The organism is Amycolatopsis sp. NPDC024027 (assembly GCF_040638975.1).
Classification (GTDB): Bacteria; Actinomycetota; Actinomycetes; order Mycobacteriales; family Pseudonocardiaceae; genus Amycolatopsis.
Map to the genome: position 1 here is coordinate 57,672 of NZ_JBEZYY010000012.1, position 109,192 is coordinate 166,863.

At 72.0% G+C, this 109,192-nt stretch carries 119 protein-coding genes and 3 pseudogenes (2 of these 122 only partly in view); 64 read left to right on the plus strand and 58 right to left on the minus strand.

Translation table 11 applies throughout. The features are described from left to right. Both AB0F52_RS27285 and AB0F52_RS27290 read right to left on the minus strand, forming a co-directional pair. On the minus strand, positions 1-182 hold the 5' portion of the coding sequence (locus AB0F52_RS27285) for a helix-turn-helix domain-containing protein (RefSeq protein WP_360176809.1). The gene continues 370 nt to the left of window position 1, outside the view; the window shows 182 of its 552 coding nt (coding positions 1-182); it begins with the start codon at positions 180-182; its stop codon lies off the left edge, out of view. Further along, positions 179-598: a nuclear transport factor 2 family protein gene (locus AB0F52_RS27290; protein ID WP_360176811.1), complete on the minus strand. Its 420-nt coding sequence runs from the start codon at positions 596-598 to the stop codon at positions 179-181. Before AB0F52_RS27290 ends, AB0F52_RS27285 begins: the two co-directional genes overlap by 4 nt. A 174-nt stretch (positions 599-772) precedes the next feature. Here AB0F52_RS27290 and AB0F52_RS27295 point away from each other — a divergent pair, with 174 nt between their 5' ends. Next, positions 773-1,486 carry a FadR/GntR family transcriptional regulator gene (locus AB0F52_RS27295; RefSeq protein ID WP_360176814.1) on the plus strand — a complete coding sequence of 238 codons (714 nt, stop codon included), beginning with the start codon at positions 773-775 and terminating at the stop codon, positions 1,484-1,486. An 11-nt stretch (positions 1,487-1,497) separates the two neighbouring features. Here the strand turns inward: AB0F52_RS27295 and AB0F52_RS27300 are convergent, their stop codons facing one another. The 9 genes and pseudogenes from AB0F52_RS27300 to AB0F52_RS27340 all read right to left on the minus strand — a co-directional run bounded on the left by AB0F52_RS27300 (position 1,498) and on the right by AB0F52_RS27340 (position 10,042). Next, on the minus strand, positions 1,498-1,914 hold the full coding sequence (locus AB0F52_RS27300; protein WP_360177519.1) for an RICIN domain-containing protein: 417 nt from the start codon (positions 1,912-1,914) through the stop codon (positions 1,498-1,500). Beyond that, positions 1,911-2,333, minus strand: coding sequence for an alpha-L-fucosidase C-terminal domain-containing protein (locus AB0F52_RS27305; RefSeq protein ID WP_360177522.1), 423 nt, complete (start codon positions 2,331-2,333; stop codon positions 1,911-1,913). Before AB0F52_RS27305 ends, AB0F52_RS27300 begins: the two co-directional genes overlap by 4 nt. A 136-nt stretch (positions 2,334-2,469) precedes the next feature. Next, positions 2,470-3,474, minus strand: a pseudogene (locus tag AB0F52_RS27310) (alpha-L-fucosidase); the annotation flags it as partial. A 26-nt stretch (positions 3,475-3,500) separates the two neighbouring features. Beyond that, a complete protein-coding gene (locus AB0F52_RS27315; RefSeq protein WP_360176817.1) occupies positions 3,501-4,358 on the minus strand; it encodes an aldo/keto reductase in 858 nt (285 codons plus the stop codon). Beyond that, the gene (locus tag AB0F52_RS27320; RefSeq protein WP_360176820.1) at positions 4,358-5,377 is read right to left on the minus strand and encodes an ABC transporter permease; all 1,020 of its coding nucleotides are present in this window, start codon (positions 5,375-5,377) and stop codon (positions 4,358-4,360) included. Before AB0F52_RS27320 ends, AB0F52_RS27315 begins: the two co-directional genes overlap by 1 nt. Beyond that, positions 5,370-6,869 (minus strand): sugar ABC transporter ATP-binding protein, encoded by a 1,500-nt coding sequence (locus tag AB0F52_RS27325; protein WP_360176823.1) that lies wholly within the window; start codon positions 6,867-6,869, stop codon positions 5,370-5,372. The genes AB0F52_RS27320 and AB0F52_RS27325 overlap by 8 nt, the downstream gene beginning before the upstream one ends. 25 nt (positions 6,870-6,894) lie before the next feature. Further along, positions 6,895-7,962 carry a sugar ABC transporter substrate-binding protein gene (locus AB0F52_RS27330; protein WP_360176826.1) on the minus strand — a complete coding sequence of 356 codons (1,068 nt, stop codon included), beginning with the start codon at positions 7,960-7,962 and terminating at the stop codon, positions 6,895-6,897. Beyond that, a complete protein-coding gene (locus AB0F52_RS27335) occupies positions 7,959-8,732 on the minus strand; it encodes an SDR family oxidoreductase (RefSeq protein WP_360176829.1) in 774 nt (257 codons plus the stop codon). Before AB0F52_RS27335 ends, AB0F52_RS27330 begins: the two co-directional genes overlap by 4 nt. Then, positions 8,729-10,042, minus strand: coding sequence for an enolase C-terminal domain-like protein (locus AB0F52_RS27340; RefSeq protein WP_360176832.1), 1,314 nt, complete (start codon positions 10,040-10,042; stop codon positions 8,729-8,731). Before AB0F52_RS27340 ends, AB0F52_RS27335 begins: the two co-directional genes overlap by 4 nt. Positions 10,043-10,233: 191 nt before the next feature. On the opposite strand from AB0F52_RS27340, the gene AB0F52_RS27345 reads away from it, so the two are divergent. The 6 genes from AB0F52_RS27345 to larE are packed head-to-tail and all read left to right on the plus strand — an operon-like array spanning position 10,234 to position 15,817. Continuing rightward, positions 10,234-11,085 carry a fumarylacetoacetate hydrolase family protein gene (locus AB0F52_RS27345; RefSeq protein WP_360176835.1) on the plus strand — a complete coding sequence of 284 codons (852 nt, stop codon included), beginning with the start codon at positions 10,234-10,236 and terminating at the stop codon, positions 11,083-11,085. Continuing rightward, on the plus strand, positions 11,082-11,927 hold the full coding sequence (locus AB0F52_RS27350; RefSeq protein ID WP_360176838.1) for an amidohydrolase family protein: 846 nt from the start codon (positions 11,082-11,084) through the stop codon (positions 11,925-11,927). The genes AB0F52_RS27345 and AB0F52_RS27350 overlap by 4 nt, the downstream gene beginning before the upstream one ends. Next, positions 11,924-13,201, plus strand: a complete 1,278-nt coding sequence (gene larA / locus AB0F52_RS27355) for a nickel-dependent lactate racemase (protein ID WP_360176841.1) — start codon at positions 11,924-11,926, stop codon at positions 13,199-13,201. Before AB0F52_RS27350 ends, larA begins: the two co-directional genes overlap by 4 nt. Next, a complete protein-coding gene (gene larB / locus AB0F52_RS27360) occupies positions 13,198-13,884 on the plus strand; it encodes a nickel pincer cofactor biosynthesis protein LarB (RefSeq protein WP_360176844.1) in 687 nt (228 codons plus the stop codon). The genes larA and larB overlap by 4 nt, the downstream gene beginning before the upstream one ends. Continuing rightward, the gene (gene larC, locus AB0F52_RS27365) at positions 13,881-15,014 is read left to right on the plus strand and encodes a nickel pincer cofactor biosynthesis protein LarC (RefSeq protein ID WP_360176847.1); all 1,134 of its coding nucleotides are present in this window, start codon (positions 13,881-13,883) and stop codon (positions 15,012-15,014) included. The genes larB and larC overlap by 4 nt, the downstream gene beginning before the upstream one ends. Then, on the plus strand, positions 15,014-15,817 hold the full coding sequence (gene larE, locus AB0F52_RS27370; RefSeq protein ID WP_360176850.1) for an ATP-dependent sacrificial sulfur transferase LarE: 804 nt from the start codon (positions 15,014-15,016) through the stop codon (positions 15,815-15,817). Before larC ends, larE begins: the two co-directional genes overlap by 1 nt. Before the next feature lie 34 nt (positions 15,818-15,851). Here the strand turns inward: larE and AB0F52_RS27375 are convergent, their stop codons facing one another. Then, complete coding sequence (locus tag AB0F52_RS27375; protein ID WP_360176853.1) at positions 15,852-16,832, minus strand: WYL domain-containing protein; 981 nt, start codon at positions 16,830-16,832, stop codon at positions 15,852-15,854. Positions 16,833-16,943: 111 nt separating this feature from the next. Between AB0F52_RS27375 and AB0F52_RS27380 the strand changes: the two genes are divergently transcribed. Next, positions 16,944-17,408 (plus strand): VOC family protein, encoded by a 465-nt coding sequence (locus AB0F52_RS27380; protein WP_360176856.1) that lies wholly within the window; start codon positions 16,944-16,946, stop codon positions 17,406-17,408. A gap of 36 nt (positions 17,409-17,444) precedes the next feature. Here AB0F52_RS27380 and AB0F52_RS27385 read toward each other — a convergent pair whose 3' ends face one another. Both AB0F52_RS27385 and AB0F52_RS27390 read right to left on the minus strand, forming a co-directional pair. After that, positions 17,445-18,386: a helix-turn-helix domain-containing protein gene (locus AB0F52_RS27385; RefSeq protein WP_360176859.1), complete on the minus strand. Its 942-nt coding sequence runs from the start codon at positions 18,384-18,386 to the stop codon at positions 17,445-17,447. Positions 18,387-18,444: 58 nt separating this feature from the next. After that, on the minus strand, positions 18,445-19,341 hold the full coding sequence (locus tag AB0F52_RS27390; RefSeq protein ID WP_360176862.1) for an aldo/keto reductase: 897 nt from the start codon (positions 19,339-19,341) through the stop codon (positions 18,445-18,447). An 85-nt stretch (positions 19,342-19,426) separates the two neighbouring features. Between AB0F52_RS27390 and AB0F52_RS27395 the strand changes: the two genes are divergently transcribed. Further along, positions 19,427-19,999, plus strand: a complete 573-nt coding sequence (locus AB0F52_RS27395; protein WP_360176865.1) for a TetR/AcrR family transcriptional regulator — start codon at positions 19,427-19,429, stop codon at positions 19,997-19,999. Between the two features lie 133 nt (positions 20,000-20,132). Here the strand turns inward: AB0F52_RS27395 and AB0F52_RS27400 are convergent, their stop codons facing one another. The 6 genes from AB0F52_RS27400 to AB0F52_RS27425 form a co-directional block, all read right to left on the minus strand. Further along, the gene (locus AB0F52_RS27400) at positions 20,133-20,519 is read right to left on the minus strand and encodes a hypothetical protein (RefSeq protein ID WP_360176868.1); all 387 of its coding nucleotides are present in this window, start codon (positions 20,517-20,519) and stop codon (positions 20,133-20,135) included. 99 nt (positions 20,520-20,618) lie between these two features. Continuing rightward, a complete protein-coding gene (locus AB0F52_RS27405) occupies positions 20,619-21,311 on the minus strand; it encodes a hypothetical protein (protein ID WP_360176871.1) in 693 nt (230 codons plus the stop codon). A 170-nt stretch (positions 21,312-21,481) separates the two neighbouring features. Then, positions 21,482-23,188: a trehalase family glycosidase gene (locus AB0F52_RS27410; RefSeq protein ID WP_360176874.1), complete on the minus strand. Its 1,707-nt coding sequence runs from the start codon at positions 23,186-23,188 to the stop codon at positions 21,482-21,484. A gap of 26 nt (positions 23,189-23,214) precedes the next feature. Then, positions 23,215-24,024, minus strand: coding sequence for a carbohydrate ABC transporter permease (locus tag AB0F52_RS27415; RefSeq protein WP_360176877.1), 810 nt, complete (start codon positions 24,022-24,024; stop codon positions 23,215-23,217). Continuing rightward, positions 24,021-24,965 carry a sugar ABC transporter permease gene (locus AB0F52_RS27420; RefSeq protein WP_360176880.1) on the minus strand — a complete coding sequence of 315 codons (945 nt, stop codon included), beginning with the start codon at positions 24,963-24,965 and terminating at the stop codon, positions 24,021-24,023. Before AB0F52_RS27420 ends, AB0F52_RS27415 begins: the two co-directional genes overlap by 4 nt. Before the next feature lie 8 nt (positions 24,966-24,973). Beyond that, entirely contained in the window at positions 24,974-26,221 is a 1,248-nt protein-coding gene (locus tag AB0F52_RS27425) for an ABC transporter substrate-binding protein (RefSeq protein WP_360176883.1), read from the minus strand. A gap of 116 nt (positions 26,222-26,337) precedes the next feature. Between AB0F52_RS27425 and AB0F52_RS27430 the strand changes: the two genes are divergently transcribed. Next, on the plus strand, positions 26,338-27,402 hold the full coding sequence (locus AB0F52_RS27430) for a LacI family DNA-binding transcriptional regulator (protein WP_360177525.1): 1,065 nt from the start codon (positions 26,338-26,340) through the stop codon (positions 27,400-27,402). A gap of 381 nt (positions 27,403-27,783) precedes the next feature. Next, positions 27,784-27,942: a hypothetical protein gene (locus AB0F52_RS27435; protein ID WP_360176886.1), complete on the plus strand. Its 159-nt coding sequence runs from the start codon at positions 27,784-27,786 to the stop codon at positions 27,940-27,942. A 13-nt stretch (positions 27,943-27,955) separates the two neighbouring features. Here AB0F52_RS27435 and AB0F52_RS27440 read toward each other — a convergent pair whose 3' ends face one another. Together AB0F52_RS27440 and AB0F52_RS27445 are read right to left on the minus strand one after the other, a co-directional pair. After that, the gene (locus tag AB0F52_RS27440) at positions 27,956-29,194 is read right to left on the minus strand and encodes a GDSL-type esterase/lipase family protein (protein WP_360176889.1); all 1,239 of its coding nucleotides are present in this window, start codon (positions 29,192-29,194) and stop codon (positions 27,956-27,958) included. A gap of 164 nt (positions 29,195-29,358) precedes the next feature. Next, positions 29,359-30,915 carry an alpha-L-arabinofuranosidase B gene (locus AB0F52_RS27445; RefSeq protein WP_360176892.1) on the minus strand — a complete coding sequence of 519 codons (1,557 nt, stop codon included), beginning with the start codon at positions 30,913-30,915 and terminating at the stop codon, positions 29,359-29,361. 488 nt (positions 30,916-31,403) lie between these two features. Between AB0F52_RS27445 and AB0F52_RS27450 the strand changes: the two genes are divergently transcribed. After that, on the plus strand, positions 31,404-32,003 hold the full coding sequence (locus AB0F52_RS27450; RefSeq protein WP_360176895.1) for a hypothetical protein: 600 nt from the start codon (positions 31,404-31,406) through the stop codon (positions 32,001-32,003). 203 nt (positions 32,004-32,206) lie between these two features. Here AB0F52_RS27450 and AB0F52_RS27455 read toward each other — a convergent pair whose 3' ends face one another. Further along, positions 32,207-32,599 carry a helix-turn-helix domain-containing protein gene (locus AB0F52_RS27455; protein WP_360177528.1) on the minus strand — a complete coding sequence of 131 codons (393 nt, stop codon included), beginning with the start codon at positions 32,597-32,599 and terminating at the stop codon, positions 32,207-32,209. A gap of 144 nt (positions 32,600-32,743) precedes the next feature. Between AB0F52_RS27455 and AB0F52_RS27460 the strand changes: the two genes are divergently transcribed. Continuing rightward, positions 32,744-33,601 (plus strand): SDR family oxidoreductase, encoded by an 858-nt coding sequence (locus AB0F52_RS27460; RefSeq protein ID WP_360176898.1) that lies wholly within the window; start codon positions 32,744-32,746, stop codon positions 33,599-33,601. Between the two features lie 45 nt (positions 33,602-33,646). Here AB0F52_RS27460 and AB0F52_RS27465 read toward each other — a convergent pair whose 3' ends face one another. Further along, the gene (locus AB0F52_RS27465; RefSeq protein WP_230468794.1) at positions 33,647-33,868 is read right to left on the minus strand and encodes a hypothetical protein; all 222 of its coding nucleotides are present in this window, start codon (positions 33,866-33,868) and stop codon (positions 33,647-33,649) included. Positions 33,869-34,040: 172 nt separating this feature from the next. Between AB0F52_RS27465 and AB0F52_RS27470 the strand changes: the two genes are divergently transcribed. From AB0F52_RS27470 to ctaD, 3 genes are all read left to right on the plus strand, one after another. After that, positions 34,041-34,907, plus strand: a complete 867-nt coding sequence (locus tag AB0F52_RS27470; protein WP_360176901.1) for a manganese catalase family protein — start codon at positions 34,041-34,043, stop codon at positions 34,905-34,907. A 144-nt stretch (positions 34,908-35,051) separates the two neighbouring features. Then, on the plus strand, positions 35,052-37,235 hold the full coding sequence (gene glgX / locus AB0F52_RS27475; RefSeq protein ID WP_360176904.1) for a glycogen debranching protein GlgX: 2,184 nt from the start codon (positions 35,052-35,054) through the stop codon (positions 37,233-37,235). A 173-nt stretch (positions 37,236-37,408) separates the two neighbouring features. Further along, positions 37,409-39,181, plus strand: a complete 1,773-nt coding sequence (gene ctaD, locus AB0F52_RS27480) for a cytochrome c oxidase subunit I (RefSeq protein WP_360176907.1) — start codon at positions 37,409-37,411, stop codon at positions 39,179-39,181. Between the two features lie 104 nt (positions 39,182-39,285). On the opposite strand, the gene AB0F52_RS27485 is transcribed toward ctaD, so the two are convergent. Beyond that, positions 39,286-40,128, minus strand: coding sequence for an SDR family oxidoreductase (locus AB0F52_RS27485; protein WP_360176910.1), 843 nt, complete (start codon positions 40,126-40,128; stop codon positions 39,286-39,288). 164 nt (positions 40,129-40,292) lie between these two features. Here AB0F52_RS27485 and AB0F52_RS27490 point away from each other — a divergent pair, with 164 nt between their 5' ends. After that, positions 40,293-40,730: an Hsp20/alpha crystallin family protein gene (locus AB0F52_RS27490; protein WP_360176913.1), complete on the plus strand. Its 438-nt coding sequence runs from the start codon at positions 40,293-40,295 to the stop codon at positions 40,728-40,730. 11 nt (positions 40,731-40,741) lie between these two features. After that, positions 40,742-41,032 (plus strand): hypothetical protein, encoded by a 291-nt coding sequence (locus AB0F52_RS27495; RefSeq protein WP_360176916.1) that lies wholly within the window; start codon positions 40,742-40,744, stop codon positions 41,030-41,032. Between the two features lie 14 nt (positions 41,033-41,046). On the opposite strand, the gene AB0F52_RS27500 is transcribed toward AB0F52_RS27495, so the two are convergent. After that, the gene (locus tag AB0F52_RS27500; protein ID WP_360176919.1) at positions 41,047-42,264 is read right to left on the minus strand and encodes a PP2C family protein-serine/threonine phosphatase; all 1,218 of its coding nucleotides are present in this window, start codon (positions 42,262-42,264) and stop codon (positions 41,047-41,049) included. 185 nt (positions 42,265-42,449) lie between these two features. Between AB0F52_RS27500 and AB0F52_RS27505 the strand changes: the two genes are divergently transcribed. From AB0F52_RS27505 to AB0F52_RS27545, 9 genes are all read left to right on the plus strand, one after another. Beyond that, positions 42,450-42,875, plus strand: a complete 426-nt coding sequence (locus AB0F52_RS27505; protein WP_103339965.1) for a MarR family transcriptional regulator — start codon at positions 42,450-42,452, stop codon at positions 42,873-42,875. A 74-nt stretch (positions 42,876-42,949) separates the two neighbouring features. After that, positions 42,950-43,813, plus strand: coding sequence for an STAS domain-containing protein (locus AB0F52_RS27510; RefSeq protein ID WP_360176922.1), 864 nt, complete (start codon positions 42,950-42,952; stop codon positions 43,811-43,813). After that, the gene (locus tag AB0F52_RS27515; RefSeq protein ID WP_360176925.1) at positions 43,810-44,193 is read left to right on the plus strand and encodes an STAS domain-containing protein; all 384 of its coding nucleotides are present in this window, start codon (positions 43,810-43,812) and stop codon (positions 44,191-44,193) included. The genes AB0F52_RS27510 and AB0F52_RS27515 overlap by 4 nt, the downstream gene beginning before the upstream one ends. Beyond that, complete coding sequence (locus tag AB0F52_RS27520; protein WP_360176928.1) at positions 44,183-44,605, plus strand: anti-sigma regulatory factor; 423 nt, start codon at positions 44,183-44,185, stop codon at positions 44,603-44,605. Before AB0F52_RS27515 ends, AB0F52_RS27520 begins: the two co-directional genes overlap by 11 nt. Then, positions 44,602-45,594 (plus strand): ATP-binding protein, encoded by a 993-nt coding sequence (locus tag AB0F52_RS27525; RefSeq protein ID WP_360176931.1) that lies wholly within the window; start codon positions 44,602-44,604, stop codon positions 45,592-45,594. Before AB0F52_RS27520 ends, AB0F52_RS27525 begins: the two co-directional genes overlap by 4 nt. Continuing rightward, positions 45,594-46,784: a PP2C family protein-serine/threonine phosphatase gene (locus AB0F52_RS27530; protein WP_360176934.1), complete on the plus strand. Its 1,191-nt coding sequence runs from the start codon at positions 45,594-45,596 to the stop codon at positions 46,782-46,784. Before AB0F52_RS27525 ends, AB0F52_RS27530 begins: the two co-directional genes overlap by 1 nt. A gap of 68 nt (positions 46,785-46,852) precedes the next feature. Then, entirely contained in the window at positions 46,853-47,992 is a 1,140-nt protein-coding gene (locus tag AB0F52_RS27535) for a zinc-dependent alcohol dehydrogenase (protein WP_360177532.1), read from the plus strand. 13 nt (positions 47,993-48,005) lie between these two features. Beyond that, positions 48,006-48,581: a hypothetical protein gene (locus AB0F52_RS27540; RefSeq protein WP_360176937.1), complete on the plus strand. Its 576-nt coding sequence runs from the start codon at positions 48,006-48,008 to the stop codon at positions 48,579-48,581. Continuing rightward, positions 48,566-48,754: a hypothetical protein gene (locus tag AB0F52_RS27545; RefSeq protein WP_360176940.1), complete on the plus strand. Its 189-nt coding sequence runs from the start codon at positions 48,566-48,568 to the stop codon at positions 48,752-48,754. The genes AB0F52_RS27540 and AB0F52_RS27545 overlap by 16 nt, the downstream gene beginning before the upstream one ends. 12 nt (positions 48,755-48,766) lie before the next feature. Here the strand turns inward: AB0F52_RS27545 and AB0F52_RS27550 are convergent, their stop codons facing one another. Continuing rightward, positions 48,767-49,543, minus strand: a complete 777-nt coding sequence (locus AB0F52_RS27550; protein ID WP_360176943.1) for a GntR family transcriptional regulator — start codon at positions 49,541-49,543, stop codon at positions 48,767-48,769. A 136-nt stretch (positions 49,544-49,679) separates the two neighbouring features. On the opposite strand from AB0F52_RS27550, the gene AB0F52_RS27555 reads away from it, so the two are divergent. The 5 genes and pseudogenes from AB0F52_RS27555 (at position 49,680) to AB0F52_RS27575 (ending at position 53,614) form a co-directional block, all read left to right on the plus strand. Further along, positions 49,680-50,549: an aldolase gene (locus tag AB0F52_RS27555; protein WP_360176946.1), complete on the plus strand. Its 870-nt coding sequence runs from the start codon at positions 49,680-49,682 to the stop codon at positions 50,547-50,549. Between the two features lie 41 nt (positions 50,550-50,590). Continuing rightward, positions 50,591-52,075 (plus strand): CoA-acylating methylmalonate-semialdehyde dehydrogenase, encoded by a 1,485-nt coding sequence (locus AB0F52_RS27560; protein WP_360176949.1) that lies wholly within the window; start codon positions 50,591-50,593, stop codon positions 52,073-52,075. A 34-nt stretch (positions 52,076-52,109) separates the two neighbouring features. Then, positions 52,110-52,612 (plus strand): annotated as a pseudogene (locus AB0F52_RS27565) (hypothetical protein). Between the two features lie 299 nt (positions 52,613-52,911). After that, a pseudogene (locus tag AB0F52_RS27570) lies at positions 52,912-53,055 on the plus strand (IS5/IS1182 family transposase); the annotation flags it as partial. Between the two features lie 199 nt (positions 53,056-53,254). After that, positions 53,255-53,614 carry a hypothetical protein gene (locus AB0F52_RS27575; RefSeq protein WP_360176952.1) on the plus strand — a complete coding sequence of 120 codons (360 nt, stop codon included), beginning with the start codon at positions 53,255-53,257 and terminating at the stop codon, positions 53,612-53,614. Here the strand turns inward: AB0F52_RS27575 and AB0F52_RS27580 are convergent. Beyond that, positions 53,611-54,186, minus strand: coding sequence for a TetR/AcrR family transcriptional regulator (locus AB0F52_RS27580; RefSeq protein ID WP_360176955.1), 576 nt, complete (start codon positions 54,184-54,186; stop codon positions 53,611-53,613). The two genes, AB0F52_RS27575 and AB0F52_RS27580, sit on opposite strands and share 4 nt — an antisense overlap. A 195-nt stretch (positions 54,187-54,381) precedes the next feature. On the opposite strand from AB0F52_RS27580, the gene AB0F52_RS27585 reads away from it, so the two are divergent. From AB0F52_RS27585 to AB0F52_RS27605, 5 genes are all read left to right on the plus strand, one after another. Continuing rightward, positions 54,382-54,834, plus strand: a complete 453-nt coding sequence (locus AB0F52_RS27585; RefSeq protein ID WP_360176958.1) for a (2Fe-2S)-binding protein — start codon at positions 54,382-54,384, stop codon at positions 54,832-54,834. Continuing rightward, entirely contained in the window at positions 54,821-55,783 is a 963-nt protein-coding gene (locus tag AB0F52_RS27590) for a xanthine dehydrogenase family protein subunit M (protein WP_360176961.1), read from the plus strand. The genes AB0F52_RS27585 and AB0F52_RS27590 overlap by 14 nt, the downstream gene beginning before the upstream one ends. Continuing rightward, positions 55,780-57,954, plus strand: coding sequence for a xanthine dehydrogenase family protein molybdopterin-binding subunit (locus AB0F52_RS27595; protein ID WP_360176964.1), 2,175 nt, complete (start codon positions 55,780-55,782; stop codon positions 57,952-57,954). The genes AB0F52_RS27590 and AB0F52_RS27595 overlap by 4 nt, the downstream gene beginning before the upstream one ends. 198 nt (positions 57,955-58,152) lie before the next feature. Next, on the plus strand, positions 58,153-59,583 hold the full coding sequence (locus tag AB0F52_RS27600; RefSeq protein WP_360176967.1) for a carboxylesterase family protein: 1,431 nt from the start codon (positions 58,153-58,155) through the stop codon (positions 59,581-59,583). 197 nt (positions 59,584-59,780) lie between these two features. After that, positions 59,781-61,058, plus strand: a complete 1,278-nt coding sequence (locus AB0F52_RS27605) for an ATP-binding protein (RefSeq protein WP_360176971.1) — start codon at positions 59,781-59,783, stop codon at positions 61,056-61,058. A 10-nt stretch (positions 61,059-61,068) separates the two neighbouring features. On the opposite strand, the gene AB0F52_RS27610 is transcribed toward AB0F52_RS27605, so the two are convergent. Continuing rightward, positions 61,069-61,425, minus strand: a complete 357-nt coding sequence (locus AB0F52_RS27610) for a hypothetical protein (RefSeq protein ID WP_360176974.1) — start codon at positions 61,423-61,425, stop codon at positions 61,069-61,071. Positions 61,426-61,578: 153 nt separating this feature from the next. Continuing rightward, positions 61,579-62,268: a GNAT family N-acetyltransferase gene (locus tag AB0F52_RS27615; RefSeq protein WP_360176977.1), complete on the minus strand. Its 690-nt coding sequence runs from the start codon at positions 62,266-62,268 to the stop codon at positions 61,579-61,581. A gap of 66 nt (positions 62,269-62,334) precedes the next feature. Between AB0F52_RS27615 and AB0F52_RS27620 the strand changes: the two genes are divergently transcribed. Further along, complete coding sequence (locus AB0F52_RS27620) at positions 62,335-62,964, plus strand: hypothetical protein (RefSeq protein ID WP_360176979.1); 630 nt, start codon at positions 62,335-62,337, stop codon at positions 62,962-62,964. Here the strand turns inward: AB0F52_RS27620 and AB0F52_RS27625 are convergent. The 4 genes from AB0F52_RS27625 to AB0F52_RS27640 form a co-directional block, all read right to left on the minus strand. Further along, on the minus strand, positions 62,883-63,515 hold the full coding sequence (locus AB0F52_RS27625) for a hypothetical protein (RefSeq protein WP_360176982.1): 633 nt from the start codon (positions 63,513-63,515) through the stop codon (positions 62,883-62,885). The genes AB0F52_RS27620 and AB0F52_RS27625 overlap by 82 nt on opposite strands. 81 nt (positions 63,516-63,596) lie before the next feature. Then, positions 63,597-64,004: a VOC family protein gene (locus AB0F52_RS27630; protein WP_360176985.1), complete on the minus strand. Its 408-nt coding sequence runs from the start codon at positions 64,002-64,004 to the stop codon at positions 63,597-63,599. A gap of 74 nt (positions 64,005-64,078) precedes the next feature. Beyond that, positions 64,079-64,633 carry a hypothetical protein gene (locus AB0F52_RS27635; RefSeq protein WP_360176988.1) on the minus strand — a complete coding sequence of 185 codons (555 nt, stop codon included), beginning with the start codon at positions 64,631-64,633 and terminating at the stop codon, positions 64,079-64,081. A 220-nt stretch (positions 64,634-64,853) separates the two neighbouring features. Continuing rightward, a complete protein-coding gene (locus AB0F52_RS27640) occupies positions 64,854-65,843 on the minus strand; it encodes an NAD(P)-dependent alcohol dehydrogenase (protein WP_360176991.1) in 990 nt (329 codons plus the stop codon). Positions 65,844-65,925: 82 nt separating this feature from the next. Between AB0F52_RS27640 and AB0F52_RS27645 the strand changes: the two genes are divergently transcribed. From AB0F52_RS27645 to AB0F52_RS27665, 5 genes are all read left to right on the plus strand, one after another. Next, complete coding sequence (locus tag AB0F52_RS27645) at positions 65,926-66,249, plus strand: helix-turn-helix domain-containing protein (RefSeq protein ID WP_360176994.1); 324 nt, start codon at positions 65,926-65,928, stop codon at positions 66,247-66,249. 70 nt (positions 66,250-66,319) lie between these two features. Then, the gene (locus tag AB0F52_RS27650; protein ID WP_360176997.1) at positions 66,320-66,760 is read left to right on the plus strand and encodes a MarR family transcriptional regulator; all 441 of its coding nucleotides are present in this window, start codon (positions 66,320-66,322) and stop codon (positions 66,758-66,760) included. Continuing rightward, entirely contained in the window at positions 66,757-67,563 is an 807-nt protein-coding gene (locus tag AB0F52_RS27655) for an ATP-binding cassette domain-containing protein (RefSeq protein ID WP_360177000.1), read from the plus strand. Before AB0F52_RS27650 ends, AB0F52_RS27655 begins: the two co-directional genes overlap by 4 nt. Then, positions 67,523-68,344: an ABC transporter permease gene (locus AB0F52_RS27660; RefSeq protein ID WP_360177003.1), complete on the plus strand. Its 822-nt coding sequence runs from the start codon at positions 67,523-67,525 to the stop codon at positions 68,342-68,344. The genes AB0F52_RS27655 and AB0F52_RS27660 overlap by 41 nt, the downstream gene beginning before the upstream one ends. A 36-nt stretch (positions 68,345-68,380) precedes the next feature. Beyond that, positions 68,381-70,495, plus strand: a complete 2,115-nt coding sequence (locus AB0F52_RS27665) for a transglycosylase domain-containing protein (protein WP_360177006.1) — start codon at positions 68,381-68,383, stop codon at positions 70,493-70,495. Position 70,496: 1 nt separating this feature from the next. Here AB0F52_RS27665 and AB0F52_RS27670 read toward each other — a convergent pair whose 3' ends face one another. Continuing rightward, positions 70,497-70,922 (minus strand): nitroreductase/quinone reductase family protein, encoded by a 426-nt coding sequence (locus tag AB0F52_RS27670; protein WP_360177009.1) that lies wholly within the window; start codon positions 70,920-70,922, stop codon positions 70,497-70,499. A 157-nt stretch (positions 70,923-71,079) separates the two neighbouring features. On the opposite strand from AB0F52_RS27670, the gene AB0F52_RS27675 reads away from it, so the two are divergent. Beyond that, the gene (locus tag AB0F52_RS27675; RefSeq protein ID WP_360177012.1) at positions 71,080-71,487 is read left to right on the plus strand and encodes a zinc-ribbon domain-containing protein; all 408 of its coding nucleotides are present in this window, start codon (positions 71,080-71,082) and stop codon (positions 71,485-71,487) included. A gap of 426 nt (positions 71,488-71,913) precedes the next feature. Here the strand turns inward: AB0F52_RS27675 and AB0F52_RS27680 are convergent, their stop codons facing one another. Both AB0F52_RS27680 and AB0F52_RS27685 read right to left on the minus strand, forming a co-directional pair. After that, positions 71,914-72,204 (minus strand): hypothetical protein, encoded by a 291-nt coding sequence (locus tag AB0F52_RS27680; RefSeq protein ID WP_360177015.1) that lies wholly within the window; start codon positions 72,202-72,204, stop codon positions 71,914-71,916. A 169-nt stretch (positions 72,205-72,373) separates the two neighbouring features. Continuing rightward, positions 72,374-72,808, minus strand: a complete 435-nt coding sequence (locus AB0F52_RS27685) for a single-stranded DNA-binding protein (RefSeq protein ID WP_360177018.1) — start codon at positions 72,806-72,808, stop codon at positions 72,374-72,376. Between the two features lie 125 nt (positions 72,809-72,933). Here AB0F52_RS27685 and AB0F52_RS27690 point away from each other — a divergent pair, with 125 nt between their 5' ends. From AB0F52_RS27690 to AB0F52_RS27700, 3 genes are all read left to right on the plus strand, one after another. Then, positions 72,934-73,089 (plus strand): hypothetical protein, encoded by a 156-nt coding sequence (locus AB0F52_RS27690; protein ID WP_360177021.1) that lies wholly within the window; start codon positions 72,934-72,936, stop codon positions 73,087-73,089. Between the two features lie 118 nt (positions 73,090-73,207). Further along, on the plus strand, positions 73,208-73,588 hold the full coding sequence (locus AB0F52_RS27695; protein WP_360177024.1) for a hypothetical protein: 381 nt from the start codon (positions 73,208-73,210) through the stop codon (positions 73,586-73,588). Positions 73,589-73,693: 105 nt separating this feature from the next. Then, positions 73,694-74,698, plus strand: a complete 1,005-nt coding sequence (locus AB0F52_RS27700; protein ID WP_360177027.1) for a pirin family protein — start codon at positions 73,694-73,696, stop codon at positions 74,696-74,698. Here AB0F52_RS27700 and AB0F52_RS27705 read toward each other — a convergent pair. Together AB0F52_RS27705 and AB0F52_RS27710 are read right to left on the minus strand one after the other, a co-directional pair. Then, complete coding sequence (locus tag AB0F52_RS27705; RefSeq protein WP_360177030.1) at positions 74,672-75,517, minus strand: alpha/beta hydrolase; 846 nt, start codon at positions 75,515-75,517, stop codon at positions 74,672-74,674. The two genes, AB0F52_RS27700 and AB0F52_RS27705, sit on opposite strands and share 27 nt — an antisense overlap. Before the next feature lie 39 nt (positions 75,518-75,556). Then, the gene (locus tag AB0F52_RS27710; RefSeq protein WP_360177033.1) at positions 75,557-76,231 is read right to left on the minus strand and encodes a GntR family transcriptional regulator; all 675 of its coding nucleotides are present in this window, start codon (positions 76,229-76,231) and stop codon (positions 75,557-75,559) included. Positions 76,232-76,271: 40 nt separating this feature from the next. Here AB0F52_RS27710 and AB0F52_RS27715 point away from each other — a divergent pair, with 40 nt between their 5' ends. Next, the gene (locus tag AB0F52_RS27715; RefSeq protein WP_360177036.1) at positions 76,272-77,897 is read left to right on the plus strand and encodes a thiamine pyrophosphate-dependent enzyme; all 1,626 of its coding nucleotides are present in this window, start codon (positions 76,272-76,274) and stop codon (positions 77,895-77,897) included. 880 nt (positions 77,898-78,777) lie between these two features. Here the strand turns inward: AB0F52_RS27715 and AB0F52_RS27720 are convergent. The 3 genes from AB0F52_RS27720 to AB0F52_RS27730 all read right to left on the minus strand — a co-directional run bounded on the left by AB0F52_RS27720 (position 78,778) and on the right by AB0F52_RS27730 (position 80,916). Next, on the minus strand, positions 78,778-78,909 hold the full coding sequence (locus tag AB0F52_RS27720) for a hypothetical protein (RefSeq protein ID WP_360177039.1): 132 nt from the start codon (positions 78,907-78,909) through the stop codon (positions 78,778-78,780). Between the two features lie 113 nt (positions 78,910-79,022). Next, positions 79,023-79,706 carry a response regulator transcription factor gene (locus tag AB0F52_RS27725; RefSeq protein ID WP_360177042.1) on the minus strand — a complete coding sequence of 228 codons (684 nt, stop codon included), beginning with the start codon at positions 79,704-79,706 and terminating at the stop codon, positions 79,023-79,025. Positions 79,707-79,764: 58 nt separating this feature from the next. Continuing rightward, entirely contained in the window at positions 79,765-80,916 is a 1,152-nt protein-coding gene (locus tag AB0F52_RS27730; RefSeq protein ID WP_360177045.1) for a sensor histidine kinase, read from the minus strand. A 215-nt stretch (positions 80,917-81,131) separates the two neighbouring features. Between AB0F52_RS27730 and AB0F52_RS27735 the strand changes: the two genes are divergently transcribed. Together AB0F52_RS27735 and AB0F52_RS27740 are read left to right on the plus strand one after the other, a co-directional pair. Next, a complete protein-coding gene (locus AB0F52_RS27735; RefSeq protein WP_360177048.1) occupies positions 81,132-82,034 on the plus strand; it encodes a helix-turn-helix transcriptional regulator in 903 nt (300 codons plus the stop codon). Positions 82,035-82,155: 121 nt separating this feature from the next. Then, on the plus strand, positions 82,156-82,536 hold the full coding sequence (locus tag AB0F52_RS27740; RefSeq protein ID WP_360177051.1) for a hypothetical protein: 381 nt from the start codon (positions 82,156-82,158) through the stop codon (positions 82,534-82,536). 62 nt (positions 82,537-82,598) lie between these two features. Here AB0F52_RS27740 and AB0F52_RS27745 read toward each other — a convergent pair whose 3' ends face one another. Together AB0F52_RS27745 and AB0F52_RS27750 are read right to left on the minus strand one after the other, a co-directional pair. Then, positions 82,599-83,990: a pyridoxal-dependent decarboxylase gene (locus AB0F52_RS27745; RefSeq protein WP_360177054.1), complete on the minus strand. Its 1,392-nt coding sequence runs from the start codon at positions 83,988-83,990 to the stop codon at positions 82,599-82,601. 103 nt (positions 83,991-84,093) lie between these two features. Then, positions 84,094-84,990 (minus strand): phosphatase PAP2 family protein, encoded by an 897-nt coding sequence (locus tag AB0F52_RS27750; protein WP_360177535.1) that lies wholly within the window; start codon positions 84,988-84,990, stop codon positions 84,094-84,096. A gap of 116 nt (positions 84,991-85,106) precedes the next feature. Between AB0F52_RS27750 and AB0F52_RS27755 the strand changes: the two genes are divergently transcribed. The 3 genes from AB0F52_RS27755 to AB0F52_RS27765 are packed head-to-tail and all read left to right on the plus strand — an operon-like array spanning position 85,107 to position 87,684. Beyond that, complete coding sequence (locus AB0F52_RS27755) at positions 85,107-85,796, plus strand: response regulator transcription factor (RefSeq protein WP_360177057.1); 690 nt, start codon at positions 85,107-85,109, stop codon at positions 85,794-85,796. After that, on the plus strand, positions 85,793-87,202 hold the full coding sequence (locus AB0F52_RS27760) for a HAMP domain-containing sensor histidine kinase (protein WP_360177060.1): 1,410 nt from the start codon (positions 85,793-85,795) through the stop codon (positions 87,200-87,202). The genes AB0F52_RS27755 and AB0F52_RS27760 overlap by 4 nt, the downstream gene beginning before the upstream one ends. Continuing rightward, positions 87,199-87,684 (plus strand): hypothetical protein, encoded by a 486-nt coding sequence (locus AB0F52_RS27765; RefSeq protein ID WP_360177063.1) that lies wholly within the window; start codon positions 87,199-87,201, stop codon positions 87,682-87,684. Before AB0F52_RS27760 ends, AB0F52_RS27765 begins: the two co-directional genes overlap by 4 nt. Before the next feature lie 28 nt (positions 87,685-87,712). Here AB0F52_RS27765 and AB0F52_RS27770 read toward each other — a convergent pair whose 3' ends face one another. After that, entirely contained in the window at positions 87,713-88,303 is a 591-nt protein-coding gene (locus AB0F52_RS27770; protein WP_360177066.1) for an NAD(P)H-dependent oxidoreductase, read from the minus strand. Between the two features lie 98 nt (positions 88,304-88,401). Between AB0F52_RS27770 and soxR the strand changes: the two genes are divergently transcribed. Then, entirely contained in the window at positions 88,402-88,881 is a 480-nt protein-coding gene (soxR, locus tag AB0F52_RS27775; RefSeq protein ID WP_360177069.1) for a redox-sensitive transcriptional activator SoxR, read from the plus strand. Here soxR and AB0F52_RS27780 read toward each other — a convergent pair. The 3 genes from AB0F52_RS27780 to AB0F52_RS27790 form a co-directional block, all read right to left on the minus strand. Beyond that, positions 88,869-89,384: a DUF664 domain-containing protein gene (locus AB0F52_RS27780; RefSeq protein ID WP_360177072.1), complete on the minus strand. Its 516-nt coding sequence runs from the start codon at positions 89,382-89,384 to the stop codon at positions 88,869-88,871. The two genes, soxR and AB0F52_RS27780, sit on opposite strands and share 13 nt — an antisense overlap. A gap of 71 nt (positions 89,385-89,455) precedes the next feature. Then, positions 89,456-90,121 carry a hypothetical protein gene (locus AB0F52_RS27785; RefSeq protein ID WP_360177075.1) on the minus strand — a complete coding sequence of 222 codons (666 nt, stop codon included), beginning with the start codon at positions 90,119-90,121 and terminating at the stop codon, positions 89,456-89,458. A 2-nt stretch (positions 90,122-90,123) separates the two neighbouring features. Beyond that, positions 90,124-90,885 carry a hypothetical protein gene (locus AB0F52_RS27790; protein WP_360177078.1) on the minus strand — a complete coding sequence of 254 codons (762 nt, stop codon included), beginning with the start codon at positions 90,883-90,885 and terminating at the stop codon, positions 90,124-90,126. Between the two features lie 263 nt (positions 90,886-91,148). Here AB0F52_RS27790 and AB0F52_RS27795 point away from each other — a divergent pair, with 263 nt between their 5' ends. Further along, entirely contained in the window at positions 91,149-91,892 is a 744-nt protein-coding gene (locus AB0F52_RS27795) for an SDR family oxidoreductase (protein ID WP_360177081.1), read from the plus strand. Positions 91,893-91,901: 9 nt separating this feature from the next. Here the strand turns inward: AB0F52_RS27795 and AB0F52_RS27800 are convergent, their stop codons facing one another. Next, on the minus strand, positions 91,902-92,330 hold the full coding sequence (locus AB0F52_RS27800; protein ID WP_360177084.1) for a DUF6314 family protein: 429 nt from the start codon (positions 92,328-92,330) through the stop codon (positions 91,902-91,904). 68 nt (positions 92,331-92,398) lie between these two features. Between AB0F52_RS27800 and recQ the strand changes: the two genes are divergently transcribed. Beyond that, positions 92,399-94,237: a DNA helicase RecQ gene (gene recQ, locus AB0F52_RS27805; protein WP_360177087.1), complete on the plus strand. Its 1,839-nt coding sequence runs from the start codon at positions 92,399-92,401 to the stop codon at positions 94,235-94,237. Here recQ and AB0F52_RS27810 read toward each other — a convergent pair whose 3' ends face one another. After that, entirely contained in the window at positions 94,238-94,462 is a 225-nt protein-coding gene (locus AB0F52_RS27810) for an antitoxin (RefSeq protein WP_360177090.1), read from the minus strand. 153 nt (positions 94,463-94,615) lie between these two features. Between AB0F52_RS27810 and add the strand changes: the two genes are divergently transcribed. Beyond that, entirely contained in the window at positions 94,616-95,590 is a 975-nt protein-coding gene (gene add / locus AB0F52_RS27815) for an adenosine deaminase (protein WP_360177093.1), read from the plus strand. On the opposite strand, the gene AB0F52_RS27820 is transcribed toward add, so the two are convergent. Then, positions 95,568-96,935 (minus strand): VWA domain-containing protein, encoded by a 1,368-nt coding sequence (locus tag AB0F52_RS27820; RefSeq protein ID WP_360177096.1) that lies wholly within the window; start codon positions 96,933-96,935, stop codon positions 95,568-95,570. The two genes, add and AB0F52_RS27820, sit on opposite strands and share 23 nt — an antisense overlap. Further along, positions 96,932-97,813: a MoxR family ATPase gene (locus tag AB0F52_RS27825; RefSeq protein ID WP_360177099.1), complete on the minus strand. Its 882-nt coding sequence runs from the start codon at positions 97,811-97,813 to the stop codon at positions 96,932-96,934. The genes AB0F52_RS27820 and AB0F52_RS27825 overlap by 4 nt, the downstream gene beginning before the upstream one ends. A 63-nt stretch (positions 97,814-97,876) precedes the next feature. Between AB0F52_RS27825 and mgrA the strand changes: the two genes are divergently transcribed. After that, complete coding sequence (gene mgrA, locus AB0F52_RS27830; protein WP_360177102.1) at positions 97,877-98,905, plus strand: L-glyceraldehyde 3-phosphate reductase; 1,029 nt, start codon at positions 97,877-97,879, stop codon at positions 98,903-98,905. Positions 98,906-98,952: 47 nt separating this feature from the next. Here mgrA and AB0F52_RS27835 read toward each other — a convergent pair whose 3' ends face one another. After that, positions 98,953-99,840 carry an SDR family NAD(P)-dependent oxidoreductase gene (locus AB0F52_RS27835; RefSeq protein ID WP_360177105.1) on the minus strand — a complete coding sequence of 296 codons (888 nt, stop codon included), beginning with the start codon at positions 99,838-99,840 and terminating at the stop codon, positions 98,953-98,955. 143 nt (positions 99,841-99,983) lie between these two features. Here AB0F52_RS27835 and AB0F52_RS27840 point away from each other — a divergent pair, with 143 nt between their 5' ends. The 3 genes from AB0F52_RS27840 to AB0F52_RS27850 are packed head-to-tail and all read left to right on the plus strand — an operon-like array spanning position 99,984 to position 101,807. Continuing rightward, positions 99,984-100,649, plus strand: a complete 666-nt coding sequence (locus tag AB0F52_RS27840; RefSeq protein WP_360177108.1) for a helix-turn-helix domain-containing protein — start codon at positions 99,984-99,986, stop codon at positions 100,647-100,649. A gap of 16 nt (positions 100,650-100,665) precedes the next feature. Further along, on the plus strand, positions 100,666-101,535 hold the full coding sequence (locus tag AB0F52_RS27845; protein WP_360177111.1) for a TIGR03564 family F420-dependent LLM class oxidoreductase: 870 nt from the start codon (positions 100,666-100,668) through the stop codon (positions 101,533-101,535). Further along, positions 101,532-101,807 (plus strand): cyclic-phosphate processing receiver domain-containing protein, encoded by a 276-nt coding sequence (locus tag AB0F52_RS27850; RefSeq protein ID WP_360177114.1) that lies wholly within the window; start codon positions 101,532-101,534, stop codon positions 101,805-101,807. Before AB0F52_RS27845 ends, AB0F52_RS27850 begins: the two co-directional genes overlap by 4 nt. 126 nt (positions 101,808-101,933) lie before the next feature. On the opposite strand, the gene AB0F52_RS27855 is transcribed toward AB0F52_RS27850, so the two are convergent. The 4 genes from AB0F52_RS27855 to AB0F52_RS27870 form a co-directional block, all read right to left on the minus strand. Beyond that, positions 101,934-103,157: a helix-turn-helix domain-containing protein gene (locus AB0F52_RS27855; RefSeq protein WP_360177117.1), complete on the minus strand. Its 1,224-nt coding sequence runs from the start codon at positions 103,155-103,157 to the stop codon at positions 101,934-101,936. 135 nt (positions 103,158-103,292) lie between these two features. Further along, positions 103,293-103,751 (minus strand): (2Fe-2S)-binding protein, encoded by a 459-nt coding sequence (locus AB0F52_RS27860; RefSeq protein WP_013224858.1) that lies wholly within the window; start codon positions 103,749-103,751, stop codon positions 103,293-103,295. 10 nt (positions 103,752-103,761) lie between these two features. After that, entirely contained in the window at positions 103,762-105,999 is a 2,238-nt protein-coding gene (locus AB0F52_RS27865) for a molybdopterin cofactor-binding domain-containing protein (protein WP_360177120.1), read from the minus strand. 164 nt (positions 106,000-106,163) lie between these two features. After that, entirely contained in the window at positions 106,164-106,715 is a 552-nt protein-coding gene (locus tag AB0F52_RS27870; protein WP_360177123.1) for a sigma-70 family RNA polymerase sigma factor, read from the minus strand. Between the two features lie 64 nt (positions 106,716-106,779). Between AB0F52_RS27870 and AB0F52_RS27875 the strand changes: the two genes are divergently transcribed. Further along, positions 106,780-107,577: a hypothetical protein gene (locus AB0F52_RS27875; protein ID WP_360177126.1), complete on the plus strand. Its 798-nt coding sequence runs from the start codon at positions 106,780-106,782 to the stop codon at positions 107,575-107,577. Here AB0F52_RS27875 and AB0F52_RS27880 read toward each other — a convergent pair. Continuing rightward, positions 107,531-108,043: a helix-turn-helix transcriptional regulator gene (locus tag AB0F52_RS27880; RefSeq protein WP_360177129.1), complete on the minus strand. Its 513-nt coding sequence runs from the start codon at positions 108,041-108,043 to the stop codon at positions 107,531-107,533. The two genes, AB0F52_RS27875 and AB0F52_RS27880, sit on opposite strands and share 47 nt — an antisense overlap. A 91-nt stretch (positions 108,044-108,134) precedes the next feature. On the opposite strand from AB0F52_RS27880, the gene AB0F52_RS27885 reads away from it, so the two are divergent. Together AB0F52_RS27885 and AB0F52_RS27890 are read left to right on the plus strand one after the other, a co-directional pair. Next, positions 108,135-108,695 (plus strand): hypothetical protein, encoded by a 561-nt coding sequence (locus tag AB0F52_RS27885; RefSeq protein ID WP_360177132.1) that lies wholly within the window; start codon positions 108,135-108,137, stop codon positions 108,693-108,695. Continuing rightward, positions 108,692-109,192 carry the start of a carotenoid oxygenase family protein gene (locus AB0F52_RS27890; protein WP_360177135.1) on the plus strand. It continues 780 nt past the right edge of the window, so only the first 501 of its 1,281 coding nucleotides appear in the window; the start codon lies at positions 108,692-108,694; its stop codon lies beyond the right edge, outside the window. The genes AB0F52_RS27885 and AB0F52_RS27890 overlap by 4 nt, the downstream gene beginning before the upstream one ends.

Consider the following 109,192-nt stretch of genomic DNA (forward strand, 5'->3'; position numbering starts at 1 on the left):
AACAGCTTCCGCTTCGAGCCGAACATCTGCACGATCCGCGGGTGCGAGATGCCGGCCCGGCCGGCGATGGCCTCCAGCCGGGTGCCCGCCAGCCCGTGCGCGGCGAACTCGGCGTCGGCCGCTTCGATGATCCCCGCCCGGCGCGCCGCGGCGGGGAGGCGGGCCGGGCCCGCGTCGCTCACCGGTCCCCCGTGCCACCGCCGAGCTGACCGAGCACGAACTTGTTGTCGTACAGGCAGCGGTACGCGTGGATCAGCCCGTCCTCGCCCAGCTCCAGCCGGTCGTCGCCGTGGAATTCGACGCGGCTGCCGGTCTTGGCGAACGTGCCGGTGAAGCGCCACGCGACGAGCACGGCGCGGCGGGTCACCTCGGTGTAGAGCCCCATGCGCGTGAACGAGTAGTCCGGGTAGGCGCGCGCCATGTGCGTCACGAACTCGTGGATCGAGCCGGGCCCGTGCGCGGTCCGCCCCAGCGCCGGCTCGTCGTAGACGAGGTCGTCCGCGCACATCGCGGCGACCGCGCCGGCGTCATGGCCGTTCCACGCCTTTTCCCACTGGGCACACAGCGTCTCGGCCTCGTCGTCGGCGAAAGTCGTCATGTTTGCTAACTTACAAGTAAGTAAGAAGCCTGTACAGACATCACATGTCTCAATGCGTACCGATCGTCGAAACTGGCGAATCAGCCAATCTCACGCAACACCGACCACTCCCTCGCAGATATACATCATATGAATGTTAGACTGATTCCCCAGGTGAGCTGTCCGAGGAGGACCATGGCAAGGTCGTTGACCGACGAAGCGATCGACCGGATCCGGGAGTTCGTCCGGTCCGGCCGGTTCCCGGCGGGCGCCAAGCTGCCCCCCGAGCACGAACTGGCCACCGAGCTGGGGATCTCCCGCAGTCCCACGCGGGAGGCCGTGAAGGCGCTCGCGCTGGCCAGGGTGCTCGAAGTCCGCCGCGGCGACGGCACGTACGTCACCAGTCTCGCGCCGAGCCTGCTCCTGGAGGGCCTCGGCAACGCCGTGGCGCTCATGCAGGGCGGCAGCATCCTCGAACTGACCGAGGTGCGCCGGCTCCTCGAGCCCGCGGCGACCGGCCTGGCCGCCACCCGGATCACCGACGCCCAGCTGCGCGCGGTCGGCGAGCTGCTCGACGCGATGCACGACGCGGTCGAGGACGTCGAACGCCTCACCGTGCTCGACGCCGCCTTCCACCGGGCGGTCGTCACCGCGGCGGGCAACGAGACCCTCACCGCGCTGCTGGACGGGATCTCCTCGCGCACCCTGCGCGCGCGGGTCTGGCGCGGCACGGTCGAGCGGGGTGCGACGCACGTGACACTGGCGCAGCACAAGGCCATCTACGACGCGCTCGCCGACCGGGATCCCGCGGTGGCCACCGCCGCCGCGCTGATGCACGTCGACACGTCCGAACGCTGGCTGCGCGCGCACCTGGCCGAGGTCCGGGAGCTCGACGGCCGGGTGCCGTGACCGGAGACCGGTCACGGCGCCCAGGAGTACCTCAGGCAACGGAGAACAGCCACCGGAGGTTGGCGCTGCCGTCGTCGGACCACACCTTCAGCGGAGAAGCCCGAGGGCACGGTCCCGCCGCCGTCGAGGACCAGCCCGCTCGCCCGGTTCGCGATGACGCAGACACCGCCGCCGGTGTCGGTGATCGACCACTGCTGGCTCGCCGCGCCGGTGCAGCCCGACTGCACGGGGTTGCCGCCCGCGGTGGGGGCGCCCGCACCGTCGATCACCAGGCCGCTGGTGCGGTTGGTCAGCTTGACGAACCCGTCGACGGCCAGGCCGCTGGTGACGTTGACGATGCGGAACCACCGGGCGGGGTCGAACGCGATGCGCAGCGAAACGATCGTGTCGTTGAACCCGGAGGTGCGCAGATCCGGCGTGGCCGTCACGTACTTGCCCGGGGCAGCTGAGCCGCGGTGTAGTTGCCGGCCCCCAGCGCCGCGCTCGCGCCACGGTAATCGACGTCGGCGAACACGGTCGCGCCGGACGCGGGGCCCACCGCCGGGATCCGGCCGTCGAACGTCAGCTTCAGCACGTAGGCGGGTGATTCGTACGGCTTCGCCGCCGGCAGCGTGACGTGCAGCGCGCTCGCGTCCTGGGTGTGCTCCAGCGCGCCGGGAGCACCGAGCAGTTCGACGCGCCGCAGGCTGCCCAGGTCGATCCGCTTGCCGGACAGCGTGGTGAGCTCCGCCGTGACCCCGGGCCAGGCCAGCACCGTCGCGTAGAGCACGCGGGCCGCCTTGTCGCGGGTGAACCGGAAGTCCTTGGCCGTACCCACCTTCGGCGAAACGAACGAACCGCCGCCCATCTTGGTCGGGCCCTCGCCGTAGACGTCCCAGACGCGCGTCGAATGGATCGACTCGCCGACGCGGGGTGCCGGAGTAGTAGCCGATGCCCCGGGTGTAGCTCCAGCTGCTGCTGCTGATCGCGTCGTCGGTGAGCCAGTACGGCGTGACGATGTCGGCCGGGCCGCCGCGCTCGTAGTCCGCCACCTCGCCGGTGGTGGTGAACCCGTGGTCTAAGTGCTTGAAGGTCGAGACGACGTCCTTGCCCCACTTCTGCGCCTGGTTGTAGTAGTAGGCCAGGAATTCGAGGCGCTGCTGCTCCGCCACCGCGCACGGGCCGCTGTTGATGCAGTAACCGGGCGAGTTCAGCGAGAAGTCCTGCCAGAGGATGTCCGGCTGCGCGCGGTCGATCACCTCCTTGAGCTTGGCCAGCCAGAGCGCGTCCTCGTCGGCGCGCGGAAGCCGGCCGTACAGCTTGCGCAGGCTCGGGGTGGGCTGGGGCGGGGCGAAGTCGTAGAAACCGTTGTAGTTGAACGCGTGGTGCATCGCGACCAGCAGTTTCAGACCCTGCCCGCGGATCGCCTTGCCGAACAGGTCCAGCAGGTTCAGCCGCGGCCCGCGCGCCACCGAGTTCCACTCGTTGACCTTGCTGTCCCACATCGAGAACCCGTCGTGGTGCTCGGCGACCGGGCCGGCGAACTTCGCCCCGGACGCCTTGACCACCCGCGCCCACTCCTCCGGGTCGAACCGCCCGCCCTGGGAAACCGGCTTCGGCGCGAACTGCACGGGGTTCCCCGCCACGTCGGTGCCGCCGTCGACGAACCGGTCGTAGCCCCACACCGCCGGGTCGCCGTAGGTCGCCTTGTGGTGCTTGTTCTCGCCGCTGTCCGGGATGTACAGGTTCCGGCCGTACCACTCGCTGCCGAACTCCGGGGTGGTGAAGGCGCCCCAGTGCCAGTAGGTGCCGAACTTGGCGTCCTGGAACCATTCCGGCGCGGGAGGGTGCCGGTCGACCGATGGCCAGGTGGGCTGGTACGGCTCGCCCGGGGTGGCGGCGGCCGCCGGGCCGGCCAGCGCGGGCGGCACGGCCGCCGCGGTGAGCCCGGCCGCCGCGAGGGCGCCGAACTGCCGGCGGGAGAAGGGGTTCTGGGCAGGGGGCACCATTGCACTCTCCAGAGGGCGATGGGGAGCTAGCAGGAAACCACTCGGTGCAGCAGATCCGGCGGCACCTCGCGGCGGAAGGCCTCGGCGTTCGCCCGCACCTGGTCGGCGCTCGTGGCACCGACCAGGACCGAGGTGACGGCGGGATGCGCGACGGCGAACGCGAGCGCGCACGCGGCCAGGTCGTACCCCGCCGAAGCGGCGACCTGCCCCATGCTTTGCGCGCGGGCCAGCAGGTCCGCGGGCGCCGGGGCGTAGTCGAACCAGGCGCCCGGCCGGGGGTCGATGAGCAAGCCGGAGTTGAACACCCCGCCGAGCACGACGTCGACCCCGCGCTCGTCGCAGAGGTCGAGCAGCTGCGCACCGCTGCGGTCGAGCAACGTGTACCGGCCGGCGAGCAGGACGACGTCGACGTCGAGCCGTTCGACGAACCGGGCGGGCATCTCCCACTGGTTCATCCCGACGCCGATCGCGGAGACCACGCCTTCGTCGCGCAGCCGGCACAGTTCCGGCCACGCCTCGGAAGCGGCTTGCTCTTCGTGGTCGTCGGGATCGTGCAGGTACACGATGTCGACGCGGTCGAGGCCCAGGCGGTCGAGACTGCCTTCGATCCCCCGGCGGACGGCGTCCGCGGAGAAGTCGAAGAAGCAGCCGCCGTCGGTGAGCGTCCGGCCCACCTTCGTCGACACCGCGAACGAACCCGCGGGCAGCCGCGCCAGCGCCGGGCCGAGCCGGCGTTCGGCCAGCCCGAAGCCGTAGTAGGGCGCGGTGTCGAAGTACCGCACCCCGGCACCGGCCGCCGCGGCGACGACCTCCGCGGCGGCCTCGTCGTCGACGTCGCCGAAGACGTTGCCCAGGCCCGCGGTGCCCAGGCCGAGATCCGCCATCAGGTCTGCCGCTTGCCGCTGGTGATGCGGGACATCACCAGCGCGATGAGGATGATCGCGCCGTTGAGCGCACCGATCCACTGGGCGGGCACGCCGGCCAGGGTCAGCACGTTCTGGATCATGTACAGCAGCAGGATGCCGGTGAAGGCGCCGAAGAGCGTTCCGCGGCCACCGTTCAGGCTCACCCCGCCGATCACTGCGGCCGCGAACACCGTGAAGATGTAGCCGTTGCCCTGCGCCGCGGCCACCGAGGCCAGCCGCCCGGAAAGCAGCAGCCCGCCGAGCGCGGCCAGGACGCTGGCCCCGATCAGCACGATCCACACGATGCGGTCGGTCCGGATGCCCGCGGCCTTCGCCGCGTCCTCGTTCCCGCCGATCGCGTAGAGGCTGCGGCCGAACCGGGTGTAGCCGAGCAGCACGATCCCGCCGGCGAACAACAGGACGCAGATCCAGATCGATGCCGGGATCCCGGCCCACAGCGTGGTGCCGAGGTAGAGCAACGAATCGGGCAGGCCGAAGAAGGTCTGGCCGCCGGAGATCCCGGTCAGCAGGCCGCGCAGCACGATCAGCATGCCGAGGGTGACGACGAACCCGCTCAGCCCGAACCGGACGATCAGCAGGGCGTTGAGCGCCCCCACCACCACGCCGACCAGAAGGACCACGGGCACGGCGGTCCACGACGGCAGCAGCCCGAGCGAATGGCCGCCGCCGATCGTCAGCCACGCCGCGACGCCCGGCGCGAGCCCGAAGGTCGATTCCAGCGAGAGGTCCATCTTGCCGACGACCAGGACCATCGTCTGGGCGAGCACCAGCAGGGCGATCTCCGACATCGTCTGCAGGATGTTGATCACGTTGTCGTACTGGAGGAACACCGGGTTCACCAGCTGGCCGACGACGGCGATCGCGATGATCCCGGGCACCAGCGCGAAGTCGCGCAGCCGGGCCAGTGCGATGCGCCGGGGCGCGGGGCCGGATCCGGTCCGTGGCGGGGCGCCCACCGCGGCGGGGCTTTCAGGCATCGAGGTCGACTCCTTCCATGGCGGCCACGACCTCGCGGTCCTGCCAGCCTGCGGGGATTTCGGTGGTGAGCCGGCCGTGCACCACGACCAGCAGCCGGTCGCACAGGCGCAGGTCGTCCAGTTCGTCCGAAGCGATCAGCACCGCGGTGCCCGCCGCGGCGGCCTCCGCGACCTTGCCCTGGAGAAACTCCTTCGACCGCACGTCGACCCCGGCGGTGGGGGTGATCAGCACGAGCAGGCGGGGGTCGCCGGCCAGCGCCCTGGCCATGACGACCTTCTGCTGGTTGCCGCCGGACAGCGCGGACACCGGCAGTTCCGGGCCGGGGGTCTTCACCGCCAGGCGCGTGATCAGCTGCCCGGCGAGCCGGTCGCGCAGGCCCGACCGGACGAAGATGCCGGGGCCGAGCCGGTCCATGACGCTCATCGTGGAGTTGTCCGCAATGGACATCTCCGGCACGAAACCCTGGTGGTGGCGGTCTTCCGGGACGAAGCCCACCCCCGCGGCCAGCGCGGCCGGGACGTCACCGGGCCGGGGGCGGGAGTCCCCGACGAAGACCGTGCCGGAGGTGGGTTCGCGCAGCCCGGCCAGTGCCTCGGCGAGCTCGGTCTTGCCGCTGCCGCCCGACCCGGCCAGCCCGACGATCTCCCCGGGCGCGACGCCGAACGACACGTCCTCGAAGTGGGGCGCGAGGCTCAGGTCGTCCACGCGCAGCACGGGTGCGGCGTCGTGCCGGGCCGACGACGTCCGCTCCTGGGCGATGACGGCGTTCTCGCCGGTCATCGCGGCCACGAGATCGGCCTTCGGCAGCTCGGCGACCGGTGCGGTGAGGACGTGCCGGGCGTCCCGGTACACCGTCACCGTGTCGCAGATTTCGTACACCTCCTGGAGGTGGTGGCTGATGAACAGGAAGGTGACGCCCTGCCGCTGCAGCTCGGCGATGTGGCCGAACAGCCGCGTGATGGCGGCCCCGTCGAGCTGCGCGGTCGGTTCGTCGAGGATGACGAACCGGGCGCCGAACGACAGGGCCCGCGCGATCTCGACGAACTGCCGCTGCTCCACGCTCAGCTCCCGGGCCGGCCGGTGCACGTCGACGTCCACCGACCAGCGCTCGAGCAGCTCGGTGGCCGAGCGGCGCAACGCGGCCCAGCGGACGAACCCGCCGCGGGTCTCCTGCCGGTTGAGGAACAGGTTCTCCGCCACCGACAGCTCGGGGATGATCGTCGACCGCTGGTACACGCAGGCCACCCGGGACCGCCAGCCGTCCCGGTCGGCCAGGGCCGGCGCCGGTTCCCCGTCCAGCCGCACGGTCCCGGCGTCCGGCTCGGTCAGTCCGGTGAGGACGGACACCAAGGTCGACTTGCCGGCCCCGTTGCGGCCGACGAGTGCGTGCGTCTGTCCGGGTAGGACGGTCAGGTCGGCTTCGTCCAGCGCGACCGTGGCGCCGTAGCGCTTGACCACCTGACGGGCCTCGACGACCGGCACGGTGTTCATGTTCGGGTCCTCTCCGAAAAACGCCTCAGCTCTTGCTGTTGCCCCACAGGGACTGGTCGTCGACCTTGACGCTGCTCACCGGCCCGAACTTGGCGCCGTCCGCGGTGACCAGCGGCGCGGCCAGCTGGTCCTCCATCAGGCCGTCGCGGACCTGGATGATGGTGCTGTCGTGGTCGGTCTTGCCCGCCGCCGGCGTCTTGCCGGCGATCGCGTCCTTGACGTACTGCAGGGCGTACTTGGCGAACAGGTCCGCGGGCTGGGACACGGTCGCGTCCATCTCGCCGGCCCGGATCTTGGCGAGTTCCTCGGGGATGCCGTCGTTGGACACGATGAACACGTGCTTCGGGTCGCTCGCCGGGACCGCCAGGCCGCGCTGCTTGAGCAGCTGCAGCGTGCCGGCCAGGGCGAAGCTGGACTGCATGTAGACGCCCTTGATGTCCGGGTTCGCCGTCAGCCGGGTCTGCAGCTTCTGGGCCGCGGTGTTGGCGTCCCAGTTGGTGGCCTCGCCGAAGACGGTGATGCCCGGGAAGGTCTTCTTCATGCAGTCGTTGAAGGCTTCGGTGCGGTCCCGGCCGTTGATCGACGCCAGGTCGCCCTGGAGCATGACGACCTTGCCCTGGCCGCCGAGCTTGGTGCCGAGGAACTGGCAGGCCTTCTCGCCGTAGGCGCGGTTGTCGGCCCGCACGACCATGTAGACGTTGCCCTGGTCGGGGCGGGTGTCGACGGACACGACCGGGATCTTCTTGGTCGCGAGCTGCTGCAGCGTCGGGATGATCGCCGCGGTGTCCTGCGGCGCCATGACCACGCCCTTGACGCCCTGGCTGATCATCGTCTGCACGTTGGCCGTCAGGTTGGCGACGTCGTTCTGCGAGTTGGTGGTCTTGAGGTCGAGCCCGAACTGGCCGGCGAACTGGGGCACGTACTTGATGTAGGCGTTCCAGAAGTCGGTGTCCGAGCGCGGGTAGTCGACCCCCACGACGGTTTTGCCCCCCGAAGCGGCGGTCGAGCCGCCGCCGCTGCAGCCGGCCAGTGCGGCCGCGGACAGGACACCGGCTGTGACGACAGCGGCGGCGCGCAGGTGCTGGAACTTCATGACCTCTCCTCGTTGACAGGTTTCGGGCGGAGCCGCAGGCCGGACATTCCGCCGTCCACGGCGAGATCGGTGCCGGTGGTGGCGCCGGCGTCCGGGCCGGCCAGGTAGCAGATCGCCGCGGCGACCTCGTCGGCGGTGACGAGCCGCCCGGTGGGCTGGCGCGCGGCGAGCGCGGCCAGCTCGGCGTCGGGATCGTCGGCCGTGGCCAGCAGCCGGTCGATCCACGGGGTGTGCGCGGTGCCGGGATTGACGCAGCACACGCGGATGCCCTCGGCCAGGTGGTCGGCAGCCATCGCGCGGGTGAGCGCGAGGACCGCGCCCTTGGTGGCGCTGTAGAGCGCTCGTTGCGGCAGCCCGGCGGTGGCCGCGATCGAGCAGGTGTTCACGATCGCCGCGGCGGGCGACTCCCTCAGGTGCGGCAGGGCCGCCCGGCTCACCCGGACCATGCCCACGACGTTGACGTCGAACACGCGGTGCCACTCGGCGTCGTCGTTGCCCTCGACGGTCCCTTGCGCGCCGATCCCGGCGTTGTTGACCAAGACGTCCAGGCCGCCGAGGTGGTCCACCGCGGCGGCGACCGCGGCTCGCACCGAGTCGTCGTCCGAGACGTCGGCCCGCACCCCGGTCAGCGGTTCCTCGACCTTCTCGTTCAGGTCGAGGCAAACGACCTGTGCGCCCCGCCGGGCGAGCATCCGCGCGGTGGCGAGCCCGATCCCGGAGGCCCCGCCCGTCACGAGCGCCCGGAAGCCGTCGAACTCCCCGCCGGTCACGCGACCACCACCGCGTCCCGCTGCCAGACCGGTCCGTCGGGAAACCGGTACTGGGCCACGGATTCGGTGTGCAGCCGCGCCCCGAGTCCCGGCTCGACCGGGGCGAGGTAGCGCCCCCGCTCGATCCGCACCGGGTCGACGAAGTGCTCGTGCAGGTGGTCGACGTACTCGATGACGCGGTCGGTCTGGCTGCCGCTCACCGCGACGAAGTCGAACATCGACAGGTGCTGCACCATTTCGCACAGCCCGACCCCGCCGGCGTGCGGGCACACCGGGACGCCGAACTTCGCGGCCAGCAACAGGATCGCGATGTTCTCGGTCACCCCGGCGACGCGGCTCGCGTCGAGCTGGAGGACGTCGATCGCCTCGGCCTGCAGCAACTGCTTGAACATCACCGCGTTGTGGGTGTGCTCGCCGGTGGCCACCTTGATCGGCGCGACCGCCCGGCGGATCGCCGCGTGGCCGAGCACGTCGTCGGGCGAGGTCGGCTCCTCGATCCAGTACGGGTCGAACTCCGCGAGCGGGCGCAGCCATTCGATGGCCTGGCCGACACCCCAGGCCTGATTGGCGTCGATGGCGATCCGGACGTCCGGCCCGACGACGTCCCGGGCCAGCCGCAGCCGGCGGATGTCCTCGTCGAGGTCGGCGCCGACCTTGAGCTTGATCTGGGTGAACCCGTCCTCGACCGCCTCCTTCGCGAGCGCCGCCAGCTTCTCCGGCGAGTACCCGAGCCAGCCGGGAGTGGTGGTGTAGGCGGGAAAACCGGATTCCAGGAGTTCGGCCTGGCGTGCCGCGCGGCCCGGTTCGGCGCGGCGGAGGATGCCGAGGGCTTCGTCGCGGGTCAGCGCGTCCCGCAGGTACCGGAAGTCGACCAGGTCGACCAGCTCCTCCGGCGGCAGTTCGGCCAGCAGCCGCCAGACCGGCTTGCCTTCGCGGCGGCCCCGCAGGTCCCAGGCCGCGTTGACGATCGCGGCGGCGGCCATGTGGATCGCGCCCTTGTCCGGGCCCAGCCACCGGAGCTGGCTGTCCCCGGTCAGCCGGCGGGAAAAGGCGCCGAGGTCGCCGAGCGCGTCGGCCACCGGCATCCCGACGACCAGGGGCACCAGCGCCCGGACGGCGGCGACCTCGACGTCGTTGCCGCGGCCCACGGTGAAGGCGAGCCCGTAGCCCTCGTCGCCGTCGCTCGTGCGGATCGTCACGTAGGCCGCCGAGTAGTCGGGTTCCGGGTTCATCGCGTCCGACCCGTCCAGGCTCAGCGAAGTCGGGAAGCGCACGTCCACGGCGTCGATCGCGCTGATCACTTCGGCCAACGGGGCCACCTCTCATTCGGCGCAGACAACATATGTATGGCTACGCGCTGACTCATGGATTGTCCAGAGTTGGTCCGTAACACGGCAATAACTTGGACTTACAGTGATTATCTATTACGCAACGTAGTTTAACGTATGATGACTCGGCCGACCTTTGAAAGAGACATCATATGTCTGCTACGGTCCCGGCCATGCGCTTCCAACGCCTCGGCGACCGCGGCCACGAGATCCCCGTCGTCCTCGACGAAACCGGTGCGGCGCGGGACCTGCGGTCGCTGACCCCGGACATCGACGGCGCCTTCTTCACCGCCGACGGCGTCGCGCGGGCGCGGGCGGCGCTGCGCGAGGGCACCCTGCCCGTCCTGGACGTCACCGGCTTGCGCGTCGGCGCCCCGGTGGCCCGGCCCGGCCTGCTCGCCTGCATCGGGCTGAACTACTCCGACCACGCGGCGGAAACCGGCGCGCAGCCGCCCGCCGAGCCGGTGGTGTTCCTCAAGGCCACCAACACGATCGTCGGCCCGGACGACACCGTGCTCATCCCGCGGACCAGCACCCGGACCGACTACGAGGTGGAACTCGCCGTGGTGCTCGGCGGGCGGGCGCGGTACCTCGCGACGCCGGAGGACGCCGACGCGGTCATCGCCGGGTACACCGTCTCGGACGACGTCAGCGAGCGCGACTTCCAGCACGAACGCGGCGGCCAGTGGACCAAGGGCAAGTCCTGCGAAACGTTCAACCCGCTCGGGCCGTGGCTGGTCACCCCGGACGAGGCCGGCGACCCGCAGGACCTCCGCCTGCGGCTGGCCGTCAACGGGCAGCCGCGCCAGGACGGCACCACGCGGAACATGCTCTTCGGGGTCCGGCACATCGTCTGGTACCTCAGCCAGTTCATGGTCCTCGAGCCGGGCGACGTCGTGAACACCGGCACGCCGGCCGGGGTCGCGTTCGGCGCCAACGACTTCCCCTACCTGTCCGAAGGGGACGAAGTGACGGTGGAGATCGGCGGCCTCGGCCGCCAGCACCACCGGATCGGCCGGGCGTGACCGGCCGGCGCGTCGACGCGCACCACCACCTGTGGCAGACCTCCGTCCGCCGCCACGCGTGGCTGGACGGCGACGAAACCACCGCGATCCGGCGCGACTTCACCCCGGACGACCTGCGGGCGGCCGCCCTGGGGATCGACGCGACGGTGCTCGTCCAGGTCCTGCCGGACTTCGAGGAGTCGGTCGAGTTCCTCGCGACGGCGGCCGCGGAGCCGCTCATCGCCGGCGTGGTCGGCTGGATCGACCTCACCGGCTCACCGTCGGAGGACCTCGACCGGCTGCGCTCGGCGCCGGGCGGCGAACTCCTGGCCGGCATCCGGCACCTCGTCCAGGCCGAGCCCGATCCCCGCTGGCTGGAACGGGAAGACGTGCTGGCCGGGCTCGCGGCGGTGCGCGACGCCGGGCTGGTGTACGACCTGCTCGTGCTGCCCCACCAGCTCCCGGCGGCCACCGCGGCGGTCCGGGCGCTGCCGGAGCTCACCTTCGTCCTCGACCACCTCGCGAAACCGCCGGTCGCCTCCGGCCGGCTCGAGCCCTGGGCGACCGGGCTGGCCACGCTGGCCCGGGAACCCAACGTCGTCGCGAAGCTGTCCGGCCTCGTCACCGAGGCCGACCGGCGGCACTGGACGCCCGCGGATCTGCGGCCGTACGCGGAAACCGCGCTGACCGCGTTCGGCCCGGACCGGCTGATGCTCGGCTCCGACTGGCCGGTGTGCCTGCTCGCGGGGACGTACGCGGAAGTCATGGACGCCGCCGACAGCCTCCTGGCCGGCCTGACGCCGGCCGAACGCGACGCCGTCCGCGGCGGGACCGCGAGCCGCGTCTACGGGCTGGCGCCGTGACGGCCCGGACCGTCCGGCTCGCGTACGGCGAGACCGGTCTCGAGCTGGCCATCGACCCGGCGGTCACCACCGTGGTGACGCCGGTGCACCACCCGGTCACCGAACCCGCGGACGTGCTGCTGCGCCGGGCGTTGCGGGAACCGGTCGCCGGGCCGCCGCTGCGCGAGCGGGTGCGGCCGGGGCAGACGGTCGCGATCTCGGCGTGCGACGGAACCCGGCCCCAGCCGCGCGAACTGATGATCCCGGCGATCCTCGCCGAACTGGACGGCGTCGTCCGCCTCGAAGACGTCGTCATCCTGGTCGCCACCGGCACCCACCGCGGCAACTCCGGTGCCGAGCTGCGCGCGATGTTCGGCGACGAAGTCGCCGACACCGTCCGGATCGTCAACCACGACGCCCGCGACCGCGGGAGCCTCACCTGGCTGGGGCGCCACGGCGACGATGTCCCGGTGTGGCTGAACAGCGAATGGGTGGCCGCGGACGTGCGGATCACCACCGGGTTCGTCGAACCGCACTTCTTCGCGGGCTTTTCGGGCGGCCCCAAGCTCGTCGCGCCCGGGCTGGCGGCCCTGGAAACCGTGCTGGTGCTGCACGACGCCCGCCGGATCGGGCACCGCGACGCCACCTGGGGGATCACCGAAGGCAATCCCGTGCACGACGACGTCCGCGCGATCGCCGCGGCCACCGGCGTCACCTTCGCCCTCGACGTCATCCTCAACCGCGACAAGGCCGTCATCGGGGCCTTCGGCGGCGACCTGCTCGCCATGCACGCGGCCGCGGTCCGCGCCGCCCGCGACGTCGCCATGCGGCCGGTGCCGGCGCCGTTCGACGTGGTGGTGACGACCAATTCCGGCTATCCCCTCGACCAGAACCTCTACCAGTCGGTCAAAGGGATGTCGGCGGCGCATCGGATCACCAGGCCGGGCGGCACGATCGTCTGCGCCGCGGAGTGCCGGGACGGGTTCCCCGACCACGGGTCCTACCGGGAAGTCCTCGCCTCGGCGAGTTCGCCGGCGGCCCTGCTCGCGGAGATCGCGGCCCGCCCGGTGACCGTGCCCGACCAGTGGCAGGTCCAGATCCAGGCGAAGATCCAGGACGACTGCCGGGTCGTCATGCACACCGGCGCGCTGACCGGGGCCGACCTCGCGACGGCGCACCTGACCGGGACCACCGACATCGCGGCCACCGTGGCCGAGGCCCTCGACCGGGCCGGGCCGGGCGCGCGGGCCTGTGTCCTCCCCGAAGGTCCCCTGACGATCCCGTACGTGGCATGAGCACCGCCGACCTCGGTTTCGCGCGCGTCGACCTCGACCGCGAACACCGGCAGGGGCTCCCGGAAGTCGTTTACGGGCCCGGGAAAACCCCCGCGCAGATCGCGGCCATCGTGCGGACGCTGCTCGCGCACAACACCGGGCCGGTGCTGGTCACCCGGGTCGACGCCGAGCCGGCTCATGCGGTGCTGGCCGAGGTCCCCGGCGGCCGCTACGCCCCCGGCGCGCGGCTGCTGGTCTGGCGCCCGGCCCCGGCGACCGCCTTCACGGTCGCGGTGGCCGCGGCCGGGACGTCCGACGGCCCGGTCGCCGAGGAAGCCGCGGAAGTCGCCGCGGCCATCGGCCTCGCGGTGCGGACGGTCACCGACGTCGGAGTCGCCGGGATCCACCGGCTGCTGGCCGAGGCGGACCGGCTGCGCGAGGCCGACACGGTCATCGTCGTCGCGGGCATGGAGGGCGCGCTGGCTTCGGCCGTCGGCGGGCTGGTCGCCGGTCCGGTGATCGCCGTCCCCACCTCCACCGGGTACGGCGCGGGCCTCGAAGGCGTCACCGCGCTGCTGGCGATGCACGCCTCCTGCGCGGCCGGCATCACCGTCGTCAACATCGACTCCGGGTTCGGCGCGGCCATGGCCGCGTTCCGGCTCGCCCAGGTCCTGCGGAGGCCGGTCCCGGGGAGTTCACCGTGACGATCTGCGTCATCACGCCGTTCACCGGCCTGGCCGGGGACATGCTGCTGGCCGCCCTCGTCGACGCCGGCGCGCCACTGGAGCGCATTCGATCCGCCGTCGCCGCCAGCGGGCTGACGGGCTGGGACCTGCGCGTGGAATCCTTGCTCACCCACGGGTTGACGTCGGCTCGCGCGCTCGTGGACGTCACCGACGAAGCCACCAGCCGTCCCGCGGCCGAGCTGATCGCGATGGCCGGCCGGGTCGAGCCCGCGCCCGTCGCCGAACGGGCGGTCGCCGCGCTCCGCGCGATCGCCGAGGTGGAAGGCAGGCTGCACGGGGAAGCACCCGAGCGCGTCCACCTCCACGAGCTCGGCGGCCACGACACGCTCGTCGACGTCATCGGCGTATGCGCCGCGCTGGCCGCCCTGGAAGTGTCCACTGTGTACTGTGGCGCGCTGCCCCTCGGCACCGGCACCGTCCGCACCGCGCACGGGATTCTCCCCTGCCCCGCCCCCGCGACCGCGGCGCTGCTGCGGGGCACGCGGACGGTCGGGAGCGACCTGGTGGGCGAGACGGTCACCCCCACCGCGGCCGCGCTGCTGAAGGCCACCGGTGCCCGGTTCGAGCCGCCGCCGGAGTTCCGCCTGCTGGCCACCGGCTACGGCGCGGGCACCCGGACCCTGCCGGACCGGCCGAACATCGCCGTCGTGCACCTCGGCGAACCGGTGGACGCCGGGCAGCGCACACTGGTCGTGCTGGAAACGAACCTCGACGACGTCACCGGCGAAGTCCTCGGGCACGTCGTCGCCGAGCTGCTGGCGGCCGGCGCGCTCGACGCGTGGATCAGCCCGGTGACGATGAAGAAGGGCCGGCCGGCCCACGTCCTGCACGTACTCGCCGAGCCGGAGCACGCCGCCCGGCTCGGGGCCCTGGTCCTCGCCGAAACCGGCAGCCTCGGGCTGCGCGAGTACCCGGTCCGCCGGACCGCGCTCGCCCGGGAGACCGAAACGGTCGACGTCCTCGGGATGCCGGTGCGGCGCAAGCGCGGGCCGCACGGCGCGAAACCCGAGCACGACGACGTCGTGGCCGCCGCACGCGAGCTCGGCCTGCCGGCGCGCGTCGTCGCGACGATCGCCGCGGGGCGCTGATGGACTCCACGAGGCTCATCACCTACCTCGCCGGTGTCGGCCGGCTCGCGGTGGCGTTCTCCGGCGGCGCCGATTCGGCGCTGGTGCTCGCGGCCGCCGTCCGGGCCCTCGGCCCGGCGGACGTGCTCGCGGTGACGGCGGACTCGGCCAGCCTGGCCGCGGTGGAGCTGGCCGCCGCGAAGAAGATCGCGGCCGAGCTCGGGGTCCGCCACCTCACCCCGGAAACCGGCGAGCTGGCCGAGCCGGGGTATGCGGCCAACGGGCGTCAGCGCTGCTACTTCTGCAAGACCACGGTGCTCACGACGATCGCGGAAGTGGCCGCCGCCCACGGGTTTCCGGCGCTGGCCACCGGCACGAACGCCGACGACGCCACCGACCCGTTCCGGCCGGGCATCCGCGCCGGGGACGAACTCGGTGTGCACACCCCGCTGCGCACGCTCGGCTTGTCCAAAGAGGACGTCCGGGCCATCGCCCGGCGGTGGGGCCTGGCCTGGGCGGACAAACCGGCCGCGCCCTGCCTGGCGAGCCGGGTCCGCTACGGCATCCCGATCACGACGGCCACGCTGGCCCGGATCGAACAGGCCGAAGCGGTGGTGCGCGCGGTCCTCGACGACCGCGGCCTGCGCTACCGCGACGTGCGGGTCCGCGACCTCGGCGGCACGGCCCGGATCGAGCTCGACGCCACCCTGGCCGCCGCACTCCACGACGATCCGCGGCTGCTCGAAGCCGTACGGGCAGTCGGGTTCACCGACGCCGCCGTCTCGTCCTTCCGCTCCGGCACCCTCAACCACGAACCAGGCTGACCTCCCGGACACGGAACCCGCGATACCGCACTGCTCAGCGGCCGTTCGCCGCGCGGGTCGCTCGGCCGGCCAGATCGGCGAAGGCATCCCGCAGCTCCTCCGGCCCGACCACTTCGATCTCGCAGTCGAAGCGCAGCAGGCCGGCCGCGAGCGCCGCCCAGGACCAGGATCCGGTCAGCAGCCGGGTCTTGCCGGGGGTGACCTCCTCGACGATCCCGTCGCCGGCGAACGGTGCCACGTCGGCCGGGGGACGGTCGAGGACCACTTCGCCCCGGCACGGCCAGACGTCGGCGGTGGCGGAACCCTTGAACCGGGCGGCGAGGAACGTCGCGACGTCACCGCCCGGCACCTCCCGCGGGGTGAACCGCGGCCCGTTCGGCACGCGCGGGCGCAGCCGGTCCACGCGGTAGGTCCGCCAGTCCTCCCGGACGGCGTCCCAGCCGATCAGGTACCACCGCCCGTTCCGGACGACGAGGTGGTGCGGCTGCACCCGGCGCGGCGGCCGGGGCCCCGGGTCCGCCGACGGGGCCTCGTAGTCGAACCGCACTTCCTCGGTGGCCCGGATCGCCGAGCTCAGCGCGAGCAGGACGTCCGTGGCGACCTGGACCGCGGGACCGCCGGCCGCGGCGATCTCGAGCACGTCGACGCGCTGCCGCAGCCGCGACGGCATCACCTGGCGCACGGTGGCCAGGGCGCGCAGCGCGGCTTCCTCGATGCCCGCGCCGGTCCCGGCGGCGATCCGCAGCGCCACGGCGAGCGCGACCGCCTGCTCCTCGTCGAACAACAGGGGCGGCATCCGGCCCCCGGCTTCGAGCCGGTAGCCACCCTCCGGTCCCTTGACCGCCTGCACGGGGTAGCCGAGCTCCCGGAGCCGGTCGACGTCCCGGCGCACGGTCCGGTCGCTGACGCCCAGCCGGTCGGCGAGCAGCGCGCCCGGCCAGTCCCGGCGCGCCTGCAGCAGGGACAGCAGCGAGAGCAGGCGACCCGAGGTCGCCGTCGAGGAAGCGACCGGCATGACTTCCATGGTGCCACGAGAAGCGGACGTTCCCTGGCCGCTACTGCTGCGATGGTGGCTTTACCGCCGGACCCCTTCCGGCGCGGAACTCCTCGAGAAAGACCGGAACACATGTCCCTCACCGCTGTCGCCCACCTCAACTTCACCGGCCAGGCCCGCGAGGCGCTCGGCTTCTACCAGTCGGTCTTCGGCGGCCAGGCCACCGTCGTCACCTACGGCGACTTCGGGCTGCCCGCCGGGCTCCCCGACACGGACAAGGTGGTGTTCGGCCAGGTCACCGCGGACAACGGCTTCAGTGTGATGGCCTACGACGTCCCCGGCACCGACGGCCCGGCCACCCCGGCCGCGCCCAGCACCCGCCGCGAGAACGGCACGACGATCACCCAGGAGCCGTTCTTCCTGTCCGTCCGCGGCGCCACCGTCGACGAGGTCTCGCCGGTGTGGAAGGGCCTCGCCGAGGGCGCGACCGTCATCGAAGAGTTCGGGCCTGCCCAGTGGGCCCCGGCGTTCGGCATGCTGACCGACCGCTTCGGCGTCACCTGGATCATCGACGTCGCGGCCGAATACCGGGGCTGACCGGGCCGGGCGGGGTGCGGCCGCGCACCCCGCCCGTCACCGCGGCCGGAACGTCTTGCGGTACGCGCTCGGGCTGACCCGCACGGTCTGGGCGAACTGGACGCGGAAGTTGCTCGGCGACGGGAACCCGACCTGGCCGGCGATCCGGTCGATCGTGTGGTCGGTGAGCTCCAGCAGCTCCTGGGCGTGCCGGATGCGGACCCCGGTCAGCCACTGGATCGGGCTCTGCCCGGTCTCGGCGTGGAAGTGCCGGGTCAGCGTGCGGGTGCTCATGCCCGCCGCGTCGGCGATGTCGGCCAGGGTGAGCGGGCGGTGGGCGTTCTCCTCGATCCACGCGAGCGCCTTCTCCAGCGTCGCGGTCTGGTACGTCGGGCGGTTGCGGAGGATGTACTGGCCCTGGCCGCCGGTGCGCTGCAGCGGCGCGACGGCGAGCCGCGCGGCGTCGGCGGCGACCGCGGCGCCGTAGTCGCGCTCCACGATGTGCAGGCACATGTCCAGCCCCGCCGACGCGCCCGCGGAGGTCAGGATCTGCCCGTTGTCGACGTACAGCGCGTCCGGCTCGACCCGCACGGCCGGGTACCGGCGGGCCAGCTCGTCGGTGGCGAGCCAGTGCGTGGTCGCCCGCCGCCCGTCGAGCAGGCCGGCCTCGGCGAGGGTGAACGCGCCGACGCAGATCGAGGCGACCCGCGTTCCGCGCGCCACCGAGGCCCGCAGGAACTCGGCCACGCCGTCCGGGGTCGGCCGGTCCGGGTCGTTCCGCCCGGGGACGACGACGAGATCGGCGTGGGCGACCTCGTCGAGCCCCACCTCGACGGAGAGCCGCACCGGACCGGCGTCGACCACCGGCTCCGGTCCGGCGACGACGATCCGGTAACCGCCGCGGCCGTCCGGCAGCCGGACCCGTCCGAGCGCCTCGATCGGGGTGGCCAGATCGAAGGCGATCACATCGTCGAGGGCCAGCACCGCCACCGTGTACATGCCGCAAAACTACGCGGGCGGCCCGGTGGCCGGATACCGGCGTCTCGTGTTGATGTGGTCACCCCAGGCTGACGTCCATCGAGCGGGCCGGGATCGCGTCCAGCGCGGCCAGCGTCTCGCCGTCGAGCTCGATGTCCGCGGTGGCGAGGTTGGCTTCGAGGTGCGCCGCGCTCGCGGTGCCGGGGATGAGGTGGACGTTCGGGGCGCGGTGCAGCAGCCAGGCCAGGCCGATCTGCGCCGGGGTGTGGCCGAGGGCCTGCGCGGCGGCCCGGACCGCGGGCTCGTCGGTCACCTTCGGCATCCCGGGGAAATCGCCGCCCAGCGGGAAGAACGGCACCCAGGCGATGCCCTCCGCGAGGCACAGCTCGAGCATGTCGTCGTCGGCACGGCCGACGAGGCTGTAGGCGTTCTGCACGCAGGCGATCCCCACCGGGAGCGCCCGTCGCAGGACGTCGAGGGTGACGGCGCTGAGCCCGATCGCGCCGATCTTCCCCTCTTCGCGCAGGGCGGTCAGCACCGCGAGCTGGTCGTCGAGGCCGACGAGCTGCTCCCCCTCGGCGAGCACGCCGGGCCGCCGGTCCGCGCGGCGCAGGTTGACCAGCGGGAGCCGGTCGACCCCGAGTGCCCGCAGGTTGTCCTCGACGCTCGCGCGCAGCTCTTCGGGCCGTTGCGCCATGCGGAGCGGGATCGGGCCGCCGGGGTCGGGGTCGGCGCCGACCTTGGTGGCGACCAGGAGGTCCTCGCCGGAGGAGAGGACGTCGCGGATGACTCCGTTGACGAAGCCGTTGCCGTAGAACTGGGCGGTGTCGACGTGGTCGACGCCGAGCTCGACCGCGCGGTGCAGGAGGGCGACGGCCGCGGCGCGGTCGTCGTGCAGGCGCTCGAGCTGCATCGCGCCGTAGCCGACGCGGGAGACGGTGCGGCCGGCGAGCGCGGCTCGTGCGGTGGAAGGCATGGAAATCCCCGTCCTCGTGCGATGATGGCGAAGCGGAGGAGCCTCCGCTCAAGCCGACCGTAGCACAACCGGAGGTGCCTCCGCTTTGTCTTCGCCCGAACCCGCCCTCCCCCTGCGCTCGGACGCGCGCCGCAACCGGGACAAGCTCGTCGCGGCGGCGCGCGCCGCGTTCGCCACCGCCGACGGCACCGTCGCGCTCGAAGCCGTCGCCCGCGAGGCCGGCGTCGGGATCGGCACGCTCTACCGGCACTTCGCGACCCGCGAGGCGCTCGTCGAAGCCGTCTACGCGGCGGAACTCGACGACGTCACCGGCAATGCGGCGGCCCTGCTCGCCGAACTCGCGCCGGAGCAGGCCCTCCGCGCGTGGATGGACCGCTACGCGGCGTTCGTGGCGACCAAACGCGGAATGGGAGACGTCCTCCGCGCGAGCGTGGCGTCGGGCCGCATCGCGACACCGGCGACGCGGCAGCGCATCACCGCCGCGATCGGGGCGATCCTCGACGCCGGCGCGAAGGCGGGCACGCTGCGCGCCGCCGACCCGGAGGACGTGACCCTGCTCCTGCTGGGGGTGTTCCTGTCCACGGTGGACGAGCGCGACCCCGGGCGGACCGGCCGGATGCTCGATTTGATCCTCGACGCACTGCGCGTGAGCCGTTAGCCTCACGCGTCTGAGGTTCGTTGACAGTCTCCTGGCGGCGGCTGGCCCGACGACATGAATGACTCATTCATGTCGTCGGACGCCATGAATGAGTCATTCACCGCATCGCCGCGACGCGGGACACCAGCCGCCGTCAGCCGCGCGGCTTGGCGGTCGCGAGTGAGATCACCGCCAGCACGGTGTTGACGGCGGAGATCGCGACCGTGAACTTCGCCGCTTTGCCCTGGAGTTCACCGCGCGCACCGGCGTACACGGCGGCCGCGGTGTCCGTCGCGTGGATCAGGACCGCCTGCTGCAGAATCCGCCGGGCCGACGGATCATCCGCCTTCAGCAGCAGCAGGTCGGTCCCGAGGACCAGGGTGCGGATCCCGAACATGCGCGCGGGGTAGCCGAACCGCCGATCCTCCCCCGGCGTGCTGCCGAGGCTCGCCGCCATCCGGGCGGGGGCGAGCAGGCCGGCCGCTCCGTTGAAGATCCGCACGCAAGCCAGGGCTTTTCGTGCCATTTCGCCCGGTTCCATCGATCCACCTTCTTGTCGGGTGCGCGGCACCTTCGAGCCGTTTCGCAGAACCTGAAGGTACCGCGCCCCTCCTCAGTGGAGCGAGACCGCCCTGAACTCTCAGGACGCGGAAACGGAATAGCTGTTGGAGGTGAAGTTCAACCCGCCCGAAGAAGACGTGATTTCGAAGCCGAACTGGACTTCGCCGAGGGTCACGTCGCCGAACCAGCCACGGGCCTTGATCCAGTTCAGCACCGCGAGGACGTCGACGGTGCCGGCGTCGGTGTTGGACGTGCGCAGGAACGAGAACACCGCGTTCGACCCGTTCGATCCCTTGTAGACGTCCCAGGTGTGCCCGCCGACGCTCACCGTCGTCTGCTTGCTGCCCAGCGGGCCGACCGCGCCCTGCTTGTTGACCCACAACATGATTTCGTAGGCGTTGTTGTTCGCCCAGATGTCATAAGCCGTCTCGTAGGCGCCACTGCCCGGGCGGCTCACGTTGAAACTGCTGGAAACCTGCCGCAGCGAACTGAGCGTCCGGCCGACGTTCTTCGCCGAGTGCGGGTACGACTTGATCCCGCCGGTGTTCGGGTGGTCCGCCCACACCCCCCAGTTGCTGAAGGAGTTCGCCCAGATCGACTGGGCACCGGCACCGCTGCCCCAGACGTCGTTGCGGATGGTGTACCCGCCGTTGGACCAGGTCGCCCATTTGTCCGAAGACGACCAGGTGGCCGCTTCGGCCACTCCGGCGGTGGTCGCCACCACGGCGGCCGCGGTCAGCGAGACGAGCAGGGAACGCACGACGTTGTGCATGGGAATCGTCCTTTACCGGTAATCGAACGGGAAGCCGCAATGACTATTACAGGCCACTTGTCCACCGGTCAAGATTCTGTGCGTGATTTGCCGACTTACCACCCACCCGAACAATGGCATCGATGATTTCAATGGGATACACTGTCGATTTGGTCGAACAAACCCGCGTATTACCTCGCCTGCGCGAGCCGGTGTTCGGCGTCGCCGGCGAGCACGAGGTAGGCGGCGGCCGTCCACGTGTAGGCGCGGTCGCGCAGCCCGTCACCGGTCAGCGCGTCGAAGTTCTCGGCGAAGCCGGACTTTTCGCACACCGCGCGGAACCGGGCACTGACGCGGTCGGCGAGCTCGGTCGCGCCGGCGCGGCGGAGGCCGTCTTCGATCAGCACGGTGACGGGCGCCCACACCGGCCCTCGCCAGTAGCCGTCCGGTTCGTAGAACGCGGACTCCGGCTGCTCGGTCGCGAGGCCGACGCCGGTGAGGTGCGCCTCCAGCCCGGCCACGACCTTGTCCCGCACGTCCGGCGGCAGGTGTTCGCCGAGCACGATCGGCATCAGTTCCAGCAGGCTCGCCCCGGACTGCACCGCCCCGGTCGCGGCCGAGCGGCTGACGAACTTCGTGCCGTCCCACAGCTCGCCGAGCAGCGCCGCCAGCATGGTGTCCGCTTCGGCGTCCCACCGGGCGGCCGCGCCGGGATCGCCCTGCCCGGCGGCGAGCACGGCCAGTTCCTTCAGCTGCAGCACCAGGAACGCGGCGAGATCGGGCGTCTGCACGAGCCGCCGTTCGGCGAACGGCGTCGCGTTGTCCCAGCCGCTGTCGTTGCCGTGCTCGTAGTGGGCGAGCGGTCCGCCGGGAACGCGGCGGTGCTCGAGCCAGAAGGTCGTCCACGCCGCCAGCTGCCGGTAGGCGAGCCCGGTTTCGGGCAGGCCACCGGGAAGGCGGCCGCGCAGGCGGCCCAGCGCCCAGCCGTGGATGGGCGGTTTGACGAAGTTGCGCAGCACCTCGGCGTGGGTGATCGAGTCCGGCAGCGCGCCCCGGTCGTCCTGGTGGTCGAAAACGACCTGGACCTGGTCCCAGGCCAGCTCCGGCCGGCCGCCGGCCAGCGCGAGCGCGTTGAAGCAGTGGTCCCAGCTCCACACCTTGTCCATCCAGTGCTTCGACATCAGCACGGCCGGGCGGCCGACGAACCCGGCCGGGGCCACGATGGCCGACCAGAGCACGTAGCAGGCGAGCTCGGCCGCCGGCGTGCGCTCGCCGCGCCACGGCGCGACCGCGTCGGCGAAGGTGGTGAACCCGGTCCGGGCGGCCGCGACCACGTCGTCGAACGCCGGTGCCGGCGAGTACGGCTCGCGGGCACCGGGGAGTTCCTCGATCACCACCTCCCAGGCGTCGCCGCTCACCACGACGGCCCGCTCGGCCGTGCCGAGCGCTTCGGCGCCGACGTGCCGCACGTGTCCGGAAAGGACGGTGACGCGGTAGCGGTGCCCGGTTTCGTAGGAGGTGAACACGGCCGAGCCGTCGACCGGATCGGCGAAGAAGTAGGTGCCGGTGAACGGGGTCAGCGTGAGCTCCGCCGCGCGGATCCGCATGGCCAGGCCGCGCCCGGCGATCCGGAGCGCGTCCGGCGCCGCGAACGCCGCCGTGATCCGCTCCTCGCCGCTCCCCCAGGTGAGCGCGGACGGCGTCGCGACGGCCGGGACCGCCGCCCGCTCGCCGCCGCGTTCGGGGACCAGCGCCAACACGGCGTGCATGCCGTGGCGGTGGGACACCAGGTGCAGGTCGTCGGCGTAGGTGGCCTGGGCCACCACCGGGGAGACGTCGAACCACGATCCCGGGTAGCTGAAGGGAATTTCCCGCAGCGAAAATTCGCCCGTGGGCACAGGGGTCGTCCTTTCGGGAGAGGGGCTCAGTCCTTGACGGCGCCCGCGGTGACGCCGGCGGCGACGAACCGTTGCGCCAGCACGAGGAGCACGGCGGCCGGCACGGAGGCGACCACCGCCGTCGCCATGATGGAGTTCCACTCCTGGTTGTTGTTGCCGATGTAGCGGTAGATACCGAGGGTCAGCGGCCGCAGCGAGCCGCCGCCGTCGAGCGTCGCCGCGAAGACGAAGTCCGACCAGGCCCACAGGAACGAGAACAGCCCGGCGGTCACCACCCCGTTGCGGCTCGCGGGCAGCACCACCGACCAGAACGCGCGCACCGGGCCCGCGCCGTCGATCGTGGCCGCCTGGACGAGCTCGTCCGGCACCGAAGCCATGAACGAGGTGAGGATCAGCACGGCGAACGGCACCGCGATCGTCGAGTCGGCGAGGACCAGCCCCCAGGCGGTGTTGGTGATGCCGAGTGAGACGTAAATGCCGTAGAAGCCCAGCGCCATGATGATCCCAGGGATCATCTGGGCGACCAGCAGCACGAAACCCAGCGCCCGGTGTCCACGCGGGCGGAGCTTGGCCAGCGCGTACGCCGAAGGCGCGGCCAGGGCGAGGGTCAGCGCCACGGTGCCGAGCGCGACGAGCAGGCTGGTGGCGAAGTACGGGAGCTGCTCGCGCAGGACCCGCTCGTAGCCTTCGAACGTCGGCGCGGCGGGGAACCAGTCGGGCGGCGACTTGCGCATCCGCCCGGCCGGGGTCAGCGACACGTTGACCATCCAGTAGACCGGGAACAGCATCACGGCGGTGAGGACCAGCCCCACCGCGGTGCGCCAATGCCGGATCACGGTGCCTCCTGCCTGCGCTGCGCGCGGATGTAGAGCAGCCCCGCGACCAGGGCCAGCAGGATGAGCACGTTGCCCACGGCCGCGCTGGGCCCGAACCGCGGCAGCATGCTGCCGAACCCGAGCTGGTAGGACCAGGTGGCGAGGGTGGTCGACGACCCGCCGGGCCCGCCCTTGGTCATGATCCAGATGACGTCGAACACCTTGAGCGTGTAGACCAGCCCCAGCAGCAGGGTGATCGCCGAAACCGGCCGAAGGAGCGGGAAGGTGACGTGCCGGAACCGCTGCCACGCCCCGGCGCCGTCGAGCGACGCCGCCTCGTACACCTCGGCCGGGATGTTCTGCAGGCCGCTGTGCAGCACGACGAGGTTGAACGGCACGCCGATCCAGATGTTGGCGATGATCACCGAGACCAGCGACCACGACGGCGACGTCAGCCAGTCGATCCGGCCGGCGCCGAACCAGCCCAGCACGGAGTTGACCACCCCGGACTCGCTGTTGAGCAGCCACGCCCAGGTCGAGCCCGAGACGATCAGCGGCAGCAGCCAGGGCACGAGGAACAGCGCGCGCAGCGTCGGGCCCAAGCGGAAGTGGCGGGCGAAGAACACCGCCATCGCCAGGCCGATGCCGTACTGGAAGAGCAGCGACGCGGCCGTGAAGACGAGCGTGTCGAGCAACGCCGTGCGGAAGGTCGGATCGGTGAACACCGCCGCGTAGTTGTCGAACCAGACCAGCGGCGCCCCGCCGTGCACGAAGGTGCGGACGGTGTAGTTGCGCAGGCTGAGATCGACGTTCGTCACGAGCGGATAGCCGTAGCACAGCACGAGGTAGGCGACGAGCGGTGCGAGGAACGCCCACGCGAGCAGCTGCGGCCGCCGGCGCCCCGTCCGTCCGGGCGCGGGCGCGGCCGGACGGACGGTGACCGGTTCACGGATGTCCTGCACGAGCAGGCCTACTTCGCCGACGCGGCGGTCGCCTGCGCGGCCGCGAGCGCGGCGTCCGGGGCCTTCGCGCCGGTGAGCGCGGCCTGCACGGCACCCCAGAGCGGTTCGGAGATCCGCGGGTACCGGGTGCCGAGGTTGTCGCCGGTGCGGCCCTTCGCGACCTTGACCGCGTCGACCCAGACCTTCAGCTCCGGCTGGGCGGCGACCTGCTTCTCCTGCACGGACGGCACGGCGGAGACGTAGGTCAAGGCGGTGTCGGAGTCTCCGACGTTGGCCGGGCTGGTCAGGCAGGACGCGATCTTGCCCGCGGTCTTCTCGGCGTCCGGGCTGCTCTGGGCGGGCACGGTGACGAACTCGCCGCCGGTCGGCGCCGGGGCCGCTCCCCCGGCCCGCGCCGGGATCGGGAGGACGCCGTAGTCGAGGCCGGCCTTCTTCGCGTTCTGCAGCTGCCAGGTGCCGTTCTCGGCGAAGGCGTAGTCGCCGGTCGCGAACTCCTGCCAGCTGGTGGTCTGCGTGTTGCCGACCACCGAATTCGGGGCGTATCCCTTGTCCAGCCACGACTTCCACTGCGCGAGCGCCGAGACGGCGCCGGCCGAGGCGAGGTCGGTCAGGTTCGCGCCCGAGCCCCAGAACCACGGCAGGAACTGGAAGCTGCCCTCTTCGGTGCCGATGGCGGAGAACGTGATGCCCTTCTTGCCCGCTGTGTGCACCTTGGCCAGCGCGGCGTCGAGCGAGGCCCAGTCGCGCACCGACGCCGGGTCGACGCCGGCCGCGGTCAGCACGGCTTTGTTGTAGTAGAGGGCGAGCGTGTTCGCCCCGATCGGGACGCCGTACACCTGGCCCTTGACGTCGGCGGCGGCGAGCAGGTTCGGGGCGACCTGCGCGGCGTCGAGCCCGGTGTCCGCATTGGACTTGAGCACGCCGCCTTCGGCCAGGGTGGAGACGACCGGGTTGTCGACCACGAGGACGTTCGGCGCGGTGTTCTGCTGGGCGGCGAGCAGCACCTTGTTGGTGAGGTCGGTCGTGTCGAACGCCTGCCGCGCGATCTTGACCCCGGCGTCGGCACCGCACTTGTCGACGACCTTCGCCCAGGCGGAGCTCGCGTCGAACTGGGGGTAGGGGTCCCAGACGGTGAAGGCGCCGCCGGCGCCCGTCCCGCCCGTGCCCCCGCTGGGGGCCGTCCCGGAGGAGCAGGCGGCCAGCGTCGTCGCGGCGACGGCCACCGACAGCAACCGGATGATCGGGTGACGCTTCATGGAGGGGTCCTTCCTGTCGGCACCAGCGACGACCTGGAGGCGGTCGGTCCATCATCGAACCGGTTCGATGATGGAGGCCGCGTCACCGTAAACCCCGCGAGCACTCCTGCGCAATACTGCGTGTACTACGATCGAACCGGTTCTGGAAAACGGTCAGGAGTGGCATGAACATCGGGGAGATTGCGCGCCGCGCCGGGGTTTCGCGCAGCACCGTGTCGTACGCGCTGAGCGGCAAGCGCCCGGTGTCGGCGGCCACCGTGCAGCGCATCAACGACGTCATCGCCGAACTCGGCTACCGGCCCAACGCCAGCGCCCGGGCCCTGGCCGAAGGCCGCACGCGCACCCTGGGTCTGGTGGTGCCGCCCGCCAGCCGCCGGCTGACCGACGTCCAGCTGGGGTTCGTCGGCAGCGTCGTCGATGCGGCGGCCGCCCACGACCTCGACGTCCTGCTCTCCCCCAGCGGCGGCGACCACGACCGGTCGTTCGAGCGCATCGTGACCGGCCGGCGGGTCGACGGCGTGATCCTGATGGAGATCCTCCTCGAAGACCCGCGGGTCGAGCGGCTGAGCCAGGCGAGCCTGCCGTTCGTGACGATCGGCCACGTCGAGCACCCGGGGGCGTCCTGGTGGGTCGACGTCGACTACGGCGCCCTGATCACCCGCTGCGTGCACCACCTGGCGGATCTCGGCCACGAAGAGGTGGTGCTCATCAACCGTTCGGCCGAGCTCGTCGCGGCGGGCTACGGCCCCGCCCTGCGCTCGGCGACGGGGTTCCTCGACGCCACCGCGGCGCGAGGCCTGACGGCGCGAACGGTGTGCTGCGCGGACGAAGCGGCCGCGGGCCTGGCCTGCTTCGAGCAGATCCGGACGCAGTGGCCTTCGGTGACGGCGGCGGTGACGATCAACGAAGCCGCCTTGCCTGGCGTCCAGCGCGCGCTGCACCGGGCCGGCCTCGAGGTCCCTCGCGACTTTTCGCTGACGGGGGTGATCGCGGAGCGCCTGGCGGAGGACTTCCACCCCCCGCTGACGGCGGCGGACGTGCCCGCGGTGGAACTGGGCCGGCTGGCGGTGGACCTGCTGCTGGCGCAGATCGCGGACGCGGACGCGGAGCCGCGGCACGCGCTGCTGGAGCCGCCGATCTCGCTGCGGTCGAGCACGGGCGCCCGGCGCCGCCACGGCTGAGCCGGACGCCGGACTCGCCCACCCGGCCGACTTGGACACCACGCTCGCCCGCCCACCCGGCACTACCCGGGCACCCGCTCGCCCGGCCGCCCATCCGACCGATCCGCTCGCTTATCCTGCCGACCCGCCCCACCCACTCGCCAGGCCGCCCACCCGGCCGACCCGCCCCACCCGCTCGCCCGGTCGGCGCCCCGCCGCGGCACGGCCGAGTCGCCGTTCCGCGGGAGTACACTCCGATCGAACCGGTTCGATGGTCCCCGACCTGCACGAAGGCCTCGCGGGTTCACTGGCCGGCCGAGCGGCCCGCTCCGGGTTTCGAGCCGCCGTGCGGCGGGAAGCCCGGAATCCGGAGGGGGACACCCGAGTTGCGGAGAGACCTCGATGTCACCCATCGACCACTTGATCGTCACCGTCATCGGCCGCCGCCGGGCCCAGGCCCAGGAGCCCGGCCCCGCACCGGCACCGGTCGGCGGCGGCCCCGGCCGGCCGCCCACGCAGCCCCCGCCCGGCCGGCGCCCCGCAGCCTCCGGCAAGACGTAGCAGCGGCCGCGGGTCAGCGGGCGAACACCTTCAGATCGATCGAATCGCCGAGGAGCCGGTCGCCTGCCGCGTTCGGGTGGTAGCAGTCGGTGCGCCGGTCCGCGAGGATGACCGTCGGGTCCGCCGGGTCGCGCAGCACGGCGTCGAAGTCGAGCACCGCGTCGAACGTCCCGGACGTGCGGATCCACGCGTTGACCGCGAGCCGGGCCTGTTCTTTCGGGCTGCCGGCGGCGTTGCACATCGGCAGGATCGTCGCGCCGACGATCCGGCGGCCCGTCGCGTGCACCCGCCCGGCGATGGTGCGCATGGCGCCGATGACCTGCGCGGCCGGGGCCGGTGGGGCGTTGTCGCCGCCGCCGAGGTCGTTCGTCCCCTCCAGGAGCAGGACGTACCGCACGCCGGGCAGCGAGAGCACGTCCCGGTCGAGCCGGGCCGGCGCGGGCGGGCCGCAGCACTGGCCGGTGGGGTCGTACGGGTTCGGCTGGACGCTGACGGTGTTGCCGCTGATCCCCGCGTTCGCCACCGACAGCCGCCGTGACGGCGGGAGCGTCCCGAGGCGCTCGGCGAGCACGTCGGTCCAGCGCGGACCGCCGCCGAAAGCGTTGTAGCCGTCGGTGATCGAGTCGCCGAGGGCGACGATCGTGCCGCGGGCGGGCGACACGGCGCTGATCGCGTCCGCCCACCACAGGACGCCGGGAGCGAACGGCCCGTAGGCACTCCCCGACTCGTCCGCCCCGGCGTCGCCGGGTCCGGCCGAGGTGAACGACCCCGGCGTGAACGTCTCCGGCGGCGGGAAGGTGTGGTCGTTGATCGGCGCACCCGGCGCGTACACGCTCACCGCGACGTGGTCGCCGCGCCGGACCGACAGTGGCAGCGGGTCGGTCCACGCGCTGGCACCCGGCGGAATCGTCACCGCGTGCCGGAAGCCGAAGGTGGCCCGGTGGTTCGATCCCGGCACCAGCGCGGGCGAATTCGTCGACGGCTGCCGGCCGACCCACACCGACCGCACGGTCATCGCGGTGCTGCCGAACGGGTTGCTCAGCCGCACCCGCAGCGCCACCCCGGTGGCGGTCACGGTGAGCACGTTGCGGATGGTGGCGTCGGGAGCCGTGCCGTGCACGCCTTCGAGCGAGGATTCCGTCAGGGTCACCGAACCCGGTGGCGCCCACCCCGGGGGCGCGGCCTCCGCCGGCGCGGGGCTCAGCAGTGACGCGGAAACGACCAGGACCACAGCGGTTCGGCGGATACGCATCCGAGGCGTCCTTTCGACGAGGGCCGCGGAGAAAGGAAAACACTTCCGCTGGAGCATTCCGCACCGAGCGTAACGCAGAATTCACCGTCCGGGCAAGACAGCCGGGAAAGCGCTATCACGCGCCCTGCCCGTCGGCCGGGCAGGGCGCGTGAAAACGGTTCTGATCAGGACGCCCACGGTGCGCTGACGAGCCAGCTCACGTCGTCGCTGTAGGCGTTGGCGTTGTCGAAGGTGTTCGAACCGCCGTTGGCGGCGATGTAGACGAGGTTGTCGTAGTGGCGGACGTACCGGTCGGCGAAGTTGAGCGATCTGAGCGAGGCACCTTGGCCGTTGCGGCCGGCCTCCGGGCAGAAGGTCGCGTCCTGGGCGAACAGCGAGCTCCCGTCGTTGGCCTGCAGGGACAACCGGTAGTTCTGGTGCCGCAGGTACTGGCCGGCCACGTTCTTCGACTCGAACGACACGCACGAGCCGCTGCCGAGTCCGGTCCGGACGGTCCAGGACGCGTTGCCCTTCTCCGTGGCCGAACTGCCGCTGCCGATCACCGCGGTGTCCACAGTGGATCCCGTGTGGTGGATGTAGCGGTCGGTGCAGCAGGCGGTGGTGGCGCGCAGCGAGACGGACGTGCCCGGCGTCAGCCCGGTGTTCGCGGAACCCGTGGCGTAGCCGGCCGCGGTGATGTTGGCCTGCACCGCGTTTTCGGTGGCTTCCGACGGATAACCGGAGGTCATCACGCCTTCGTAGAAGGTGCCGCGGGCGCCGACGCTGTTGTCGCCGCCGATACCCAGGATGATGGCGCCCTCCTTCTTCATCGGGTTGTAGCCCGAGACGTTCGGCCGCACGCCGTCGTAGAAGGTGGACACGCCGCCGGACTGGGCGTTGCCGCCGCGGATGGCCCACCGGTTCGGGCCACCCTTGACGATCGCCGTCAGGAAGCGATGGCCGATGCTCGGGTCGTTGGCGTTGTAGTGCTGGTTGACCCCGGAGAACAGGCCGTTCTCCAGGTCCGCCATGATCCACGGCCCGTTGCCGGCGCCGTAGCCCCAGACCTTGATGTTGCCGAAGTAGATGGCTTCCATCGTGCCGTTGCCGTTGTCGCGGCTGTTGCGCTCGGCGTTGCCGTAGTCGAAGCAGCAGCCGCCGTTGTAGTGCGTCCCGTCGAAGATCGCGTACATACCCTCCGGCTGGTCACCGGTCGCGATCCCGTTGGTGTTGTTGTTGCGGTAACCGGTGCCCGGCGCCACGTAGACGCCGTACGCCTTCTGGCCGCCGACGGTGATCGGTGCCGCGGTGGCGTTGGCGAGGTTGTCGTACCCGCCCGCGGCCGGCCCCTGGAACCCGCCCGGCGGCGCCTGCGTGAGGCGGTTGTTCCGGCCGGACTGGTCGTAGATGACCGTGATCAGGCACGTCGTGCCCGCGCAGAACGAATCCTGCGTCGCGGCGTTGGCCACGCCGCCCGCGGCCAAGGGGGCGATGTCGCGCGTGGCGCTGTCCGACGCGCGCCTGACCTGGTACAGCGGACCGGTGTAGGCGCCGTACAGGGCCCGGGTCGTGGAATGCGCGGCCACGCAGGGCGTGCCGCCGGCGGCGTAGATGTCGCACGGCCCTTGGGTGGCCGCCTGGGACGTACCGCCACCGACGAGGAGGCCGGTGACGAGCGTGCCGGCGACGATCAGGGCCGATGCGATGCGGTGCTTACGGACGTGTCTCGGCTGTCGTGACATGAATGATCTCCCGCTGGAGTACGGAAATCGTCGAATCGACAGATGCGCGGGCCGGCGTCATTGCCAACCTCCTCCTTGATCACCGACACGCAGGAACGGCACAAGCGGAGCGATTGTGAGCGCTAACATAACCCTCGGGCCGACGGAGTGCAATGGCCGGTTTTCCCGCCGCGGACCGGCCCGGGGGCACCGGATCCGTTGGCGCCCTTGCCCTCCGCGCCGGTCGTCGCCGCCAGGGGCACCTCTGACGAGGAGCGTGATGAGTGGCCGGGGTGTTCTCGGAAGCCCAGTGGGCGTGGGGCGAAGATCTGCCGCCGGGCCGCTCTCGGATGCCCAGTGGGCGTTGACCGAGGACCTGCCGCCGAGCCGCCCCGTCAGCGGAGTCGGCCATTCCCGATGCGCGGGTTCGCGCCGGCCGAGAACCCGGCGGCGGTGCGGTAAGAGTTCGGTAATCGCCGGGCGGGCCGGATCGCCGATACCGTCAGCCGATGCTTCACTCTCGATGGTCGCGCGCCGCGGGGTACGCCGCGCCCGGGCTCCTCCTGGCCGGAGCCGGCCTGGCGCACCCGCTCGCGCTGAGCCCGGCGAGTGCCCCGTGGTGGACCACCCTGCACGTCGTCCTGCTGCCGGTGTTCCCCCTGCTCGCGGTGGCCCAGTGGCTGCTGCTCTCCGCCGCACCGGCGGCGTTCCGCCGCCCGGGCCGGCTCGCCGCGTTCGGGTTCGCCGCCTTCTACGGCGGGCTCGACGCCGTGGCCGGCATCGCCGCCGGAACCGTGGTCCACGCCGAGCACGCGGTCACCCCGGTCACCGGCGCGGTGTTCGGCATCGGCGACGGCCTCGGGCACACCGGCGCGCTGTGCTTTCTCGCGGCCAATGTCCTGATCGTCGCGGCCGTCGCGCGGGAAGCCGCGTGGCGGGCGGCCCCGGGGGCCGCGGTGCTGCTGGCCGCGAGCGTGTCCTTCTTCGACAGCCACATCTTCTGGCCGCGGGGCGTGCTGACGATGCTCGGCGTCGCGGCGGGGATGTTCCTGCTCGCCGCGGTCCGGGAACCGTTGCCCGCACGGACATCCGGCCTGCCGGCCGGCTAGTGTCGCGCGTCGCGAGTTGTTTGACGTTCGGGAACCGCTCGCTCCCCCGCAACCGGCCCGGTCAGTGCGGACTTCCGGCCGCGGCGATGCAGTGAATGACTCATTCCTGGCGTCCGACGACATGAATGAGTCATTCATGTCGTCGGACCAGCCGCCGCCAGGAGACAGCCAACGAACCTCAGACGCGCGACACTAAGCCGGTCTCACGCGCCCGCCGCCTTTGCCGCGTCGTAGCGGGCCTGAGCCGCCATCACCTCGGGTACGCTCGCCTCGAGGACCTCGATCAGCCCCATCAGCCTCCGCGCGACCTCCTGCCCGGCGGGCGTGAGGCTGTACTCGACGTGCGGCGGGATCGTCGGACGCGCCTCCCGGTGCACGAAGCCGTCGCGCTCGAGGGCCTGCAGCGTCTGGGCGAGCATCTTCTCGCTGACCCCCTGCACCCGGCGGCGCAGGGCGTTGAACCGGAACACACCGTCGTGGAGCGCGACGAGGGCGAGCGCACCCCACCGGCCCGTGACGTGGTCCAGCACCGCCCGGGACGCACACGCGGCACTGAACACGTCGGCCACCAGCGCCTCGTGCTCGGCGTCGGTCACCTCGTCACCTCGTCGTCCATCCACGCCTCGATACTACCCAGAAGTTTGCACAATGGATGTGACAGCACTAACAATGAGTTGGTACTTTCTAAAAGTTAGTACATGCTCCAAGAGACCAGGTACTTGAACCTTCAAGGAGTCCTCATGATCGTCGTCACCGGCGCCACCGGCCACCTCGGCCACCTCGTCGTCGAAGGCCTGCTCGAGAAGCTGCCCGCCGACCAGGTCGTCGCCGCGGTCCGCACCCCGGAGAAGGCCGCCGACCTGGCCGAACGCGGCGTCGACGTCCGGCACGCGGACTACACCGAGCCCGAAAGCCTGGTCACCGCGTTCAAGGGCGCCGACAAGGTGCTGCTGGTCTCCAGCAGCGAGGTCGGCCAGCGCGTCGCGCAGCACCAGGCGGTCATCGAAGCGGCCAAGCAGGCCGGTGTCCGCCACCTCGTCTACACCAGCGCATCCCGGGCGACGACGTCGAAGCTCGCGGTGAACCCGGAGCACAAGGCGACCGAGGAACTCATCGAGGCCTCCGGCCTGACCGCCACGATCCTGCGCAACAACTGGTACAACGAGAACTACGCCGACACGATCAAGCAGGCGGCCCAGACCGGCAGCTTCGTGGGCAGCGCCGGTGACGGCCGCGTCGCCAGCGCCACCCGGGCCGACTACGCCGCCGCCGCGGTCGCGGTGCTGACCGGCGAGGGCCACGAGGGCAAGATCTACGAGCTCGCCGGCGACGTCACCTGGACGAACGCGGACCTCGCCGCCGAGATCGGCAAGGCCGCCGGCCGCGAGGTCACCTACGCCGACCTGCCGGCCGACGAGCACGCCAAGGTCCTCACCCAGGCCGGCCTGCCGGAGCCGCTCGTCGGCTTCATCGTGGCGATCGACGGCGACATCAAGGACGGGTTGCTCGCCGAGACCACGACCGACCTGCGCACCCTGACCGGCCGCCCCAGCACGCCGATCGGCGTGACCGTGGCCGAGGTCGTCGGCACGCTCTGAACCACGCCGCGGTGGGGAGCCGCCCGGCGAGGCTCCCCACCGGCGTCACCCGGGCCGGCCGGGTTTCCGCTGCGAAACGCTGTTCTCCCGCAACGGCGGCTGCCACACCCGGGGTGCCGGGGACTCGCCGTCGTCGCCCGGCTGGTCGAGCGGGTCGGTCCCGTTCTGCCAGCGAGCCCAGTGAGCCGCGCACATCCTCCGCCAGAGGGCCGGCTCGTCGCACTGGTACCGCCGGCAGGCCGGCACCCGCTCCTGGTGATCGCTCACGTATCGCTCCACTCGCCATCGAACGTTCCGCGTTCAACTACCACAGCGACGGTGGCGTTGTCGATCCTCACCGGGCTTCGGTGATCCCTGTGGTTAACCCTCCGCTAACCGGGAAAGCCCCCTGGACCGCCGGCCCCCGCCGGTGCGACCCCGGACGACGGAGGGAATTCTCGTGTTCCGTCACACGAAGTTGCTGCAGTTCGAAGCCAAGCCCGAAAAGCCCGACGCTGTCTACGCCCGCAAGCTCCAGGAGCTCATCGGCGGCGCGTTCGGTGAGATGACCGTGACGATGCAGTACCTGTTCCAGGGCTGGAACTGCCGCATCGAAGGCAAGTACAAAGACCTGATCATGGACACCGCGACCGAAGAAATCGGCCACGTCGAAATGCTCGCCACCATGGTCGCACGACTGCTCGAAGGCGCTCCCGCCACCGTCACCGCCGAAGCCGTCAAGGACCCGGTGATGGCCGCGACGATCGGCGGGATGGACGTCCAGCAGGCCATCGTCGCCGGTGGTGGGGCGTTGCCCGCCGACAGCAACGGCTACCCGTGGAACGGCCGGTACATCATCGCCTCCGGCAACCTGCTCGCCGACTTCCGCGCCAACGCCGCCGCCGAAGCCCAGGGCCGGCTGCAAACCGCGCGGCTGTACAACATGACCGACGACCCCGGCGTCAAGGCGATGCTCCAGTTCAACCTCGCCCGCGACACCGTCCACCAGAAGCAGTGGCTCGCCGCCATCGAGGAACTCAAGGCCGACGGGCTCGAAGGCGACATCGTCCCCGACGCCCTCCTCGACGAAGAGGACCAGACCCACAACCACACGATCTGGCACCTGTCCGACGGCCCCGACGGCGCCAAGGGCGCCAGCTGGACCACCGACGCCGGCATCGACTACCTCATGGACCCCGAACCCCTCGGCGGGCCGGGCACCGCACCGAAGCCCGACCCGGCGCTCTTCGGCACCTACGCGCCCTTGCAGGACGCCAAGGGCACGGCGAAGGGCAAGGCCAAGGCAGTCAAGAACAAGCTGACCTGACACCCGGCGAATCGGCGCGGACCGTTGAACACACAGCGGTCCTGCGCCGGGTGGTGCGTCCGGGTGAGGAGGGCGACGTCACGGTGTCCGGCGCTCTCCGGCTGGGTATTCCTGCCGGAGATCACTCGCACCTGTGGAGGCCCAGTGCAGCCTTGGCCCGGTTCCCCCTACCCGCTCGGGGCCGATTACGACGGCGTCGGCACCAATTTCGCGCTCTTCTCCGAGGTCGCCGACCGCGTCGACCTGTGCCTGTTCGCCCCGGACGGAACCGAGACCCGGATCCGGCTGCCGGAGGTCGACGGCTTCGTCCACCACGGCTACCTGACCGGCGTCGGCCCCGGCCAGGAATACGGCTTCCGGGTCCACGGGCCGCACGACCCCGCCGCCGGGCTGCGGTGCAATCCCACCAAGCTGCTGCTCGACCCGTACGCCAAGGCCGTCACCGGCCGGGTGGACTGGGACGAGTCCGTGTTCGGCTACCGCTTCGGCCGGCCCGAGGAGCGCAACGACGACGACTCGGCGGCGCACACCGTCCGCGCGGTCGTCGTCAACCCGTACTTCGACTGGGCCAACGACCGGCCGCCGAAGGTCCCGTACAACGAGAGCGTCGTCTACGAGGCCCACGTCCGCGGGCTGACGAAGCTCCACCCGGACATCCCGGAGGAGCTGCGGGGGACGTACTCCGGGCTGGCGCACCCGGTGATGATCGAGTACCTCAAGACCCTCGGCGTCACGGCCGTCGAGCTGATGCCGGTCCACCAGTTCCTGCACGACCACGCCCTCACCGAGCGCGGCCTCGCCAACTACTGGGGCTACAACACCATCGCCTACCTGGCGCCGCACAACGGGTACGCCGCTTCGATCATGCCCGAGACCCCGGGCAGTGAAGTGCACGAGTTCAAAGCGATGGTGCGGACGCTGCACGAGGCGGGCATCGAGGTCATCCTCGACGTCGTCTACAACCACACGGCCGAGGGCAACCACCTCGGGCCGACCCTGTCCATGCGCGGCATCGACAACCAGGCCTACTACCGGCTGGTCGAGAACGACCCGCAGTACTACATGGACTACACCGGCACCGGGAACTCGCTCAACGTGCGCCAGCCGCACACCCTGCAGCTGATCATGGACTCGCTGCGGTACTGGGTGACGGAGATGCACGTCGACGGCTTCCGGTTCGACCTCGCCGCCACCCTCGCCCGCGAGTTCTACGACGTCGACCGGCTGGCCACGTTCTTCGACCTGGTGCAGCAGGACCCCGTGGTGAGCCAGGTGAAGCTGATCGCCGAGCCCTGGGACGTCGGTCCGGGTGGCTACCAGGTCGGCAACTTCCCGCCGCTGTGGACCGAGTGGAACGGCGCCTACCGCGACACCGTCCGCGACTTCTGGCGCGGCGAGCCCTCGACGCTGGGCGAGTTCGCCTCCCGGATCACCGGCTCGTCGGACCTCTACCAGAACGACGGCCGCCGCCCGTTCGCGTCGATCAACTTCGTCACCGCGCACGACGGCTTCACCCTGAACGACCTGGTGTCCTACAACGAAAAGCACAACGAGGCCAACGGCGAGGACGGCCGCGACGGCGCCGACGACAACCGGTCGTGGAACTGCGGCGCGGAAGGCCCGACCGAGGACGAGAAGGTCCTCGACCTGCGCGCCCGCCAGCGCCGGAACCTGATCGCCACCCTGCTGCTGTCGCAGGGCGTGCCGATGCTCCTGCACGGCGACGAGTTCGGGCGCACCCAGCAGGGCAACAACAACGCCTACTGCCAGGACAACGAGCTGTCCTGGGTGGACTGGTCACTGCTGGAGCGCCACCGGGAGCTGTTCGAGTTCACCTCGGCGGTGGTGGATCTGCGCCACCAGCACCCGGTGTTCCGCCGCCGCCGCTTCTTCGCCGGCCGCCCGATCCGCCGCGGCGACGAGCTGCGCGACATCGCCTGGTTCACCCCGGCGGGCGACGAGATGACCGACCACGACTGGGAGGCGGGCTTCGGCCGCAGCATCATGGTCTTCCTCAACGGAACGGCGATCCCCGACCTCGACGCCCGCGGAGAGCGCGTGGTGGACGACTCCTTCCTGCTCTGCTTCAACGCCCACGACGACGACATCACGATGACGGTGCCGGACGGCGAATACGGCGAGGAGTGGGCGATCGTGCTGGACTCGGCCACGGGCGAGGTGTTCCACCGGGCCGTGGGCGGCATCCTGGTCGGCGGCGTGGCGGGCGACCAGCTCGCGACCCCGCGCACGATCCCCGGGCACGGCGAGCTGGTCGTCGCCGGCCGATCGCTGACCGTGCTGCTGCGCACGAAGGACCAGGAGGCGTAACCCCGGCACGCGGGGTAGCCGGATCGCGGCGGTCGGCGATCCGGCTACCCCGCGTGCACCGAAGGGGACGGCCGGCCCCCGAAAACAGGTACCGACCCCGTGTGTATCCCCGCCCGGACCGGGGTACGCGCGCGTGAACAGCCCGTTCCCCGGCCGCAGCAGGTGGGAGTCCGATGACCGACACGGTGACGCGCCCGGCTCCGATCCCCCACCGGCCGGTGTGGCGGGGCGCCAAGGGCGCGACCCTCCTCAACACGATCCGCACCACCGACCACAAGACGATCGGCGTGCTCTACCTGACGACGTCGTTCGCGTTCTTCCTGGTCGGCGGCCTGACCGCCCTGCTCATGCGGGGCGAGCTGGCCCGGCCCGGCCTGCAGTTCCTGTCGCCGGAGCAGTACAACCAGCTCTTCACCATGCACGGCACGATCATGCTGCTGCTCTACGCCACGCCGAACCTGTTCGGGTTCGCCAACTTCGTCCTGCCGCTGCAGATCGGCTCCCCGGACGTGGCGTTCCCGCGGCTCAACGCGTTCTCCTACTGGCTGTACCTGTTCGGCGGCACGATCGTGCTCTCCGCCTACGCCACGCCCGGCGGCCCGCCCGACTTCGGCTGGACCGCCTACACGCCGCTGTCCAGCGCCATCCACTCCCCCGGCGTCGGCGGGGACCTGTGGATCACCGGGCTGATCGTCACCGGTCTCGGCACCATCCTCGGCGCGGTCAACATGATCACGACCGTGGTGTGCCTGCGCTGTCCCGGGATGCTCATGTGGCGGATGCCGATCTTCACCTGGAACATCCTGTTCACCTCGATCCTCATCCTGCTCGCGTTCCCCATCCTCACCGCGGCGCTGTTCGCGCTCCTGGCCGACCGGCACCTCGGCGCGCACGTGTTCGACCCGGAGAACGGCGGCGCGATCCTGTGGCAGCACCTCTTCTGGTTCTTCGGCCACCCCGAGGTGTACGTGGTCGCATTGCCGTACTTCGGGATCGTCACCGAGATCATCCCGGTGTTCAGCCGGAAACCGCTGTTCGGCTACAAGCTCATGGTGTTCGCGACCATCGGCATCACCGGGCTGTCGGCGGTCGTGTGGGCGCACCACATGTTCGCCACCGGCGCCGTGCTGCTGCCGTTCTTCTCGATCATGACGTTCCTCATCGCGGTGCCCACCGGGATCAAGTTCTTCAACTGGATCGGCACGATGTGGAAGGGCGCGATCACGTTCGAGTCGCCGATGCTGTGGTCGGTCGGCTTCATGGTGACCTTCCTGCTCGGCGGGCTGACCGGGGTCATCCTCGCGTCCCCGCCGCTGGACTTCCACATCCACGACAGCTACTTCGTCGTCGCCCACTTCCACTACGTGCTCTTCGGCACGATCGTCTTCGCGACCTTCGCCGGCATCTACTTCTGGTTTCCCAAGATCACCGGCCGGATGCTCGACGAACGCCTGGCGAAGTGGCACTTCTGGACGACGTTCATCGGCTTCCACACGACGTTCCTCATCCAGCACTGGCTCGGCGACGCGGGCATGCCGCGCCGCTACGCCGACTACCTCTCCAGCGACGGCTTCACCTGGATGCACATGGTGTCCACGATCGGCGCGTTCGTGCTGGGCCTTTCGGTGCTGCCGTTCATCTGGAACGTCTTCAAGAGCTACCGCTACGGGGAACCGATCGCGGTCGACGACCCGTGGGGCTACGGCAACTCGCTCGAGTGGGCGACCACCAGCCCGCCACCCCGGCACAACTTCCTCGCGCTGCCCCGCATCCGGTCCGAGCGCCCGGCGTTCGAGCTGCACTACCCGCACATGGTCGAGCGGATGCGCGCCGAAGGTCACGTGACCCGGGGCCACCCCGGTGACAAGGCGTCGCCGGCGGAGGTCGTGGCCGCCGCCACCCAGCCCGCCGAGCAGGGCGAAAGCGAGGACCCCCGCGGCCGCTGACCCGGGCCCGCCGCTCCGGCGCGCGTCGCCGGGCGGCGCTGAGCACCGGAAAGCCGCCGGGGCCGGGGGGCTCCGGCGGCTTTCCGGCCTGTGCGGTCCGGGACTCAGAGGATCGGCACGCCACCCGTCACCGCGACGCGGGCCCCGGACACGTAACTGCCGTCGTCGGAGGCCAGCAGCACGTACACCGGCGCCAGCTCGGCCGGCTGGCCGGCGCGGCCCAGCGGCACCTGCTCGCCGAAGGACTTCACCTGCTCCTCCGGCATGGTGGCCGGGATCAGCGGCGTCCAGATCGGCCCCGGCGCGACGCTGTTGGCCCGGATGCCCTTCGGCCCGAGCAGCTGCGCCAGGGCCGCGGTCATGTTGGCGATGCCCGCCTTCGTCACGTCGTAGGGCAGCAGCTGCGGGGTCGGGTTGTCGGAGTTCACCGAGGAGCTGCCGATGATCGACGCCCCCGGTTTCATGTGCGGCACCGCCGCCTTGGTGAGGTGGAAGAACGCGCTGAGGTTGATGGCGAGGGTGCGGTCCCACTCCTCGTCCGGGATCTCTTCCAGGGTTTCGTGGCTCATCTGGAAGGCGGCGTTGTTCACCAGGACGTCGAGCCGGCCGAACTCCTCCACCGCGCGGGCGACCAGGGCCCGGCAGTGCGCCGGGTCGGCGACGTCACCGGGCACGACGACGGCCTTGCGCCCGGCCTCTTCGACCCAGCGCCGCGTCTCTTCGGCGTCTTCGTGCTCGTCGAGGTAGGAGATCAGCACGTCGGCCCCTTCGCGCGCGTACGCGATCGCGACCGCGCGGCCGATGCCGCTGTCCGCCCCGGTGATGAGCGCCGCCTTGCCGGTCAGCTTGCCGGAGCCGCGGTAGGTGTGTTCGCCGTGGTCGGGCCGCGGTGTCATCGCGGCGGTGGTCCCGGGCGGGGTCTGCTGCTGAGCGGGCTGCTGCGACACGGTGGCTCCTCGGGTACGGGAATGGATCTCCCTCCCGTGTTCCCGGCGCCACGCGGATCATTCTGTCATCTTGATGATGACTTGCTACTTGTCATCGTTTGGATGACATGCTAGAACGGTAGTGCGTGTTGACACCCACCGTCGAAGCCAGAAGGAGGACACCGATGTTGATGCGCACCGACCCGTTCCGTGAGCTGGACCGCCTCACCCAGCAGGTCCTCGGCACCGCCGGAACCTGGTCGAAGCCGGCCGCGATGCCGATGGACGCCTACCGCGCCGGCGACGAGTTCGTGGTCTGCTTCGACCTGCCGGGCGTCGCCCCGGACGCCATCGACCTCGACATCGAGCGCAACGTGCTGACGGTCAAGGCCGAGCGCCGCCCACTCCCCGGCGGGGACGACGTCGAGATGCACGTCTCCGAACGGCCGCTGGGCGTCTTCTCCCGCCAGTTGTTCCTCGGCGACGGCCTCGACACCGACCGCATCGCCGCCGACTACGAGGCAGGCGTGCTGACGCTGCGCATCCCGGTCGCCGAGAAGGCCAAGCCGCGCCGCATCGAAATCGGCGGCGACCGGTCCGACCGCAAGGAAATCCGGGCCTGACGGGCGGCCCGATGAACGACCAGGCGCGCGCCGCGGCGGAGCGGATCTTCGCCGCGGCCGCGGAACTCGGCACCACCCGCCAGGAGGCGATCCTCGTGACCCGGGCGGTCCACGCGGTCAAGAAGGGCCGCCCGACCGAGGTCGCCCTCACCGACACCCCGCAGCACCGGCGGCGCAAGCTGGCCCACGTCGCCGGCTGCGCGCTGTGGGACCCGGCCCTCGACGCGGACGAAGTGCTCGCCGCCGTCACCACCGCGGGACGGACGGTCCCCCGCGAGCGGCAGCCCTCGGCGGCCGCCTGAATCCCGAGCCGTCGCTACCCGTCCGCTTCGGTCCGCCGCACGGTCACCGCCGGCCCGATCCCGGTGCCGGACAACGGCGTCGAGCCGAACCAGTCGAGGCACACCACCATCGCGTCGTCCTCGGCCTGGCTGCCGTGGCGGCGGGTGGACAGCTCCCGCAGCACCGCGCCCGGCACGTGGGCCGCCGGCAGTTCCGCCGTCGCCGTCACCGCTTCGGCGAGCTCGCGATCCCCGTAGCGCTCGCCGTGCGGGCCGAGCGCGTTGTAGACGCCGTCGCTGACGAAGACGAACCGATCACCGTCGGCCGCCTGGAAGCCCTCCACCGTGTAGATCGTGCCGTCGAACGTGCCGAGCGGGAGCTGTTCGTCGAAGAGGATCCGCTCCGCCTTCCCGTCCCGCAGCCGCCAGAGCCGCGGCGAGCCGGCGTCGACCACGGCGACCGCACCGGTGCCGAGGTCGAACTCCAGCAGCAGCGCGGCCACGTGCTCGGCGCCGCGGTAGTGCGCGTAGAGCGCCTGGTCGGCGAGTTCGGCCTGCGCGTCGAGCGGGATCCCGGCGCGCCGGGCGTTGCGCAGCGCGTTCACCGCGAGATTCGTCAGCAGCGCCGCTTCGCTGCCCTCCCCCATGCCGTTGATCAGCGTGACCGCGAGCTTCCGGGCGGACGCCGACCAGTCGAAGCAGTCCCCGTAGATGGCGTAGGCGGGCTCCAGCTGGCCGCCGAGCGCGAATTCGGCGCGGGTGCAGGCCCGCCCGGGCAGTAGCTGCCACTGCATTTCCGCGGCCAGCGTCAGCCGCGAAGACCGCCGCGCCTGGATGTAGAGGTCGGTGTCCCGATCGGCGACGAACAGCTCGTGGGCCACCGCTTCGGCGAACCGCTGGAGCTCGGCCCACACCGGCGGTTCGGGTTCGCCGGGGAGGGTGACGGCCAGCACGCCGAGCCGGTCGCCGCGGACGCTGACCGGCAGGAAGCCGGTGACCTGGTCGCCGTCGTGGGTGAACGTCGCCGCCTGGGCGAGGAACGCCGCCCCCGGGGGCGTGCCGTCGACCGGAATCGGCTCCGCCGTGTAGGGCTGCTCGCCCACCTGGCAGAGTTCCGTCAGTGCGTAGTCGGCCATCAGCAGCTCGACCGCCAGCGTGCCGAAGTGCTCGCCGAGGCCCGAGCGCAGGGCACGGGGCAGGTCGTGCGGCGGTACGTCACGAAGGAGACGTTCCACCGCCAGGGATCTGTCCAACGCCTGCCTCCTGCTCACGGGCCCGCCCGCGCCGGCGCCGGGTCGGTTCTGTCGAGTCTGCGCCGCTCCGGCGCGCCGGTCCACGGCGAGTCGCGTGAGCTGTGCTGCCGGTTCAGCATAGGGATGCCAGAGTGGACGCCGTGGATCGATCCCGCGAGCAGCCCGGCCTGGACGGGACGGCTGCCGTGTCGGAGCTCGCCCGCCTCCTGGAGGCGGTGGTCGAGGGCGAGCGGGACGTGTCGCCGCGTCCGCTGTCGGTGTCGCAGCTGCGCGCGGTCGTCGCGCTGGATCGCCACGACGGGGTCAACCTGCGGCAGCTGGCCGAGCAGCTGGGCTCTACGCCGCCACTGGTCAGCAGGCTCTGCGACCGGCTGGAGGCGGTCGGGTTCCTCGAACGCCTGCCCAGCGCGCGCAGCCGGCGGGAGCTGACGCTGCGGCTGTCCGACCGCGGGCGCGCCTACCTGCAGGACCTGCGGGCGCGACGGCGGGACCGGGTCGAGGCGCTGGTGGCGAAGATGAGCCCCGCGGGCCGGACCGCACTGGCCGCCGGGCTGCAGGAGTACCGGGCCCTCGCGGAGGCGGCCGGGGACCCCCCGGATTTGCATTCCTGATACAACTGTTGTTATATGGCAATAATCAGGCCGGCGTACAGCAGAGCGCGCCCCGAACACCGGAGGAGAAGTCGGTGCTGGGCACGGACGACAGCCAGGTCCGCACGGTCTTGGCGCGCATGCTGGAAGAAGACCGGGCCACGCTGGCCCGCGACTGGGCCGGGCAGGAGCCGCGCGAAGGCGACCGGACCGGGCAGGAGCTGCGGCGCGAGGCCGTCGAACTGCTGGAGGCCCTCCGGGCCGCGCTGGGCGGCACGCTCCCGGTGTCCCGGATCGTCGACCAGGATCCCGCGGTGCGGGACGCGCTGACGTCGCTGTCGGAGCGCCGGGCCCGCGCGGGCGCCCAGCCGTCGGCCACCGCCATGGCGATCCTCGCGCTCAAGCGCACGATGCTGAGCGCGATCGAGCGGCACACCGACGATTCCGCGCTGCGCTACCGGGCCGCGCTGCTGGTCAACGAACTGCTCGACAGCGCGGGCGTGCTGACGTTCGAGGTCTACTCCGCCGGTCGCGAGCGGATCATCCGCGAGCAGCACAGCCAGATGCTCGAGCTGTCCACGCCGGTCGTGCGGCTGTGGCGCCACGTCCTCGCGGTGCCGCTGATCGGCACGCTCGACAGCGCCCGGACCCAGGTCGTGATGAACAACCTCCTGGAGTCGATCCAGGCCAACGAGGCGCGGGTGGCGATCATCGACATCACCGGCGTCCCGACCGTCGACACCGCGGTCGCGCAGCACCTGCTGCAGACCGTCAGCGCGGTCCGGCTGATGGGCGCGGAATGCGTGATCAGCGGCATCCGGCCGTCGATCGCCCAGACGATCACCCAGCTGGGCATCGACCTCTCGCACATCGTCACCCGCGGCTCGCTGGCCGACGCGCTGGCGACCGCGATGCAGCTGCTCGGCGACAACGGCCGCCCGGGGGCGGTGACCGGGTGAACACCGGCGTGCCGATCCTGCGGCTCGGCGACATCCTGCTCGGCGGGCTGCTGAGCGACCTGGACGACAAGACCGCGCTCGCGTTCACCGACGAGCTGACCACGCGGATCGCGAACGAGAGCATCCGCGGCGTCATCGTCGACATCTCCCGGCTGGAGATCATCGACTCGTTCATCGCCCGGGTGCTCATGCAGCTGGCCGGCACCGGGCGGCTGCTCGGCACGCGGATGATCGTGGCGGGGATGCGCCCGGCCGTCGCGCTGACGCTGACCGAGCTCGGGCTCCAGCTGACCGGCGTGCAGACCGCCCTCAACGCGGAACAGGCGATGGAGCTGCTGGGCTGGCGCCGCCCCGCCGGAGAAGCGCCCCATGCTTCCTGACGAACGGACCATCCCGTCCGGCGAGCACCCGGTCCGGGTGGAGGAGGACCTCCTCGCGGCCCGGCACGCGGTGCGGGCGGCCGCGGTCGCCGCCGGGTTCACCATCGTCGACCAGACGAAGATCGTGACCGCGGCCAGCGAGCTGGTCCGCAACGCCTACATCCACGGCGGGGGCGGCACCATGACCGTCGAAGCCGTGCGGGACCCGGGCGGGCGGCTCGGGCTCCGGCTCCGGGTGCGCGACGAGGGGCCCGGGATCGCCGACGTCGAGCAGGCGATGACCGACGGCTTCAGCACCGGCGCGGGGCTCGGGCACGGCCTCGGCGGCACCCGGCGGCTGGTCGACGAGTTCGACCTCGACACCGCGCCCGGCCGTGGCACCACCGTCACCGTCGTGCGCTGGAAGCCATGACCGCGACCATCGCCGGCCTGACGCGCCAGATCCGCGTCGACCACCCGAGCGCCGGGTACGCCGCCGCCCGCGTCGCCCGCGAAACCGCGCGCGAAGCCGGGTTCGCGGGTGTGCTCGCCGACCGCGCCGCGGTGGTGGCGGCCGAGCTCGCCGGCAACATCGACAAGCACACCGGCGGCGGCTCGGTGTTCTTACAGCTCACGCTCACCGGGCGTGGCGTCGACGTGCTGGCCGCCGACGACGGCCCCGGCATGACCGACCTCGACCACTGGCTGCTCGACGGCAACACGACCACCGCCACGATGGGCACCGGCCTCGGCGCGGTGAAGCGGATGGCGGCCGAGTTCCGGATCACGTCCTCGCCCACGGCCGGGACCCTCGCCGCCGCGCGCCTGCTCGACCCCGCCGTGCCACCGCCCCGCCGCGCGATCGGGCACTTCCGCCTGCCGCGCGACGGCGAGGAGTACTGCGGTGACGCCGTCGCGCTGGCCGACGTCACCGGCAGCCGGACCGCCGTCGTCGCCGACGGGCTCGGCCACGGTCCCGACGCCGCCGAAGCCGCGGACGCCGCGCTGCGCGTGTTCACCGAAAACCCGGACCGCCCGCTGTCCCACCAGCTGACGAACATGCACCGCGCGCTGCGCACGACCCGCGGCGCGGCGGTCGCGCTCGTGCGGATCGCGCCGCGGCGGCTCGAGTTCTGCGGCGTCGGCAACGTCAGCGGCGCGAGCCTCGGCGCCGGGCCGTCCCGGCTGCTGCTCAGCACCCCCGGCATCGTCGGGTTCACCCTGCCCTCGGCGCCGGTGCGGCACCTGACGCTGGCCGACGAGGACGTCGTCGTCCTGCACACCGACGGCGTCGGCACCGGCTGGCGCGTCCCCGGCCGGGCCCCGGACCTGCTGCTGCTCGCCGCGGACCTCGCCCACCGGCACCGGAACGCCCGCGACGACGCGGCGATGCTCGCCCTCAGCGCGGACCGGTCCGCCTGATGCGCCCCGACCTGGCCCGGATCCGGCGGCGCCTCCGCACGGCCTGCACCGAGGCCGGCGTGCCCGCCGACGACCGCGGGCGGCTGGTCCTCGCCGTCACGCTGCTCGCCGAGCCCGCCCTCACCGCGGGTGAAACGGTGGACGTGGCGACGGCGGCGTCGGACCGGCGGCTCGCCGTCACCGTGCAGCTCGACCACGCCGTCAGCCAGGGCAGCCGCAACGCCCTGCCGCTGCTGCCCGAGCGCGGCGACGGCCGGACGCTGACCTGGCACCTCACCGGCGGCGGACCGGCGGCCCCGGCCGACCCCGACGACGACCGGGCGACGCGCGAAGAGATGCTGGCGCTGGTGGCCCGGGCCGACACCCTCGCGCACGAACAGCGGAACCTCAAGCACGAGATCGCGGAGACCAACAGCGGCGTGCTGGCGATGTACGTCGAGCTCGAACAGCGCGACGAGCAGCTCCGCCGGGCGCACGCGGCCATCTTCCGCGAGCTGGAGGACGCGCTGCGCCCGCGGCCGCCGGTGGTGCCGGGCCTGGAGCTGGCCGTCCACTATTCGCCGACCGACCAGGACTCCCCGACCGGCGGCGACCTGTACGACTGGTTCGTGCTTCCCGACGGCCACGTCCACGTGACCCTGGTCGACGCGGTCGGCCACGGTGTCACCTCGACCCGGCACGCCCTGACGGTCACGCACGCCATCCGCACGCTCGCCCTGGAGGGCCACCCGTTCCGCGACCTGATCGCGCACGCGTCCCACACCCTGGCGGCGATCGAACCGGGCCTGATGGCCACGGTCCTGCTGGCCCGGATGGACCCGGCGACGGGCCGCACCCGGTTCGCGAACGGCGGCCACCCGGAGCCGGTGCTGGTCACGGCGGCCGAGCCGGCGCGGCTGCTGCCGGCGCCGGTGCCGGGCCGCGGGGTCGGCTTCCCCGACCCGGGCAGCCGCGAGCTGGTCGACGTGGTCCTGGCCGAGGGCGACACGGTGCTGCTCTACACGGACGGCCTGGTGGAGAGCCGCAAGGACGTCGACGAAGGCCAGGCCCGGCTGTTGAAGCTGGCGGAGGCCCACCGGAGCCGGCCGGTGGCGGGCCTGCCGCGCGAGCTGGTGACCCGGATGCACGACGTGGTGCTGCACGCCGACGACACGGTCGTCCTGGCGCTGCGCCGGACCGCCGCGCCGTAAGCCGCGGTTAGCCCCACCGGACCCGGGTAAGCGCCGACGACCCGTCGGAAGGAGGCGCTGTGCGTGCGATGGTGTACCGCGGGCCGTACAAGGTCCGCGTCGAAGAAAAGGACGTCCCGGCGATCGAGCATCCCGGTGATGCGATCGTCCGGGTGGAGCTGGCCGCGATCTGCGGTTCGGATCTGCACCTGTACCACGGGATGATGCCGGACACGCGGGTCGGCATGACCTTCGGCCACGAGTTCATCGGCGTGGTCGAGGAAGTCGGCTCCGGCGTGCGGAACCTGCAGCGTGGCGACCGCGTCATGGTGCCGTTCAACGTCTTCTGCGGGACGTGCTGGTTCTGCGCGCGGGGGTTGTATTCCAACTGCCACAACGTCAACCCGAACGCCACCGCCGTCGGCGGCATCTACGGCTACTCCCACACCTGCGGCGGGTACGACGGCGGGCAGGCCGAGTTCGTCCGGGTGCCGTTCGCCGACGTGGGGCCCACGGTGATCCCGGACTGGCTGGACGACGAAGACGCCGTCCTGCTCACCGACGCGCTCGCCACCGGCTACTTCGGCGCCCAGCTCGGCGAAATCGCCGAGGGCGACGTCGTGGTGGTGTTCGGGGCCGGGCCGGTGGGCCTGTTCGCGGCGAAGTCGGCGTGGCTGATGGGCGCGGGCCGGGTGATCGTCATCGACCACCTGGAGAACCGGCTGGAGAAGGCGCGCACCTTCGCCCACGCCGAGACCTACAACTTCACCGAGTACGACGACATCGTCGTACACCTCAAGAAGCTCACCGATCACCTCGGCGCCGACGTCGCCATCGACGCGGTGGGCGCGGAGGCCGACGGCAACCTCACCCAGCACGTCACCTCGGCCAAGCTGAAGCTGCAGGGCGGCTCCCCGGTGGCGCTCAACTGGTGCATCGACGGCGTCCGCAAGGGCGGCACGATCTCGGTGATGGGCGCCTACGGCCCGATGTTCAGCGCCGTCAAGTTCGGCGACGCGATGAACAAGGGCCTCACGCTGCGGATGAACCAGTGCCCGGTGAAGCGGCAGTGGCCGCGGCTGTTCGAGCACATCCGCAACGGCTACCTCAAGCCGAGCGACATCGTCACCCACCGGATCCCGCTCGAGCACATCGCCGAGGGCTACCACATCTTCTCCGCCAAGCTGGACGGCTGCATCAAGCCGCTCATCGTCCCGAACGCCGGCTGAGGAAGGAACGACCATGACCTACACGTCGGAGCGGCCGCCGATCGCCGAGTCGAGCGACAGCCTGCGCGCGCGGATCCCGGGCTGGGGCGCTGACCTGGACCCGAAGGACCGGCCGTCGGTGCCGAAGCTGCGGTGGCAGGAGGACAAGACCGGCGCCCACTGGGAGTTTCCCGAGCGGCAGCCGGAGAAATGGCCGCGGGAACGCTCGATCGAGCACGAGTTCCTGACCCCGGTCTTCGGGACGTCCTGTCCCCCGAAGGGACTTTCCGGTGTCCTGCGCCGGTTTTCCTACCGGAAGTACAGCGAAGGGCGGGCCGCGCACTGGCTGCTCCTGCTGGCCGCCGACCGGGTGGACGCCTGGGAGAGCCACCTGCGCTCGTTCGCCACGCTCCGCCCGGACAACCCGGTCACCGAGACCGGCGTGCTGAGCGAGTTCACCCGGCACGGTTTTTCTTCGCGGGCGGGGAAGAACCGCGCGGACGTCAAGCACCACCTGGCGGACCCGATCATCGTCGCCGGTCCCTGGGTGCTGGCGGCGGGCCTGGTGTATTCGGCGGCCCGGAAGGTGCTGCGGTGGCGCCGCCGCTGATCGCCCGGCTCGCGGCGGCGGGGCTCCTCGCGCTCGCCGTCGCGGCCGGTGCCCCGGCGGACCGGCCCGCGGCCACGCCGGGGAAAGCGCACGGCGTCGCCGTCGACGGCAAGCTCACGACGAAGGCGGGAGTCCGGGAAGAACGAGGGGTTGCCGCGGGCAGGCACGGTTGACGGCCGCCTGACTCATTGAAGCCCGTTGGTCAGCGAAAGGTTGAACGTGTACCGGGACGCCCGGTACACGTGCCACCCGTACTCGACCACCCGGCCGGAGTCGTCGTAGGTCGTGCGCTGCATCGTGAGCAACGCCGCACCCGGCTCCTCCCGCAGCAGTTCCGCGTCCTCTTCGGTCGCGAGCCGGGCGCCGATGTTCTGCTCGGCCGCGTGCAGCCGCACCCCCGCCGACCGCAGGAGCTGGTAGAGCCCGCGCTCGCGCAGCTCGTCGTCGTCGGCATCGAGAACGCCGTCGGGCAGGTAGTTGTTCATCAGGGCGAGCGGCTCGCCATCGGTCGAGCGGAGCCGCTTCAGCCGCCGCACGTGCGTCAGCCCGGGCGCTTCGAGCAGCTCGGCCACCTCGGCGCCGGCCTCCTCGACCCGGTTGACCAGCACCGCCGACTCCGGCTTGCCGCCCAGCCCGGCGAGGTCGTCGAACAGGCTGCTCAGCCGCAGCGGCCGGGCGACCTTCGTGCGGACGACCTGCGTGCCGATCCCGCGCCGCCGCACGAGCAGGCCCTGGTTGACCAGCGTCTGGATCGCCTGGCGGATCGTCGGCCGCGACAGGCGCAGCTTCGCGGCGAGGTCGACCTCGTTGCCCAGCCGCGCCCCCGCCGGCAGCCTGCCGTCCTCGATCGCGGCGTGCAGCTGCCGGGACACCTGGAAGTACAACGGCTCGGGGCTGCCCGGATCCAGGACGATCTCACGCCCCGCGTCCCAGGCCGGGAAGATCACGTCCGGCTTGCTCATCCGCGAAGCCTACCGCCTCCGCGCCACCTGTTGGGATGACGTGTTGTCCATATGTCTTGACAAAGTCTTCCTGCGCTGGAATCGTCGGCGACAGGGGCACGAAGGGCGTGTCCGGGCAACAGCGGGGAGCGGACCTGTGACCGACGTGGTGCGGCGCATCGTCGCCCGGCGCGTGCACGACCCGGGAGCGATCGCCGAGGCGGCCGCGAACCGCATCCGCGCGGGGTCGCCCTTCAACGACAAGGGCCGCACCATGATCATCGCGGCGGACCACCCCGCCCGCGGCGCGAACGCGGTGGGCGGCAACCCGTCGGCGATGGCCGACCGCGGCGAGCTGCTGGAGCGGCTGTGCCTGGCGCTGGAACGCCCGGGCGTCACCGGCGTGCTGGCGACCGCGGACGTCATCGACGACCTGCTGCTGCTCGGCGTGCTCGACGGCAAGACGGTGATCGGGTCGATGAACCGCACCGGCCTGGCCGGGGCGAGCTTCGAGATCGACGATCGCTTCGCCTGCTACGACGCCGAAGCGATCGAGCGGATGCGCTTCGACGGCGGCAAGACGCTGACCCGGATCTGCCTGGAGGACCCGGCCACGCCCAGCGTCCTGGAGAACACCGCGAAGGCGGTCAACGACCTGGCCGACCGCAAGCTGATGGCGCTGGTCGAGCCGTTCCTGTCGAGGTGGGCCGACGGGCGCGTGCAGAACGACCTCTCCCCCGACGCCGTCATCAAGTCGATCACGATCGCCGCCGGCCTCGGCCGCTCGTCGGCCTACACGTGGCTCAAGCTCCCGGTCGTGGACGACATGGAACGCGTCCTCGCGTCCTCGACGCTGCCGGCCGTCCTGCTCGGCGGCGAGGTGAAGGACCCGGACGCGGCCTTCGCCGCCTGGCAGCGGGCCCTGACCCAGCCGACCGTGCAGGGCCTGGTCGTCGGCCGGTCGCTGCTCTACCCCCACGACGGCGACGTCGCCAAGGCCGTCGACACCGCGGTGGGCCTGCTGTGAACCCGCCCCACCGCACCGGCGCCACTACCCGGAGGAACCCCGTGCACACCATCGAACACTGGATCAACGGCACCGCGACACCGGCGGGCTCGACCCGCACGGCGCCGGTCTACGACCCGGCCACCGGGCAGCGGCAAGCGTCGGTTCTCCTCGCCGAAGCGTCCGATGTGGACACCGCGGTCACGGCCGCGGGCAAGGCCTTCGAGTCCTGGGGCAGTTCCTCGCTGTCCCAGCGCACCAAGGTCATGTTCGCCTTCCGCGAGCTGCTGGTGCGGCACGAAGACGAGCTCGCCCGCATCATCTCCGCCGAACACGGCAAGGTGATCGAGGACGCCCGCGGCGAGATCGTCCGCGGCCGCGAGGTCGTCGAGTACGCCTGCGGCATCGCCGACGCGCTCAAGGGCAGCTTCTCCGACCAGGTCTCCCGCGACGTCGACGTGCACGACTTCCGCCAGCCCCTGGGCGTGGTCGCCGGGATCACCCCGTTCAACTTCCCGATCATGGTGCCGCTGTGGATGCACCCGATCGCCATCGCCACCGGCAACACCTTCGTCCTCAAGCCGAGCGAACGCGACCCGTCGGCCTCGAACTTCGTCGCGCGGCTGTACGCCGAAGCCGGGTTGCCCGACGGCGTCTTCAACGTCGTGCACGGCGACAAGACCGCGGTCGACGCGATCCTCGACCACCCCGGCATCGCGGCGGTGTCCTTCGTCGGCTCGACACCCATCGCCAAGTACGTCCACGAACGCGGCACCGCGGCGGGCAAGCGCGTCCAAGCCCTCGGCGGCGCCAAGAATCACGCGGTCGTCCTGCCCGACGCCGACCTCGAGTACGCCGCCGACCACCTCACCGCCGCCGCGTTCGGCTCGGCCGGCCAGCGGTGCATGGCGATTTCCGTCGGCGTCGCCGTCGGATCGGCGGGCGACAAGCTGGTGGAGATCCTCGAACGCAAGGCCCACGAGGTGAAGGTCGGCCCCGGCACCGACCCGGCCAGCGACATGGGACCGGTCGTCACCGAGGCCGCCCGCGAGCGCGTGGTGCACTCCGTCGCCCGCGGCGCGGAGCAGGGCGCGAAGGTCGTCGTCGACGGCCGCGACCTGAAAGTCGAAGGCCACGAGGAAGGCTTCTTCGTCGGCCCGTCCCTGCTGGACGCCGTCACCCCCGAAATGGACGCCTACCGCGAGGAGATCTTCGGCCCGGTGCTGGCGATCGTCCGCGCCGGAACGCTCGACGAGGCGATCGCCGTCATCAACGCCAACCCCTACGGCAACGGCACCGCCGTCTTCACCGCCAGCGGCGAAGCGGCGCGCAAGTTCCAGCGCGAGGTGAAGGTCGGCATGATCGGCGTCAACGTGCCGATCCCGGTCCCGATGTCGTACTACTCCTTCGGCGGCTGGAAGGATTCCCTCATCGGCGACAGCCCGATCCACGGCCCCGCGGGCGTCCGCTTCTACACCCGCGCGAAGGTGGTCACCACCCGCTGGCCGCACTCCGAGGCCGCCTTCAACTTCCCCACGTCCAGCTAGGACGCCGTCCGGTAAGTGATCAGTTCAGAATGAACTGGCGTGTCGGCTTTGCTCGTGGGCGCGACCGGAACCGTTGAGCCCGGTGCATCCCAGGCGCCTCCACCATCCGGGGCGGCGTGGCATCGGAGGGAACCAACTGCCCACCGCCCTGTTCGGAGCCTCGGGCGCCACCTGCTGGCGGCGGTCGGCCGAGTGGCACGAGGCCGGTGCCTGGCGGCAACTGTACGAGCGGCTGCTCGCCGAACTACGCGCCGCTGGCCTGCTCGACCTGACTGACCGCCAAATTGGTCGGCTCCACTCACCTGCTCTCCTCAACAGGGGGGACCACACCGGGCTGAGCCCGTACCGCCGCCTGATCCACGCCCGCGGCAATGCTCCACTCCTCGCCCGCCGCGTCGAGCATGGCTCCGGCCTGGGCAAAGTCCGCTGGCCGCCCGAAGGCACCTTCGCCTGACCGAACGAAGAGCCGACCTCCACCAAGCCATCCTCAGTCTGGTGTGCTCGATCATCTGCCTGCGCAAACTCATTCTGAACTGATCACCAAGTGACCTAGCCGGGGCCCGGTTGGATTGCGGCTGAAGTCTGCTCGGCGCACTGTTTCCGCATCTGATGCAGCATTTGTACGTCCCTCGAGAGGGACGCGGTCGAGCCCGCACCCGGCCTGACCGTGTCCGCGGCGACAAGGCCTTCTCTTCGCGGACGATCCGCGAACGTCTGCGCGACCGTGGCATTACCGCAGTAATCCCCGAGCCCACTGACCAGGCCGGGCACCGCAAACGCCGCGGTTCCCGCGGCGAGCGACCACCCGCCTTCGACGCGGTTGACTACCACGGTCGCACGTCGTCGAACGACGGTTCAACCTGCTCAAACAGTGGCGTGGCCGGGCCACTCGCTACGACAAGCTCGCCATCGTCTACCGATCAGCAGTCATCCTCCACACCGTGATCACCTGGACCAAGACATTGCCAGACACGCCCTAGCCGGGGCCCGGTTGGATTGCGGCTGAAGTCTGCTCGGCGCACGTCGGCTCGGTCGTTCGGAAGCCTCAGCAGGCGAAGGTGCGTTCCACGCCCGGCGGAAGCTGCCAACACCGCTCCACGTCTACCCACGGCGGCCACAACCGGAACATTCTTCTCCGTTTTCCGGTACCGTGGCGGCAGCCTGCCGAAGGAGGCCGCTGTGGGATACCGAGTCCCCTTCCCGAAGAACGCCGTCAACCGCTTCAACACCTGCGTCGGCGCGCTCCGGACGTCGCCGCGCTGGGGGCCGATGGTCCGCCGGCACCTCACCGAGATCACCTACACGGGCCGGCGGTCGGGGCGCACCTTCAGCACTCCGGTCGCCTATCGGCGCGCGGGCGAGGTCGTCACCATCGGCGTGCAGATGCCCGATGCCAAGTCGTGGTGGCGCAACTTCACCGGTGACGGCGCCCCGCTCACCCTCGAACTCGGCGACACCGGCCGCACCGGGCACGCGGTCGCGCGCCGCGATGCGAAGGGCCGGGTCACCGTGACCGTCCACCTCGACGGCGAAGCCTAGCCCGGCTGCGCGGCCATCCCGTGCCAGAGCAGATCGGCGAGCTCCGCCGCATCGCCCTTCCAATCCCCGTCCGGGTCGAGCCACAGCAGGCCGCCCAGTCCCCGCATGACCAGCACCGGGGTCAGGCCCGGCCGGACCGTGCCGGCCGCCACGTTGGCTCCGAGCATCGCCGACACCGCGCCGAGCATGTCCTCGTAGGCGTCGCCCGGCAGCTCGCCCCGGAACGCCGTCGCGGTCCGCAGCGCGTCGGCCAGCCCCTTCTTCGTCATCATGTAGTGGGCGACGTGGTCGGTCACCCAGACCCGGAAGGCTTGGTCCGGGGCGTGCTTCTCCAGCAGCACCGGCACGACTTCCACGATGTGCCGGACCTCGCGCCGGTAGACCGCCAGGATCAGCGACTCCGGCGTCGGGAAGTGCCGGTAGACCGTGCCGACGCCGACCTCGGCCTGCTTGGCGATCGCGTTGAACGAGACCTCGCCCGTGTCGGCCAGCGAGGCCGCCGCGGCGGCGAGGATGCGCTCGTGGTTGCGCCGCGTGTCCGCGCGGCGCGGGCTGACCGATCCGGTCGTCATCGTTCCTCCCGGTGGTCGTGCCGTCCCGCTGAATCTAGCCGAGCGCTGGAGCAACTCCAGCCTCTGTGGTTCGTTGCCAAGCGGATTGTAATCCGCTAGCCTCGCGACCGAGTGAAGCGGATGAGTATCCGCTCCCGCCCTTCACCGCCCCACCACACCGTCGGGCAGTTCGCCCGGCTCCGCGGAAAGAGACCAGTGGAAATCTCACTCCAAGTCAACGGCAAAACCGAACACCTGGACGTCGATCCCGGCGTCACGCTCCTGGACGCCCTGCGCGAGCGCCTCGCCGTCACCGGCCCGAAGAAGGGCTGCGACCGCGGGCAGTGCGGCGCCTGCACCGTGCACGTCGACGGCCGGCCCGTGCTGTCGTGCCTCACCCTGGCCGCCACCGTCAAGCAGCCGGTGACCACCGTCGAAGGACTGTCCACTGAGGACGGGCTGCACCCGGTGCAGCAGGCGTTCGTCGACCAGGACGCCCTGCAGTGCGGGTTCTGCACCGCCGGGCAGATCATGTCGGCGGTCGCCGCCGTCGAGCAGGACGTCGACGACGTGCGGGAGTTCATGTCCGGCAACCTCTGCCGGTGCGCGGCCTACCCGAACATCGTCAAGGCCGTCGAGCAGGCGAGGCGGGCCGATGCGTCCCTTTGAGCTGACCGCACCCACCACCGTCGAAGCGGCGGTCGCCACGCCCGGCACGTACCTGGCCGGCGGGACGACCCTGGTCGACCTCATGAAGCTGGACGTCCTGACGCCGGACCACGTCCTGGACATCAACGACGTTCCGCTGCGCGGCATCGACACCACGGACGGGCTGCGCTTCGGCGCGCTCGAGCGGATGGCCGCCGTCGCCGCACACCCCGGCGTCTACCCGGCGATTTCGCGTGCCCTGCTGCTGAGCGCGTCCCAGCAGCTGCGGAACATGGCCAGCATCGGCGGGAACCTGCTGCAGCGCACGCGCTGCTCGTACTTCCGCGACGTCGCCATGCCGTGCAACAAGCGCGTTCCGGGCAGCGGCTGTTCCGCGATCACCGGCGCGAACCGGATGCACGCCATCCTCGGCACCAGCGAGTCGTGCGTGGCGACGCACGCCAGCGACGTCGCCGTCGCCCTGGTCGCCCTCGACGCCCGCCTGCGGCTGGCGGACGCGAGCGGCACCCGCGAGGTCGCGCTCGGCGACTTCTACCAGCTGCCCGGCGACACCCCCGCCGTGGAGAACGACCTGCGCCCCGGCGAACTGATCACCGAGGTCATCGTGCCGCGGCTGGACTGGGCCGCGAACTCGACCTACGTCAAGGTGCGGGACCGCCAGTCCTACGAGTTCGCGCTGTGCTCCGCCGCCGTCGCGCTGGACGTCCGGGACGGGGTCGTCGCCGACGCCCGCGTCGCGGCCGGCGGCGTCGGGACGGTGCCGTGGCGGCTGCCGGCCGTCGAAGCGGCCCTGCGGGGCGGCCCGGCGACCGAGGCCGCCTTCGAAGCGGCCGCGGCCGCGGCCGTCGACGGCGCACAACCGTTGTCCGAGAACGGGTTCAAGGTGACGCTGCTGCAGCGGACCATCATCCGAGCGCTGCTCGAACTGACCGAGGGGAGCTCCCGATGATCACCCGGCTGGACGCGCCGCTGAAGGTCACCGGCGAGGCCAAGTACGGCGCCGACCACGCTTTTCCGGGCATGGTCTACGGCTACGTCCTGCTCAGCACGATCGCGCACGGCGAGATCGAGGCCGTGGACGCCACCGCGGCGAAGAGCGCACCCGGCGTGCTCGAGGTCTACACGCCGTTCGACCCGCTGACGCTGCAGACGCCGAGCATGCCGCCCTTCGGCGAGACGTGGGTTCCCTTGCAGAGCAAGGAAGTCACCTACTACGGCCAGCCGGTCGGCTTCGTCGTCGCGGAGACGTTCGAGCAGGCCCGGGACGCCGCGACCCTCGTCGAAGTCGCCTACCGCGAGCGGCCCGCCCGGACCTCGCTCGCCGAACACCTCGGCTCGGCCGAACCCGCGCCCCCGGCCATGGACGGCGCACCGCCGGAAATCGAGGTGCTCGAAGACGGCGTCGAATCCTTCGATGCCGCCCTGGCCGCGAGCCCGGTGGTCGTCGAGGCGACCTACACGACCGCGACGCAGAACCACGCCGCGATGGAGCCGCACTCCGCGGTCGCGGTGTGGGACGACGGCGAGCTGACCGTCTACAGCGGGAACCAGGCGTCCCACATGCAGGCGGCCGAACTGGCCACGGCGCTCGACCTGGCACCGGAAGCCGTCCGCGCGGTCAACCCGTTCGTCGGCGGCGCGTTCGGCGGCAAGGGCCGGACGTCCACGCCGGCGTTCCTGGCCGCGGCCGCGGCCCGCGCCCTCGGCCGGCCGGTGAAGGCCGCGCTCACCCGCGAACAGGTCTTCACCGCCACCGCCGGCCGGGCCGCGACGGTGCAGAAGCTCGCGCTCGGCGCTGAGCCGGACGGCACCCTGGTGGCCCTGCGCCACGACTCGTGGTGCCACACCGACACCGCCCGGTCGTTCGTCGAACCGACGTCGCACGGCACCTCGCGCGAGTGGTACGCCACGAAGAACCTGTCCATCTCCCAGAAGATCGTGCCGCTGAACGTCCCGCCGACGACGTTCATGCGGGCTCCCGGCGAGGCACCCGGATCGTTCGCGCTGGAGAGCGCGGTCGACGAGCTCGCCGTGAAGCTGGGCATGGACCCGATCGAGCTGCGCGTCCGCAACAACTCGACCGCCCCGCCCGGCCACGACCTGCAGTGGTCGAGCAAGCACCTCGACGAGTGCTTCCGCATCGGCGCGGACCGCTTCGGCTGGGCGCACCGCCCGGCGGGCTCGCGCACCGACGGCGACTGGCTCGTCGGCATGGGCGTGGCCACCGCGGTGTTCCCCGCCCTGCGGTTCCCGGCCACCGTCGGCATCACGCTGCGGGCGGACGACACCGCCGTCGTCGCGACGAGCGGCGCCGACCCCGGCACCGGCCTGCTGACCGTGCTCTCCCTGGTGGGCGCCGAATCGCTGGACATCCCGGCGGACCGGATCACCCCGCGCCTCGGCGACTCGGCCCTCCCGCCGGGCGGCATGTCCGGCGGCTCGACGGCGACGGCGAGCGCCGGCACGGCGATCATGCTCGCCGCCACCAAGGCGATCGACGAACTGACCGCGCTCGCCGCCGACCCCGGCGCGCCGTTCGACGGGCGGCAGGTCACCTACGCCGACGGCCGCGTCTTCGCCGACGGCGAGTCGATGACCTTCGGCGAGCTGCTGCGGACCGTGGGGCGCGAAACGCTCGAGGTGACCGGCACGTCGGCGCCCGGCGAGGAGCTGACCAAGCACTCGTTCGCCTCGTGGGGCGCCCAGTTCGTCGAGGTCCGGGTGCACAAGTGGACGCGCGAGGCCCGGGTGTCGCGGATGCTCGGTGTGTTCGACGCGGGCCGGATCATCAACGACAAGGCGGCCCGCAGCCAGATCATGGGCGGCATGATCTGGGGTGTCTCGGCCGCGCTGCACGAGGGCCTGGAGATCGAGGCGAACGGCCGGCTCGCCAACGGCGACTTCGCGAGCTACCTGCTCCCGGTCAACGCCGACATCCCCGAGGTCGGCGTCCACTTCGTCGAGTACCCGGACACCCTCCACAACGCGGTCGGCGCGCGGGGCCTCGGCGAGATCGGCACGGTCGGCATGGCGGCGGCGGTCGCCAACGCCGTGTACAACGCCACCGGCATCCGGGTCCGGCACATCCCGATCACCATCGAGGACCTCCTCGAAGGCTGACGGCGTGGGCAGGGCGTCCCCGGACGCCCTGCCCGCACCGCACCGGGAATTCACGGTGCCGCCCCTGCTCGGTCGATCCGGGGCGGCGCCGTTATCCATCCGCGACAACCTCGGAGACGGAACGCCCATGACGGCGGCCCGTCCGCGGTCCTAGGCTGACGGGCGCTTCCCCCGACAGTCCACGAAGGGACCCCCCGCATGTCCGACCCCGTCGTCCCCACCACGTCCGGCGCGGTCCGCGGTCAAGTCACCCCTGCCGGCGTGGTGCTCTTCCGCGGCATCCCGTACGCCGCCGCGCCCGACGGCGAGCTGCGCTTCGCCGAACCCGTCCCGGCCCCACCGTGGGAGGGCGTCCGCGAGACGCGGAGACCCGGACCGACGGCGCCGCAACGCCGTCACGACGTGCCCGGCCTCGACCTGACCCCGCTCTCCGGCACCGGCTGGCGCCCGGGGCCGGAGTACCTGACGGTCGACGTCTGGACGCCGCAGCCGGGCGCCGCCTCCCTGCCGGTGCTGGTGTTCGTGCACGGCGGCGCGTTCCTCGGCGGCACCGGGTCCGCCGCGGTCCACGACGGCACGGCGTTCGCCCGCGCCGGCGCGGTGCTGGTGACGGTGCAGTACCGCCTCGGCATCGACGGGTTCCTCCCCCTCGACGGCGGGGCGACCAACCTCGGCCTGCGTGACCAGCTCGCGGCGCTGCACTGGGTGCAGGAGAACATCGCCGCGTTCGGCGGCGACCCCGCCAACGTCACCCTCTTCGGCGCGGCGTCGGGGGCCGTCAGCGTCGCCTGCCTGCTCGGCTCGCCGCTGTCGGCCGGGCTCTTCCACCGCGCGATCGTCCAAAGCGGACACCCGGACATGGTGCGCGACACCGTCCAGGCCCGGCGGCTGGCCAAGGTGGTCGCCGACGAGCTCAAGGCGGAACCGACGGCGGAGGCCTTCCGCAAGGTGTCGACCGAGCAGCTGCTCGACGCCCAGGACGCGGTCCTCCGCCCGGGCGGCGCGCCCGATCTGCGCGACGCACTGGGCTACGACCGCGGCTACGGCCTGAGCCCCTTCCTCCCGATGGTCGGCGACGACGTCCTGCCCCAGCACCCGGCCAAGGCGATCAAGGCGGGCGCGGGCCGGGACGTCGACCTGATCGCCGGCAGCTGCAGCGAAGAGATGCGGCTCTACCTGGTGCCGACGGGTGCCCTCGAAGCGGTCACCGACGACCAGGCGGTGGCCTCCCTGGCGGTCTCGCACCCGGACCCGGCGGGCGTGCTGTACGCGTACGGCCTCGGGTCGGGCCGCACGGCGGGCGAGGTTCTGGTCGAGGCCCTGACGGACCTGGTCTTCCGCGACGGCGTGCGCGACCTCGCCGAGCACCACACCGGCCGGACGTTCAGGTACGAGTTCGAGTGGGGCTCGCCGCTGCTCGAAGGCCGGCTGGGTGCGTGCCACGGGCTGGAGCTGCCGTTCGTGTTCGGAGCGCTGGACACGCTTTCGGGGCCGCGGGGCCTGCTCGGCGAGAACCCACCGCACGAGCTGGCGGCCGAGCTGAACGGCGCCTGGCACCGCTTCGCCACGACGGGTTCGCCGGGCTGGGCGGAGTACACCGGCGAGGACACGATGTTCCACGCGTACTGACGGCGCGACGCGGGCCGGTCGAGCGGGGGTGTCCCGCCGCCGCCAACGCACCCCTCATCTCCCTGTGCGACCGGCTGATCACGAACCGGTCGAGGGCTTTGCTCCAGCGGGCTGGCTCCGAGCCGGGACGGTTGACTATCCCCCTGCTCCGCTGCCACGCTCAGGCGCCCGGACGGCCGGATGAATGGGGACCACCGATGTCCGAGGCGGGCTCAGCCGCACCGCCACGCGCTTTCGTCCGCACGCTGCTGCGCAGCGGCACTCCCGCGGACCCCGCCGAACCCGTGTCCGACAGCAGCGACCTCACCGCCGTGGGGGAAGCGACGCTCGCCCGCGCCTCGCGGTACTGGGTTGCCGTGCCGCTGGCCTACCGGGCCGCCGCGTTCGTCAAGGTGTTCATCGGGTTCACCGCCGCGAACGGCGTGCTCGGGCTCGGGCCGGTGCTCGGCGCCACCGTCTTCGCCGTCGCGGCCAACACCGCCGCCGTCGTCTGGGTGCTGCGTTCGGGCGGCCTGCGGGCCCGCCTCACCGGGCGCGCCCTCGGTCTGGACCTTTCCCTCGGCGTGGCCCTCAACTTCGTGGTCGCCATGACCGCCCCGGCCGCGGTGCAGCCGTTCGCCGTCGACGTGTCCTGGACCTGGCTGGTCGGCTCGGTCGCCATGTGGGCGGGCACGTCCGGGCTGCCCGCGGCGTTGTGGCTGTTCGCGGCGGCCGTCCCGCTCCGGGCCGCGCTGACGCTCGCCGGCGGCCTGCCCTTGGGCAACCAGCTCGCCCTCACCCGGTCGATCGGCTGCATGGTGGCGCTGGCGGTGGCGATCGTGCTCGCCGTGGCGATCCTCATCCTGCTCGGCGTCGGCACGCGGTTCGCGGTGGACATCGGGCTGCGGCGCGGACGCGAGGCCGAGCGCCGCCGGACGCGGCGCATCATGCACGACAGCGTGCTGCAGACCCTCGAAGCACTGGCCATTTCGGCGCCGGGTGACGACGCCCAGGCCGTCACCCGGCTGTCGGAGCTGCGTTCGGTCGCCAAGGCGGAAGCGGCCGAGCTGCGCCGCCGGATCACCGAGCCCGTGCCGAGCGGGGCGACGCGCGGGTTCGCGGTCGAACTCGCCGACGTCGCCACCGAGCTGGCCCGCGACGGCCTGCGCACCCAGCTCGTCGCCGCCGACTTCGCCGACGACCACAAAGTGTCGCAGGACCGGCGCACCGCGTTGTGCGAGGCGGTCCGGGAAGCATTGCGCAACACGGTGAAGCACTCCGGGACGAAGCAGGTCGTGCTCCGCGTGGAGAAACGCGACGGCGGGATCGCGGTGGTGGCCCGCGACCAGGGCCAGGGCTTCGACGTCGGCGTCCGGCCACCGGGCTTCGGCATCAGCCAGTCCATCATCGGCCGGCTGGCCGAGGTCGGCGGGCACGGCACGGTGGACTCGCAACCGGGCCGCGGCACCCGCGTCACGATGTGGGTGCCGGGCTGAGCCCACGCGCTCAGGCCACGCGGCGGGCGGCGCGCTCGGCGGCGAGGCTCGCGCGGCAGGCCGCGGTCAGCCGGGTGGTGGCGGCGCTGCCGCCGTGACCGCAGCGCGGGCAGGACATCGCCACGGCCAGGGCCAGCTCGTCGACGGCGACGGCCAGCTCGGTCCGGCAGCCGCGGCACCAGCGGTGCCGGGTGACCGGGCTGACGTGCGCCGGCGAGGCCACGCACTGGTGGATCCACCGGCCGTGCACGTGACAGGTCAGCCGGTCGTCGGGCGCGAGCAGGCCCGTCTCCTCGGCGTCGTCCTCGGTGGCGAGCAGGACCGGCAGGCTCCGGACCCGGCTCGGGGTGCTGGTCGTGGCGGTCATGGCGCTCCCCTTTCCCTACACCCGGACGTCGAACCGGCGGGCCCCGGTTCGACACCCGGGGCGCCGGATGGCCGGATCCCGGCGGTGCCGCGCTCTTCCGGCCACTCCCCCGGGTCGGTGAAGATCGCCGGCGGCCCGGGTGTCGACCGGTGCCTAGACCGCGACCGCGAGCGGCACGCGCACCGCCACGAAGTCCGGCCGGTGCCGCAGCGCGAACCCCAGGGAGAGGTAGAGGCGGATCGCCGAGGTGTTGCCCGCGGCCGCGTGCATCATCGGGATCTCGCCGCGCTCGCGGATGCCCGCGGCCACCGCGAGCACCAGCCGCGTCGCGAGGCCCTGGCCGCGGTACGCCGGGTCCGTGCAGACCGCGCTGATCTCCGTGTAGCCCGGCGGGTGCAGCCGCTCGCCGGCCATCGCGACGAGCGCGCCGCCGCGCCGGATGCCGAGGTAGGTGCCGAGCTCGACGGTCCGCTTCCGGAACGGTCCCGGCCGCGTCCGCTCGACGAGGTCGAGCATCTCCGGCACGTCCGCGGGGCCGAGCCGCACGGCCTCCGGCTCGGGCGCGGCCGCGACACCCTCGTCGACCAGCTGCACACCGGGGATCTCGTCGAGCACCGTCCAGCCGGACGGCGGCCGCGCGGCGGTCGCGGCGAGCACGACGGTCGCGCCCGGCCCGGCCAGCTCGGCGACGTCCAGCCAATCCTGCTCGCCCGGGTCGTCGGGCAGGGCCAGGAACGGCGCGACGTCCTCCGGGTAGCGCAGAACGCGCCCCTGCCGTTCCGCGAAGCGGGCGTGCGGACCGGTCAGCGACGCCCAGGTCGGGTTGTCGAGCGGAGAAGCCATGGCTCCAGCATGCGGAGGCGGGCCGGGTGACCGCCGCCACTCCCACATCCTGGGTAGGGTGCGCACGTGGGTTCCCAGGTCCCGGTGTGGATTCCGATCGTCGTCGCGCTGCTCGGCCTCGCCGGGGTGATCTTGACCCAGATCCTGTCCGGACGGCGGGAGACCCGGCGCATGGCCGAGGAAGCGGCCCGCGAAGAGCGGCGCTGGCAGCGCGAACGCGAGGCCCGCACCCACGAGACCCGCGCCGACGCCTACGCCCAGCTGATGGGCGTCCTCGAAGCGTTCGACGGCGTGCTGTTCCAAGCCCGCGCGATCGTCGAGGCGGACGGCGAACTCGACGAACACCAGATCACCGAGCTGCGCGAGGTGCGCAGCGAGGCCCAGCACGCGCTCGGGCCCGTCGTGCTGCACGCGCCGGAGGCGGTCCGGCGGCTGGTCAGCGACGCGACGCTGCCCCGGATGCGGCTGGCCATGATGCTGCTGGACCCCGACCGCGACCACACCCGGCTGCGGCCCGCCTGGGAGGCCGGCCAGCGCGGCTACCGCGTCATGCGGGCCCGGATGCGGGCCGACCTCGGGTTCGACGCCGAACCGGTGGACGAGCTGTACGGCGCTCAGCCGACCGTGGTCAGTTCCTCGTCGGAGAGCACTTCGGAGCCGGCCGAGACGACCAGCCGGCCGCCGTCGACCTGGTAGCGATAGTCGCCGTTCACCGCGACGAAGCCGCCGCCCTCGGCCTGGGCCGGCAGCATGATGTGGGTGTCGTCGGAGGCGGCCTGCCCGCGGGCCTGGCCGTCGTAGAAGATCCGGCCGTCGGGGGTCCGGCAGATCGTGACGAGGGATTTCGCGGTCTGCGCCACGAGCAGCGCCGTCCCGGTGCCGCCGGGCAGGTAGCGCGCCGCGTCACCCGGACACGGCTTGTCCGCCGGCGTCGACGTGGTCGTCGTCGGCGGCGTGACGGGCGGGGTGACGCCGTTCGCGGTCGTGACAACGGTCTTGGTGGTCGGCAGCGCGGGCGTCGTGTACTCCGGGTAGGGCCCCGGTGCGGCCGGCGAGGGCCGCGAGTCGCCGGCGAAGAGCAGGACCCCGCCCACGGCGGCGCCGGCCACCACCATCAGGGTCAGCAGCACCCACAGTGCCCGCGCACGAGCCCGGCCCGGCGCCAGGCCCGCGCAGGTGCCGCAGCGCCGGGCGGCGGGGTCGTTGACCGCGCCGCACTGCGCACACGTCCAGGGAAAACCCGCCATCGGGCCTCCTTCGGCCCGGCGCCACGCCACGCCGGTCCCTCCATCGTCACCGACGAGGGCACCGGCTGCAACGGCTCGTGGCTAGCCGTGCACGACGTTGACCATCCACGGGATGCCGAACTTGTCGACGCAGGCGCCGAATTCGTCGCCCCACATCTGCTTTTCGAAGGGCACCGTGACGGTGCCGCCGTCGCTCAGCTTGTCCCAGTAGCCACGCAGGTCGTCGGCGTCGTCGCCGCTGAGGCTCACCGAGATGTTGGTGCCCGGGTTGTGCTCCATGCCGGTCGGGGTGTCCGACGCCATCAGCGTGAAGCCGTTTTCGGCCTCCAGCTGCGCGTGCATGACCTTGTCCGAGTCCGCCCCTTCGGGTGAACCGAATTCTCCGAACGTGTTCAGGGTGAGCGTGCCGCCGAAGACACCCTTGTAGAACTCCATGGCCTGCCGCGCGTCGTCGCGGAAGCTCAGGTATGGGTTGAGACGAGAAGCCACGGCCATCTCCTTCGATCGGACGAGAGCAGCATCCTCGCAGAATGCCCGGGCCGCGCCAATCGGCGGATTTTCAGTCAGAGCACGAACCGCCGCTGCGCGACGGGTTCCATCGGCAGGGCGCCGTGCAACGCGGCCCGGGCACGCAGCTCCAGCGCCCGGTCCAGCGGCCGGGCCCCCGGCGCCGCGGTGTGGAACGTGCCGCGGTCGAACAGGTACACCAGGGCGAGCTTGCCCTCGCGGCGCCCGGCCGTCTCGCCGAATTCGACGGTCGCGAACCGCAGGCAGCCGCCGTAACCCGCCCGCACCAGCCGGTCCGCGACGTCGACCAGGTCGCCGGTCAGCACGCGCAGGTCGCGGTTGCGGCGCCAGCACCGGACCGTCGAACGGCCCTGGAGGTCCTGCGTCACCAGGGGGTGCACCGGCAGCCGCGCCGACGTCGCGGCGATCAGCTCCGCCTCGGTCCGGGCCAGCGCGTCGCCGTCCACCTTGAAGTCGACCGTGCCGCCGCCGGTGGGCGCGAGGCCGAGCGCGGCGCGCATCCGCGGGGCGGCCGCGGCGAGGGTGTAGAGGGACTGCAGGTGCGGGCGGGAGGTCCAGCACCGGACGAGCTTGCTGTCCAGCAGGGTCACGACGAACGTTCCTATCCTCATTTCGGAGGCCGCCGGACCGGGCGCACTGGCAATGTCCACTGTGGACGTCAGGCACGGGGACGCGGGACCGGAGAGGACAGCATGCGCCCGCGCGAGCCGTTCCGGGCCGGAACTCCGCCGCGACACGGCGAGCGGTACCGGCCCGCCGCCGAACGGTCACTCCGAGTAGGTTCCGCCGATCAGCGGTATTCCTCTCGCCTCACGCGGCGGCGATCACCACCTTGCCGAAGTTCTCCCGGCTCTCGAAGCGCAGGAAGGCCGCTCCGGCGTCCTCGAACGAGTGAACGCTGTCGATGACCGGCTCGACGGGCCACACGTCGAGCCACCGCAGCAGGTCTTCGGTGTCCTCGCGGCTGCCGACCCAGATCTTCCGCACGGTCGCCCCGCTGCGGAACAGATCCATGAAGTCGACCGGAGGCCCGCTGCGGCCGACGAACCCGACGAGCGCGATCTCGGCGTGGTGCGTCCCGGCCGCGACCAGCGACTGCGCGAAGGTGCCGGGCCCGCCCACCTCGACGATCCGGTCCGCACCCCGCCCACCGGTGGCGTCGAGCACCGCCTTGCCCCATTCCGGGGTGGCGACGTAGTCGATCACCGTGTCCGCGCCGAGTCCGGTCAGCTTGGCCGCCTTGGCCGCACTCGACGTCGTCGCGACGACCCGCGCCCCGCGCGCCTTCGCCAGCTGCACCGCGAACAGGGAGACGCCGCCGGTGCCGAGGGTCAGCACGACGTCGCCCGGGCGCACGCCGTCGAGCGACGTCCACGCCGTGACCGCGGCGCACGGCAGCGTCGCACCCTGCTCGAACGTCAGCGAATCCGGCAGGGCGACGAGCGCGTGCTCCGGGACGGCGCGGTATTCGGCGAGCCAGCCGTCCCGGCCGTTGCCGTACCCCACCGTCGTGTCCGGCATCCGCCCGGCGATCCAGTCCGGGTGGAAGGCGTTGATCACCCGCTCTCCCCCGGCGAAGCGCGTGACCCCCTCGCCGACGGCCACGACCTCGCCGGCGGCGTCCGACACCGGGATCAGGGCCCCGGCCCCGGCGGCGAAGTGGTCGCCGTTCAGGATGAGCAGATCGCGGTAGTTCAGCGACACGGCCCGCACCCGGACGAGCACCTCGCCGCGCCGCGGCCCGGGCGTCGGCTCTTCGTGCTGGACCAGGCGGCCGGACCGGGGACGGTAAACGCGCACCACGCCTCCTCATGTTAATCAATCGACTAACATCGACCATGGCACAGCGCCGCGCCGCCCGGCAACCGGGGATACTCGGAGCATGGCCAGCCGCACCGCGACCCCCCTGGACCACCCGGCCCTCGAGGACGTCTCCTTCAGCGCAGCCCTGGAAGCCCTGCGCGACCCGCACCGGCTGGCCATGGTCGCCACCCTCGCCCGGCAACCCGGGCAGCCGTGCGGCGCGATCATGCCGCCGGTCAGCAAGCCCGCCGCGTCCCGGCACTTCAAGATCCTCCGCGCGGCCGGGCTGCTCCGGCAGTGGGACTGCGGCACGCAGCGGCTGAACGCCCTGCGCCGCGAGGAGTTCGACACCCGCTTCCCCGGCTTGCTCGACCTCGCTCTCACCGAAGCCACCCGCGGCTGATTCTCTCCTTCCTCGCCAACCAGACATTTAGCGTTGCTAATAGATCTGGGTCAGAGCTACCGTCGAAGGCATGACCGAACTCGCCGATCGGCTGCTGGGGGCCGTCCAGGGGATCCGCCGGGTGGTGCGCCGCCGGGTGCGCGCCGACGTGCCGGGCATGCCGCTGCCGGGCGCCCAGGTCGAGCTCCTGCGCGTGGTGGCCGACCACCCCGGCATCGGCGTCGCCGCGGCCGCACGCGAGCTGCACCTGGCGAACAACTCGGTCAGCACGCTGGTGAACCAGCTCGCCGACGCCGGCCTGCTGCGCCGCGAGGCCGATCCCGCCGACCGGCGCGCGGCCCGGCTGGAGGTCACGGCCGCGGCCGCCGACCGGATGGCGGCCTGGCGCCGCGCCCGCACCGGGCTCGTCGCCGACGCCCTCGCAAAACTGTCCGAAGAGGACACCACGGCGATCGACCAGGCGTTGCCGGCACTGGAAAAACTCATGGGCATCCTGAAGGAGCAGCCATGACCGAACCCGCGGCGGTGCGCTGCACCGGCCTGAGCCACTCGTTCGGCGCGACCCGCGCGGTCGACGGCGTCGACCTCGAAATCCACCCGGGCGAGGTGTTCGGCCTGCTCGGCCCGAACGGCGCCGGCAAGACCACCACCCTCCGGATGATCACCACCCTGCTGCCGGCCAGCCCGGACCGCATCACGGTCTTCGGTGTCGACGTCGCGCGCCGCCGGATGGCCGTGCGGCGGCTGATCGGCTACGTCCCGCAGCAGCTGTCCGCCGACAGCGCGCTGACCGGCCGCGAGAACGTCGCCCTGTTCGCCCGGCTCTTCGACGTGCCCCGCCGCGGGCGGGCCGAGCAGGTGCGGCTCGCCCTGGACCTGGTCGGGCTGGCCGGCGACGCCGACCGCACGGCCAAGACGTACTCCGGCGGCATGATCCGCCGGCTCGAGCTCGCCCAGGCCCTGGTGAGCTCGCCGCGGCTGCTCATCCTCGACGAGCCGACGATCGGGCTCGACCCGGTTGCGCGGTCGTCGGTGTGGGACCGCATCGCCTCCATCCGCCGGGCGACCGGCATGACGGTGCTCGTCACCACGCACTACATGGACGAGGCCGAGCAGTACTGCGACCGCGTCGCCCTGATGGACGCCGGCCGGATCCGCGCGCTGGGCACGCCCGCCGAACTGGAGGCCGACCTGGGCCCGGAGGCCACGTTGGACGACGTGTTCCGGACCGTGACCGGGAACCGCCTCGACCACGAAGAAGGAGGGATCCGCGGTGTCCGTGCCACTCGCCGTACCGCCCGCCGCCTCGGCTGACCCGGGCCCGCTGCGCCGGTTGCGCGTGCTCGGCGCCCGCGTCGGCGCGATGTGCCTGGTGGAGCTGCAGAAACTGCGCCGCGATCAGACCGAGCTGCTGACCAGGGCGATCCAGCCCGCCTTGTGGCTGCTGATCTTCGGGGAGACGTTCACCCGGCTGCGCGCGATCCCGACCGGTTCGACGCCGTACCTCGACTTCCTGGCGCCGGGCATCCTGGCCCAGTCGGCGCTGTTCATCGCGATCTTCTACGGCATCCAGATCATTTGGGAGCGCGACGCGGGTGTGCTCGCCAAGCTCCTGGTGACCCCGACCCCACGCGCGGCGCTCGTCGCGGGCAAGGCCTTCGCCGCCGGAGTCCGCGCGCTCGTCCAGGCGCTGATGGTGCTGATCCTGGCCGCGATCCTCGGCGTCGGGCTGACCGCGAACCCGCTGAAGCTGCTCGCGATGGCCGTCGTCCTCGTGCTCGGTTCGGCGTTCTTCTGCTGCCTGTCCATCGTGATCGCCGGGATCGTGCTGTCGCGGGAACGGCTGATGGGCATCGGGCAGGCGATCACGATGCCGCTGTTCTTCGGCTCGAACGCGCTGTACCCGGTGGACCTGATGCCGCCGTGGCTGAAGGTGCTCAGCCACGTCAACCCGCTGAGCTACCAGGTCGACGCGCTGCGCGGCCTGCTCATCGGGACCCCGGCCCACCTCGGGACCGACTTCGCCGTGCTGGCGGTGGCGACGGCGGTGGCCGTTTCGGTCGCTTCGGCCCTGCTCGGCAGGTTGGCCCGGTGAGGGACATGTCTCACCGAACGGAACCTTTATCGCCCGATGCTTAATCTCGAATTCGTGAAACGTCGCGGGGGCGTGGTCCCTTTTGCCGGGTTGTGTGTGCTCGCCGGAATTCTGGTGGCCGGGACGATGGCGCCCGCCGCCATCGGGGCGGGCTTGCTGTCCAATCAGGTCAGCGATTCGGTGGACGCCATTTCCGCCCGGCTCGCCGCGGCAGATCTGCCGCTGACCACGACCGTGACCGACCGCGACGGCACCCCCATCGCGACGCTCTACGCACAGTACCGCCTCCCGGTCACCGCGGCCGGGATCGCGACCACGATGAAGGCCGCGATCATCGCCATCGAGGACCGTCGGTTCTACACCGAAGGCGGCGTCGACCTGCAAGGCATGCTCCGCGCGGCGGTCAACGACAGCACCGGCGGCGCGCTGCAGGGCGCGTCGACGATCACCCAGCAGGACGTCAAGAACTACCTCATCAACGTCGTCGACCGGAACGACCCCGCGGCCCAGCAGGCCGACCGCGAGGATTCGCTCGCCCGCAAGCTGCGGGAGGCGAAGATGGCCGTCCAGCTCAACGACACCATGAGCAAGGACGACATTCTGGCGAATTACCTCAATGTGGTCGAATTCAGCGGAACCGTGTACGGGGTCGGCGCGGCAGCCCAGGCGTATTTCGGGACAACGGCGGACAAACTGACCGTGGCCCAGGCGGCACTGCTCGCCGGAATGGTGAACAACCCCAGCGTCTACAACCCGTACACCCACCCGGACAAGGCGCTGCAGCGCCGCAACCTCGTCATCGACGGCATGGTCGCCAACGGCTCCATCCCGGCCTCGTACGCGGCGACGGCGAAGGCGGCCCCGCTCGGGCTGCTGCCGAACGGCCCGGTCACGCCGTCCGGCACGTGCCTCGGCGCGGCACCGGACGCCGGATTCTTCTGCGCCTACGCGGAAAGCTACCTGGTGCACGCCGGGTTCACCGCCGACCGGCTGGCCACGGGCGGGTACACGATCAAGACCACCCTCGACCCGCGCGTCTCGCAGGTGGCCAAGGACGCCGTCGACGCGAACGTGCCGACCACCCAGGACGGCGTGGCCAACACCTTCGCCGTCGTCCAGCCGGGCCAGGACGGGCACCAGGTGCTCGCCATGGTCGCGAACCGCGACTACGGCACCGACCCGGCGCGGGGCGAGACGTCGACCGACATCGTCGCCGACGCGAGCAACGAGTTCGGCGCGGGCTCGTCGTTCAAGATCTTCACCTCGGCCGCGGCGCTCGTCACCGGCCAGGCGGGCCTGAACACCCCGCTGCCCAACCCGGACAGCCAGTGCTTCCCGGTGCCGGACGCGCATTCGTCCTGCTACACCGTCCACAACGACGGCCACTACGCGGACCCGATCACCCTCGCCGACGGGCTGGCGACGTCGCCGAACGTCGCCTTCGTCGGGCTCGAGAGCCAGGTCGGGATGCCCGCCGTGCTCGACATGGCCTCCAAGCTCGGGCTGCGCACCACCCTCGCGACCAACGACGCCGGCCGCACGCCGGACCCGAAGTCCGGCAACCCGCAGTACCGCGAGCCGCAGTCGCAGTACTTCCGGAACCTGCTGTCGTTCACCCTCGGCAACAGCCCGGTGAGCCCGCTGGAGATGGCCAACGTCTCGGCGACGCTGATGAGCGGCGGCGTGTGGTGCCCGCCGAACCCGATCCTGTCGGTGACCGACCGGAACGGCGACGCCGTGCCGGTCGCGCAGCAGGCGTGCGAGCGCGTCATCCCCCAGGGCGTGGCGGACACCCTGGAAGCGGGGCTGAGCAAGGACACCACGAGCGGCACGTCGGCCGAAGCGGCCCGCGCGGCCGGCTGGACCCGGCCAGACATCGGAAAGACGGGCACGACGCAGCTGAGCGAATCGGTCGCGTTCGTCGGCGGTGTCGACGGCTACGCGGTGTCGTCCATGGTGTTCGCCGACGGGCCGCACCCGCGGGAGATCTGCCCGGGCACACCGGTGCACCTCGGCGACTGCGGCCACGGCGCGTTCGGCGGCACGGTCGCCGCGCCGCCGTACTTCCACGCCATGAGCCGGCTGCTGGCCGGGGTCCCCGACCAGCCGATCCCGGCCGCCGATCCGGCGTACCTGGGGGCGCGTTCGTGACCTACCGCGGTTCGAGGAAGACGAGCGGGATCTCCCGCTCGGTCTTCGTCTGGTACTGCGCGTAGTTCTTGAAGTCGGCGGTGATCTTCGGCCACAGCCGGGCGCGCTCTTCGGTGTCGGCGACGCGGGCGCGCATCGGCCGCTTCGGGCCGCCCTTCAGCGAGACCTCGACGTCGGGGTTGTCGCGCAGGTTGAGGAACCACGCGGGGTGTGTGTCGTCGCCACCCCGCGACGCCACGACGACCACCGCGTCGCCCTCCTGGTGGGGCGAAGTGAGCAGCACCGACCGCGGCTGCCCGCTCTTGCGGCCGACGGTGGTGAGCTCCAGGACGGGCATGGCGACCTGCCAGCCCACCCGCCCACCGGTGAGCTTGATCAGGCCGCGGTGCACGGTGTTCATCGCCTTCAGAGCGAAGTCGCTTGGCATGATCCCAATCTAGTCCCGCGGCTTCCGGCGTCGCGGTACGGCCCGAATGTCCGGTTCGCCGGAGGCCGGTCCGGACAGGATCGGCAAAACCGCCCCGGCAACCGGCAACGGTGTGCGAGGCTGCGCGGCGAAGGAAGAACCGGAAGAGAGAAGACCGATGCTGATCTGGGGCTGGCGTACACGCATCTACGTGCTGGCGATGACGACGTTCTTGTGCGGCCGGTGCGGTAACCCGGCTTCGCACGCGGTGCGCAAGGCGGTCACGAAGTTCACGCTGTTCTTCATCCCGCTGTTCCCGATCAGCGTCAAGTACACGGCGCAGTGCACCTTCTGCGGGATCGAGAACCGCATCCCGAAGGAGGACGCGCTCCGGCTGCAGGCCCAGGAGGAACAGGGCCAGGCTCAGCAGCAGGCGGCGCCGGGGTACCCGCCGCACCCTTCGCAGGGTGGTGCTCCGCAGGGTGGATTCCCGCAGCAGGGGTACCCGCAGCACCCGTCCCAGCCGCAGGGGTTCCCGCAGCCGGGTCCGCAGCAGCAGGGCCAGTTCCCGCAGCAGGGCCAGTAGGGACGGAGCCGTCGGCGGTGGTCCGGTGAACGCCCGGACCGCCGCCGCGCCTGTCTCCGGTTCGGGGATTCCGGTAGCGGCAAGGGGTCGGGTAGGTCGCCCGCCTTCATCTCGGGCCGGGAGTTTCGCGGCAGCGGTGACTCGAGCAGGTTTCCCGGCCGCCGCATTCAGCCCAGCCCGGGAGTTTCGCGGCAGCGGGGACTCGAGCGGGTTTCCCGGCCGCCTCCAGCCCGGCCTGTCAGACCCACCGCAGCGGGCGCCCGAGCGGGTCGCCGCCTGCATCCCGGCCCGGCAGTCCCGCCGCAGTGGGAGCCCGAGCGGGTCTCCCGATGGCCCCTCCGCGCCGTCGCGCGGCGTTGCGGCCCAGCCGTCCTCGTGGCGGTGAGACTTCTCTATTGAATTGTCAAACATCCGCCGGTCGCCGGGTCAGGCGGCCGATCTGTGGTCGGGGTTGATCAGGGCTTGGCCTGCCGGTGTCAGGATCGCCAGGACCAGCTGGCCCGGGTGGCCGGGGCGGGCCGCGCGGACCAGGCCCTGGTGGGCCAGTGCGTGGGCGGCGAACTGGTCGCCGCACGACAGGCCGTCGATGAACAGGTCCGGTTCGCTGCTGCAGGAGACCCGGCCGCGGCCCGCGCCGACTGCTCGGAGCATCGCCCGCACCCGGTGGTTGACGACGGGGCGCGCTGCCGGTGAGCCGGTCTTCTCGTTCCCGTTCATGTCGGTCCCTCCCGCTCGTGGTTCGGCCTCTACCCCTGCGTCGAACCGGTGGGCGGGATTTCGACAGCGGGTGCGGCCGGAGCGCCCCCTCATCGTCACCGCAGGCGATCCAGCGCGGGTCGAAGCCTCATCGACAGGTGTTCGGAGGCCGGCCGCGAACGGATGGGGCTCAGAAGGGCGGCCGGCCCGCCCCCACCGGTTCCGGCGTCCAGGCGCTGCTCCCTTCGCCACCCGTCGCGCGGCTGACCTTGGTCACCTTGGCGGTGGCGTACCGCAGGGACGGCCCGATCTCCTCGACCTCCAGCTCCACGACGGTGCGCTTCTCGCCCTCCTTCGTGTCGTACGACCGCTGTCTCAGCCGGCCGTGGACGACCACGCGAGCGCCGCGCACCAGCGACTCGGCGACGTTTTCCGCGTACTCCCGCCACAAACTGCAGCGCAGGAACAGCGCGTCGCCGTCGCGCCAGGCGCCGGACTCGCGGTCGAACAGCCGCGGGGTGCTCGCGACCGTGAAGTTCGCGACCGCCGAGCCGGCCGGGGTGAAGCGCAGTTCGGGGTCGCTCGTCAGGTTGCCGACCACGGTGACCGTCGTTTCGCCTGCCATCGGTCTCTCCTCGTCTTCCGGGTGCGGGGTGCACCGCTCTTGCCGATGAGGAGAGCACGGGGGTCCGACAATTCCGGGCCGGGCGACGAGGTGCCGGCACCCGGACGGGCTGGTTTCCTGCCGCCATGCCGACGGCGTTTCAGAAGGAGCTCGTCACGCTCGCCCACCGGCTCGCGGACCTGTGCGACCTCGTCGCGATCGCGCTCGAGGAGCCACTCGGTCGGTGCTGGAAAGTGACCACACGCTGGGCGGACGTGCGCGGGAGCAAGGGGCGGCGGTGACCGCGCTCGGGGCCGCGTGCGAGGACCAGGCGTGTGCGTTGCTGGCCCTGCACGCGCCGCGGGAGGCGGAGGTGAAGCGGTCGTCGCGGCCGTGCACACCGCCGCGGATCTCACTCGGATGGGTGGTCTTGCGCGGGAGGTCGCCGAGGCGCGGCGACCCGTGCCGACGGAGGTGCGGCCCGCGCTGGGCCGGCTGGGCGGCCACGCGGTGGGCGCCGCGCGGGCCCTGCGGGTGGTGCTGGTCGGTGGGGACGGGACCGGGCTCGGTGACGCGGTGTCGCTCGTGGGGTCGGCCGAGCGGGAGGTGCGGGCGTGGGCGGACGGCCGGGAGGGACCGCGCGCGGCCGGTTTCGCGGTCGAGCTCGCGTTGCTTGCCGCGGTTTACGGCCGGTTTGCCGCGACGGCGGCCCGGATCGGGCACCGGGCCAAGGGATCCACGCCGGTTACGGCTTGCGGGCCCGAGCGCCGCGCCACGAGCCTCACGCCGATCGAGGCTTGACGGCTCGGTCGGCGGGCGCAACGGCTGCGAGCCGGTCCGTGCTCAACACCTGCCGGGACACCGCCCAGCCGCGCCCCGGCGGCCATCGCGACTACCGTGGCGGGCATGAGCAACACCGAGGCCGCCCCCGCCGAACTCGCCTGTGGCGACCGGCCCGCGGCCGCCGATCCCGATCGGCCCGTGGTCGAGGTGCTCGCTCCGCGGGCGGTGCCGCTCGGCGGGCCGCGGGCGATGCGGGTCCGGCGGACCCTGCCGCAGCGGTCGCGGTCGCTGATCGGCGCCTGGTGCTTCGCCGACCACTACGGCCCCGACGAGGTCAGCGGGCCCGGGGCGATGGACGTCGCGCCGCATCCGCACACCGGGCTGCAGACCGTCAGCTGGCTGTTCTCCGGCGAGATCGAACACCGCGACAGCCTGGGCACGCACGCGATGGTCCGGCCCGGCGAACTGAACCTGATGACCGGCGGGCACGGCATCTGCCACTCCGAAGTCTCGACCGCCGCCACGAAAACACTGCACGGCGTCCAGCTCTGGGTGGCCCTGCCCGAGCGGCACCGCGACACGGCGCCGGCGTTCGACCACTACGTCCCCTCGGTGAACCGGATCGAGGGCGCGGAGATCCGCGTGTTCCTCGGCTCGCTGGCCGGCCGGACGTCGCCGATCCCGACGTTCACCCCGCTGCTGGGCGCGGAAGTCGTGCTGGGGCCGGACGCCCACATGTCCCTCGGCGTGGACCCGGGCTTCGAGCACGGCGTCCTGGCCGACACCGGCGACGTCGAGGTGGCCGGGACCCGCGTCCGGACGGCGGAGCTGGGCTACGTCGGCACCGGGGTGCGGTCGTTGACCCTGAGCAACCGCGGCACCGAACCGGCCCGGTTCCTGCTGCTGGGCGGCACCCCGTTCGACGAAGAGATCCTGATGTGGTGGAACTTCGTCGGCCGCACCCACGAAGAGATCGCGGCGTTCCGCGAAGCGTGGCAAGCCGGGTCGGAGCAGTTCGGCAGCGTCACCGGCTATGCGGGCGAGCGGCTGCCCGCGCCCGCGCTGCCGGCGGTCCGCATCAAACCCCGCCGCAACCCCGGCTCAGGCCAGGAAACCGCCCACGGCTGACCCGAACGCGGGCGCGTCGTCCAGCCACGGGTAGTGCACGGCGCCGGGCAGGACGACCGCGCGGCCGTCGGGGAACAGCGCGGCGAAGCGGTCCGCGACGGCCGGGCCGGCGATCCAGTCCAGTTCGCCGGCCAGCACCAGCACTCCAGCGGTGACGGCGCCGAGCTCGGCGCGGGTCGTCTCGGGCTCGAAGGCGCCGGCGGAGTTGTAGATCCGGGCGGCCGCACCGTTGCGCTGGCCCGCTTCGCCGGCTTGGTGCTGCCGGGCCGCGGCATCCCAGCGGCCGTAGTACAGCGGCGCGAAGGCGGCCCAGTCCGCGCTGGTCGCCTTCTTCGCGGCGATCGATTCGTAGGCGGCGGCCGCGCCGGCGAACCAGGGAGCGCCGGCCCGCCGGGCCATGATCCGCCGCCGTTCCTCCGGCGACACGTCGAAGCCGACGGCTCGCGGGCTCGGCGCGATCAGCGCGAGCCGGCTCAAGCGCCGCGGGTAGCGGGCCGCGTACCGGACGGCCAGGCTCGCCCCGGCCGAGTGGCCGAGGAGGTCGAAGCGTTCGAGGCCGAGGTGCTTGCGCAGCGCCTCGACGTCCTCGACCTGGCGGTCGCACCGGTAGGTGGCGGGGTCGGCGGGCTCTTCCGAGTCGCCGGTGCCGCGGAGGTCCAGCACGGCGAGGCGGCGCCGGGTGGTCAGGCCGCCGAGATCGCCGAGGTAGCTGCCGGCCCGCATCGGGCCGCCGGGCAGGCAGACCACCGGCGGCCCGGCGTCCGGCCCGGAGAGGTGGACGGCGAGCGCGGTTCCGTCCGGCGCGGAGAAGATCGGCACGCCCCGACCCTGGCATCCCCGGGCCCGGGGAAACAAGCTTCACCGCTCCCGGGCGAGGTAGGCCTCCAGCGTCGCCATCCGGTGGCCGCGCGCGAACCGCTCCACCTCTTCCGGTTCCGCCCCGCCCTCGATCAGCGCCAGCAGCCGCTCGTGCTCCTCGACCGACTCCGGCGCCCGGCCCGGCACCGACGTGAACGTGCTGTCGCGGACGGCCGCCAGCCGGGTCCAGCAGCGCTGGACCAGGTCGACCAGGTTCGGGTTGGGGCAGGCGCCGAACAGCACCTCGTGGAATTCGGCGTTCAGCGCGGTGAACGCCACCGGGTCGAACTCGGCGAGGCTGCGGCGCATCCGGTCGTTCAGCGCACGGGCGCGCCCCAACGCTTCGGCCGTCAGCAGCGGCGCCGCGAGGCCGGTGGCCGCGCCCTCGACGATCGCCACCGTCTGCATCGCGTGCTGGTAGGCGACCGGGTCGATGGCCATCACCCGGGCGCCGACGTTCCGCTCGAACTCGATCAGCTCCTCGGCCTCCAGCCGGCGCAGGGCCTCGCGGACCGGCACCGCGCTGACGTCGAGCTCGCGGCCGATCTGGTCGAGCACCAGCCGATAGCCGGGCCCGTAGCGCCCCTCGAGGATCCGGGCCTTGATCGTCTCGTAGGCCAGCTGCGACTTGGTGACCGGTCTTCCCGCGGACGCGCCAATCATGTAGGAAACCATATATGGTCCGCCGGCGAGCGACCCCCAGGAGGCGATGCCGATGTCCCCGGTGATCCCGACCGCGGCCGACCTGATCGTCGGCGGACTGCGCGCCCACGGCGTCGACACCGTCTTCGGCCTGCCGGGCGTGCAGACCTACGACCTGTTCGACAGCCTTGCCCGCACCGGCGGCGACATCCGCGTGATCGGCGCCCGGCACGAACAGACCGTCGCCTACATGGCGTTCGGATACGCGCAGGCGACCGGCCGCACCGGCGTTTGCACCGTCGTCCCCGGCCCCGGTGTCCTCAACGCGTCGGCCGCGCTGCTCTCGGCGTACGGGGCCGGCGCACCCGTGCTGTGCCTCACCAGCGAGATCCCGCGCGCCTACCTCGGCCGCGGGCTCGGGCACCTGCACGAAATGCCCGACCAGCTGGCGACCCTGCGCTCGATCACCAAGTGGTCGGCGCTGGTCGAGCACCCGGTGGAGGTGCCGGACGCACTGGCGACGGCGTTCCGGGAAGCGGCCGGCGGGCGGCCCCGGCCGGTTTCGCTGGCGGTGCCGTGGGACGTGCTCGGCCAGCGCGCCCCGGCCGCTGCCACCGGCCCGCTGCCGCTGCCCCGGCCGGCTGTCGACCCGGTCGGCACAGAGGAAGCCGCGAAACTCCTGCACTCGGCGAAGCACCCGATGATCATGGTGGGCGGCGGCGCCCGGCACGCCGCCGCCGAGGTGCGGGCGCTGGCGGAGCGGCTGCAGGCGCCGGTGGTGCCGTTCCGCGGCGGACGCGGCATCGTGGGCGACGACCACCCACTCGGCTTCACCTGCGTCTCGGGCTTCGAACGGTGGTCCGAGACCGACGTCGTGATCGGCATCGGGTCACGGATGGAGCTGTCCTGGTTCCGCTGGCCGGGCAAGCCCGCCGGCCTGAAGACGATCCTGCTCGACATCGACCCGCGGCAGGCGACCCGGCTCGAAGCGGACGTCGCGATCATCGCCGACGCCGCCGACGCGACGGCCGCGCTCACCGTCGCCGTCGGTCCACAACGGACGGACCGGACGGCGGAGTTCACCGCGCTGAAAGCCACCGTGGCCGAGCGCGTCACCGACGTCGGGCCGGAACTGGAGTACCTCCGGGCGATCCGGGACGTGCTCCCGCGCGACGGCTTCTTCGTCGAGGAGATCTGCCAGGTCGGCTTCGCGTCCTACTTCGGGTTCGAGGTCTACGCCCCGCGCACGTTCGTCACCTGCGGCCACCAGGGCACGCTCGGCTTCGGCTACCCGACGGCGCTGGGCGTGCAGGCGGCCTTCCCCGGCCGTCCGGTGGTTTCGGTGGCCGGCGACGGCGGGTTCATGTTCGCCGCGCAGGAACTCGCCACCGCCGTCCAATATGGACTCAACGTCGTCGCGGTGGTGTTCGACAACGGCTACTACGGCAACGTCCACCTGGACCAGGAGCGGCTGTTCGAGGGCCGCGCCCTGGGCGGGCGGCTGGGCAACCCGGATTTCGCCCGGCTCGCCGACACGTTCGGCGCTCTCGGCCTGACCGCCCGCACCCCGGACGACCTGCGCGGCGCGCTGGACAAGGCGTTCGCCGCGGGCCGGCCGGCGCTGGTGCACGTGCCGTGCGAACTGGGCGTGGGTGCGTCGCCGTGGAAGTACCTGATGCCGAATTCGGACCGCAGCTGATTTCTCTGCGCCCAGGCCGACCAGGCCGACCGCGCCCAGGTGACGGCCATGGTGGACGCGGTCGCTCAGCAGTTCGGCCGGATCGACACATCCTGGTCAACAGCGCCGGCGTATTCCGGCCCGGTGAGATCACCGAGGCCGTACGCGCTCCCGGCGGTCGGCACCAGCAGCTCGAACGCGCCACGCGGGTCCGTCCGGGTGTGCCGCCGATCCCGCACGAACTCCTCGCGGACGTTGCCGCAGAGCGCGATGCCGTACGACCGTCCGGTCCGTTGCCGAAGTCGGTGACCGGCTGATGCCGGGGTCCTTGGTCACGTCTCGCGCATCGGCCAGGCTCTGCCGCGCCTCGATCGTCTAGCCCTCCTCCTCGAAGGAGGGCTGGTGGGCCGGCGACGCCTGGCTGACCGACAGCGACCACTGCTGGGACCACGCCCGCGCCGACTCGTGCAGTGCGGTCACCGTGGACAGCGGGACCGGCGAACGGCACCGGCGCGATGTATTCGGTGACCTTCATGTCGTACGGCGCGCCGAGAGTGGGGGCGGCCGGGTCGTCGGGCACCCGTACCGCACCGGGCGCCGAGGTCGGCGTCAGGCTCTGGGCGGTGAGCGTCCACAGGTTCGGAATCCGCCGGGCCACGGTGATCGCCCGGGTCGGGTAGTGGGTTCCGGGCGGGATTATCCTGCGCCGCACCAGTTCCGCCGCGTTCATCGAATAGTCCGCCGGGTACTCGAGCTGGACCCTGATCATGATCTTGTCCCTCGCCGCACCCAGCGAAGCGCGGATCTGTTCCTCCACGCCCGCCTCGCCGACCAGCTGGTCGGCGACCAGGTGACCGGCGTCGTAGAACTTCCTGATGTCCGCGCCCTGCAACATCATCCGCTACTTCTTGTCGATCACGGCTTCGACCGCCCGCGGGCGGTCCACCGTGCCCAGCGGCTGGTTCCCGGGCAGGCTCTGCTGGTTCTTGTTGACCTTGTAGGTCGCCTTGATGAGCTCGGCGGCGGTGTCCACGCTGTCCGCGGCGTGGCTGGTGAATGGCCGATCGGGCAGCCGAAGGAGCAGCGCGCACGTGTGCGGGGCACACTGACGACGGCGGGAAGGCCGCGCTCGGTGAACACGCCCCGTCACGTCGTCGCGATCGCTCCCGGGACGACCAGCCCCGTTTCGTAGGCCATCACGACGGCTTGCGCGCGGCTGCGGAGGCCCAGTTTCGTCATCACCCGGCTGAGATGGGTCTTCACGGTGCCTTCGGTGATGGCGAGCCGGTGGGCGATGTCCCCGTTGGTGATCCCGGTTCCGACCAGCCGCAGGACTTCGCACTCGCGGTCGGTGAGGATGCCGAGGCGGGTGCGCAGTGCGCCGGACCGCCCCAGCGGGGCGCGGTGCCGCACGTACGTTTCGATCAGCCTCCGGGTGACGACGGGGGCGAAAAGCAGGTCACCCGCGGCGACGGTGTGGATCGCGGACAGCAGGCGGGCCGGTTCGGCTTCCTTGAGCAGGAAGCCCGCGGCACCGGCGGCGAGCGCGTCGTACAGGTATTCGTCGAGATCGAAGGTGGTGAGGATGAGGATCCGCGGCGGCCGTTCGGCGGCACCGGCGAGGATCCGGCGGGTGGCGGTGATCCCGTCCAGGCCCGGCATGCGGACGTCCATCAGGATGACGTCGGGGTGGGTGGCCGCGGAACGGGCGATGGCCTGTTCGCCGTCGGCCGCTTCGCCGACCACGTCGAGATCCGGGGCCGCGTGCAGCAAGGCCGCCAGGCCGGCGCGGACCAGCGGCTGATCGTCGACGACGAGCACGGAGACCATCTGGAGTCGTCCTCCCCCGGTGGGACTCTTCCGACGCGGAACGGGTTTCGCTCACCGGTCAGGGATACGGGATGGTCAGCTCGACGGCGAACCCGCCGTCGGGTCGTGACCCGGTGGTGACGGTCCCACCGTACAGCTTCGCGCGTTCCCGCATTCCGGCATGACCGAATCCGCCCGGGCGGGCCCGTCCGGCGCCGGGCCCGTCGTCGAGGACCGTCGCGTGGATCACCCCGGGCTCGCGGCGGACCGTGATCTCGGCCCGGCACCGGCCGGCGTGCTTGATCACGTTGGTCGTGGCCTCCTGGACGACCCGGTACACGGCGAGCTGCAGACCCGAGGGCAGGCTGTCCAGATCGCCGGACGTGGTCAACGCGACGTCGATCCCGGCCGCCTCGGCCCGCTCCGCCAGTGCCGGCAACAGGTTCAGCCCCGGCGCGGGTGCGGGCGCACCGCCGGCATCCTCCAGATCCGGCTCGCGCAGCAGGACCAGCAGGCGGCGCATCTCGTCGAGCGTTTCCCGGCTGGTGGTGCCGATCGTGGCCACCGCGACCCGTGCCGTCTGCGGGTCGGAGTCGAAGACGTAGCCCGCGAGACCGGCCTGCATCGAAATCATCGACATGTGGTGGGCGACGACGTCGTGCAGTTCGCGCGCGATCCGGACCCGCTCCTTCACCACCGCCTGCTCGATGTGCCGCCGTTGCTCGTATTCCAGCTGAGCGGTCGCTTCGGCGAGCTGACGGTTCCGCTGCTCCAGTTGCCGCGAGACGGTGCCCAGCACCCACGCCACCGCGGGGACGGCGATCGCCTGGGCGAGGTTCGCGATCAACGGGCCCCGCAACGCGAGGCCGCAGGCGAACATCACGCCGGCGGCCACCACGGCGCCGATCGCCGTCACCCTCGGCGGCTTCAGCCCGGCCAGGCTGTAGAAGGCCACGATCGGGCCCCACACGGCCATTCCGGGCAGGTATCCTCCCGCCGCGAAGATCACGTAGGCCGCCGACGTCAGGAGCAGGACGGCCATCGGCGCCGCGCGGCGGGCGGCGAGCGGGAGGGAGATCAACGCGGTCAGCGCGTAAGCCCACCCGTCGAAAGCCCGAAACGACCCTTCGCGGAACAGCGCGCCCACGACACACATCAGCGCGAGCTGCGTCAAGGCCAGCGCCAGGTCCCCGGCGCGGGTATCCCCTCGCACGAAGATGGTCCGGTGCACCGGGCGACACTAGCCATCCCCGTGGCCGTGCGCATCCCACCTCCGGCATACCCCCGTGGTTGACCCGCACCCCGGATCTGCTGCGCACGTCCCAGCCGGATCTCCACCCGGCACGGGACGATCCGTCGCCGCGATCTCCGTAGCGTTCCTCCACACCGGCTGCGGCAACTCCGACCCTGGGCCGCGCAACTCCCCCTCCCGGATAGGCGCAGCACATGCGAGCTCAGGTCAGGCACGGCGTCACGCCCGCCGGTACGTGGGAAGTCGTGTCCTGGCCGCCGCACCCGCGGCTGCGGGGGCAGGTGCTCGGCTACCGCGGCTGCCGGCTCGGCCTGGAGGTGCCGCGGCGGCGGCTGGAACTCCCGGTGGACGTGGTCACGATGTTCCTCGGCTTCGGCGAGCCCATGCGGGTGCACGGCGCCGGGACGCACGTGATGGCTTCGGCCACCGCCGTCTCACTGGTCGCGGGACCGCACGAAGGCGCGGTGATCGGTGAGCACCGGGGCAGGCTGTGCGGCATCGAGGTTTCGATGACGTCACTCGCCGCGTTCACGTTGTTCGGCCTGCCGGTCGACCGGTTGACCAACCGGGTCGTCGACCTCACGGAACCGGGTGGCTTCCGGGTTCCGGTCGTCGCGGGCGCGTTGGCGGCGCTGCCGGACTGGCCGGCGCGGTTCGCACGCCTGGACGAACTGCTCCTGGACCGGCTCGACGCGGGCCCGGCCTGGTCGCCTCAGGTCGAGCACCTCTGGCAGCGGCTCCGGCGCAGCCGGGGACGGCTGGCCGTCTCGGCGCTCGCGGCCGAAGCCGGCTGGAGCGGACGGCACCTGGAAAGCCGCTTCCGGCAGCAACTCGGCCTCACCCCGAAACGGCTGGCCCGGATTCTCCGGCTCCAGAACGCGCTGCACCTGCTGACCGCCGGGAACCGGCCCCTCGCGCACGTCGCCGTGGATTCCGGCTACTACGACCAAGCCCACCTCGGCACCGATTTCAAGGCCCTCACCAGTTGTACGCCCGCGGAATTCCGCCGCATCCGCGCGGGCACCCCGGCCGTGCAGGCACTGCTGACCGATCGGCTGGCCGGGCACGTCACCAGTGCGCCGCTCCTCGGGCACTGAGTTCGGTTTCTTCCAAGACCGGCCGGGCCGCGCCACCGGACACTGACCCGGCACGATCCGGCTCGACGACGATCAGCGTGGCACGAGCCGCAGGGGCCGGGCGTGGGAAGGGGAAGTACGCATGCGTGGAAGTCCCAAGGGACGTTGGACGCTGTTGCTCGCGGGGGTCCCGTTCGCCGCACTGATGACGTTGTTCGCGGCGGGCGAGGCTTCGGCGGCGACGAGCTGCTCGTCGACGACCGGTTCGAGTGTCTGCTACACGACCGGCGAACACCACCTCGAGGTGTGTGACACCAAAGGCGACGGCTGGTCCGCCTACGCCTGGTGGAACGCCGGCACGAGCCATTCCCAGCCGACGAACCGCGCCCAGTTCACCGGCGGCTCGTCCCACTGCGGCGATTTCTCGGTGTCCGGGTCCGGTGGCAAGGTCTCGTTCCAGGCCTGCCGGGACGTCCGCCACGACCCGGACAACTGCGGTTCCTGGGTCACCGTGACCTACTGAGGTCCGCGTCAAGGTGCGGTGGGCAGGGCGGCCCCCTGCCCGCCTCCCTTTGTGGAACGCGGTCATGACGGGCCGTCGGCCAGGCGCTCCAGCACGGCGAAGACCCGGTCGACGTCGGCCCCGGTCGTCCGCCAGTTGCTGAAGGCGGCGCGCAGCGCCGGCCGGCCGTCGTACACCGTCGGCGTGAGGAAGGTCGTCCCGTCCTCGGCGATGTCGCGCACGAGCGTGTCGATCCGGTCCTGCGTGACCTTTCCGGCCGGGGTGAAGCAGACGACGTTGAGCCGCACCGGCGCGAGGAGGTGCCAGTGCGGCGAGCCGTCGATGCGCGCGCCCAGGTCGCGGGCCAGCGCGACACAGCGCTCGACAATCTCGCGGTGCCCGGCGCGGCCGTACGCCACGAGCGAGAACCAAGCCGGGAGTGCGCGCAGCCGCCGGGAATTCTCCGGTGTCAGGTGCAGGAAGTCCGGGGTGTCGCCGATCTCGCCGAGGTAGGCCGCGTTGTTGCTGAACACGCGCAGCTGCAGGTCGCGGCGGCGGGTGAACTGGACGGCCGAGTCGTAGGGCACGTTGAGCCACTTGTGCAGGTCGACGACCACCGAATCGGCCTGGTCGAGGCCGGCGGTGAGCGCCGCGTGGTCCGGGGCCAGCGCGGCGAACCCGCCGAACGCGGCGTCGACGTGCAGCCAGAAGTCGTACCGCTGCTTGAGTGCGGCGATCGCCCGCAGGTCGTCGAAGTCGACGGTGTTGACCGTCCCCGCGTTCGCGACGACGACGGCGGGGCCGTCGAGCGTCTCGAGCGCTTCGGCGAGCTTCGCGACGTCGACGGCCTCGCGACCCGGCAGCACCGGCACCTGCCGCAGGGCGGAACGCCCCATCCCGAGGAAAGACAACGCCTTCAGGACGCTCGAATGCGGTGAACCGGACAGGACGGTGACGGGACCGAGCGCCGCGGTGCCTTCGGTGGAGACGGTCACCCCGGCCCGTTCGCCGAGCCACTCGCGGGCGATGGCCAGCCCGGTCACCGTGGACATCGTGGCGCCGGTGACGAACGCGCCGGAGAACTCCGGGCCCAGCCCGAACAGCTCGGCCAGCCAGCCGACGGTCTCGCGTTCCAGGTCCTGCGCCGAGGAGTCCATGCCACTGGCGGGGTTCTGGTCGTAGGCGGCGGTGAGCCAGTCCCCGGCCAGCGCGGCCGGGGTCGAGCCGCCGGTCACGAAACCGAGGTACCGCGGGCCGGCACTGGCGGCGAAGCCGGGTTCCCAGCGCCGCGTGAACTCGTCCAGGGCACCGCGCGCGCCGGTGCCTTCGCGCGGCAGGGGTGCGGGGTCGACCGGCACGGGCGGGACGGCGGCCGGCCGCCGGTCCAGCCCGGCGAGTGCCTCGGCCGCGAGTTTGCTTGCGGTGCCGAGGAGATCGGGCAGGGAGTTCAGGTCTTCGGCGAGCCTCGGGTCCATCGCACCGACGCTAGGCGCGGCGAGGCCCGGCTGTCGCGGGCCAATCCCCCGAAACTGGCCCGCTCGCGTGATTGGACGGGCATCTCGCGTGATCGGAGGGGCATCACGCGCGGCGGAGGCGGCGGACCCGGGACTCGGCCGGGTCGAACGCCACCCGGCGCAACGGCGCCGCCAGCAGCAGCACCACCGCCATCGACGACAGCGCCGCCAGCACCAGCGCCGCCACGAACTGGGCCGCGCCCGACGTCGCCGTCGCCAGGACCGCGTAGCCGGCCAGCACCAGGGCCGGCGGGGCCAGGAAGCCGGTCACCACCGGCACCAGCGGCACCCGGTCACCGTCGGGGCGGCGGGCGGACACCACCGCCGCCCCGGCGCAGGTGACCGCCGCGACCAGCAAGCAGCCGCCGACGGTGTCGCTCAACCGGTGCCAGCCCAGGGCCACCGCGGCCGCCGAGACCCAGGCGACGCCGAATCCCCCGGTCACCAGGGCCGTCCGCCGGAACCGGCGGGGCAGGACGATCGCGAGCGCCACGAGCACGGCCATCGCCGCGCTGGCGTGCCCGCTCGGGAAGCTGTTGTGGCTCGCCACGCCGAGGCGGTCGCCGGTGCTCGGGCGCTCCAGGACGTACAGCTTGAGCAGCTGCGCCACCACCAGCGGCGCGGCCAGCAGGACCAGCGCCGGCACGCCGAGGGCCAGCCGCCGCCGCACCAGGGCGATCGCCACGATCAGGACCGCCACCCCGCCGAGCGCCACCACCAGGTCGGCCTCCCGCAGCGGGGCCGCCCAGTCCACTGTGGTCCCCGCGGACTGGGCACTGCGGACGACGCCGTTCTCGACGCCGCGGCCGGCCTCCGTGCGGACGAACAGCAGGTAGGCCGCGACGAAAGCCAGGGCGAACCCGGCCGCGCCCGCCGCCAGGACCGCCGTGCGGGACGCGGCCCGGGTCACGATCGCGGGGCGGGCCGGGCGGCCCGCGGAAGGTGCGTCGGTGAGGATCACTGCCATGTCCCCGAGTCTGGAACGAGCTTTTCGGGATCCCGTCAACGCGATGTCATGGTTTCGCTACAAGATCCGCCCGGGTCGCCATGACGTGCGCTTTTCCGAATAATGGCGCCGTGGCCGAGGTACTGGTGGTAGAGGACGACGCGGCGGTGCGGGAGGGGCTGCAGCTGGCCCTGCGCAGGCAGGGGCACGTGGTGCACACCGCGGAATCGGGCGAGCTCGGCATCGAGGGGCTCGTGCGCCACCGGCCCGACATCGTCGTGCTCGACCTGATGCTGCCCGGCATGGACGGCTTCGAGACCTGCCGCCGGATGCGGGCGTCCGGGCCGGTCCCGATCATCATGCTCACCGCCCGCAGCGACGACTTCGACGTCGTGGCCGGGCTCGAAGCGGGCGCCGACGACTACGTCGCCAAGCCGGTCGAGCCGCGCGTGCTGGACGCGCGGATCCGGGCCGTCCTGCGCCGGGCGATCGGTGAGCGGCCGGGCGAGCCCGCCGCGGCCGAGGAGCGGCACGGCGACCTGGTGATCGACCGGGCCGCGCTCCAGGTGACCAAGCGCGGCGCGCCGGTGTCGCTGACCCCGACCGAGCTCAAGCTGCTGCTCGAGCTCTCGCGCACGCCCGGGCAGGTGTACAGCCGCCAGCAGATCCTGTCCGCGGTGTGGGACCACGACTACCTCGGGGACTCCCGGCTCGTCGACGCCTGCGTGCAGCGGCTGCGCGCGAAGATCGAGGACGTGCCGGCGCACCCGGAGCACGTGCAGACGGTCCGGGGGTTCGGCTACCGGTTCGGCCGGTCGTGACGGCACCGCGGATCCGGTCCTGGCTCGCCGGGCTGCGGCCCCGGCTGGTGGCCGCGTTCGCGGTGATCATGATCCTCGGCGCCACCACCGCGGCGGGCGTGAGCTACGTCTTCGCGCGCCGGGCCATCCTGGAAGGCGTCCAGGACCAGACGATGCTGAAGCTGCGGGACCAGATCGTCGCGTACCTGCCCACCATGTCGCTGCCGCCGTCCCAGGCCACGCTCGACGCCTTCGCGACGGCGCTCAAGTCCAGCAACGCGCTCGTCGTCTACCAGGACCTGCACGCGACCTCGGGCCTGTCGATCGACGACGTGCCGGGCGACCTGCGCCACACCGTGGCCACCACCACCGACATCCAGTTCCAGCGCGTCGACGTCCAGGGTTTCCCGCTGTTCTTCGTCGGTGTCCCGGTGCAGACCCCCAGCGGGCGGCCGAGCGGCCTCGAGGTCTACTCGATGACGCGGCTGATCGACCAGCAGGAGGCGATCGACGAGCTGGCCCGCAACGCCTTTCTGTTCTCCGCGCTGGCCCTGCCCTTCGCGGTCGGGGTCGCGCTGCTGGCGGCGCGGCAGGTGCTGCGGCCGGTGCGCGCGCTGAACGCCGCGGCGAGCCAGCTCGGCCGCGGCCGGCTGGACGTGCGGCTGCGCGCCAAGGGCTCCGACGAGCTCGCGCAGCTGGTCACGACGTTCAACCACACCGCGGCGGAGCTGGAGCGCACGATGGGCAGCCTGCGCACGATGGAGGCGGACGCGCGGCGGTTCGTCGCCGACGTCTCCCACGAGCTGCGGACCCCGCTGGCGGCGATGAACGCGGTCACCGACGTGCTCGACGAGGACGCCGAGCAGCTGCCGCCGGACACCGCGGTCGCGGCGCGGCTGGTTTCGGCGGAGACGCGTCGGCTGACCCGGCTGGTGCAGGACCTGATCGAGATCTCCCGGTTCGACGCCGGGCGGGCGGAGCTGCGCCGGGAGGGGCTGGACGTCGCCGCGGCGATCACCGACACCCTCGCCGCCCGGGGCTGGGAACCGGGGACCGACCTGGTCGCCGACCTGCCGCCGGGGATCAGGGCGGCCCTCGACCGGCGGCGGCTCGACATCGTCGTGGCGAACCTGGTCGGCAACGCGCTGCGGCACGGCGCGCCGCCGGTCGAGGTGGTGCTGCGGCAGGAGCACGATGACGTCGTGCTCACCGTCACCGACCACGGCCCGGGCATCCCCGCCGACGTGCTGCCGACGGTTTTCGACCGCTTCACCAAGGCCGACACCGCTCGCGCCCGGTCCGAGGGCAGCGGCCTCGGGCTCTCCATCGCGCGGGAGAACGCACGGCTGCACGGTGGCGACATCGTCGCGGCCAACACCGGCACCGGTGCCCGGTTCGAGCTGCGCCTGCCCCGGGAGGTCCCGTGAAGATACTCGTCGTCCTCGCGGTGCTGCTGCTGGTGAGCGGGTGCGGGATCCAACCGACGCCGGTGCTCGAGGCGGGCCCGGCGCCGACCCTGCGGAGCCCGGCGAGCGACGGCCGCGGCACCGAACCGATCCTCTACTTCGTCCTCGCCGACCGGGTGACCCCGGTGGTGCGGCCCTCCGCCGGGGTGGTGGGCATCGAGTCCGCGCTGAGGATGCTGATGGACGGACCGTCCGCCGACGAGCGGGAAGGCGGGTACACGACGGACCTCCCCCACCTCTCCGGCGCGATCACCTCGACCCCCGGCCCGCCGACGACGATCACCGTCCCGTTCCCGTTGCGGCCGATCACCAGCGCCGGGATCAACCAGCTGGTCTGCACCGCGTTCGCGGCGCTGGCCGCCCAGGGTGGGTACACCGCCGACGGCACCGTCGCCCTCGCCGGCCCGGACGTCCTGCTGCCCTACCAGACGTGCCAGGCGTGAGGGCCGATGTCGACATGACGCCAAAGCCTCAGCCGGGGTAGGGGCGCGCCGCCCGGGCCTCGGTCAGCGACCGGGCCCACCAGCCCAGCTGGTCGAGCATCGCCTTCGCCGCGACGCCCGCCGCGGCGTCGTTCGGCACGCCGTCTTCCCCGAACCGCGCCTGGGCGCCGTGGAAGCTGACCGTCTCGCGGATGGTCACGGCGTGCAGCTCGGCGAAGACCGCGCGCAGGTGCTCGACCGCGCGCAGCCCGCCCGAAATCCCGCCGTAGGACACGAAAGCGACCGGCTTGGCCCGCCATTCGGGCCGGTGCCAGTCGATGGCGTTCTTGAGCGAAGCGGGGTAGCTGTGGTTGTACTCCGGGGTGACCACGACGAAGGCGTCGGCGGCTTCGAGCCGCGGCGCGACCTTCGCGACCTCGGCGACCACCGTCGCGGACGGCGCGGCGCCGAAGGCCGGCATGACGAGCGGGAGGTCGGGCTCGGCGAGGTCGACGACGTCGACTTCGAAACCGCCGTGCGCCTCCGCGACCCCGGCCAGCCAGGCCGCCACCACCGGCCCGAACCGTCCTTCCCGGACACTTCCCACGATCACCGCGACCCGGCTCGGCGCTTCCGACACACTTCCTCCTTGACACGCAGGCGTTACCGCTCTCCGCATCAGGGTGGAACTTCAAGTTCGCTTGAAGTCAAGGGTGCTGCCGTGGTTGGCTGGGCACCATGGTGAACGCCACGGCCCGGCCGGTGCCCGACCTGACGGTCGGCGAACTCTCCCGGCGCAGCGGGGTGCCCGCGTCGGCCCTGCGGTTCTACGAAGACGAAGGCCTCATCCGCAGCCGCCGCACCGCGGGGAACCAGCGGCGCTACCGCCGGGACACGCTGCGGCGGGTGACGTTCATCCGGATGTCCCAGCGGGTCGGCATGCCGCTGTCGAAGATCCGGGAAGTGCTCGGCCTGCTGTCCGACGACCGCACGCCCACCCGCGCCGACTGGGCCCGGATCTCGCGGTGCTGGCAGGACGACCTGAACGCGCGGATCCGCCAGATGGAACAGCTGCGCGACCAGCTGGACGACTGCATCGGCTGCGGCTGCATGTCGCTGGCCAAGTGCCGGCTCGCCAACCCCGGTGACCGGCTCGGCGCCGACGGCCCGGGGCCGCGGCGCCTCGCCGACCACCGCGGGGATGGCTACGAAGACTGACGCTCCAGCAGGCCGCGGACGTACATCGCCTGCCCGGCGTGCTGGATGTCGTCGTCGAGGACGCTGATCAGGCGCACGCCCAGCGACACCGGCGGGTCCCAGGCCTCGTCGACGATCCGGTCGAGGTCCTGCTCGCCGAGGCCGGCGACGAACCGGACGGTCTGCTCGTGCACGGCGTCGTAGTAGCCGGTGAGCAGGTCCGGTTCGTCGACGCGGACCGCTTCGACGTCGGCCGGGCGGTGGCCGTAGCCGGTGTCACCGGCCGGGAACGGGAGGCTGAACCGGGAAAGCCAGTCCTGGCCGGTCCACACCTGCTCCGTCCCGGCCACGTCGGCGACGTGGTCGTCCTGGACCCGGCTCAGGTGCCACACCAGCCAGGCGATCGAGTTGGCCTCGTCGTCCGGCCGGGTCCCGAGCTGCCCGGCGGTGAGTCCGTCCACCGCCGCGTGCACCGTGCCCTGGACCCGGCTGAACCCTTCGACGAGCAGATCGGCCACGTTCATCCGGTTGCCTCCCGTTGCTGACACCGTTTCCCGCGTGCTACCCGATCATGCCCGCCGGCAAACCGCGTCCGCTACCGCGGCAGCAGCTGGTCGAAGAACGAGCGGTAGCGGCGCAGCGCGATCCGCAGCTCCTCGGTGGCCGGTTCGCCCTGCTGCCACTGGGATTCCAGCTCGCTCTTGTGCTCGGCGAAGGTGGTGGCCAGCGCGCTGATCACGGCGGCGACGAGCTCGTCGGCCTGCCGGACCGCCTGCTTCGGGTCGTCGACGAAGCCGGTCTGGACGTTCTGCCAGCGCTCGCGGAAGCCGGTGACCTTCTCCTCGTCGATCAGCTCCGGCGTCTCCACGTCGCCACCCGAAGCCGCGGGCCTCTCCACGTCCCGGCCTGAGCCGGCGGGCGTCTCGACATCGCCGCCCGACGCCGCAGGCGTCTCGACATCGCCACCCGATTCGGCAGGCGCTTCCACATCCCCGCCCGAGCCGGCGGGCGCTTCCACGTCGCCGCCCGAGCCGTAGGAGGTGGTGGTGTCGTCGGCATCGTGCCGCCCGGCCGAAGCCAGGTCGGCGGTGCTCAGGTTCTGTTCGTCGTCGGCGGTGTCCGGTTCGCGGAAGTCCGCCCGGTCCTGGCCCGGGACATCGGTGGTGCTGTCATCCCGGTAGCCGCCGGTCTCGTGCACGTCCTCACGCCCCGTCAGGTCCCGGTCGTCCTCGGCGTCGTGCCGCGTCAGGTGCTCGGTCATGGTCAACGTCCTCCATTCCACTCGGTCCGCGGGTTCGCGGACGCCTGGCGCTCGGTCTCGTGACGGTCGGTGTCACGACGGTCGGTCTCGTGAAGCTCGGTCTCGTGACGGTTGCTGTCGTCACGGCCGGCGTCGCGACGATCGGCCGCCCGCTCCTCGGTGCGGTCACGATCGTGGTCGTGCCCGCCGTGGTCGTGCCCGTTCCGGCGGTCGTGGTGGTCGTGCTGCTCGTCGCCGGCGCCGTCGGTCAGCAGGTCCTCGAACACGGTGCGGTAGCGCACCATCGCGTCCCGCAGGTCCTCAGTGGACGCACCGTCCGGCTTCTGCTGCGTGGTGTGCGCGGCCCGGTAGTTCTCGAGGGTCTTGGCGTGCCGCACGGAAAGGTCGGCCACCTGCTGCTCGTAGCCCTCGGTCGGGTACCCGCGTTCGGCCATCAGCGAGGTCAGCAGCTGGTCGGCCTCGGCGACCGCCGGGGCCGGCTCGTCGACGAACTTTTCCTGCACCTGCGCCCATTCCCGGACGTAGCGCTCGCGCGCCGACGTCGAAAGCGGCCGGATGTCGAGCTCCTTGTGCCGGCGTTCCCGTTCGGCGAGCTCGCGCTGCGCGGCACGGGGGCTGTCCTTCTCCGCGACCGTGCGGTCGTACTCGGGACCGAACCGCTGCTGCAGCCGTTTTCGTTGCATTTCCTGCGTCACCAGCCAGATCACGGCGCCGAGCACCGCAACGGCCACGACGACGATCAAGACGATCAGCCATGTGGGCATCGCTCAAACTCCTTCAAGGATGTCAAGCCCCCGATGCGAGCGGTGTTCCCGGATTACCTCGGCCGAAAACGGGCACGGGGCTCCCGACCTCGGGATTCGGCCGTCCGGCGGCGCCAATACGGCCGGATGCCCGCGACCCGCACGGGGAGGTGACGGTGCTGGCACGGCGTAGCTAGCACCGTTATCAGTAACGGAGTATCGTTGATAACAGACCGAGTGAAGCGGCGGCCACCGATGCCGCCCGGACCGGAAAGAAGGAACCGATGAGCACCCCCACCGACTCCCGCGTCGCGATCGTCACCGGCGGCTCCCGCGGCATCGGCCGCCAGGTCGCCGAGCGCCTGGCCGCCGACGGCATGGCGGTCGTCGTCAACTACGCGGGCAACGAGAAGGAGGCCACGGCCACCGTCGAGGCCATCACCGCGCGCGGTGGCCGGGCCATCGCGGTCCGCGCCGACGTGGCCGACCCGGCCGCGGTCGCGGAGCTGTTCGACACCGCGGAACGCACGTACGGCGGCGTGGACGTCGTCGCCCACCTGGCCGGCGTGATGAACCCGCCGACCCCGATCGCCGACACCGACTTCGAGGTCCTCGACCGCGTGCACCGCACCAACATCCGCGGCACGTTCGCGGTGGCCCAGCAGGCCGCGCGGCGGGTGCGCGACGGCGGCGCGGTGATCACCACCTCGACGTCGGTGCTCGGGCTGAACCTGCCCGGCTACGGCATCTACAACGCGACGAAGGGCGCGGTCGAGGCGATCACCATGATCCTGGCCCGCGAGCTGCGCGGCCGCGACATCACCGTGAACACGGTCGCGCCCGGCCCGACCGCGACCGCGCTGTTCCTCGACGGCAAGGACGAGGAGACGATCGCCCGGATGGCCGAGCAGCCGCCGCTCGAGCGGCTCGGGCAGCCGGAGGACATCGCCGAGGTCGTCGCGTTCCTGGCCGGTCCGGCGCGCTGGGTGAACGGCCAGGTGCTGCGCGCGAACGGCGGCATTGTCTGACGGGCATGCCTAACGGGTGAACCGGCTGACGATGACGTGGTCCTTCGCCGGCCCCCGCACCGCCCACTCCTGCCGCCAGCGGGCGGCGCCGGTCACGCGGTATTCCCCGCGGTAGCGGTCGGCTCCGCAGGGGTGGTCCGCCGTCCAGTGGCCTTCGCGCAGGTCGAGGTCGTGGAAGAAGCCGCCGTGGTCGAAGTGGACCGACGCCCGGCCGGGGCCCGCCGGGCGGTAGTGCAGGGTCCGGGTGACCGGCCCGGTGTGACCGCCCAGCCGCAGCTCGCCCTCCTCGTGGTAGACGAGGACGCCGCCGGCCTCGGTGAAGGTGGCGGTCCCGGTCACCTCGCCCGCCGGGTCGCCGTCCGCGGTGCGGATTTCCCGGTCCAGGCGCCAGGCGCCGCCGAAATACGCGGCGAGATCGGGAACCGGCCAGTACTGCACGCCCCCATTCTGGCACCCCGCGGCGGGGCGGGCCGGAACTGTCGGACCCCCGCTCTATAGTCGGGCGGGTGGCAGAGACCGACCTCGCACCCGCGTCCGACGCGCTGGAGACCCTCCGGCGCGTGTTCGGCTACGACAGCTTCCGCGGCGACCAGGCGGCGATCGTCGAGCACGTGATCGCCGGCGGCGACGCGCTCGTGCTGATGCCCACCGGCGGCGGGAAGTCGTTGTGCTACCAGATTCCCGCGCTCGTGCGGCCCGGCGTGGGCGTGGTGGTCTCGCCGCTGATCGCGTTGATGCAGGACCAGGTCGACGCGCTGCGCAACGCCGGCGTCCGCGCCGGTTTCCTCAACTCCACCCAGGACTACGCGGCGCGGCAGGAGGTGGAGTCGGCGTTCCTGAACGGCGAGCTCGACCTGCTCTACCTGGCGCCCGAACGGCTTTCGGTGGAATCCACCGTGCGGCTGCTCGACCGCGGCAAGATCTCGCTGTTCGCGATCGACGAAGCGCACTGCGTCGCCCAGTGGGGCCACGACTTCCGGCCCGACTACCTCCAGCTCTCGGCCCTGCACGAGCGGTGGCCGGACGTACCGCGGATCGCGCTGACGGCGACCGCGACCGAGGCCACGCACAAGGAGATCGCCGCCCGGCTGAACCTCGGCGAGGCCCGGCACTTCGTCGCGAGCTTCGACCGGCCGAACATCCAGTACCGGATCGTCGGCAAGAACTCGCCGCAGCGGCAGCTGCTGGAGCTGCTGCGCACCGAGCACCCGGGTGACGCGGGAATCGTCTACTGCCTGTCCCGGAACTCGGTGGAGAAGACCGCGGAGTTCCTGGTGCAGAACGGGATTCCGGCGGTGCCCTACCACGCGGGGCTCGACGCGCGCACCCGCGCGAAGCACCAGTCGCGGTTCCTGCGCGAGGACGGGCTGATCGTGGTCGCGACGATCGCGTTCGGGATGGGCATCGACAAACCGGACGTCCGGTTCGTCGCGCACCTCGACCTGCCGAAGTCGGTCGAGGGCTACTACCAGGAAACCGGCCGCGCGGGCCGCGACGGCCTGCCGTCCACCGCCTGGCTCGCGTACGGGCTGCAGGACGTCGTCCAGCAGCGCAAGATGATCGACACGTCCGAGGGTGACGAGGCACACCGGCGGCGGCTGGGTGCGCACCTGAACGCCATGCTCGCGCTGTGCGAGACGGTCGAGTGCCGCCGCGTGCAGATCCTCAACTACTTCGGTCAGCCGGCCGGCCCGTGCGGCAACTGCGACACGTGCCTGAACCCGCCGGAGAAGTGGGACGGCACGATCCCGGCGCAGAAGCTGCTGTCGACCGTCGTGCGGCTGCGCAACGAGCGGCGCCAGAAGTTCGGCGCCGGCCAGGTCATCGACATCCTGCTCGGCAAGTCCACGCCCAAGGTCACGCAGTTCCAGCACGACACGCTCAAGACGTTCGGCATCGGCACCGAGCTGCGCGAGCCGGAATGGCGCGCGGTGGTGCGGCAGCTGCTAGCCCAAGGCCTGCTCGCCGTCGAAGGCGACTACGGCTCGCTCGTGCTCACCGAGACGAGCGCGGAGGTGCTGGGCGGCGATCGCCAGGTGCTGCTGCGGCGCGAACCCGAGCGGGCGCCCGCCGCGAAGGTCCGCAGCGCCAAGAAGGCCGCCGCCGCGGTCGTGGAGATGCCCGCGGAGGCGGCCCCGCTGTTCGAACGCCTGCGGGCCTGGCGGGCCGCCACCGCCAAGGAACAGGGCGTGCCCGCCTACGTCGTCTTCCACGACGCGACCCTGCGCCAGATCGCCACGCAACGGCCGGCGTCACTGGCGGATCTGGGCACGGTCAGCGGCGTCGGGGAGAACAAGCTCGCCAAGTACGGCGAGGGGCTCTTGGAGGTCCTGACCGCCGGGTGATCACCGGCCGGTAGCCGGCCCGGGGTGGCCCGGCTGCCCGGTCACCGAGTTGACCTTGCGGACCGCGCCGGCGATCTGCTGGTGGTACTTGCCCTTGGTCTTGTCGTCGACGAACTTCGCGGCCTTGCCGACGGCCTGGTTCACCTTTTCGGGGTTCTTCTTGGCATAAGCGCGAGCCGCACCGGCGGCGCCGGCCAGCATGGTCAGCTTCTTCATCAGAGGCACGGTGGCCCTCCCTCGTCGGTTGCGGTCATCCTGACAACGCGGACGAACCACCCGGAGGTTCCCCGTGTGACGAGGGCCAAAACCTGGGCCCGCCGCGGGCGGCGCCGGAAAAGGCCGCGCGGACCGCCGCCGCGCGGCCCTAGGCTCGCGATCATGCGCGACCTGGCCGCCCTGCCGAAGGCTCACCTGCACGTCCACCTGGAGAGCACGATCCGCCCCGCCACGCTCCGCGAGCTGGGCGAGGCGAACGGGGTCGACGTCCCGGGCGAGCCGCCGGTGTTCGACGGCTTCCGCGCCTTCGCCGACTACAACGCGCTGATCCGGTCCTGCCTCCGGCGGCCGGAAGACTTCGAACGCATCGCGCGCGAGTACTGTGAGGACGAAGCCGCCCAGGGCACGCGCTACGCCGAAATCACCTTCACCGCGGCCTCGCACGGGGAACGCTTGGGCGATCTCGAGATGCCTCTCGCATCCGTCCTCAAAGGACTGTCGCAGAGCACCGACCTGGCGTGGCGGCTGCTGCTCGACCACTCCCGGCGCCGCTCGGTCGAGCGGGCCGAGCGCACCCTCGACCTCGCGTTGAAGTACGACGACGTCTTCGCGATCGGCATGGCCGGCGAGGAAAACCACTCACTGCGGCCCTTCGCGACACTCTTCGAGAAGGCTCGCGCGGCCGGCATCCACCTGCTGCACCACACTGGCGAAGACGCCGGACCCGCCAGCATCCGCGAAGCCATCGAAGTGGGCCGCACCGAACGCCTCGGCCACGGCATCCGCGTCCTCGACGACCCTTCGCTGGTCGCGGAAGTGCGTGAGCGCGGCCTGGCCCTGGAGGTGTGCCCGTCGTCGAACGTGACGCTGGGGCTGGTGCCGTCGCTGCCCGAACACCCGCTCCCCCGCCTGCTCGACGCGGGCCTGACGGTCACGCTCAACACCGACGTCCCCTCGGTCACCGGCGCCGGCCTGGCCGAGGAGTACGCCCGGGTGCAACGGGCGTTCGGCTACGACGACACGACGATGGCGGACTTCGCCCGTGCGAGCGTCACGGCGTCCTTCGCGTCCGAAGCGACCAAAACGGCCATCCTGCGCGGCATCGACGCTTGGCTCACACCGGCAGCAGGCGGGTGACCAGCGTGCCGAGCTGGTGCACCGTGCGGCACTCGTGCATCGCCACGACCTCGGCGTACTCCAGCGCCGCCGAGTCCCCGGTGGACCACAGCGACCGCCGTTCCGGGTTGAGCCAGTAGACGTGCCGGGCGCGGGACTTGATGGCGCGGACCGCGTCGAGGTTGGGGTCGCCACCGTTGGTGCGGGCGTCGCCGAGGATCAGCACCGACGTCCGCGGGCCGATCGCGTCCAGCCAGTTCTCGGTGAACTGGCGCAGGGAGCCGCCGTAGTCGCTGTGGCCGTCCCAACGCACCAGCGCCGCTTCGGACAGCATGCGCGCGCCCAGGTGTTCGGGGTCGGCCGCGCCGCTGGTGACCAGGTGGGTGACCTCGTCGGCGCTGTCGACGAAGGCGAACACGCGGATCTTGCCGAACTGGTCGCGCAGCGCCTGCACCAGCAGCATGGTGAAGTTCGCGAACCCCGCCACCGAGCCGGAAAGATCGCACAGCAACACGATTTCCGGTCGTCCGGGCCGCCGGTGGCGGTAGGCCGGCCGCAGCGGCACGCCACCGGTCGAGAGCGACCGGCGCAGCGTGCGCCGCAGATCGATCTGCCCGCGCGTGGTCCGCTTGCGGCGGGCGGCCAGGCGCGTCGCCAGCTTGCGGGACAACGGCTGGATGGTGCGCCGCAGCTCCGCGAGCTGGGTGCGGCTGGCGATGAGGAAGTCGACCCGGTCGGGCGACGGCGCGATGGCGTGCTTGGCGACGCGTTCGCGGCCGCGGATCTCGGCCGCGCGGCGCCGCGCCTCCGTGCGGACCTGCCCGCGGAAGCCCTCGACGCGGCGGCGGATCTCGTCGCGGTCGAGCCGGTCGGTGAACTCGCCGCGCGCGCCACCGCCGCGGACCGCGGCCAGCACCCGGGCGATCAGCGTCTGCGGCTGGAGCCGCTCCAGGGTCTGGTGGGCCGAAAAGCCGCCGCCCGGGCCCGACGCCGAGCCGTACTGGCCCAGCATGTCGACGGCGAGGCCGGCGAGCTGGGACAACGCCTGCTGGTCACCGTCGGCGAGCGCGGCGGCCAGCTCTTCCCGCAGTTCCTCCAGCGTCGACGGCCGCTCTTCGCGGGCCCGCTCGGGGGTGCCGATCCCCGCCGGGAAGTAGAGGTCGAAGGCGGCGTCGAAGACCGCGCGCTGCCCGCCGCGCCGGACCAGCGCCGCGGCCAGGCCCTCGCGCACCAGTGCCCGGTCGTCGAGGCCGAGCACCTCCAGCGCCGCGGCGGCGTCGACCGTCTCGGCGGGACCGGCCGGGATGCCCTGGGCGCGCAGCGCCTTGACGAACGCGGCGAGCCGCTCCGGCACGCCGCCGGTCACGACGCGTCCAGGACCTGTTCGAGCTTCAGGCCGGCGCCCGCCTTGGCGATGTCGTCCTGGTGCTTGAGCACGACGCCGAGGCTCTCGCGCACGACCCGCTCGTCCAGCGTCGACGCCCCGAGCGCGAGCAGGGTGCGCGCCCAGTCGATCGTCTCCGCGACCGACGGCAGCTTGCGCAGGTCCATCGCGCGCAGCGCGGCGATCACCCGGACGACGGAATCGGCGAGGGCGGCGTCGATCCCCGGGACCTTGAGCCGGACGATGTCGCGTTCGAGGTCCTCGTCCGGGAAGTCGATGTGCAGGAACAGGCACCGGCGGCGCAGCGCCTCGGACAGCTCGCGCGTCGCGTTGGACGTCAGCACGGCGAACGGCGCGCGCGTGGCGGTGATCGTGCCGAGTTCGGGCACGGTGACCTGGAAGTCGCCGAGCACCTCCAGCAGCAGGCCCTCGACCTCCATGTCGGCCTTGTCGGTCTCGTCGATCAGCAGCACGGTCGGCTCGTCCGAGGAGATCGCCGTCAGCAGCGGGCGGCGCAGCAGGAACTCCTCGCCGAAGATGTCGGTGCGCGCGGCCTCCCACGTCTCGTCGCGGCCGGCGGTGATCCGCAGCAGCTGCTTCGCGTGGTTCCACTCGTACAGCGCGCGGGCCTCGTCGATGCCCTCGTAGCACTGCAGGCGCACCAGCCGCGAGCCGCTGACCTGGGCGACCGCCTTGGCGAGCTCGGTCTTGCCGACACCGGCAGGGCCCTCGACCAGCAGCGGCTTGCCGAGCCGGTCGGCGAGGAACACGGTGGTCGCCACCGCCGTGGACGCCAGGTAGCCCGCCTCGGCCAGCCGGGCCGACACGTCGTCGACGGAGGTGAAGAATCCGGTGCCCACCACGTGCCTCCTAAGCGGTTGCTCACCCGGAGCGTACCGGAAGAGCGGGCTAGCATCGGCCGCGTGACCTACGTTGCCGCTTCCGGCCGATACGACTCGATCCCCTACCGGCGCTGCGGGCGTTCCGGGCTCAAGCTGCCCGCGATCTCGCTCGGGCTGTGGCACAACTTCGGCCACGACCGGCCCCTGGAACCCCAGCGCGCGATCACCCGCCGCGCCTTCGACCTGGGCATCACCCACTTCGACCTGGCCAACAACTACGGTCCGCCGTACGGCTCGGCGGAGGAGAACTTCGGGCGGCTGCTGGCCACGGACTTCCGGCCGTACCGCGACGAGCTGGTGATCTCCACCAAGGCCGGCTATGACATGTGGCCCGGCCCGTACGGCGAGTGGGGCTCCCGCAAGTACCTGCTGTCCTCCCTGGACCAGTCGCTCGGCCGGCTCGGCCTGGACTACGTCGACATCTTCTACTCGCACCGCTTCGACCCCGAAACGCCCCTGGAGGAGACCGTCGGGGCGCTCGACGCCGCCGTCCGCGCCGGGAAGGCGCTGTACGTCGGGATCTCGTCGTACAGCTCGGAGCGGACGGCCGAGGCCGCGCGGCTCCTGCGGGAACTCGGCACGCCGCTGCTGATCCACCAGCCGTCGTACTCGATGCTCAACCGCTGGATCGAGGAGGACGGCCTCCTCGACACCCTCGAAGAGGCGGGCGCGGGTTGCATCGCGTTCTCGCCGCTCGCCCAAGGCCTGCTGACGGACAAGTACCTGAAGGGCGTCCCGGCGGACTCCCGCGCGGCGCAGGGCAAGTCCCTCGACCCGGACACCCTCGACGAGAACCGCCTGGGCCGGGTCCGCGCGCTGAACGACATCGCGAGCCGCCGCGGGCAGTCGCTGGCGCAGCTGGCCCTGGCCTGGGCGCTGCGCGACAGCCGGGTGACGTCGGTGCTGATCGGCGCGAGCAGCGTGCGGCAGCTGGAGGACAACGCCGGCGCGCTCGGCAACCTCGAGTTCTCGTCCGAGGAGCTGACCGAGATCGACGGCCACGCGACCGACGCGGACATCAACCTCTGGAAGCGTTCGTCCGACTCCTGAGCTCAGCCGACGGGGGGTGCCCGCGGGGGCGCCCCCCGTTATCCACTTTACCGGTGCGCACCGACAGTTTCGGCGTCGTCGCCGCGGGCCTCCGTTTCGGCGTCGTCGCCTTGGGCCTCCGCCGACAGGTCCTGCCACTCCGCCCAGGTCGCGAGCCGGTCCGCGTAAGCCTGCTGGACCATCGGGTGGAAGCCCTTCCCGAAGAGCACCCGAAGGGGTGGGTTGGCCGCGTCGACGACCTTGAGCAGGGCCCGGGCGGCAGCGGCCGGATCCCCGGCCGGCTGCCTGCCGGCGACCTCGGCGAGGCGGCGGCGGAGTCCGTCGTAGACCGGGGTGGTCTCGGCGACGTGGCCGTTGGCGAGAGGATCCGGGTTCTTGCCGTCGCGGGTGGCGTAGCCGCCGGGCTCGATGATCGTGACCTTGACGCCGAAGTCCGCGACCTCCTTGGCCAGGGTTTCGTTCAGGGCTTCGATCGCCCACCTGGACGCCTGGTAGGCCCCGCCGAGCGGCATCGCGATGATCCCGGCGGCGGACGACAGCTGGATGAAGTGCCCGGCGCCTTGTTCGCGCAGGACGGGCAGAGCGGCCTGGATGACCCACACCGGGCCGAACACGTTGGTCTCCAGCTGGGCGCGCAGTTCGGGCTCGGTCAGTTCCTCGATGGCGCCGATCTGCGCGTACCCGGCGTTGTTCACGACGACGTCCAGGCGCCCGAAGTGCTCGGCGGCCCGCTTCACGCTCTCGAAGACCGCGGCTTTGTCGGTCACGTCCAGTTCCAGCGGGAGCACCGCGTCGCCGTAGGTGGCGACGAGCGCGTCGAAGCTCTCCGTGGACCGCGCGCTGGCGGCCACCCGGTCGCCTCGGGACAGGGCGGCCTCGACGAAACAGCGGCCCAAGCCGCGCGACGAACCCGTGACGAACCAGACCTTGCTCATGGTGTTTCCGTTCTCCGCAGTGACATCCGATCGCCCACAGGACAGCGGCGGCCGGACGCCCGTGACACCCATGCGGCCGTGACGCCGATCACTCGCAACCTCAACGTTTGACCAAATTTCGTATTTGGTCATACGATGACGTCATGCCACCCGCCGAAGACCGCGCCGAACGGGCCGAACGCATCCTCGACGCCGCTGCCGAACTGCTCCTGCGGGCCGGCTACCGGCGGACGACGATCGAGGACGTCGCCGAGCGGGCCGACGTCGGCAAGGGCACCGTCTACCTGCACTGGAAGAACCGCGAAGAGCTGTTCCTCGCCGTCCTGCTCCGCGAGTCGGTCCGGGTGCTCGAAGAGCTCGTGGCGGCGATCGCGGCCGATCCGCTCAGCGTGCGGCTTTCGCGGCTGACGGAGATCCAGTACGCCAACGTGCTGAAGCGTCCGCTGCTCCGGGCCGGGTACGCCGACGACACCGAGACACTCGGCAAGCTGCTGCCGAAGCTGCACGGCAAACTCGACCCCCGCCACGGGGAAGCCTTCGTCGAGTACCTGGACCTGCTGGCCGCCAACGACCTCCTCCGGACGGACCGGCCGGTTCGTGAGCTCGTCGTCGCCTTCTCGGCCGTGCTGCACGGGTTCCTCGGCGCCTCTCGGCCCCCCGAACCGGCCCTGCTCGCCGACACGGTCGCGCACGCCTTCGAGCCGCTCGCCGTGCCGACGAGGCAGCTGCGTGCCGTGGCACCGCGGGCAATGGCGCTGTTCACCGAAGCCGTCGCGCTCGACCGCAAACAGCTCGAACGCGCCTACTGAAACCCTGGAGGACCTCGTGCGCACCGGAATCCTGATCGACGAACTCGGCGTCGGCTTCGACGCCATCACGGCCCAAGCCCGCGAAGCGGCGAAGCTCGGCTACGGCACGCTGTGGGTCGCGCAGCGCGGCGGCTGGGACGCGCTCACGGCGCTGCCCGCGCTCGCCGCGGCCGCTCCCGGCGTCGGGCTGGGCACGTGCGTCGTGCCGACGTACTCGCGGCACCCGATCACCATGGCGGCGCAGGCACTGACCGTCCAGGCGGCGGCCGGCGTGCCCGTCCACCTCGGTCTCGGGCTGAGCCACCGGTTCATCGTGGAAGGCGAGTTCGGCTACTCCTACGACCGGCCGATCCGTCATCTCCGCGAGTACCTCCAGGCGCTGCACCCGTTGCTGCGCGGCGAAAAGGCGGACGTCCACGGCGAGTCGCTGACGGCCGCGGGCGCGGTGAACGCGCCCGGTACCGAGCTGCCCGCGGTGCTGGTCGGTTCGGTGAGCCCGCAGTCGACGCGGCTGGCCGGCGAGCTGGCCGACGGCGTGATCACGACCTGGGCGGGCCCGCGGGCGATCGGCGAGTTCGTGGTGCCGGCCCTGGGGCGACCGGCCCGGGTGGTGTCCGGCCAGCTGATCTGCGTGACGTCCGAAGTGGACGAACGCCGCAGGTGGCTGGACGAGACGTACGGCGGAGCGGCGGGCATCCCGGCGTACCGGGCGATCCTCGACCGCGACGGCCACGAGCGGATCTCGGACAGCGCGCTCGTCGGCGACGAGGAAACCGTGCGTCGCCAGGTGAAGTCCCTCGAAGCCGCGGGCGCGACGGAACTGCTGGTGATGCCGTTCGGCTCGGCGGAAGAGCAGGCCCGCACCCGCGAACTGCTGGCCCCGTGAACCGCCTCTGGGTCGACGACCTGCGCCCGGCCCCGGACGGCTGGACGTGGGCGAAGACGAGCGCGGAGGCGATCGCCCTGCTCGGCGACGGCGACTTCGCGGCGATCTCCCTGGACCACGACCTCGGCGGCGACGACACGACCCGCCCGGTGGTGCTCTGGCTGTGCGAGCACGACCGCTGGCCGGCCGAGGTGCGCGTCCACACGGCGAACCCGGTCGGCCGCGAGTGGCTGACCGGGATGGCGCGGCGGTACGGGCCCGGGGTCCGCTAATGTCGCGCGTCGCGAGTTGTTTGCAGTGAATGACTCATTCCTGGCGTCCGACGACATGAATGAGTCATTCACTGCATCGGACCAGCCACCGCCAGGAGACTGTCAACGAACCTCGGACGCGCGACACTAGCGCGGTGCCGGCAGGTGGGTCGCCTCCGGGAAGAGGTTCAGCGCCCGCAGGGCCGCGCCCAGCTCGGCGATGTCCGCCGGGTTCGTCAGCGACCGGCCGAGTTCCTCCGTGATCCGCTTCAGGCGGTGGCGGATCGTGTTGGGGTGGCAGAACATCCGCTCCGACGTCAGCTTCGTCGAACCCTGGCAGTCGAACCACGCGCGCAGCGTCAGCAGCAGCACGTTGCGATCGTCGGCGGGTAGCTCGAGCACCGGCTGGAGCACGTGGTGGGCCAGCTGCACCGAGGCCTCCGGGGCGCTGGCCACCAGACCGGCCAGCGGCGACTCGGTGAACTGCACCAGCCCGGGCGTCCCCGGCGTCATGCTCGACAGCGCCACCCGCGCGAGGTGCAGCGCGCGGGCGGTGTTGCCGAGGCCGGTGAACACCGGGCTCATCCCGACCCGGCCCACCGGGTGCTCGCGGACCAGGTCGACGATCGCCGAAGCCGCCGCGGGGTTGCGCAGGGACACGACGCCGACCTGCAGGTCCGGCGTGAGCCGCCACGCCGAAGCGTGCTGGAGCGCGCGCAACCGCGCCTCGACCTGCGGCAGCGGCTCCTGGCCCAGCCGCGGCGTTTCCGCGGCGACGACGACGAACGTGCCGTCCAGGGACAGGTCGAGCACGCGGGCGATGTCCCACAACGTGCCCTCGGTCGCGGCGCCGCCCGCGAACAGCGCCTCCACCAGCGCCGAACGCCGGTTCTGGTGCGCCACCATGACTTCCGCGGTCGTGTCCCGGTAGGACGTCGTGAGGGCCTCGGCCAGGTCGTCGATCAGCGCCCAGATCGCCTTCGTCGCGGCGACCAGCCCGGCCAGGTCCTGCGCCCGGGCGGTCAGCTCGACGAACCGGTGCCAGACTTCGGTGAGCCCGATCCGGTAAGCCCGCAGCAGCTCCGGCAGCGGCGCGCCCTGCAACGCCCGGGCGCGGCCGGTCGCGCGGGCCTGGGACAGGTCCGGCACGTCCGAACCGCGCAGGGTCCGCATCACGTGCTCGAGGTTGGCCCGCACCGAGGTCCGCAGCTCGGCGTGCGTGACGAACCGGGCGTCGGCGTAGACCGGCATTTCGGCGCGGATCTGCCGCACGGTGCTTTCGACGAGTTCCGGCATCGCCGCCTCGACCTCGGTGGCGAGGAGGGCGACGCGCGGCGCGCGGCCGTCGGACAGAAGCGCCTGGTAGTGCATGGTGGCCTCCGGTCCCCGGCCTCCTCGTCGAGGTCCGGGACCGACAGCTAACCCGAACGAGGCCGCCACGTCCGGGTGAACTTTCTACAGCAACCGCGAATGCGGAGGTTCTTTTGTGGAACCTCCGCATTCGCGTCAGGCCAGCTTCGCGGCCGCGCTCTTGATCGCCTCCCGGATCCGGAAGTAGGTGCCGCAGCGGCACACGTTCTGGATGGCGTCGATGTCCGCGTCCGTCGGGTTCTTCGTCTTCTTCAGCAGCGCCACGGCCGCCATGATCTGGCCGGGCTGGCAGTAGCCGCACTGCGCGACGTCCTGCTCCAGCCAGGCCTCCTGGACCGGGTGCAGCTCGTCGCCGTCGGCCAGCCCCTCGATCGTGGTGACCTCGCGCCCGGCGCACTCCGACACCGGCGTGACGCAGGGGTTGAACGCCTCGCCGTCGAGGTGGCTGGTGCAGGCCTTGCAGACGTTGATGCCGCAGCCGTACTTCGGCCCGCGGACCTTGAGCTTGTCGCGCAGCGCCCACAGCATCGGCAGGTCGGCGGGCGCGTCGACGGTGACGGTCTTCCCGTTCACCACGAAGGTGTAGTTCGGCATGGGGCTCTCCTCAGCGCGGGAACGGGTCGAAGTCGACCGGGAAGGTGATCGGGAAGCTGCGAGGCTTGATCCCGGTCGCCCGGGCGTAGGCGTTGGCGATCGCGCCGACCGGCGCCGGCACGCCCAGCTCGCCCGCCCCGCCGATGTCCTCGCCGGTGGCCGGCATGACGTGCACCTGGACGTCCATCGGCGAGTTCTTCTGCCGCGCGTAGTGGAACTGCGAGTAGCTGCCCTCCAGCGGCAGGCCCTTGTCGATGTGCAGGCCCGCGGTGAGCGTCGTCGAAATCGCGTCGGTCAGGCCGCCGAGCATCTGCGCCTGGATCCCGCGCGGGTTCACCGGCTTGCCGACGTCGACCGCGATGGTCGCCTTCGTGACGCGCGGGTGCTTCGGGTCGCGCGCGTCCAGCTCGACCAAGCAGGCGGTGTAGGACTTGTACTCGCCGTGCACCGCGATCCCCTGCGCGAACCCGGCGGGCATCTTCTTGCCCCACTCGCCGAGCTCGGCGACCTTGTCGAGCACCGCGCGCTGGCGGTCGGACTTGATGAACTCGCGGCGGAAGGCCACCGGGTCCTTGCCGAGCTTCTTCGCGATCTCGTCGACCATGATCTCTTCGGCGCCGCGGGTGTTCGCCGAGTAGACCGACCGCCACGCCGAGGTGTGGAACTTCAGCGGCACCTCGTTGAGCAGCTGCGTGGTGACGCCGAAGTTGTACGGCGACTTGACGGTCAGCAGGAACACCGTCTGCGCGAAGCTGAGGTTGCCGCCGACGGGCAGCTTCGCCGCGAACGCGGTGAGGATTTCGCCGAGCCCGTGGCTCCAGTCGGTTTCGACGCTCGCGACGCGGTGTTCGAACGTCAGCACCTGCCCGAGCGCGAAGGTGGCGCGGATCCGGTGGTAGCTCGCCGCGCGCCCGCGGCCGTGGCGCATGTCGTCGATCCGGCTCCACATCAGCCGGACGGGCTTCTTCATCGCCTTCGAGATGTGCGCGGCTTCGAGGGCGGCGTCGAAGAACAGCCGCCGCCCGAACGACCCGCCGCCCTGCTGGACGTGCACGGTGACCTTGTTCTCCGGCAGCCCGAGCTCCCGGGCGATGGTTTGCTTCGCCACGATCGGCGACTTCAGCCCGGCCCAGATGGTCGCGCTGTCCTCGCGGACGTCGGCGACCGCGGAGTTCGACTCCATCGGCGCGTGGCTGGCGAAGGCGAAGTCGAACTCGCCGTCGACGTACTGGGTCAGCAGCGGCGGCACCACGAACGGCAGCGCGGCGGCCCGCAGCTTCTTCTTGATCGTCTCGTTGTCCTCGCCGTCGACCGTGCCCGGGCCCCACGTGACGTCGAGGGCGTTCTTGCCGTCGAGGGCCTGCCCGAAGGTTTCGGCCATCACCGCGACGCCGGTCTTCACGACGGCGAGGTCGATGATCCCGGGCATGGCCCGGACGGCAGCCTCGTTGTTGACCTCGGTGACCGTGCCGTTGATGGTCGGCGGGCGCCGCACCATCACCGGGTTCGCGCCGGGGACGTCGAGGTCGAGCGTGTAGACCTGCTTGCCGGTGACCATCGCGCGGGCGTCTTGGCGCGCGGTCGGCGTCCCGACGAGCGTGTGCGCCGACTCGGCCTTCGGCTGGATCGCGCCGACGCTCAGGCCGGAGCGGGCAGCGGACCCGGCGAGGACGCCGTAGGAGGCGCTGCGCCCGTCGGGTGCCCACACCGCACCGTCGCGTGTGGACAGCCGCGAAGCGTCGGTGCCCCACTGCGCCCCGGCCGCGGCGACCATCCGCGCCCGCGCGGTCGCCGCGGTGGCGCGGACCGGGTCGTAGAGCGAGCGCATCGTGTTGGACCCGCCGGTGAGCTGGTTGAACAGCAGCTCGGTGCGGGCGTCGGACAGCACGACGTCGACGCGGTCGAGCGGCAGGTCCAGCTCTTCGGCGACGAGCATGGCGGTCGCCGTCGTGATGCCCTGGCCGACCTCGGCGCGCGGCAGCTGCAGCCGCGCCCGGCCGCCGGTGGTGATCTCCAGGACGAGCATCCCGGCGGTCGGCACGCAGGAGAGCGTCAGGACGTCACCGAGGTCGAGGATCTCCGCCGGCTGCGGCAGCGTGGGGACGACGGCTTCGGCGCTGGCCGGGGCGACGGCGTCGGCGGTCAGCTTCGTGGCGACGGTGAGCGTGGGCGCGGCGACCAGGTAGGTCAGGAAGCGGCGGCGGCCGACCTGCCCGGGCTCGGGCTGTTCGGTGGTGGGACTGGCCATCGGGGATCCCTTGCTGGGAGGTGGCGGGGTGCGCGCCACGCTAAGGAGCCCTGGGCCGGTCGTCAACGCGGAGTAGTCGAGTTCGCCCATCTCTGTGACGAGATGACAGTCCGGGCGCCCGAATGTGTGCGCCGCCACAGCGCCGGACGGCCCAGCGGGCTGGTTCAGCCGGCCCCGCGGGCGCGCCGGGCCTGGATCAGGTCCTCGCGGGCGCGGGCGACGCGGGAGCGGACGGTGCCGACCGGGCAGCCGCAGACGTCGGCCGCTTCGGCGTAGGACAGCCCGAGCACCTGGGTCAGGACGAGCACCTCGCGCCGGTCCGGTTCCAGGCCGTCGAGCAGCAGGCGCAGTTCGACGAGCTCCTCGAAGCCGGCCGCGGGATCGGGGGTGCGCTCGGCGGCGGCTTCCCAGTCGGTGGCGGCGATCTTGGGCCGTGCGCCGGCGGCCCGGATCTGGTCGACGACGACGCGGCGCGCGATCGACAGCAGCCACGTCCGCGAAGACGAGCGGCCCGCGAAGCGGCGAAGGCTGCCGAAAGCGCGAAGGTAGGTCTCCTGCGTCAGGTCGTCGGCCGCGGCGGCGTCGGTGAGGTGGGCGAGGAAGCGCCAGACGTCGGCTTGGGTGGCGCGGACCCACTCCTCGAGAGCGCGCCGATCGCCCCGGCCGGCGGACAGGGCGAGGGCCGTGACGCGGTCGTCGTCCTCACGGTGGGTCATGATCCGGAAACATACAGCGGCGCGAAGCGCCTCCGTCGAGGGTGGTGGCGGGGAGGAAGGCGGAGTGGGCCGTGACGGGAACTTCGCGGATCCGCCGTCCGACTACTCGGCCATGAGGTGCGAGGAATGCCGTGAAGCCCTGTCGGCGCGGTTGGACGGCGAGGGGGAGCCGGCTTCGCCCGACGAGCACCTCGCGTCCTGCGCCGCGTGCCGGGAGTGGTTCGCCGGCGCGGAACGGCTGCGGCGCGCGATGCTGCTGCGCCCGGCCCCGCCGGTGCCGGACCTGACCGCGGCGATCCTCGAGCGCACGCCGGCTCCTTCCGGCGAGGGCTGGGGGTGGCGGATCGCGCTGGCCGTGGTGGCGATCGCCCAGCTCGGGCTGGCGTTCGCACAGCTGCTCGGGACCGCCCAACCGCACGACGGCGGCCACCTCGTCCACCTCGGCCACGAGAGCGGCGCGTGGAACCTGGCGGTGGGCATCGGGCTGCTGACCGCGGCCCTGCGCCCGAAGACGGCGGGCGGCCAGCTGCCCCTGCTGACCGGGTTCGTCGGAGTACTGCTGGGGCTGTCGGTGGGCGATCTGGCCACCGGTCAGGTCGCGGTGTCGCGGGTGGCGACGCACGTGCTCGTGGTGCTCGGCCTGGCGTTGCTCTACGCGGTGCACCGGGCCGACCGGCACCGGGGCACCCCGTTCCCGGTGGCCACGGCCGGCGACGGCACCACGACGTCGGGGTCCACTGTGGACGCTCCGGCGGCGGGACGGCCGCGTCCCCGCCCCTTCCGGAGGCAGGCCCACGGCCTGAGCACCCCGCGGGTCACTCGACCTGCTTCACCGCCCACTCCGCCCACTCGCGCTGCATGACCGAGAAGCGCTTGCCCCACTCCAGGACGAGCCGGCCGTACAGTGACTGGTTGTCCTCGCCCCAGTCGATCGTGGTTTCCAGCTCCTCGAGCCACCGCTCGCGCTCCCGCCCCGACTCCCCCATCCCCGCCAGGTAGCCGCGCGCCTGCTCCGGGGCGACCGAACCGAGGAAGTACACCCGCAGCAGGGCGGCACTGCGTGGCGGCCCGGTGGGTTCGGACTCGATCAGCCAGTGCCGCAGCTCCCCGAGCCCGGCTTTGGTGATCTCGTACTCCTTGCGCCCGCGCGGCCCCTCGGCGACGACGTGGATCATGCCCGCGGCCTCCAGCTTGCCGAGCTCCCCGTAAAGCTGGCTCTGCGTCGCCGGCCAGACGTTGGCCATCGCCCGCTCGAACCGTTTCAGCAGGTCGTAGCCGCTTCCCGGCTCGTCGGCCAGCATCCCCAGCACCGCGTGTCGAAGGCTCATACCGCCATGATGACATTCCACTATTGACATGTCCAACCGACACGTTCTAACTTCGACCTGTCAGAGTTGGAATGTCGGAGGGGAACTCGTCGTGAACTACCTGAAGAGCCTGCTGCCGTGGATCGCGTTCGCCGTGGTCGCGACCCAGTTCGACTGGCGCTGGTCGGGGCTGACCGGCCTGGCGATCTCCGCCGCGCTGCTCCTGCTCGCCCGCCGCGACGGCCGCACGGCCGACACGCTGATCATCGAATGGAGCGGGTTCGCCTTCTTCACCCTGCTCACCGCCGTCGCGTTCAGCTTCCCCGCGTCCCCGCTGAAGACCTACACCGGCGCGCTCACCGACGCGTGGCTGGCGCTCACCGCCTGGGGCTCGCTCGCCATCGGGAAGCCGTTCACCCTCGGCATCGCCCGCACGTCGACCCCGGAGGCGCTCTGGGACAACCCGATCTTCAAGCGGGTCAACGTGATCATCACGCTGGTGTGGGCGGCGAGCTTCACCGTCGGCGGGATCGCGGGCATCGCCCTGCTGAACTTCGCGCCGCACGCCACCTTCGCGCTGATCGCGCTCAAGGTCCTCTGCTTCGCCGTCCCGGTCGCCTTCACCATCCGCTACCCGCGCATCGTGCGCGCCCGCGCCCGGGAAGCCGCATGACCACCTCCGCCTTCCACCTCACCGGCGCCTACGCGCCCGTCCACGACGAGCTGACCGCGTTCGACCTCCCGGTCACCGGCGTCCTGCCGCCCGAGCTGACCGGCTGGTACCTGCGCAACGGCCCGAACCCGCGCGGGGACAGCAAGCACTGGTTCACCGGCGACGGCATGGTCCACGGCGTCCGCCTCGAGCGCGGCCGCGCCGCCTGGTACCGCAACCGCTGGGTGCGCACCGAGAGCTTCGCGGACCCGGATCTCAAGCTGTACGACGAAGACGGCACCCGGAACCTGCACAGCAGCGTCGCGAACACGCACGTGGTGAACCACGCCGGCCGCACGCTCGCGCTCGTCGAGTCGTCGCTGCCGTACGAGATCACGACGGACCTCGAAACCGTGGGCGTGTACGACTTCGGCGGCGAACTGGCCGACGCGATGACCGCGCACCCGAAGATCTGCCCGGTGACCGGGGAGCTGCACTTCTTCGGCTACGGCAGCATC

Excerpts from the sequence above, each read along its gene's own strand:
- AB0F52_RS27290 (WP_360176811.1), bottom strand. The coding sequence starts at position 598 with ATGACGACTTTCGCCGACGACGAGGCCGAGACGCTGTGTGCCCAGTGG.
- AB0F52_RS27295 (WP_360176814.1), top strand. The coding sequence starts at position 773 with ATGGCAAGGTCGTTGACCGACGAAGCGATCGACCGGATCCGGGAGTTC.
- AB0F52_RS27305 (WP_360177522.1), bottom strand. The coding sequence starts at position 2,333 with ATGGGCGGCGGTTCGTTCGTTTCGCCGAAGGTGGGTACGGCCAAGGAC.
- AB0F52_RS27315 (WP_360176817.1), bottom strand. The coding sequence starts at position 4,358 with ATGGCGGATCTCGGCCTGGGCACCGCGGGCCTGGGCAACGTCTTCGGC.
- AB0F52_RS27320 (WP_360176820.1), bottom strand. The coding sequence starts at position 5,377 with ATGCCTGAAAGCCCCGCCGCGGTGGGCGCCCCGCCACGGACCGGATCC.
- AB0F52_RS27325 (WP_360176823.1), bottom strand. The coding sequence starts at position 6,869 with ATGAACACCGTGCCGGTCGTCGAGGCCCGTCAGGTGGTCAAGCGCTAC.
- AB0F52_RS27330 (WP_360176826.1), bottom strand. The coding sequence starts at position 7,962 with ATGAAGTTCCAGCACCTGCGCGCCGCCGCTGTCGTCACAGCCGGTGTC.
- AB0F52_RS27345 (WP_360176835.1), top strand. The coding sequence starts at position 10,234 with ATGCGCTTCCAACGCCTCGGCGACCGCGGCCACGAGATCCCCGTCGTC.
- larB (WP_360176844.1), top strand. The coding sequence starts at position 13,198 with ATGAGCACCGCCGACCTCGGTTTCGCGCGCGTCGACCTCGACCGCGAA.
- larE (WP_360176850.1), top strand. The coding sequence starts at position 15,014 with ATGGACTCCACGAGGCTCATCACCTACCTCGCCGGTGTCGGCCGGCTC.
- AB0F52_RS27375 (WP_360176853.1), bottom strand. The coding sequence starts at position 16,832 with ATGCCGGTCGCTTCCTCGACGGCGACCTCGGGTCGCCTGCTCTCGCTG.
- AB0F52_RS27380 (WP_360176856.1), top strand. The coding sequence starts at position 16,944 with ATGTCCCTCACCGCTGTCGCCCACCTCAACTTCACCGGCCAGGCCCGC.
- AB0F52_RS27385 (WP_360176859.1), bottom strand. The coding sequence starts at position 18,386 with ATGTACACGGTGGCGGTGCTGGCCCTCGACGATGTGATCGCCTTCGAT.
- AB0F52_RS27390 (WP_360176862.1), bottom strand. The coding sequence starts at position 19,341 with ATGCCTTCCACCGCACGAGCCGCGCTCGCCGGCCGCACCGTCTCCCGC.
- AB0F52_RS27400 (WP_360176868.1), bottom strand. The coding sequence starts at position 20,519 with ATGGAACCGGGCGAAATGGCACGAAAAGCCCTGGCTTGCGTGCGGATC.
- AB0F52_RS27405 (WP_360176871.1), bottom strand. The coding sequence starts at position 21,311 with ATGCACAACGTCGTGCGTTCCCTGCTCGTCTCGCTGACCGCGGCCGCC.
- AB0F52_RS27425 (WP_360176883.1), bottom strand. The coding sequence starts at position 26,221 with ATGAAGCGTCACCCGATCATCCGGTTGCTGTCGGTGGCCGTCGCCGCG.
- AB0F52_RS27435 (WP_360176886.1), top strand. The coding sequence starts at position 27,784 with ATGTCACCCATCGACCACTTGATCGTCACCGTCATCGGCCGCCGCCGG.
- AB0F52_RS27440 (WP_360176889.1), bottom strand. The coding sequence starts at position 29,194 with ATGCGTATCCGCCGAACCGCTGTGGTCCTGGTCGTTTCCGCGTCACTG.
- AB0F52_RS27445 (WP_360176892.1), bottom strand. The coding sequence starts at position 30,915 with ATGTCACGACAGCCGAGACACGTCCGTAAGCACCGCATCGCATCGGCC.
- AB0F52_RS27450 (WP_360176895.1), top strand. The coding sequence starts at position 31,404 with ATGCTTCACTCTCGATGGTCGCGCGCCGCGGGGTACGCCGCGCCCGGG.
- AB0F52_RS27460 (WP_360176898.1), top strand. The coding sequence starts at position 32,744 with ATGATCGTCGTCACCGGCGCCACCGGCCACCTCGGCCACCTCGTCGTC.
- ctaD (WP_360176907.1), top strand. The coding sequence starts at position 37,409 with ATGACCGACACGGTGACGCGCCCGGCTCCGATCCCCCACCGGCCGGTG.
- AB0F52_RS27490 (WP_360176913.1), top strand. The coding sequence starts at position 40,293 with ATGTTGATGCGCACCGACCCGTTCCGTGAGCTGGACCGCCTCACCCAG.
- AB0F52_RS27495 (WP_360176916.1), top strand. The coding sequence starts at position 40,742 with ATGAACGACCAGGCGCGCGCCGCGGCGGAGCGGATCTTCGCCGCGGCC.
- AB0F52_RS27520 (WP_360176928.1), top strand. The coding sequence starts at position 44,183 with ATGCTTCCTGACGAACGGACCATCCCGTCCGGCGAGCACCCGGTCCGG.
- AB0F52_RS27525 (WP_360176931.1), top strand. The coding sequence starts at position 44,602 with ATGACCGCGACCATCGCCGGCCTGACGCGCCAGATCCGCGTCGACCAC.
- AB0F52_RS27530 (WP_360176934.1), top strand. The coding sequence starts at position 45,594 with ATGCGCCCCGACCTGGCCCGGATCCGGCGGCGCCTCCGCACGGCCTGC.
- AB0F52_RS27535 (WP_360177532.1), top strand. The coding sequence starts at position 46,853 with ATGGTGTACCGCGGGCCGTACAAGGTCCGCGTCGAAGAAAAGGACGTC.
- AB0F52_RS27540 (WP_360176937.1), top strand. The coding sequence starts at position 48,006 with ATGACCTACACGTCGGAGCGGCCGCCGATCGCCGAGTCGAGCGACAGC.
- AB0F52_RS27550 (WP_360176943.1), bottom strand. The coding sequence starts at position 49,543 with ATGAGCAAGCCGGACGTGATCTTCCCGGCCTGGGACGCGGGGCGTGAG.
- AB0F52_RS27580 (WP_360176955.1), bottom strand. The coding sequence starts at position 54,186 with ATGACGACCGGATCGGTCAGCCCGCGCCGCGCGGACACGCGGCGCAAC.
- AB0F52_RS27590 (WP_360176961.1), top strand. The coding sequence starts at position 54,821 with ATGCGTCCCTTTGAGCTGACCGCACCCACCACCGTCGAAGCGGCGGTC.
- AB0F52_RS27595 (WP_360176964.1), top strand. The coding sequence starts at position 55,780 with ATGATCACCCGGCTGGACGCGCCGCTGAAGGTCACCGGCGAGGCCAAG.
- AB0F52_RS27600 (WP_360176967.1), top strand. The coding sequence starts at position 58,153 with ATGTCCGACCCCGTCGTCCCCACCACGTCCGGCGCGGTCCGCGGTCAA.
- AB0F52_RS27605 (WP_360176971.1), top strand. The coding sequence starts at position 59,781 with ATGTCCGAGGCGGGCTCAGCCGCACCGCCACGCGCTTTCGTCCGCACG.
- AB0F52_RS27610 (WP_360176974.1), bottom strand. The coding sequence starts at position 61,425 with ATGACCGCCACGACCAGCACCCCGAGCCGGGTCCGGAGCCTGCCGGTC.
- AB0F52_RS27615 (WP_360176977.1), bottom strand. The coding sequence starts at position 62,268 with ATGGCTTCTCCGCTCGACAACCCGACCTGGGCGTCGCTGACCGGTCCG.
- AB0F52_RS27625 (WP_360176982.1), bottom strand. The coding sequence starts at position 63,515 with ATGGCGGGTTTTCCCTGGACGTGTGCGCAGTGCGGCGCGGTCAACGAC.
- AB0F52_RS27645 (WP_360176994.1), top strand. The coding sequence starts at position 65,926 with ATGGCCAGCCGCACCGCGACCCCCCTGGACCACCCGGCCCTCGAGGAC.
- AB0F52_RS27650 (WP_360176997.1), top strand. The coding sequence starts at position 66,320 with ATGACCGAACTCGCCGATCGGCTGCTGGGGGCCGTCCAGGGGATCCGC.
- AB0F52_RS27655 (WP_360177000.1), top strand. The coding sequence starts at position 66,757 with ATGACCGAACCCGCGGCGGTGCGCTGCACCGGCCTGAGCCACTCGTTC.
- AB0F52_RS27665 (WP_360177006.1), top strand. The coding sequence starts at position 68,381 with ATGCTTAATCTCGAATTCGTGAAACGTCGCGGGGGCGTGGTCCCTTTT.
- AB0F52_RS27670 (WP_360177009.1), bottom strand. The coding sequence starts at position 70,922 with ATGCCAAGCGACTTCGCTCTGAAGGCGATGAACACCGTGCACCGCGGC.
- AB0F52_RS27675 (WP_360177012.1), top strand. The coding sequence starts at position 71,080 with ATGCTGATCTGGGGCTGGCGTACACGCATCTACGTGCTGGCGATGACG.
- AB0F52_RS27680 (WP_360177015.1), bottom strand. The coding sequence starts at position 72,204 with ATGAACGGGAACGAGAAGACCGGCTCACCGGCAGCGCGCCCCGTCGTC.
- AB0F52_RS27685 (WP_360177018.1), bottom strand. The coding sequence starts at position 72,808 with ATGGCAGGCGAAACGACGGTCACCGTGGTCGGCAACCTGACGAGCGAC.
- AB0F52_RS27690 (WP_360177021.1), top strand. The coding sequence starts at position 72,934 with ATGCCGACGGCGTTTCAGAAGGAGCTCGTCACGCTCGCCCACCGGCTC.
- AB0F52_RS27695 (WP_360177024.1), top strand. The coding sequence starts at position 73,208 with ATGGGTGGTCTTGCGCGGGAGGTCGCCGAGGCGCGGCGACCCGTGCCG.
- AB0F52_RS27700 (WP_360177027.1), top strand. The coding sequence starts at position 73,694 with ATGAGCAACACCGAGGCCGCCCCCGCCGAACTCGCCTGTGGCGACCGG.
- AB0F52_RS27710 (WP_360177033.1), bottom strand. The coding sequence starts at position 76,231 with ATGGTTTCCTACATGATTGGCGCGTCCGCGGGAAGACCGGTCACCAAG.
- AB0F52_RS27715 (WP_360177036.1), top strand. The coding sequence starts at position 76,272 with ATGTCCCCGGTGATCCCGACCGCGGCCGACCTGATCGTCGGCGGACTG.
- AB0F52_RS27725 (WP_360177042.1), bottom strand. The coding sequence starts at position 79,706 with ATGGTCTCCGTGCTCGTCGTCGACGATCAGCCGCTGGTCCGCGCCGGC.
- AB0F52_RS27735 (WP_360177048.1), top strand. The coding sequence starts at position 81,132 with ATGCGAGCTCAGGTCAGGCACGGCGTCACGCCCGCCGGTACGTGGGAA.
- AB0F52_RS27740 (WP_360177051.1), top strand. The coding sequence starts at position 82,156 with ATGCGTGGAAGTCCCAAGGGACGTTGGACGCTGTTGCTCGCGGGGGTC.
- AB0F52_RS27745 (WP_360177054.1), bottom strand. The coding sequence starts at position 83,990 with ATGGACCCGAGGCTCGCCGAAGACCTGAACTCCCTGCCCGATCTCCTC.
- soxR (WP_360177069.1), top strand. The coding sequence starts at position 88,402 with ATGGTGAACGCCACGGCCCGGCCGGTGCCCGACCTGACGGTCGGCGAA.
- AB0F52_RS27780 (WP_360177072.1), bottom strand. The coding sequence starts at position 89,384 with ATGAACGTGGCCGATCTGCTCGTCGAAGGGTTCAGCCGGGTCCAGGGC.
- AB0F52_RS27785 (WP_360177075.1), bottom strand. The coding sequence starts at position 90,121 with ATGACCGAGCACCTGACGCGGCACGACGCCGAGGACGACCGGGACCTG.
- AB0F52_RS27790 (WP_360177078.1), bottom strand. The coding sequence starts at position 90,885 with ATGCCCACATGGCTGATCGTCTTGATCGTCGTCGTGGCCGTTGCGGTG.
- AB0F52_RS27795 (WP_360177081.1), top strand. The coding sequence starts at position 91,149 with ATGAGCACCCCCACCGACTCCCGCGTCGCGATCGTCACCGGCGGCTCC.
- add (WP_360177093.1), top strand. The coding sequence starts at position 94,616 with ATGCGCGACCTGGCCGCCCTGCCGAAGGCTCACCTGCACGTCCACCTG.
- AB0F52_RS27835 (WP_360177105.1), bottom strand. The coding sequence starts at position 99,840 with ATGAGCAAGGTCTGGTTCGTCACGGGTTCGTCGCGCGGCTTGGGCCGC.
- AB0F52_RS27840 (WP_360177108.1), top strand. The coding sequence starts at position 99,984 with ATGCCACCCGCCGAAGACCGCGCCGAACGGGCCGAACGCATCCTCGAC.
- AB0F52_RS27855 (WP_360177117.1), bottom strand. The coding sequence starts at position 103,157 with ATGCACTACCAGGCGCTTCTGTCCGACGGCCGCGCGCCGCGCGTCGCC.
- AB0F52_RS27860 (WP_013224858.1), bottom strand. The coding sequence starts at position 103,751 with ATGCCGAACTACACCTTCGTGGTGAACGGGAAGACCGTCACCGTCGAC.
- AB0F52_RS27865 (WP_360177120.1), bottom strand. The coding sequence starts at position 105,999 with ATGGCCAGTCCCACCACCGAACAGCCCGAGCCCGGGCAGGTCGGCCGC.
- AB0F52_RS27870 (WP_360177123.1), bottom strand. The coding sequence starts at position 106,715 with ATGACCCACCGTGAGGACGACGACCGCGTCACGGCCCTCGCCCTGTCC.
- AB0F52_RS27880 (WP_360177129.1), bottom strand. The coding sequence starts at position 108,043 with ATGAGCCTTCGACACGCGGTGCTGGGGATGCTGGCCGACGAGCCGGGA.